87 protein-coding genes, 1 tRNA gene, 1 other RNA gene and 2 pseudogenes (2 of these 91 cut by a window edge) are annotated in these 115,343 nt (G+C 42.6%); 76 read left to right on the top strand and 15 right to left on the bottom strand.

Annotated elements, in window-relative coordinates; genetic code table 11:
- Positions 1 to 376: the 3' portion of a secretory pathway Sec39 family protein gene (locus PW252_RS07465; protein WP_248049027.1), read on the top strand. The gene continues 371 nt to the left of window position 1, outside the view; 376 of the gene's 747 nt are visible here — the last part of the coding sequence; the start codon falls outside the window, past its left edge; it ends in the stop codon at positions 374 to 376.
- Positions 377 to 414: 38 nt separating this feature from the next.
- Here the strand turns inward: PW252_RS07465 and PW252_RS07460 are convergent, their stop codons facing one another.
- Both PW252_RS07460 and PW252_RS07455 read right to left on the bottom strand, forming a co-directional pair.
- Complete coding sequence (locus tag PW252_RS07460; protein ID WP_172050779.1) at positions 415 to 1,008, bottom strand: DUF1361 domain-containing protein; 594 nt, start codon at positions 1,006 to 1,008, stop codon at positions 415 to 417.
- 149 nt (positions 1,009 to 1,157) lie between these two features.
- Complete coding sequence (locus PW252_RS07455; protein ID WP_248049025.1) at positions 1,158 to 1,751, bottom strand: DUF1361 domain-containing protein; 594 nt, start codon at positions 1,749 to 1,751, stop codon at positions 1,158 to 1,160.
- Positions 1,752 to 1,905: 154 nt separating this feature from the next.
- On the opposite strand from PW252_RS07455, the gene metG reads away from it, so the two are divergent.
- Entirely contained in the window at positions 1,906 to 3,909 is a 2,004-nt protein-coding gene (metG, locus tag PW252_RS07450) for a methionine--tRNA ligase (protein WP_248049023.1), read from the top strand.
- Between the two features lie 48 nt (positions 3,910 to 3,957).
- Here the strand turns inward: metG and hutI are convergent, their stop codons facing one another.
- Positions 3,958 to 5,208 carry an imidazolonepropionase gene (gene hutI / locus PW252_RS07445; RefSeq protein WP_248049022.1) on the bottom strand — a complete coding sequence of 417 codons (1,251 nt, stop codon included), beginning with the start codon at positions 5,206 to 5,208 and terminating at the stop codon, positions 3,958 to 3,960.
- Positions 5,209 to 5,441: 233 nt separating this feature from the next.
- Between hutI and PW252_RS07440 the strand changes: the two genes are divergently transcribed.
- The 8 genes from PW252_RS07440 to hutG all read left to right on the top strand — a co-directional run bounded on the left by PW252_RS07440 (position 5,442) and on the right by hutG (position 15,400).
- On the top strand, positions 5,442 to 7,475 hold the full coding sequence (locus PW252_RS07440) for a urocanate hydratase (RefSeq protein WP_172028578.1): 2,034 nt from the start codon (positions 5,442 to 5,444) through the stop codon (positions 7,473 to 7,475).
- 40 nt (positions 7,476 to 7,515) lie between these two features.
- A complete protein-coding gene (gene ftcD, locus PW252_RS07435) occupies positions 7,516 to 8,415 on the top strand; it encodes a glutamate formimidoyltransferase (protein WP_172081523.1) in 900 nt (299 codons plus the stop codon).
- Positions 8,416 to 8,427: 12 nt separating this feature from the next.
- Positions 8,428 to 9,054 carry a cyclodeaminase/cyclohydrolase family protein gene (locus PW252_RS07430; protein WP_248049020.1) on the top strand — a complete coding sequence of 209 codons (627 nt, stop codon included), beginning with the start codon at positions 8,428 to 8,430 and terminating at the stop codon, positions 9,052 to 9,054.
- A gap of 11 nt (positions 9,055 to 9,065) precedes the next feature.
- Positions 9,066 to 10,739: a formate--tetrahydrofolate ligase gene (locus PW252_RS07425; RefSeq protein ID WP_248049018.1), complete on the top strand. Its 1,674-nt coding sequence runs from the start codon at positions 9,066 to 9,068 to the stop codon at positions 10,737 to 10,739.
- Positions 10,740 to 10,752: 13 nt separating this feature from the next.
- Entirely contained in the window at positions 10,753 to 11,364 is a 612-nt protein-coding gene (locus PW252_RS07420; protein WP_248049016.1) for a HutD family protein, read from the top strand.
- A 23-nt stretch (positions 11,365 to 11,387) separates the two neighbouring features.
- Positions 11,388 to 12,701: an APC family permease gene (locus PW252_RS07415; RefSeq protein WP_248049014.1), complete on the top strand. Its 1,314-nt coding sequence runs from the start codon at positions 11,388 to 11,390 to the stop codon at positions 12,699 to 12,701.
- A gap of 34 nt (positions 12,702 to 12,735) precedes the next feature.
- Entirely contained in the window at positions 12,736 to 14,280 is a 1,545-nt protein-coding gene (gene hutH / locus PW252_RS07410) for a histidine ammonia-lyase (RefSeq protein ID WP_248049013.1), read from the top strand.
- A 124-nt stretch (positions 14,281 to 14,404) separates the two neighbouring features.
- The gene (gene hutG / locus PW252_RS07405) at positions 14,405 to 15,400 is read left to right on the top strand and encodes a formimidoylglutamase (protein WP_248049012.1); all 996 of its coding nucleotides are present in this window, start codon (positions 14,405 to 14,407) and stop codon (positions 15,398 to 15,400) included.
- 82 nt (positions 15,401 to 15,482) lie between these two features.
- Here the strand turns inward: hutG and PW252_RS07400 are convergent, their stop codons facing one another.
- Entirely contained in the window at positions 15,483 to 18,440 is a 2,958-nt protein-coding gene (locus tag PW252_RS07400) for an AAA family ATPase (protein ID WP_248049010.1), read from the bottom strand.
- 163 nt (positions 18,441 to 18,603) lie between these two features.
- On the opposite strand from PW252_RS07400, the gene PW252_RS07395 reads away from it, so the two are divergent.
- From PW252_RS07395 to PW252_RS07295, 21 genes are all read left to right on the top strand, one after another.
- On the top strand, positions 18,604 to 19,581 hold the full coding sequence (locus PW252_RS07395) for a competence protein CoiA (RefSeq protein ID WP_248049008.1): 978 nt from the start codon (positions 18,604 to 18,606) through the stop codon (positions 19,579 to 19,581).
- 64 nt (positions 19,582 to 19,645) lie between these two features.
- Positions 19,646 to 20,944, top strand: coding sequence for an AAA family ATPase (locus PW252_RS07390; protein WP_248049006.1), 1,299 nt, complete (start codon positions 19,646 to 19,648; stop codon positions 20,942 to 20,944).
- On the top strand, positions 20,941 to 21,570 hold the full coding sequence (locus tag PW252_RS07385; RefSeq protein WP_248049004.1) for a retron system putative HNH endonuclease: 630 nt from the start codon (positions 20,941 to 20,943) through the stop codon (positions 21,568 to 21,570). Before PW252_RS07390 ends, PW252_RS07385 begins: the two co-directional genes overlap by 4 nt.
- A gap of 122 nt (positions 21,571 to 21,692) precedes the next feature.
- Complete coding sequence (gene pepF / locus PW252_RS07380) at positions 21,693 to 23,495, top strand: oligoendopeptidase F (protein ID WP_248049002.1); 1,803 nt, start codon at positions 21,693 to 21,695, stop codon at positions 23,493 to 23,495.
- Positions 23,492 to 24,226 (top strand): hypothetical protein, encoded by a 735-nt coding sequence (locus PW252_RS07375; RefSeq protein WP_248049000.1) that lies wholly within the window; start codon positions 23,492 to 23,494, stop codon positions 24,224 to 24,226. Before pepF ends, PW252_RS07375 begins: the two co-directional genes overlap by 4 nt.
- Before the next feature lie 47 nt (positions 24,227 to 24,273).
- Complete coding sequence (locus tag PW252_RS07370) at positions 24,274 to 24,717, top strand: hypothetical protein (RefSeq protein ID WP_248048998.1); 444 nt, start codon at positions 24,274 to 24,276, stop codon at positions 24,715 to 24,717.
- A 25-nt stretch (positions 24,718 to 24,742) separates the two neighbouring features.
- Positions 24,743 to 25,291 (top strand): DUF6630 family protein, encoded by a 549-nt coding sequence (locus tag PW252_RS07365; protein ID WP_248048996.1) that lies wholly within the window; start codon positions 24,743 to 24,745, stop codon positions 25,289 to 25,291.
- 75 nt (positions 25,292 to 25,366) lie between these two features.
- Entirely contained in the window at positions 25,367 to 26,086 is a 720-nt protein-coding gene (locus PW252_RS07360; RefSeq protein WP_248048994.1) for an O-methyltransferase, read from the top strand.
- A 62-nt stretch (positions 26,087 to 26,148) separates the two neighbouring features.
- Positions 26,149 to 27,144: a peptidylprolyl isomerase PrsA gene (gene prsA, locus PW252_RS07355; RefSeq protein ID WP_248048992.1), complete on the top strand. Its 996-nt coding sequence runs from the start codon at positions 26,149 to 26,151 to the stop codon at positions 27,142 to 27,144.
- A 202-nt stretch (positions 27,145 to 27,346) separates the two neighbouring features.
- Complete coding sequence (locus tag PW252_RS07350) at positions 27,347 to 27,832, top strand: LURP-one-related/scramblase family protein (RefSeq protein WP_248032382.1); 486 nt, start codon at positions 27,347 to 27,349, stop codon at positions 27,830 to 27,832.
- 372 nt (positions 27,833 to 28,204) lie between these two features.
- The gene (alaS, locus tag PW252_RS07345) at positions 28,205 to 30,823 is read left to right on the top strand and encodes an alanine--tRNA ligase (protein ID WP_248048990.1); all 2,619 of its coding nucleotides are present in this window, start codon (positions 28,205 to 28,207) and stop codon (positions 30,821 to 30,823) included.
- 211 nt (positions 30,824 to 31,034) lie between these two features.
- Positions 31,035 to 31,238 (top strand): hypothetical protein, encoded by a 204-nt coding sequence (locus tag PW252_RS07340; protein WP_044677494.1) that lies wholly within the window; start codon positions 31,035 to 31,037, stop codon positions 31,236 to 31,238.
- A 29-nt stretch (positions 31,239 to 31,267) separates the two neighbouring features.
- Entirely contained in the window at positions 31,268 to 31,489 is a 222-nt protein-coding gene (locus tag PW252_RS07335; protein ID WP_105118024.1) for a hypothetical protein, read from the top strand.
- Between the two features lie 340 nt (positions 31,490 to 31,829).
- Positions 31,830 to 32,396, top strand: coding sequence for a DUF3267 domain-containing protein (locus PW252_RS07330; protein ID WP_248048988.1), 567 nt, complete (start codon positions 31,830 to 31,832; stop codon positions 32,394 to 32,396).
- A gap of 12 nt (positions 32,397 to 32,408) precedes the next feature.
- Entirely contained in the window at positions 32,409 to 32,624 is a 216-nt protein-coding gene (locus PW252_RS07325) for a helix-turn-helix transcriptional regulator (RefSeq protein WP_248048986.1), read from the top strand.
- Positions 32,621 to 33,379 (top strand): DUF3169 family protein, encoded by a 759-nt coding sequence (locus PW252_RS07320; RefSeq protein WP_248048984.1) that lies wholly within the window; start codon positions 32,621 to 32,623, stop codon positions 33,377 to 33,379. Before PW252_RS07325 ends, PW252_RS07320 begins: the two co-directional genes overlap by 4 nt.
- Before the next feature lie 30 nt (positions 33,380 to 33,409).
- Positions 33,410 to 33,919, top strand: a complete 510-nt coding sequence (locus tag PW252_RS07315) for a DUF3278 domain-containing protein (protein ID WP_248048982.1) — start codon at positions 33,410 to 33,412, stop codon at positions 33,917 to 33,919.
- Positions 33,920 to 33,939: 20 nt separating this feature from the next.
- Entirely contained in the window at positions 33,940 to 34,125 is a 186-nt protein-coding gene (locus tag PW252_RS07310; protein ID WP_248048980.1) for a hypothetical protein, read from the top strand.
- Between the two features lie 25 nt (positions 34,126 to 34,150).
- Entirely contained in the window at positions 34,151 to 34,840 is a 690-nt protein-coding gene (locus PW252_RS07305) for a CPBP family intramembrane glutamic endopeptidase (RefSeq protein WP_248048978.1), read from the top strand.
- A 9-nt stretch (positions 34,841 to 34,849) separates the two neighbouring features.
- Positions 34,850 to 35,170, top strand: a complete 321-nt coding sequence (locus tag PW252_RS07300) for a hypothetical protein (RefSeq protein WP_248048976.1) — start codon at positions 34,850 to 34,852, stop codon at positions 35,168 to 35,170.
- Between the two features lie 16 nt (positions 35,171 to 35,186).
- Positions 35,187 to 35,861, top strand: coding sequence for a CPBP family intramembrane glutamic endopeptidase (locus PW252_RS07295; protein ID WP_248048974.1), 675 nt, complete (start codon positions 35,187 to 35,189; stop codon positions 35,859 to 35,861).
- A 33-nt stretch (positions 35,862 to 35,894) separates the two neighbouring features.
- Here PW252_RS07295 and nrdF read toward each other — a convergent pair whose 3' ends face one another.
- The 3 genes from nrdF to nrdH form a co-directional block, all read right to left on the bottom strand.
- A complete protein-coding gene (nrdF, locus tag PW252_RS07290; protein ID WP_248048972.1) occupies positions 35,895 to 36,854 on the bottom strand; it encodes a class 1b ribonucleoside-diphosphate reductase subunit beta in 960 nt (319 codons plus the stop codon).
- 434 nt (positions 36,855 to 37,288) lie between these two features.
- A complete protein-coding gene (gene nrdE / locus PW252_RS07285; protein WP_248048970.1) occupies positions 37,289 to 39,448 on the bottom strand; it encodes a class 1b ribonucleoside-diphosphate reductase subunit alpha in 2,160 nt (719 codons plus the stop codon).
- 41 nt (positions 39,449 to 39,489) lie between these two features.
- Positions 39,490 to 39,708, bottom strand: a complete 219-nt coding sequence (gene nrdH / locus PW252_RS07280) for a glutaredoxin-like protein NrdH (protein WP_105118015.1) — start codon at positions 39,706 to 39,708, stop codon at positions 39,490 to 39,492.
- Between the two features lie 317 nt (positions 39,709 to 40,025).
- On the opposite strand from nrdH, the gene PW252_RS07275 reads away from it, so the two are divergent.
- From PW252_RS07275 to PW252_RS07265, 3 genes are all read left to right on the top strand, one after another.
- Positions 40,026 to 40,289 carry a phosphocarrier protein HPr gene (locus PW252_RS07275; RefSeq protein WP_002936050.1) on the top strand — a complete coding sequence of 88 codons (264 nt, stop codon included), beginning with the start codon at positions 40,026 to 40,028 and terminating at the stop codon, positions 40,287 to 40,289.
- A gap of 4 nt (positions 40,290 to 40,293) precedes the next feature.
- Positions 40,294 to 42,027, top strand: a complete 1,734-nt coding sequence (ptsP, locus tag PW252_RS07270) for a phosphoenolpyruvate--protein phosphotransferase (protein WP_105113317.1) — start codon at positions 40,294 to 40,296, stop codon at positions 42,025 to 42,027.
- A 677-nt stretch (positions 42,028 to 42,704) separates the two neighbouring features.
- Positions 42,705 to 54,812 (top strand): YSIRK-type signal peptide-containing protein, encoded by a 12,108-nt coding sequence (locus PW252_RS07265; protein ID WP_248048968.1) that lies wholly within the window; start codon positions 42,705 to 42,707, stop codon positions 54,810 to 54,812.
- A 183-nt stretch (positions 54,813 to 54,995) separates the two neighbouring features.
- Here the strand turns inward: PW252_RS07265 and PW252_RS07260 are convergent, their stop codons facing one another.
- Positions 54,996 to 56,483, bottom strand: a complete 1,488-nt coding sequence (locus tag PW252_RS07260) for a DUF1846 domain-containing protein (RefSeq protein ID WP_248048966.1) — start codon at positions 56,481 to 56,483, stop codon at positions 54,996 to 54,998.
- A gap of 271 nt (positions 56,484 to 56,754) precedes the next feature.
- Between PW252_RS07260 and PW252_RS07255 the strand changes: the two genes are divergently transcribed.
- Both PW252_RS07255 and PW252_RS07250 read left to right on the top strand, forming a co-directional pair.
- Complete coding sequence (locus PW252_RS07255; protein WP_248048965.1) at positions 56,755 to 58,023, top strand: MFS transporter; 1,269 nt, start codon at positions 56,755 to 56,757, stop codon at positions 58,021 to 58,023.
- 11 nt (positions 58,024 to 58,034) lie between these two features.
- Positions 58,035 to 59,075 (top strand): ArsR/SmtB family transcription factor, encoded by a 1,041-nt coding sequence (locus PW252_RS07250; protein WP_316716650.1) that lies wholly within the window; start codon positions 58,035 to 58,037, stop codon positions 59,073 to 59,075.
- Between the two features lie 22 nt (positions 59,076 to 59,097).
- Here PW252_RS07250 and PW252_RS07245 read toward each other — a convergent pair whose 3' ends face one another.
- Positions 59,098 to 60,096, bottom strand: coding sequence for an acyltransferase family protein (locus PW252_RS07245; protein WP_248048961.1), 999 nt, complete (start codon positions 60,094 to 60,096; stop codon positions 59,098 to 59,100).
- A 195-nt stretch (positions 60,097 to 60,291) separates the two neighbouring features.
- Between PW252_RS07245 and rnc the strand changes: the two genes are divergently transcribed.
- From rnc to PW252_RS07200, 9 genes are all read left to right on the top strand, one after another.
- Complete coding sequence (gene rnc, locus PW252_RS07240) at positions 60,292 to 60,978, top strand: ribonuclease III (RefSeq protein ID WP_105118009.1); 687 nt, start codon at positions 60,292 to 60,294, stop codon at positions 60,976 to 60,978.
- A 2-nt stretch (positions 60,979 to 60,980) separates the two neighbouring features.
- Positions 60,981 to 64,514 carry a chromosome segregation protein SMC gene (gene smc, locus PW252_RS07235; RefSeq protein ID WP_248048959.1) on the top strand — a complete coding sequence of 1,178 codons (3,534 nt, stop codon included), beginning with the start codon at positions 60,981 to 60,983 and terminating at the stop codon, positions 64,512 to 64,514.
- A 99-nt stretch (positions 64,515 to 64,613) separates the two neighbouring features.
- Positions 64,614 to 65,288 carry a ribose-5-phosphate isomerase RpiA gene (gene rpiA / locus PW252_RS07230; protein ID WP_105125331.1) on the top strand — a complete coding sequence of 225 codons (675 nt, stop codon included), beginning with the start codon at positions 64,614 to 64,616 and terminating at the stop codon, positions 65,286 to 65,288.
- 132 nt (positions 65,289 to 65,420) lie between these two features.
- Positions 65,421 to 66,632 (top strand): phosphopentomutase, encoded by a 1,212-nt coding sequence (locus PW252_RS07225; protein ID WP_248048957.1) that lies wholly within the window; start codon positions 65,421 to 65,423, stop codon positions 66,630 to 66,632.
- Positions 66,632 to 66,988, top strand: a complete 357-nt coding sequence (locus PW252_RS07220; protein WP_248048955.1) for an arsenate reductase family protein — start codon at positions 66,632 to 66,634, stop codon at positions 66,986 to 66,988. Before PW252_RS07225 ends, PW252_RS07220 begins: the two co-directional genes overlap by 1 nt.
- An 11-nt stretch (positions 66,989 to 66,999) precedes the next feature.
- Positions 67,000 to 67,809 (top strand): purine-nucleoside phosphorylase, encoded by an 810-nt coding sequence (locus PW252_RS07215; protein ID WP_172049669.1) that lies wholly within the window; start codon positions 67,000 to 67,002, stop codon positions 67,807 to 67,809.
- Positions 67,810 to 67,841: 32 nt separating this feature from the next.
- On the top strand, positions 67,842 to 68,555 hold the full coding sequence (deoD, locus tag PW252_RS07210) for a purine-nucleoside phosphorylase (protein ID WP_248048953.1): 714 nt from the start codon (positions 67,842 to 67,844) through the stop codon (positions 68,553 to 68,555).
- A gap of 189 nt (positions 68,556 to 68,744) precedes the next feature.
- A complete protein-coding gene (locus PW252_RS07205) occupies positions 68,745 to 68,972 on the top strand; it encodes an HIRAN domain-containing protein (RefSeq protein ID WP_161941378.1) in 228 nt (75 codons plus the stop codon).
- A 182-nt stretch (positions 68,973 to 69,154) separates the two neighbouring features.
- Positions 69,155 to 71,422: a glycogen/starch/alpha-glucan phosphorylase gene (locus tag PW252_RS07200; protein WP_248048950.1), complete on the top strand. Its 2,268-nt coding sequence runs from the start codon at positions 69,155 to 69,157 to the stop codon at positions 71,420 to 71,422.
- A 134-nt stretch (positions 71,423 to 71,556) separates the two neighbouring features.
- Here PW252_RS07200 and PW252_RS07195 read toward each other — a convergent pair whose 3' ends face one another.
- Positions 71,557 to 72,135 carry a VanZ family protein gene (locus PW252_RS07195; protein ID WP_248048948.1) on the bottom strand — a complete coding sequence of 193 codons (579 nt, stop codon included), beginning with the start codon at positions 72,133 to 72,135 and terminating at the stop codon, positions 71,557 to 71,559.
- Between the two features lie 93 nt (positions 72,136 to 72,228).
- On the opposite strand from PW252_RS07195, the gene hemW reads away from it, so the two are divergent.
- The 7 genes from hemW (at position 72,229) to galE (ending at position 77,483) form a co-directional block, all read left to right on the top strand.
- Positions 72,229 to 73,365: a radical SAM family heme chaperone HemW gene (gene hemW / locus PW252_RS07190; RefSeq protein WP_248048945.1), complete on the top strand. Its 1,137-nt coding sequence runs from the start codon at positions 72,229 to 72,231 to the stop codon at positions 73,363 to 73,365.
- A gap of 12 nt (positions 73,366 to 73,377) precedes the next feature.
- Positions 73,378 to 74,118 carry an acyl-ACP thioesterase domain-containing protein gene (locus PW252_RS07185; protein ID WP_248048942.1) on the top strand — a complete coding sequence of 247 codons (741 nt, stop codon included), beginning with the start codon at positions 73,378 to 73,380 and terminating at the stop codon, positions 74,116 to 74,118.
- A complete protein-coding gene (locus PW252_RS07180) occupies positions 74,105 to 74,722 on the top strand; it encodes an NUDIX hydrolase N-terminal domain-containing protein (protein ID WP_248048939.1) in 618 nt (205 codons plus the stop codon). The genes PW252_RS07185 and PW252_RS07180 overlap by 14 nt, the downstream gene beginning before the upstream one ends.
- 9 nt (positions 74,723 to 74,731) lie before the next feature.
- Positions 74,732 to 75,505 carry a TIGR01457 family HAD-type hydrolase gene (locus PW252_RS07175; protein WP_248048936.1) on the top strand — a complete coding sequence of 258 codons (774 nt, stop codon included), beginning with the start codon at positions 74,732 to 74,734 and terminating at the stop codon, positions 75,503 to 75,505.
- Positions 75,495 to 76,109 (top strand): TIGR01906 family membrane protein, encoded by a 615-nt coding sequence (locus tag PW252_RS07170; RefSeq protein WP_248048933.1) that lies wholly within the window; start codon positions 75,495 to 75,497, stop codon positions 76,107 to 76,109. Before PW252_RS07175 ends, PW252_RS07170 begins: the two co-directional genes overlap by 11 nt.
- Before the next feature lie 83 nt (positions 76,110 to 76,192).
- The gene (rpsU, locus tag PW252_RS07165) at positions 76,193 to 76,369 is read left to right on the top strand and encodes a 30S ribosomal protein S21 (protein ID WP_000048054.1); all 177 of its coding nucleotides are present in this window, start codon (positions 76,193 to 76,195) and stop codon (positions 76,367 to 76,369) included.
- A 100-nt stretch (positions 76,370 to 76,469) separates the two neighbouring features.
- A complete protein-coding gene (galE, locus tag PW252_RS07160; RefSeq protein WP_248048929.1) occupies positions 76,470 to 77,483 on the top strand; it encodes a UDP-glucose 4-epimerase GalE in 1,014 nt (337 codons plus the stop codon).
- Between the two features lie 87 nt (positions 77,484 to 77,570).
- Here galE and mscL read toward each other — a convergent pair whose 3' ends face one another.
- Entirely contained in the window at positions 77,571 to 77,930 is a 360-nt protein-coding gene (mscL, locus tag PW252_RS07155) for a large conductance mechanosensitive channel protein MscL (RefSeq protein ID WP_105108426.1), read from the bottom strand.
- A gap of 182 nt (positions 77,931 to 78,112) precedes the next feature.
- Between mscL and dnaG the strand changes: the two genes are divergently transcribed.
- From dnaG to aguB, 9 genes are all read left to right on the top strand, one after another.
- Positions 78,113 to 79,900: a DNA primase gene (dnaG, locus tag PW252_RS07150; protein ID WP_248048924.1), complete on the top strand. Its 1,788-nt coding sequence runs from the start codon at positions 78,113 to 78,115 to the stop codon at positions 79,898 to 79,900.
- Positions 79,901 to 79,902: 2 nt separating this feature from the next.
- Positions 79,903 to 81,021 (top strand): RNA polymerase sigma factor RpoD, encoded by a 1,119-nt coding sequence (rpoD, locus tag PW252_RS07145; protein WP_105124944.1) that lies wholly within the window; start codon positions 79,903 to 79,905, stop codon positions 81,019 to 81,021.
- A gap of 717 nt (positions 81,022 to 81,738) precedes the next feature.
- The gene (locus PW252_RS07140) at positions 81,739 to 82,062 is read left to right on the top strand and encodes a metal-sulfur cluster assembly factor (protein WP_105113909.1); all 324 of its coding nucleotides are present in this window, start codon (positions 81,739 to 81,741) and stop codon (positions 82,060 to 82,062) included.
- Positions 82,063 to 82,580: 518 nt separating this feature from the next.
- Positions 82,581 to 84,029 (top strand): aminotransferase class I/II-fold pyridoxal phosphate-dependent enzyme, encoded by a 1,449-nt coding sequence (locus PW252_RS07135; protein WP_248048921.1) that lies wholly within the window; start codon positions 82,581 to 82,583, stop codon positions 84,027 to 84,029.
- Positions 84,030 to 84,031: 2 nt separating this feature from the next.
- Positions 84,032 to 84,889: a polyamine aminopropyltransferase gene (gene speE, locus PW252_RS07130; RefSeq protein ID WP_248048919.1), complete on the top strand. Its 858-nt coding sequence runs from the start codon at positions 84,032 to 84,034 to the stop codon at positions 84,887 to 84,889.
- On the top strand, positions 84,889 to 86,148 hold the full coding sequence (locus tag PW252_RS07125) for a saccharopine dehydrogenase family protein (protein ID WP_248048918.1): 1,260 nt from the start codon (positions 84,889 to 84,891) through the stop codon (positions 86,146 to 86,148). The genes speE and PW252_RS07125 overlap by 1 nt, the downstream gene beginning before the upstream one ends.
- The gene (nspC, locus tag PW252_RS07120) at positions 86,149 to 87,276 is read left to right on the top strand and encodes a carboxynorspermidine decarboxylase (RefSeq protein WP_248048915.1); all 1,128 of its coding nucleotides are present in this window, start codon (positions 86,149 to 86,151) and stop codon (positions 87,274 to 87,276) included.
- Positions 87,273 to 88,370 (top strand): agmatine deiminase, encoded by a 1,098-nt coding sequence (aguA, locus tag PW252_RS07115; RefSeq protein ID WP_248048913.1) that lies wholly within the window; start codon positions 87,273 to 87,275, stop codon positions 88,368 to 88,370. The genes nspC and aguA overlap by 4 nt, the downstream gene beginning before the upstream one ends.
- A 112-nt stretch (positions 88,371 to 88,482) precedes the next feature.
- Positions 88,483 to 89,358, top strand: a complete 876-nt coding sequence (gene aguB, locus PW252_RS07110; protein WP_248048910.1) for an N-carbamoylputrescine amidase — start codon at positions 88,483 to 88,485, stop codon at positions 89,356 to 89,358.
- A 186-nt stretch (positions 89,359 to 89,544) separates the two neighbouring features.
- Here aguB and PW252_RS07105 read toward each other — a convergent pair whose 3' ends face one another.
- Positions 89,545 to 90,138 (bottom strand): TVP38/TMEM64 family protein, encoded by a 594-nt coding sequence (locus PW252_RS07105; protein ID WP_248048908.1) that lies wholly within the window; start codon positions 90,136 to 90,138, stop codon positions 89,545 to 89,547.
- A gap of 112 nt (positions 90,139 to 90,250) precedes the next feature.
- On the opposite strand from PW252_RS07105, the gene ssrA reads away from it, so the two are divergent.
- The 3 genes from ssrA to add all read left to right on the top strand — a co-directional run bounded on the left by ssrA (position 90,251) and on the right by add (position 91,845).
- Positions 90,251 to 90,598, top strand: a transfer-messenger RNA (tmRNA) gene (ssrA, locus tag PW252_RS07100).
- A gap of 2 nt (positions 90,599 to 90,600) precedes the next feature.
- Positions 90,601 to 90,688: transfer RNA gene (locus PW252_RS07095), tRNA-Ser, on the top strand.
- A 149-nt stretch (positions 90,689 to 90,837) separates the two neighbouring features.
- Entirely contained in the window at positions 90,838 to 91,845 is a 1,008-nt protein-coding gene (add, locus tag PW252_RS07090) for an adenosine deaminase (protein ID WP_398582943.1), read from the top strand.
- A gap of 47 nt (positions 91,846 to 91,892) precedes the next feature.
- On the opposite strand, the gene PW252_RS07085 is transcribed toward add, so the two are convergent.
- The 3 genes from PW252_RS07085 to PW252_RS07075 are packed head-to-tail and all read right to left on the bottom strand — an operon-like array spanning position 91,893 to position 93,766.
- The gene (locus PW252_RS07085) at positions 91,893 to 92,675 is read right to left on the bottom strand and encodes an ABC transporter permease (protein ID WP_248048903.1); all 783 of its coding nucleotides are present in this window, start codon (positions 92,673 to 92,675) and stop codon (positions 91,893 to 91,895) included.
- A gap of 16 nt (positions 92,676 to 92,691) precedes the next feature.
- On the bottom strand, positions 92,692 to 93,399 hold the full coding sequence (locus PW252_RS07080; protein WP_024379421.1) for an ABC transporter ATP-binding protein: 708 nt from the start codon (positions 93,397 to 93,399) through the stop codon (positions 92,692 to 92,694).
- The gene (locus PW252_RS07075) at positions 93,392 to 93,766 is read right to left on the bottom strand and encodes a GntR family transcriptional regulator (RefSeq protein ID WP_044689247.1); all 375 of its coding nucleotides are present in this window, start codon (positions 93,764 to 93,766) and stop codon (positions 93,392 to 93,394) included. Before PW252_RS07075 ends, PW252_RS07080 begins: the two co-directional genes overlap by 8 nt.
- Positions 93,767 to 93,918: 152 nt before the next feature.
- Between PW252_RS07075 and PW252_RS07070 the strand changes: the two genes are divergently transcribed.
- From PW252_RS07070 to PW252_RS07015, 12 genes and pseudogenes are all read left to right on the top strand, one after another.
- Entirely contained in the window at positions 93,919 to 97,029 is a 3,111-nt protein-coding gene (locus PW252_RS07070) for a DNA polymerase III subunit alpha (protein ID WP_248048900.1), read from the top strand.
- Positions 97,030 to 97,111: 82 nt separating this feature from the next.
- Positions 97,112 to 98,122 (top strand): 6-phosphofructokinase, encoded by a 1,011-nt coding sequence (pfkA, locus tag PW252_RS07065; protein ID WP_248043516.1) that lies wholly within the window; start codon positions 97,112 to 97,114, stop codon positions 98,120 to 98,122.
- A 63-nt stretch (positions 98,123 to 98,185) separates the two neighbouring features.
- On the top strand, positions 98,186 to 99,691 hold the full coding sequence (pyk, locus tag PW252_RS07060; RefSeq protein WP_248048896.1) for a pyruvate kinase: 1,506 nt from the start codon (positions 98,186 to 98,188) through the stop codon (positions 99,689 to 99,691).
- A gap of 227 nt (positions 99,692 to 99,918) precedes the next feature.
- The gene (locus tag PW252_RS07055) at positions 99,919 to 102,894 is read left to right on the top strand and encodes an IdeS/Mac family cysteine endopeptidase (protein ID WP_248048893.1); all 2,976 of its coding nucleotides are present in this window, start codon (positions 99,919 to 99,921) and stop codon (positions 102,892 to 102,894) included.
- A 249-nt stretch (positions 102,895 to 103,143) separates the two neighbouring features.
- Positions 103,144 to 109,749, top strand: coding sequence for a ZmpA/ZmpB/ZmpC family metallo-endopeptidase (locus PW252_RS07050; protein WP_248048890.1), 6,606 nt, complete (start codon positions 103,144 to 103,146; stop codon positions 109,747 to 109,749).
- Positions 109,750 to 109,995: 246 nt separating this feature from the next.
- A pseudogene (locus tag PW252_RS07045) lies at positions 109,996 to 111,556 on the top strand (IS1182 family transposase); the annotation flags it as partial.
- A 483-nt stretch (positions 111,557 to 112,039) separates the two neighbouring features.
- Positions 112,040 to 112,546, top strand: a complete 507-nt coding sequence (locus tag PW252_RS07040) for a GNAT family N-acetyltransferase (RefSeq protein ID WP_248050953.1) — start codon at positions 112,040 to 112,042, stop codon at positions 112,544 to 112,546.
- 64 nt (positions 112,547 to 112,610) lie between these two features.
- On the top strand, positions 112,611 to 113,516 hold the full coding sequence (locus tag PW252_RS07035) for a hypothetical protein (protein ID WP_248050951.1): 906 nt from the start codon (positions 112,611 to 112,613) through the stop codon (positions 113,514 to 113,516).
- Between the two features lie 118 nt (positions 113,517 to 113,634).
- Complete coding sequence (locus PW252_RS07030; RefSeq protein ID WP_248050958.1) at positions 113,635 to 113,793, top strand: NUDIX hydrolase; 159 nt, start codon at positions 113,635 to 113,637, stop codon at positions 113,791 to 113,793.
- A gap of 136 nt (positions 113,794 to 113,929) precedes the next feature.
- Complete coding sequence (locus PW252_RS07025; RefSeq protein ID WP_044474380.1) at positions 113,930 to 114,097, top strand: hypothetical protein; 168 nt, start codon at positions 113,930 to 113,932, stop codon at positions 114,095 to 114,097.
- A 2-nt stretch (positions 114,098 to 114,099) separates the two neighbouring features.
- Positions 114,100 to 114,918: a replication initiator protein A gene (locus tag PW252_RS07020; RefSeq protein ID WP_248050949.1), complete on the top strand. Its 819-nt coding sequence runs from the start codon at positions 114,100 to 114,102 to the stop codon at positions 114,916 to 114,918.
- A 148-nt stretch (positions 114,919 to 115,066) separates the two neighbouring features.
- Positions 115,067 to 115,343: pseudogene (locus PW252_RS07015) on the top strand (DNA cytosine methyltransferase) (its annotated part continues 743 nt past the right edge of the window); the annotation flags it as partial.

Below are 115,343 nucleotides of genomic sequence, written 5' to 3'. Positions count from 1 at the left end.
TTGGTTTTATCGGAATTACCTTCGTTCTAGTAAATCCGACCGAGTGCCTAAGGCTACTGCGAGCCAGTCTTTGACAGAAGAGGAAAGTTATGAAGAATGGCTGACAGAAAAGATTGTCACTCTCAACAAGGACAAGCGGGAGTGGACTGAGGCTATGCTGACAAAATATGACAGTTTAGATGACATTGCAGCAGGTATCGGTGAAATGGATGAGATAGATAAAGTGGCTGGTAAGAACCTTCTACGACGCTATCAGGCCATTTTAGCAGATATTGAAAAACTGCCAGATTCTGACCAGAAAACCTATTATAAGGATTTTCATCAAGAGATCATTGCCGACTTGGAAGATCTATTTGAACAACTCCATTTTGGATAAGAAAAACCGGTAACAGTACAAGGCTGTTGCCGGTTTTGTTATTCGTCAATGGAGAAGACCAGGACCATGATTTGAATAAAAGTAAAGCCCAGGATGAAGGGCAAGGCAGCCCAGGAAACGACTTCAATCATTTCACTGACAACCAGGCTTGGTCTGGTAAAGATGTCCCATGAATTGAGCCGTGCATAGCGTCCGATGTGAATGGCAAAGCTGGATAGAAGGGAAAGACCACCAATCAGAAACAGCCTGAACCAGTAGGACTTGATAGAGAAGGCAGAGAAAATCAGCCGCAGGCTTTCCACGCCAGTCATGACCCCATAGAAAATACTTGGGACATAGAGCATGAAAAGGATCATGCTTTCCCGTTGCCAGAGGACTGTGTTTGCAAAATGCATATGGACAATGTCCGTCACCATGTAAAAGGTGTTGGGGTAGAAAAAGAGCCAGAGGAGCCCAGCAATAATCTTAATGACCTTGGACTTACTGTGGTTGGTGAGGATAGCAAAATCAAGTGCTACTAAAGCCAAAAACATATTCCAAGTCAAGTCAGGTGCAGTGACACCGTAACGCTTTAGACCGGCAGCGATGATGAGGAAAAAAATATGGATAAAAACATTTTTCTTTGTAAACATGACAAACCTCTTTCTGTAGAATATAAATGCTAGTATATCACATTCAGGCAGAAAATGGGGACTTGTCATCAAATTGTTAGGACTTGTTTAAGCTTGGATTAAGTATTAGAAAACAAAAAGAAACAGCTGACCTGTTTCTTTCAACTTATTTATTCATCAACGGCAAAGACCAGGACCATGATTTGTATGAGGGTGAAGCCAAAGATAAAAGGGAAGGTTTCCCAGGACATTGCTGCGACCATATTATTAAGAACAGCAAGGGGGCGCGTGAAAATATCCCAAGAGCGAATATTGGCATAGCGACCGATATAAATAGCATAGCTAGCAAAGAGGGATAGACTACCAATAATCAGCAAACGCAAGCCATAGAATTTGACATTGTAGCTTTTGAAAATAGCTTCTAAACTTTCCACGCCAGCCATAATTCCAAAGAGAATAGCTGGGACATAGAGCATAAAGAGGAGCAAGCTGTTGCTTTCCCAGAGGGCTGTGCTGGTAAATTGGAGATTGACCAGTTCGGTCAAAATGTAGAAGGTATTAGGATAGAAGAAGAGCCAAAATGGTGTGATCAAGAGCTTGCTGGCAGTATGATTATTTTGGCGGACCAAAATAGCAAAGTCCAAGGCCAATAAGGCCCAGAGCATATTCCACATCAGGCCGGTATTTTGAACGTCATTTAAGAGCATTCCGACACAAATAATAACAAAAAATAGATGGATTAAGAGATTTTTAGGTGAAAACATAGACAACCCCATTCTTTTTCATAACTTCTTCTAGTATAACATATCTTAGAAGGATTGTGGATGGGAAGTCGCTTTGTTTTTGCACAAAAATATGATAAAATGGGGTGTTATCAAGAACAGGGTTTCATTTGCCCTGAGTTGAAAGGAAAAAAACATGACAAAAACACCGTTTTACATTACCACACCGATTTATTATCCGTCTGGAAAACTTCACATCGGTTCAGCCTACACGACCATTGCCTGCGATGTCTTGGCTCGCTACAAGCGTCTGATGGGCCACGAGGTCTTCTATCTGACAGGGCTTGATGAGCATGGTCAGAAGATTGAAGAGAAGGCAAAAGAAGCTGGTTTGACACCTCAAGCCTACGTTGATGGCATGGCGGTTGGCGTTAAAGAGCTCTGGAACTTGCTAGACATCTCTTACGACAAGTTCATCCGCACGACCGACGATTACCACGAGGAAGTGGTGGCGGCTGTTTTTGAAAAATTGCTGGCGCAGGACGACATTTACTTGGGAGAGTATTCTGGTTGGTACTCTGTTTCAGACGAAGAATTCTTCACTGAGAGCCAATTAGAAGAGGTCTTCCGAGATGAAAACGGCAAGGTAACAGGAGGTATCGCTCCGAGCGGTCACGAGGTTGCCTGGGTTTCAGAAGAATCCTACTTCCTTCGCCTCAGCAAGTATCAGGATAAATTGGTTGAGTTCTTCAATGCTCACCCAGACTTTATCCAGCCAGATGGTCGCCTCAATGAAATCATGAAAAACTTCATCGAGCCAGGCTTGGAAGATTTGGCAGTATCACGTACTTCATTTACATGGGGTGTACCTGTACCGTCAAATCCTAAACACGTTGTTTATGTTTGGATAGATGCGCTGCTCAACTACGCAACTGCCTTGGGTTATGGTCAGGAAGAAACAGCCAACTACGACACATTCTGGAATGGGACGGTTTACCACATGGTTGGCAAGGACATTCTTCGTTTCCACTCCATTTACTGGCCAATCATGCTCATGATGTTGGACATGAAGTTGCCAGACCGCTTGGTCGCTCATGGCTGGTTTGTCATGAAAGACGGCAAGATGTCTAAGTCTAAGGGCAATGTAGTCTACCCAGAAATGTTGGTCGAGCGATTCGGCTTGGATCCACTGCGTTACTACCTCATGCGTAGTCTGCCAGTTGGTTCTGATGGAACCTTCACGCCAGAAGACTATGTAGGTCGTATTAACTATGAACTAGCCAACGACCTTGGAAACTTGCTCAACCGTACGGTTGCTATGATTAACAAGTACTTTGGTGGTCAGGTGCCAACTTTTGTTGCCAACGTGACTGATTTTGATGCGGACTTGGCGGCAGTAGTGGCTGAAAACTTAGCAAGCTACCACAAGTATATGGAAGCTGTTGACTATCCACGCGCCTTGGAAGCGGTATGGAACATCATTTCCCGTACCAACAAGTACATCGATGAAACAGCTCCGTGGGTCTTGGCAAAAGAAGAAGCCGACCGTGATAAGTTGGCAGCGGTGATGGCCCACTTGACGGCAGGTCTTCGTGTGGTGGCTCACCTCATTCAGCCATTTATGATGGCCACTTCAAATGCTATTATGGAACAACTTGGTTTAGGAACAGCATTTGACCTTGAAAATCTTGACTTTGCAGGTCTTCCAGCAGGTTTGACAGTGGTCGCAAAAGGCACGCCTATCTTCCCACGTCTGGATATGGAAGAGGAAATTGCCTATATCCAAGCCCAAATGGGTGGTAGCTCTGCTATTTCCCAAGAGGAAGAAAAAGAGTGGAACCCAGCTGACGTGGAACTCAAAAACGAAAAAGCCGCGATCAAGTTCGAGGACTTTGACAAGGTGGAAATCCGCGTGGCCGAAGTCAAAGAAGTGGCCAAAGTAGAGGGTTCTGACAAGTTGCTCAAGTTCCGTTTGGACGCTGGTGATGGACAAGACCGCCAAATCTTGTCTGGTATCGCCAAGTACTATCCAAATGAGCAAGAGTTGGTCGGCAAGAAAGTCCAAATCGTTGCCAACCTCAAGCCACGTAAGATGATGGGCTTGCTCAGCCAGGGCATGATCCTATCAGCCGAACATGGTGACAATTTAACACTCTTAACAGTCGATCCATCTGTGCCAAACGGCAGTCAGATTGGGTAAGAAAATTTAAAAAGGAAGCTTCCAAATGAGGAGGCTTCCTTTATTGTCTTAACCTCTGACACAGAGGCCTTTTTTATAGACTTGGTCTGTTAAATTGGTTGCGAAGAAGTAGAAGAGGAAGTCGATATTGGGTGCATCAAAAATGCTAATGTCGGCATCTTTTCCAGGGTGGAAACTACCAATATGGGTCTGTCTGTCTACGGAATAGGCAGCGTTGATGGTCACAGCATTCAAGATTTCAACTGGTGTTAAACGCATCATGAAGCTACCTAGTTGCATGACAAATTGGAGGTTGGCAGTTGGGCAACTGCCTGGATTGCTATCGGTTGACAGGGTGATCGCCATCCCCTTATCCAGCATTTTCCGAGCGGGTGCATAGGTATCCTCCATCAGGCTAAAGGTGGTAGCTGGAAGGAGGTTGCCAATCACCTTAGCATGACTTAGTTTGTCAATGCCTTGGTCGGTAATGACCATCAGGTGCTCGGCACTGACTGTACCCAGTTCGGCAGCTAGGTCAACCCCACCAATGCTTTTAATTTCATCAGCATGGATACGGAGTTTAAAGCCCATGTCCTTGGCTTTTGTGAGCAGGCTACGGGCTTCTTCAGCGGTAAAAACTCCTTGCTCACAGAAGATATCACAGAATTCTGCCAAGTTTTCTTCTTTAACTCGTGGCAACATGCTTTCTATAATGAGGTCCAAGTAGGCTTGGTTATTTCCCTTATATTCTTCTGGAATGGCATGGGCTGCCATAAAGGTAGAAATCAAATCAATAGGGTGGTCCTCATGAAGTTTTTGCACCACTTCTAACTGCCTTTTTTCAGTTTCCCAGTCCAGTCCGTAGCCACTTTTAGCCTCTACGGTAGTCACTCCATGGTCCAGCATATAGTCCAGTAGTTTATAGGATTTCTGATAGAGGGTATCAAAATCAGCCTTTCTGGTCGCTCGAACTGTGGATAAAATACCTCCACCATTTGCTAGAATATCCAGATAAGAAACGCCAGCTAGTTTCTGAGCAAATTCATGTTCTCGGCTTCCTCCATAGACCAGATGGGTATGGCAATCGATTAGTCCAGGGGTAGCCACCTTTCCTTGACATGAAAGAAGAATCGTTTCAGGGCCAACTAAGTCTGCTTGAGGCTCTCCAGTCCCAGTTGCAAGAATTTTTCCATCCTTGATGGCTATGTAGCCATCCTCTAAGATAGTGGCTGCAGCCATTTCCTTACCAGCTAGAGGATGACCGGGGTCATTGGGGCAAAATACCTGATTGAAATGGGTCAATATTTTGTCTGCGAACATAGTGCGTCCTCCCTTGTATGATGTTCTTAGTTCTAGGATAATACAAAACCGTCAAATTTTTGTCAAAAATAAATCGTTTTTCTCAAAAAATAAAAAGTTGTTAAAATAACATATTAACAGACTTTATATAGACGGATAAAAGGTAAACTAGGAATGTATAAAAAGTTCTTGCTCGGAGATGGAACTATTTCTGGGGAAGGAAACAAGCACTAGATTCAAAAGGAGGATGACCTATGTCACATTTTGAAGAAAAAGATATTGCGGCAGCAATGACCATTAAGCTAGATGATGTCTTGCCTGAAAAGACAGTCTTTGAGGAAGGCATTAGACGAGCACCAGACCGGGGCTTTCGGTTAACACAGGCTCAGACGGAGATTGCCTTAAAAAATGCCCTGCGGTATATTCCAAAAAAATACCATGAGGAAGTCATACCAGAGTTCTTGGAAGAATTGAAAACTCGTGGGCGGATTTATGGCTATCGCTGGCGTCCAAAAGAAAGAATTTATGGCAAGCCGATTGATGACTACAAGGGAAATTGTACGGCTGCCAAGGCCATGCAGGTCATGATTGATAACAACCTCAGTTTTGAAATTGCCTTGTATCCTTACGAGTTAGTCACTTATGGGGAAACAGGTTCGGTCTGTGCCAACTGGATGCAGTATTGTTTGATCAAAAAATACCTGGAGGTCATGACAGAAGAACAGACCTTGGTAGTAGAATCAGGTCATCCATTAGGTCTATTTAAATCCAAACCAGAGGCACCGCGTGTCATTATTACCAATGGTTTGTTGGTTGGTGAATACGACAACATGAAGGACTGGGAAATCGCTGAGGAAATGGGAGTGACCAATTATGGTCAGATGACAGCTGGTGGCTGGATGTATATTGGACCACAGGGAATTGTTCACGGTACCTTCAATACACTTCTCAATGCTGGTCGCTTGAAATTGGGTGTAGCTGATGATGGGGATTTGACAGGTAAACTCTTTATTTCATCTGGTTTAGGTGGAATGAGTGGAGCTCAGGGCAAGGCTGCTGAAATTGCTAAGGCAGTTGCTATTGTAGCCGAGGTAGACCAGTCACGGATTGAAACCCGCCATTCACAAGGTTGGATTAGTCAGTTGGCAGAAAGTCCAGAAGAAGCTCTGACCTTGGCCTTGGCTGCGAAAGAGAAAGGCCAATCTACCTCAATCGCCTATCATGGAAATATTGTAGATTTGCTGGAATATGTGGTTGAAAAGAATATTCCAGTTGATCTTCTCTCTGACCAAACCTCATGTCACAATGTCTATGATGGAGGTTACTGTCCAGTCGGTATTAGCTTTGAGGAGCGTACTCGTTTACTCGCAGAGGATAAGGAAAGCTTTGTTGGTCTAGTGGATAAAACCCTGGAACGTCATTATCAAGCTATTAAGACCCTGACTGACCGAGGAACCTATTTCTTCGATTATGGTAATGCCTTTATGAAGTCAGTTTATGACTCAGGTATCAAAGAAATTTCTAAGAATGGTCTGGATGATAAAGATGGCTTTATCTGGCCTTCTTATGTAGAAGATATCATGGGACCTATGCTCTTTGACTATGGTTACGGTCCATTCCGTTGGGTTTGTTTGAGTGGCAAGCATGAGGACTTGATTACTACAGACAAGGCTGCTATGGATGTGATTGATCCAACTCGCCGTTACCAAGATCGTGATAATTACAACTGGATCCGCGACGCAGAGAAAAATCAGTTGGTCGTAGGAACTCAGGCACGGATTTTGTACCAAGATTGCATGGGTCGTGTCAATATTGCGCTGAAGTTCAATGAGCTCATTCGTCAAGGGAAAATTGGGCCTGTTATGCTAGGCCGCGACCATCACGATGTATCAGGTACTGATTCCCCATTCCGTGAAACATCCAATATCAAGGATGGTTCAAATGTGACTTGCGATATGGCTGTTCAGTGCTACGCTGGTAATGCGGCGCGTGGTATGAGTCTTGTGGCCCTCCATAATGGTGGCGGTACTGGTATTGGTAAGTCTATCAATGGTGGTTTTGGTCTGGTATTGGATGGAAGCGAGCGCGTGGATGAGATTATCAAATCAGCTATTGCTTGGGATACCATGGGTGGTGTAGCGCGTCGGAACTGGGCTCGTAATGACCATGCGATTGAAACGGCTATTGAGTACAACCAAATGCGTCAAGGTACAGACCATATCACCATTCCTTATTTGGCAGATGAGGACTTAATTCAGTCTTCTGTTGCTAAATTGTTTGAAAAATAAGTAATCGGCTAAACAATCATAATAAGAAAGAGGTTTTCAAATGGCAAAACTTGTAGAATGTATTCCAAATTTTTCAGAGGGACGTAACCAGGAAATCATCGATGGCTTGGTAGCAACTGCTAAGAGTGTCCCTGGTGTGACCCTGCTAGATTATTCTTCGGACCAAAGCCATAACCGCAGTGTGTTTACTTTGGTGGGGGATGAGGAAAGTATTCAGGAAGGAGCTTTTCAACTGGTCAAATATGCTAGTGAGAAAATTGATATGACCAAGCATACAGGTGAACATCCAAGGATGGGAGCGACGGATGTACTTCCATTTGTCCCTGTAAAAGATATCAGCATGGAGGAGTGCGTCCAACTAGCTAAAAAAGTGGCTGAGCGTATCAATAAAGAATTGGCTATCCCAGTCTTCCTCTATGAAGAAGCAGCAAGTAGACCAGAAAGACAAAATCTAGCTAAGGTCCGTAAGGGTCAGTTTGAAGGAATGCCTGAGAAATTATTGGAAGAAGACTGGGCGCCTGATTTCGGTGAAAGAAAAATTCATCCAACAGCAGGTGTTACGGCAGTAGGTGCTCGGATGCCTCTAGTTGCCTATAATGTCAATTTGGATACAGACAATCTAGAAATTGCCAATAAGATTGCCAAAATTATCCGTGGTTCTGGTGGTGGCTACAAGTATTGTAAAGCTATCGGTGTCATGTTGGAAGGAAGAAATATCGCCCAGGTTTCAATGAACATGGTGAACTTGGAAAAATGCTCACTTTATCGTACCTTTGAAACCATTCGTTTTGAGGCTAAGAGATATGGTGTGTCGATTATTGGTTCTGAAATTGTTGGATTGGCACCTGCAAAAGCCTTGGTTGATGTGGCAGAATACTACTTGCAATTGGAAGAGTTTGATTACAGCAAGCAGGTACTAGAAAATCATTTGTTGGGATAAGGAGTATGACCGATGGCATTAGTTGATTTAACCCTTACAGAATTTGCTCAATTACTGGGTTCAGATGCCCCAGCACCAGGTGGAGGCTCAGCAGCAGCTCTCTCGGCTGTCAATGGTATTTCATTGACAAAAATGGTGTGCGAGTTGACTCTTGGGAAGAAAAAGTATGCTGACTATCAGGCTGCTATTGAAGACATTCATAACGTAGCTGGTGACTTGCAAGAGCGTTTATTGCGGGCAATAGACGAAGACACAGAGGCATTTAATCAAGTTTCAGCTGTCTTTGATATGCCTAAGGAAACAGAGGAAGATAAAGAAGCGCGCAGGCGGGCTATGCAGGCAGCCTTGAAGGCAGCAACGCTCTCTCCGTTTGGCATGATGGAAACGATGTTGCAGGCACTTCAGGTAACAGCAGAGGCAGTCGGCAAGTCCAATACCAATGCAGCAAGTGATTTGGGGGTGGCAGCCCTCTCGCTCAAGGCAGGTTTGCAGGGGGCCTGGCTCAATGTTCTCATCAATCTATCTGGTATCAAGGATGAGGAATTTGTTGCAACCTATCGCCAACAAGGCCAGACTATTTTGGAAGCTGGTTCTAGCCTAGCAGACCAGGTATATGAAGACATTCTCCGCATAGTTTAAAGGAGGTAGCTATGGTTTTATCAGATATTGACATTGCGAATTCCGTCCAAATGGAACCCATTGGACAGGTAGCAGACCGTTTAGGTATTCCAGAAGAAAGTTTATCCTTATATGGTAGATACAAGGCCAAAATTGACAGTCGTCAGTTAGAAGCCTTGAAAGATCAACCAGATGGGAAATTGATTTTGGTAACAGCTATTTCCCCAACTCCAGCAGGGGAAGGAAAAACAACAACTTCCGTCGGTTTGGTCGATGCCTTGACTGCTATTGGTAAAAAGGCTATTATCGCCCTACGTGAACCTTCTCTGGGACCTGTCTTTGGGGTTAAAGGTGGTGCAGCAGGTGGTGGCTATGCCCAAGTTGTTCCAATGGAAGATATTAACTTGCATTTTACTGGAGATTTTCATGCCATCGGTGTAGCCAATAACCTACTCGCAGCCTTGATTGATAATCATATTCACCACGGGAATACCTTGGGAATTGATAGCCGTCGAATTACCTGGAAGCGAGTAGTTGATATGAATGACCGCCAGCTTCGCCATATTGTTGACGGTCTTCATGGAAAGGTAAATGGAGTACCTAGGGAAGATGGCTACGATATTACCGTTGCATCAGAGATTATGGCCATTTTATGCCTCTCTGAAAATATAGCTGATTTGAAGGCACGACTGGAAAAAATCATTATCGGATATAATTTCCAAGGGCAACCAGTTACAGCTGGGGACCTTAAGGCAGCTGGGGCAATGGCAGCACTCTTGAAAGATGCCATTCATCCGAACCTTGTTCAAACCCTTGAACACTCTCCAGCCCTTATTCACGGAGGTCCATTTGCCAATATTGCTCATGGCTGTAACAGTGTCCTAGCGACCAAACTTGCCTTGAAATATGCAGATTATGTGGTGACAGAAGCTGGTTTTGGGGCGGATTTAGGGGCTGAAAAATTCATTGACATCAAGTGTCGTCTAAGCGGTTTACGACCTTCTGCAGTCGTACTCGTAGCGACCATCCGAGCCCTTAAAATGCATGGTGGAGTTGCCAAGTCTGATCTGGCTCAAGAAAATGTAGAAGCAGTGCTTGCAGGTTTACCAAACCTTGAAAAACATCTGGAGAATATACAGGAAGTCTATGGTTTACCTGCGGTTGTTGCCATCAATAAATTCCCACTAGATACAGAGGCAGAATTAGAGGCAGTTTCGACTGCTTGTGCCAAACGTGGTGTTGATGTAGTACTGTCTGATGTTTGGGCGCATGGAGGTCAAGGAGGTCGTCAACTTGCAGAGAAAGTTGTCCAACTTGCTCAAGAAGAAAATCATTTCCAATTTGTCTATGATGTAGAAGACAGTATTGAAACCAAATTACATAAAATTGTGACAAAAGTTTATGGTGGTCAAGGGGTAAAACTTTCAGCAGTTGCTAAAAAAGAAATAGCGGAACTAGAAAGACTAGGTTTTGGTTCCTATCCAATCTGTATGGCCAAGACTCAGTATTCCTTCTCAGATAACCCTAATCTACTAGGAGCTCCGACAGACTTTACAGTGACTATTAGCAATGTCAAAGTTTCAGCAGGTGCTGGCTTTATCGTCGCCTTGACGGGCAATATTATGACCATGCCAGGTTTGCCAAAGGTCCCTGCTAGTGAAAAAATTGATATTGACAACCAGGGCAATATCACAGGTCTTTTCTAAGAGAGGTGGAAGGATGATTAGAGTTGAACAGTATAAAACAAGTGATTACCAAGAAACAACTTGGTCAGGTGGACGAACCACTCAACTCTATCTTTTTCCTACGCAGTCTTCCTATGATGAAAGAAATTTTCAATTTCGATTGTCCACAGCAAGTATGGACACGGAACAATCTACCTTTACCTCGCTAGCTTCTTATCACCGTATTCTATTAAGTTTAGACCAAACCATTGTCTTGCAGGATATGAATAGTGGTGAACAAGTAACTCTGGCTCCTTATCACATCCATCGGTTTGAGGGGGAACAATCCATCCAATGCGTAGGAAAAGCACAGGATTTTAATATTATATTTGACGATAGTATTCAAGCTGATTTACAGGTGATGGATGAGAACAAGTGGGGAGTAGAGTGTGGGGATGATTTTCAATTTATTTATGCCTTAGTCAATTTGGATTTCCATATAGAAGGGTGGGGAAGTGGTCATCTAGCAGCAAAGGAATTGCTGGTGGTTGAGACCAATGAGTTGCCTCCTCTGCACCTTCATCTAACTGCTTGTCAAGCTTGCCAAAAGCCTAAGGCGCTTATTGCTAGACTTAGGTCAACTGACCTAAGTAGAAACATGATCTAGAAGAAGATTTAGGAGATCATATCATGGAAAACAAACAGACACAGTTATCGACGCAGGAGAGTGCAAAATTCTCCCTGACAGGAGCGACCTTATACGGTATCAACGCTGTTATTGGGTCTGGTATCTTTCTCTTACCGCAAAATATTTATAGGGACCTTGGTCCAGCTTCCATCGCTGTTATGCTAGGAACAGCTATCCTGACTATCATGTTGGCGGTCTGTTTTGCTGAGGTGGCAGGTTACTTTGGAAAAAATGGCGGTGCCTTCCAATATTCTAAACGTGCTTTCGGTGATTTTATTGGTTTTAATGTCGGCATCTTAGGCTGGATGGTAACCATGTTCGCCTGGGCTGCGATGGCAGCAGGTTTTGCTAAGATGTTCATCATCACCTTCCCAGCCTTTGAGGGAATGAACATTCCACTTAGTATCGGCTTGGTCATTCTCTTGTCCTTGATGAACATTGCCGGTTTGAGAACCTCCAAAGTCTTTACCATTACGGCAACCATTGCCAAGTTAATTCCGATTATTCTCTTCTCCCTTTGTGCCATCATCTTTATTCCTAAAGGTCTATCAAACTTTAGTCCTTTTGTACAATTATCTGAAGGACAAACCTTGCTGGGAGCAATTTCTGGTACAGCCATCTATATTTTCTATGGCTTTATCGGTTTTGAAACCCTCTCTATCGTTGCTGGTGAGATGCGAAATCCAGAAAAAAATGTTCCTCGAGCTATATTAGGTTCTATTAGTATTGTTTCTATTTTGTATATGCTTATTATTGGGGGTACCATTGCCATGCTAGGTTCTGGTATAATGGATACAAAGGCTCCTGTACAAGATGCTCTTGTGAAGATGATTGGTCCTGCTGGCTACTGGTTGGTATCTATTGGGGCTCTCATTTCCATCACTGGTCTGAACATGGGTGAATCCATCATGGTGCCACGTTTTGGTGCTGCCATTGCAGAAGAAGGACTCTTACCAGCAGTCATTGCTCGTAAAAATAGTAAGGATGCGCCAGTTGTAGCCATTATTATTTCTTGTGTCATTGCTGTTATACTATTATTATCAGGTTCATTTGAAATTCTTGCTACCCTCAGTGTAGTCTTCCGTTTCTTCCAATACATCCCAACAGCACTGGCTGTCAATAAATTACGCAAAGATGAGCCGAATGCACAGGTAGTTTTCCGTCTGCCATTTGGACCAGTCATTCCAACTATTGCAGTAGTTATTAGTTTGATTATGATTTGGGGAGATAACCCAATGAACTTTGTATATGGAGCTATCGGTTTACTGATTTCTAGTGCGATATATTTCTTCATGCATGGACGAAAGAAAGTGTAATGGAACACTCCTGAAAAACGAAAGGATGAAAGTTATGACAAAACCACTTGTATTAGATGGAAAAAGTTTGACTTTAGAAGATGTTGTAGCTGTTGCTAGAGATGGTCAGCAGTGCTTGATTTCAGAAGAGGCTAAGGAAGATGTCTTGGCTTCGCGTAAAATTGTAGATGATATTGTCAGGGAAAAGCGGGTTGTCTATGGGGTGACCACTGGTTTTGGTTCCCTTTGTAATGTTAGTATCCCTACTGAAGATACTATTCAGTTGCAAGAAAATTTGATTCGCACCCATTCTAGCGGTTTTGGCAATCCCTTACCAGAGGATGTGGTTCGGGCTATTATGTTAATTCGGATCAATTCTCTGGTCAAAGGGTATTCAGGTATTCGCCTTGAAACCGTTGAAAAATTGCTGGAGATGTTGAATAAGGGGGTTCATCCATTTATTCCTGAAAAAGGCTCCTTGGGTGCATCAGGTGACCTTGCTCCGCTTTCTCATATGGTTTTACCTATGTTAGGTTTGGGGAAAGCCTATTACAAGGGGCAATTGCTTTCAGGTAAGGAAGCGATGGAGCAAGCAGGTATTGATATTATTCACCTAGCAGCAAAAGAGGGCTTGGCCCTAATTAACGGCACAACGGTCTTGACGGCTATCGGTGCTCTAGTGACCTACGATGCCATCCAGCTTTTGAAATTGTCAGATATTGCTGGAGCATTGTCACTGGAAGTTCATAATGGTATTACCAGTCCATTTGAAGAAGAATTGCATCTTATCCGTCCTCAAAGTGGCCAACTTGCAACGGCAAGAAATATTCGTCATCTCTTAGAAGACAGTGGCAATACAACAGTGGCTACTATCCAGCGCGTACAAGATCCATATACTTTACGTTGTATCCCGCAAATTCATGGAGCGAGCAAGGATTCGATAGCCTATGTCAAAGAAAAAGTAGAAATCGAAATCAACTCTGTTACGGACAATCCAATCATTTGTAAGAATGGCCACGTTATTTCAGGAGGGAATTTCCACGGAGAACCCATGGCTCAGCCATTTGATTTGTTGGGTATCGCGATTGCAGAAATCGGCAATGTGTCTGAACGCCGTGTTGAACGTCTGGTCAATAGTCAGCTCAGCAAATTGCCGTCCTTCTTGGTTAAACACCCTGGTTGCAATTCAGGCTTTATGATTACCCAATATGCCTGTGCAGCCCTAGTATCCGAGAACAAGGTCCTCTCTCATCCAGCTAGTGTGGATTCCATTCCATCTTGTGAAAACCAAGAAGACTTTGTCAGCATGGGAACAATTGCAGCTCGTAAGGCAGGAGAAATACTGAAAAATGCACGCCGTGTCCTTGCAACAGAAATCATGGCTGCTTGTCAAGCTCTGGATTTGAAAGAAAATAGTGCCAAACTTGGTAAGGGAACCAAACCAGCCTATACAGTCTTTAGACAGCAGGTTGATTTCATCGAAAATGACAAAGACATTGAAATCTACGACGAGCTCAATAAAGCCTCGCTTGTGATTGAAAGTCCAGAATTCTTGGCTGCCGTAGAAGAAGTGGTTTCGCTGACGATCCAGTATGAATAAGCCTGCCTGAACAGAATTTGACAGGAAGCAGTTAGATAGATATACTAAATAGGAGGTCTTATCAAGGAACAAGACCTCCTATTCTGTCAGAGTTTGATGATGAAGACGATAACTAGGAGAAAACATGCTAAGTAACTATTATCCAATGACCTATCCCTATTATCAAAGAGGGTTTGATGATGATCTCTATACTGCCAAATGGGGCATGGTGATGGAATTTATCGATCTTAATGACCAGACGCTGAAACGCTTTGATGGAAAGCATTTTGGGATTATTGGTTTTAAGAGCGACAAGGGTGTCTATATCAATCATGGACGTGTTGGAGCAGTAGAGGGGGCTAGCAGTATCCGAACCCAATTGGCTAAACTTCCCTGGCATCTGGGCAAAGAAGTCAAGATTTACGATGTAGGGGATATAGATGGTCCCAATTGTAGCTTGGCTCAATTGCAGGACAGTTTGGCTGCAGCGGTTCAGCGCATGCTGGAGTTAAATCTCTTTCCGATTGTCCTGGGTGGAGGCCACGAAACAGCCTATGGGCACTACAAGGGATTACAGGCTGGCTTGGAACAGGAAGAACCTGTCGCTGTTATCAACTTCGATGCACATTTTGATCTTCGCCCTTATGACCAGACTGGTCCAAATTCTGGTACTGGTTTTCGGCAGATTTACGATGACTGTAAGGCGAGGGGCTATGAATTTCCTTACTTAGCCTTAGGGATCCAAGAACATAATACCAATCTTTTTCTCTTTGACTTTGTTGCCAAATCAGAAGCTATTTCCTTTTTAACAGGACAAAATCTCTATGTAATGGGCTATGAAAAAATATGCGCTTACTTAGATGAATTTATCCAAGGTCAGCAGTCTATCCACCTGACCATTGATATGGATTGTTTTGCAGTTGGAGCTGCACCAGGTGTTAGTGCCATTCAATCTCTTGGGATCGATCCAAACCTAGCCGTCCTACTCTTACAATATCTGGCGGCTAGTGATAAAATTGTTGGTATTGATATTGTGGAAACCTCACCGCCCCACGATATAGACAACCATACGGCTAACTTAGCTGCAACGCTTATCTTCTATCTGACACGGATTTTGGTGCAAACACACGACAGAAAATAAAACTTTTCCTACGATAACTAGAAAAAGGAAGGACTATCAGTGAATAGGTCCTTCCTTTTTGGTTGTATGATTGTAGTTGAGCTTATTTAGTTGCTTTCATGAAATTCTCCAAATCTTCCAGAAGCAAACGGTCGCGATAAGGGTTCAGAAATTGTTTGGCGATGTGGTAGTAGTGGCTGAAGTCTTTATCTAATTTATGAGTAAATTCTTCCTTTAATGATGGGTTGTCATTCATTTCATTCTTTAATTTTGCCATCAGGTAATAAATCATGCCCTTATCTCTCGGGTTAGAATAGCGAGAAATCAAGGCTTCCTTCCTGTCGAGCAGGTCATGAACCCCTGTGTAGTCTTGTTGCTGGCAACCTAGCAGTGCCAAGTAAAGCTTGAGTTGCACTTCTTTCCAAGGATAAATCTGTTGATTGACTTCTGGCATAGCCGCCTGAAAGATGGAATGAGCCTGGTCAAAATCTTGCAGATGATAGTAGGAAGTACCCAAGCCGATATAAAAACCAAGAGTAGATGACTGAGGAGCCTGGTCTTGCACCAATTCGATAGCGTCTTTTTGCAGGTGGATGGCAGTCAGAAAATCTCTGCGAATCTGAGCCATCTCCGCCAAGTAATCGAGGGCAGCCGCAATCTGAATGGCGTATTTCTTCCGCATAGAAGCTGTCAGACTAAAGCAATCAATAGCTTCGTAGAGAAGACGACTAGCCTTCTCCTCATCCCCTAACATGAGATTAAAAAGTCCCTTAAAGCGTAGAAACATTCCGATGGCTTGGTGATCATTAGCCTCTATTGCAGTTTCCAGACCTAATTCAGCATAGTAGCCCAGGTCATTTATGTTTTCAATTTGTATGCAGTAATGGATAAACTGTCGATAGCCCTTTAATAGATAATCTTGATTGTGGAGCGCGTGGGCTCTGGCGATCACCTTACGAATACTGCTTACCCCCTTCTGATAGTTACCAATTCGAATATAGTAACGACCTTCATAAAATTCAAATCTGACCTGGAGAAGCTGGAACTGACGCTGGTCGCCATAAAGCTTTTCGAGATGGGCCATGGTTTCCCGCACCTCAGCCAACTGTTCCTGGATCCAGATCACATTCTCTTCTTCCTTGCCCCTGCTTAATTGGCCATTACTAGAGCTCAAAGGAAAAAGATCGTAGTGCGACTTGATTGCCAGATTTAAGTGATCTAAACGATATTCCAGAGCCATCAGGGGTTGCTTGGCAGCCGTAAAATGTCTTGAAATTTTGAGTAATAAGGAGCTATTGTTGGGTTGAAGTTGTAATTTTTGGATTAGATGAAAGGCAATTTGTTCATGCAAAATTCTTCTTTTTGATAGAGGTAGCTGATCGTAGAGAAATTCTCCTAAGACAGCTTGACGAAATTGCACTTCCAGTCGATCATCAACCTCTTTTTGCAGGATCAGGGATTTGTTGGTTAGCTGATCAACCAAGGTAGCCATTTCATGATGGCTTAGTCCCATTAAATCAGCCAATAGACTAACATCACTTCCAGCACTACAGGTTGAGAGGTAGTTGAGCAACTCTTCTTCTTTTGGCTCTAGGGCATGGACCTGCAAAGCCATTTTTGACCGAATAGCTGCCGTTAGAGGATGGAATTCACGTCCCTCCCTGATTTGCTGGGCATATTGGTCCAGGAGAAAGAGATTACCTTGACTGTAGTGGTAAATCTGATCAATATCAGAGATAGCAGCCTGCTGGCTAACTTCTTGCAAGAAATTCTGACTTTCGGAGAAGGATAAGTTTTTCAGCTCCAGTCTTTCTGCAAGTTGACGATTGGATAGGTAATGCTCTAGGTAATCCATCTCCTTATTTTGCCGCAAGTTTCTGGTCAATAGAAATGCTAGAGGAGCACGACTTAGAGCATGAATACAGTCCAGCACTACCTGTAAACTATCTTTATCCATCCAATGAGCATCCTCAATCAAAAACAGTATAGCTTGTTTCTGACAGGTCTTTTCCAAACCATCAATCAAGTCTTCACGGTTCCTTGTTTCTTCCAAAGACATTCTTGTATCCAATTTCTCTTGGAAAAGCCATTGGTAGCTACGACTTATCTTTTGCCAAATGGAGTGAGGCTTGTAGAGGTCCTCTGGTAAACAGTTGATTTGAAGGATAGAAAAACGTTGACCTTGGTTAGCCAAGACCTGACGGACCAGGCTTCGTTTTCCAGATCCGACATCTCCGTGGAGGAAAAAGGCACGACTACCAGTTTCTAAGACAGAGGCTAGGAAATGTTCGAGAGCATGGATTTCTTCAATTCTTCCATAAAAGTAGTCGGTTTTGGGAGCTAACTGAGTGTCTTTTTTCTCTGTATGATCCCGGATTACTTGATAATAGAGGTTTTTTATCGCTTCACCAGGTCCGATTCCTAGCTCCCTATCCAAAAGTTGCGCTAAGCGATGATAGGTTTCAATAATTTTTCGAGTCTGCCCTTCCTCTAAATAGAGTTTCATCAAGCTAAGATAGTGTTCCTCATTGAATTCATCCATGCTAATCATCCGAAGGATGAGGTTCTCAGCTCCCTCTAGGTCAGACAAGCGCTCTTGTTTTTCCAGCAACTGCTGACAGGCAGTCAGATAGGTCTTTTCCAGTTGGGACTTGATTTTTTCTATCCAAAAGTCAAACTCCTGGCAATTCTTGATATAAAAATTTTCCAGAAACTCTCCTTTGAAGAGATGGAGCTGGTGCACAGGGTCTGATAAAAATAATTGTACATCACAGGAGGTGTCTATATCAGGATTCATAGCTAGCATGGACCTGTTAGGGCTGATAATGGCCTCGATGCCTAATTCTCTATTGGTCTGATAGATGGTATTGCGTAGGTTTTTTCTAGCCTTTTCCGGATTTTTATTTCCCCACAATAGTGTGGCAACCTCTTCACGACTGGCCTCACCTTTGAGGATGAGATAGTAGAGCAGGGCACTGATTTTTGCGTAGGACGGTGTGACTTCCGTTTGATTGACTGAGATAGTCGGAGTTCCCAATAGGGAACAAGATAAACGCGCCATAAGTAAACACCTCCAAATATTCTTATATTTACTATAACAAAAAAATATAAGGAAGACAAATTATATATTATACGGTTTAGAGTGGTTTCTAGTGGAATAGAATAAGTAACCTCCTTGAAACATATTGGTAGCTTTTACGAATAAATAGGATGAGGAAAAAAATATGTTTATCGTAAAAAATAAAACCAATCACTTGTTTAATATTCTAGAACTTGCCAATTTTGGAGCTGATGACTTTTATTGTCCCCTATGTTCCAGTCCAGTCCGCTACCGTTCCGGCAAAATCATGCGACCGCACTTTGCCCATGTTAGTCGGAAAGAGTGTCCGTTTTTTACGGAGAATGAATCTACCCAGCATCTCTCCCTCAAATCTGAGCTCTATAGCTGGCTGGTAGGAGTGGAGCAGGTTGAGCTGGAAAAATACCTACCAGAGCTCAACCAACTAGCAGATTTATTGGTGAATAAGCGACTAGCCTTAGAAGTCCAATGCTCCAGTCTATCAATTTCTCGCTTGCAAGAACGAACGCGGGCCTATCATGAAGCTGGCTTTCAAGTTCTTTGGTTGCTAGGCAAGGACCTCTGGCTCAAGGAACGACTGACCAAATTGCATAAGCAGTTTCTCTCCTTTAGTATGAACACGGGCTTTCATCTCTGGGAGTTGGATGATGAAAGAAAGGAATTGCGACTTCGCTACCTCATTCATGAAGACTTGCGGGGCAAGGTGCATTGTCTGACCAAGGTTTTTCCTTTCGGTCAAGGAAACTTACTGGATATATTGCGATTGCCCTTTGCCAAACAAGCCTTATCTCGTATGAATTGTAGATTGGATAGAGATTTACCAGCATATATTGCTCGACAACTTTACTACAAAACCCCAAAATGGTTAGCTCTGCAGGCAGAAGCTTATGGTCGTGGAGAAAATTTACTGACCAAGACAGCACTAGACTGGTATCCCCACTATCGTCTGCCCCGCTCTGCCATTGGCTTTGCCCAAATCAAACAAGACCTGACACCAATTTATCTAGCTTTTGATAAGTTTTATGACAAAATGCAAGACAAGGAAAAACAAGTCCTGTATCCGCCGACTATTTACTTTAAAAATAGGTATACTCCTGATGGAGTTTACAATCTCCTAACATAAGAGCTTGCTTTTTATGTTATAATAAATAGAGAATATTCTAGATTAAAGATACCAGAGGATTGAGATGAAATTAACTAGTTTACACCTTAAAAATTTTAGATGTTTTGAATCGTTAGACCTTGCCCTAAATGAGAGATGTACTGTGATTGCTGGAGTTAATGGGTCAGGAAAGTCAACGATTTTAGATGCCATTGCCATTTCAGTTGGAACATATTTCGCTAAAATACCTATGTCTTATAGTCTGCCAATTAACAAAGATGATGCACTAAGAAGGACATTTGCTATTGGTAGTGTTGTAGATACACAGAGTCAATATCCTGTAGTTATTTCATCAAGGGGAATAATGGATGGGAAGGAATTGAATTGGGTAAGAGAACTCAGGGGTCAGAAGAATCGTACAACTGTTAAGGAAGCAGGTGAACTGATTGAGGTGGGTTATAGATATCAAAAGCAAATTCAAGAAGGCGATGTCAATCTAGTTCTTCCGATTATCGCATATTATGGTACAGGAAGACTTTACAAAAAAAAGACAAATAGAACGGGAAATCACAAGAAAAAAAGTACCCGTATGGATGGCTATTCAGATGCTCTTTCTTCGGGAACCAACGAAAAACAATTATTCCGTTGGTTTGAGGATATGACCTTAATTCAATTGCAGGAAGGTAAACTTATTCCTGAACTTGAGGCTGTTAAAAAAGCGATGAAACGTTGTTTTTTATCAGGACATCCTAATTTAGTTTCAGACGTTGCAATTGCTTATTCAGTAAAGTCAAAAGAGATTGAAATTACCTATTCGTATAGTGATGGAAGGATAGAAAAATTACCCCTACATATGTTTAGCGATGGTATTCGGATTACTATGACAATGGTTGCAGATATTGCCTCACGGATGGCTATGCTTAACCCTCAATTATTGGATTGTGTCTTAGAAACACCTGGTTTAGTATTGATTGATGAGATAGATATGCATCTTCATCCTTCTTGGCAAAGTAAGATTTTAAACACATTGCTAGATACATTTCCAAATGTACAATTTATTACGACAACCCATTCACCAATTGTTATCTCCAACTTAAAAACAGAATATTTAAGATTACTTAATAATGGTATCATTGAAACTGTTGAAAATAGTTACGGTAAAGATATTAGAGATATTTTGCAATTTATTATGGGAACAGAATATCGCCCTAGTGAAGTTAGGAGTCTTATTACAGAAATTCATGACAAACTAGACTCAAATGATTTAAGTCAAGCAGGTGAATTAATAGATCGATTAAAAGAATTATTGGGCGAAAATGACTCAGAAGTCATTGCGGCCCAAACATCCCTAGAATTAGAGAATTTTTTTGAGGAGCTGGAATGATTCTAATAAAAAAAGGTAGGCAACCGAATAGATTTCTTCAGTATAAACGACAACCGAACGCGAGCTACCAAGATCTGCCAAGTGATATTAAAGAAATACTGAAAAAAAGTTTATTAGATGAACAGAAGGAACTATGTGCCTACTGCATGCGGAAGATTACATCTAATGATATGAAAATTGAACATTATTATTCCCAATCTTCTGAACCTGATAAGCAATTGGAGTATTTGAATTTATTGGCAGTCTGTAAAGGATTTGAAGGTAAAAGTAATAAACAACAAACCTGTGATACCAAAAAAGGCAATAGAGAATTAACAATAAGTCCATTAAATCGCGGTCATATGTTAACAATATCTTATAAATCTTCTGATGGTACAATTCAATCAAAATTATACGCAAATGATCTTGATAAAATATTGAATTTGAACCAGGATGAATTAAAAAAGGGGAGGAAATCAGCACTGAATGCCTTTCAATACTTTATTTCTAAAAAACATAAAGAAAAGTCCATGAAGAAGGGGCAGGTAGAAAAGCTACTGGAAAAGTATCAAGCTAAAACAGGTTCATCCTATAAAGGAATTATTATTGCTTATCTTGAAAAGAAGCTGAAGGGAGCACCGAGTTAAAGTAGTTGCAATTTCAGATATTTCTTGTTTTAAATGCTATTCTGCAATAACCTGTAAGCATCCACTTTCCATTGGAAAGAGGGTCTTTTTTATGATAGAATATGAGCTACGGAGGATATATTATGTCTAAACAACGCTATGAAATCGAAGAAAAATACCAGTGGGATTTGACCACAATTTTCCCAACAGATGAGGCTTGGGAAGCTGAGTTGGAGGCTATCCAGGTAGAAACAGACAAGGCCAAGGTTTTTGCAGGTCACTTGCTGGATTCTGCTAAGAGTCTCTTGGAGATTAGCGAAACCCAGCTTGGACTTATGCGTCGACTTGAAAAGCTCTATGTCTATGCGTCCATGAAAAATGACCAAGACACTCGTGAAGGGAAGTACCAGGAATTTCAAGCTAAGGCTCTAAGCATTTACTCAGTTTTTTCTCAGACTTTTGCCTTCTATGAGCCAGAATTTATGGCCATTACCGAAGAGCAGTTGGAAGCCTTTAAAGCAGAAGAACCAGCCCTTGTTCAGTACAGCCACCAGTTTGAAAAACTCTTGTCAGCCAAGGACCACATCTTGTCACAAGAAGTGGAAGAAGTCCTTGCGGCGACCAGCGAGATTTTTGAAGCACCATCTGAAACCTTCTCTGTTTTGGATAATGCCAGCCTGCGTTTCCCAGAAATCGCTGATGAAGATGGTCACTTGGTACCACTTTCTCACGGCAACTACATCCACTTTATGGAATCACAGAACCGTGAAGTGCGTCAAGAAGCCTACGAGGCTCTGTACGAAACCTACGAGCAGTTCCAGCATACTTACGCCAAGACCCTTCAGTCTAACGTTAAGGTCAATAACCTGAAAGCTCGTTTGCGCAAGTACGACTCTGCCCGCCACGCAGCCCTTTCAGCCAACTTCATCCCAGAGTCCGTATACGATACATTAGTGTCAGCAGTCAACAAGCACCTCCCGCTCTTGCACCGCTACATCAATTTGCGTAAGAAACTCTTGGGAATCGATGATCTTAAGATGTACGATATGTACACACCGCTTTCTAGCACAGATACAAAAGTCACTTATGAAGAAGCCTTGGCTACCTGTGCGGACACCTTGAACATCTTTGGTGATGAGTACGCGGCCATTGTTAAAGAAGCCTTTGAAAACCGCTGGATTGATGTCCATGTCAACGAAGGCAAGCGTTCAGGAGCTTATTCAGGTGGTGCTTATGACACCAACGCCTTCATGCTCCTCAACTGGCAGGACAATTTGGACAATATGTACACCCTCATTCACGAAACAGGGCATTCGCTTCATTCTATGTTGACTCGTCAGAACCAGCCTTATGTCTATGGTCACTATTCTATCTTCTTGGCGGAGATTGCTTCGACTACCAACGAAAATCTCTTGACAGAGAAGCTCTTGGCAGAAGTAGAAGACGACAAGACCCGCTTTGCCATTCTCAACCACTACCTCGACGGCTTCCGTGGAACTGTCTTCCGTCAAACCCAGTTTGCAGAGTTTGAGCAGGCTATTTACAAAGCAGACCAAGAAGGTCAGGTCTTGACAGCAGACTTCCTCAACCAACTTTACGGGGAACTTAACGAGAAGTATTACGGCTTGTCTGCGGAAGAAAATCCACTGATTCAGTATGAGTGGGCTCGTATTCCACATTTCTATTACAATTTCTATGTTTACCAATATTCAACTGGCTTTGCGGCAGCCTCTGCTTTGGCAGACAAGATTGTCAATGGTAGCCCAGAGGACAAGGAAAACTACCTCAACTACCTCAAGGCTGGTAGCTCTGATTATCCACTCAATGTCATCGCAAAAGCTGGCGTGGATATGACCAAGGAAGACTATCTCAACGATGCCTTCAAGGTCTTTGAAGCCCGCCTGACAGAGTTGGAAGCTCTCGTTGAGAAAGGTGTTCATAAATGAACAATATCAAGAATAGGATTGAATATAGAAAGGGTCAAACATCCATTATCTGGATATTGATTTACGCTACTATTGTAACAATCTTCTTCTTGTTTTTGACACAACCGGACTTAAGCAGCAGTAGTACTTCTACTTCAACAGACCTATCGACTACCCGTGAGCAATACATACTCGATGCTGAACCAATGACGATTGACAGGGTAAGAATCATTTCTCCAAAAATGGAAAATGAAACGGATGCAGAGTATCAAGAGCGTTTACAAGAGATTGTCGATGCGGTCAATTTGAGAATGGAAGAGAGAAAATCCAGTATCAGACGACAAGCCGAGACGGTGCAGACTCAAAATAATGAGTTTATATCTCCCATTTTAATAGCTATTTGGGGAATTACCTCTGCTTTTGTTATAGCAGCCCTTATCAGTAACTATGTGAAATCTCGCCAACCTATTGCAGTAGTGATGACTGAGGAATATATTGAGTTAAAGGCTGGGATGTTTCGTGAAGAACATCGTCTCTACTGGAACGAAATTGCAGCTATAGAATACAGTATTAGGCATCAACGTCATTCGAATTCGGGGAGCTATACTACACGGAGATACTTATATTTTAAAGATTTTAATGATACGATTTTGGATAAAATCAATATAAATAGCTTGGAAATTTCTGATTTCAATAGTATCCATCGTGATATTAGCAGTTTGGTTCCAGATTTGAATTGGATTTATCCCTAATCTTTTGAAATTGGAAGCTCTTGTTGAGAAAGGAGTACATCTCTAATATGATTTCCTACAAACGCTCGATTGTAATACCTATGGTTATTAGCGCGGTATTTATCTTAATTGGTATGGGCTTAATTTTTAAGCCAGAACCTGCTATTCTATCAGGATTGTGCTACATGCTGCTAGCTCTTCCTTCTGCCTTCTATGCTTTTTTGTGGCGGAAACAAGGGCAAGTCTTTGTCCTCAATCAGCAGTGTTTAGAGTATAAAAACAAACTTTGGGGAGATAGAATAAGCATTCCAGTTGCAGAAATTGGGAAAATTCACTATGAGATTGTCTACATTTACCGGGATATTTACTCAAAACGGATGCGTATTGTAGGAAGAACAGGAACTTTTTTAGCTGAGGTGAAAATTGATAATCTTTCGGGAGCTGATTTCAATGACATTTATCAATACCTCAACCCGTTTGCACCCCATATCATGTGGGAATTTCCAAAATAAAAAATAAAGATGAATAGGAGGCAGTATGCTGACAGAAGAAAATTTACAGGATATTTTTGAGATTGCAGACCTACTATCAAATGGTGATAGGGAATTATTTATCCAATTAAAAGAATGTGTCTTTGCTAGCGATCCCAATCATATTTTAGATTTGCTTGAAGGTATTTTATCACCTGAAGCGTTCGATGCATTCTTAGATTGTGTGGGCGAGGTAGAAAAGGATAACCTATTGCTTATCCTGTCCGTCCTTCTAGTGCATAACCAGTACCTTTGTATTCGACCGCGCAAGGATTTATTAGCCGATTTTATAGCGGCTTTTGACCGCCTACAAGCAGTCCGTAATGCTGGGATCTTGTTAAAATTAGATGCGGCTGGCTTGGAGGAAACTGGCAATGTGCCAGACTGGGCTGCGGTAGTTGATGAAAAATATGCTAGTGAACAATTTTGTTTGGCTGCTGTCGAGATGAATGCAGACCAGTACCATCTGTTATTCGGTAAAGTAGCTACCATTAAACGTGTACAGCAACTCTTTGCTAATCTAGGCTATCGCCTGGACTATGCAAAAAATATGTAAGTAAAGGCAGGAGAAATCCTGTCTTTTAGTATATAAGAGAAGAAATTGTTGGTGACTTGTGTTATAATTGTCCCTATGGTTGAATCATATTCTAAAAACGCAAATCACAATATGCGCCGTCCTGTTGTCAAGGAAGAAATTGTGGACTTTATGCGAACACGTCAGGCGCAAACTACAGGTTTTTTAAAGGAATTAGAGGACTTTGCCCGTCAGGAAAATATTCCCGTCATCCCTCATGAAACAGTAGCTTATTTCCGTTTGCTCATGCAAACTCTACAGCCAGAGCGTATTTTGGAAATCGGGACTGCTATTGGATTTTCTGCTCTTTTGATGGCCGAGAATAGTCCGCATTCGCAGATTACTACCATCGACCGCAATGAAGAAATGATTGGTTTTGCCAAGGAAAATTTCGCCAAGTTCGATAGTCGCAAGCAAATTGAATTGTTAGAAGGTGAGGCGATGGATTTACTGCCGGATCTGCCTGATGATAGCTATGACTTTGTTTTTATGGACTCGGCCAAGTCCAAATATATCGTATTTTTACCAGAGGTCTTGAAAAAGGTCAAGGTCGGTGGCTTGGTTGTTTTGGATGATATTTTTCAAGGCGGTGATGTTGCTAAAGACATCATGGAAGTTCGCCGTGGTCAGCGAACGATTTACCGTGGTTTGCAACGCTTGTTTGATGCGACCCTAGATAATCCTGATTTAACAGCCAGTTTGATTTCTATAAGCGATGGCCTGCTCATGTTGCGAAAAAATGTGGCCAATGTTGACCTAAAGCTTGAAGAAAATTAAGCCCTTTTTAAGAATTTATGGTATAATGAAAGGGTTAATGAAGAAAAGGAGAGATTTTCTAAATGAAGAAAACAAAAAAAATTCTTGCAGGTGCAGTAACCCTCCTTGCAACTGTGACGCTTGCGGCGTGCTCAAGCTCAGCAGATAAAGACATTATTACAATGAAAGGCAATGCTATCTCTGTATCAGAGTTCTATGAGCAGGTTAAAACCAATGCCCAAGCTCAACAGGTTTTGCTTTCTATGGTTATCAGCCATGTCTTTGAAGAGCAGTATGGAGATAAGGTATCTGAAACTGAGGTCAACGAAGCCTATGAAAAAATGGCTGAGCAGTATGGAGATTCATTTGCAACTGCCCTTGCTTCAGCAGGTTTGACGACGGATACCTACAAGGAGCAAATCCGTACCAACAAATTGGTCGAGTATGCTGTGAAACAGGCTGCAGAAAAAGAATTGACCGATGAAAACTATAAAGCTGCTTATGAAGCTTACACTCCGGAAGTGACTGCCCGTATCATCAAACTAGATGATGAGGCTAAAGCTAAGGAAGTCCTAGCAGCTGCTCAAGCTGAAGGTGCTGACTTCGCTCAGTTGGCTAAGGATAATTCAACAGATACTGCAACCAAGGAAAACGGTGGAGAAGTCAAGTTTGATTCTACCTCTACAACGGTTCCGACTGAAGTTCAATCAGCGGTATTTGCTTTAAATGCTGGTCAAGTAGGTGCATCTGTAGTAACAGTTGTAGATATGACAACTTACACAACAAGCTATTATGTTGTTAAACTAGAAGCAAAATCTGAAAAATCAGCTAATTGGGAAGATTACAAGGACAAACTTAAGGAAATTATCGTTGCACAAAAACAAAACGATGCAAGCTTTGTAGCAACTGTCTTGAAAGAAGCTCTTTCAAAAGCTAATGTTAAGATTAAAGATGCTGCCTTCCAAAACCTTCTTTCACAATATGTAGCGACTGAGGAAAGCAGTTCTTCAACGGATGCTTCAACTTCTACGGCTGAAAGCTCATCATCAACTGAGTCTTCAAGTTCTTCAGGTCAATAAGAACCCACAATATTAAGAATAGATACTCGAACCCTTAGTTCAGAAAATTGGCGGTCGCTGCGAGCCATCTAAGCCGAGTATCTTGCTACTTAATAGAATAAAACAATTGAATATAAAATGAGAATGACAAGTCATTGAATGAAGGTGGTACCGCGGTTTTTCGCCCTTCGTTTGGTTTCTTGTCATTTTTTTGGAGGAAATCATGAAGCAATTTCAGGTCAAACAACGTTTTATTTTGGGCGGTGAAAAATTTGATATTCATGATAGTCATGGACAGCTTGCTTATCAGGTAGAGGGCACCTTCTTTGAAATTCCCAAGCGGTTTACGGTGACCAATGCCAGAGGTGGAGAAGTTTGTCGGATTACCAAGAAATTTTTGACCTTCCTACCCCAATTTACCATTGATATGGCGGATGGACATTCTTTCTACTTGCAAAAAGAATATACCTTTTTCAAGGACCGCTATAGCGTGGAAAATCTAGGCTTGATCCTAGAAGGCAATATCTGGGATTTAGATTTTCAACTGAAAAAACCTGATGGTCAGCTAGTAGCTGAAATCTCCAAAGAACTCTTTCATCTGACTTCTCGTTACTCGGTAACGGTTTTAGAGGATGACTATGCAGACTTGGTCATTTCTCTAGTGGTCGCAATCGACTACGTTGAAATGATGGAAGATGCATCGAGTTAACCCTAACATAAAATTTTTAAAATTGGTTTAGTTGGCTAGCTTGCTAAATTGAACCAGTCTAATAAAAACGAAAGGAAAGGGCATCGAGTTTAATCTGAATTGAACTCGGGCTAGGGACTTTCCCCTAAATTATCAAATATGAAAGGAAATGTTTAATTTAACTGTTTCGTTAAATTGAACCCGCCCGGAAGGCTTCTTTCTAACAATAACTTCTCAAAATATCTAAAAGAAAGGCAAGGGTATCGAGTTTATTCTGAACTGAACTCGGGCTACGGACTTTGTCAAAAAGAGAAACGCTTCCTAGACGCAAGCGTCTTTGTCAGGTTTCCTATTTTGACGGTGTCCGTTTAACGCCCTTAGTATCTTAAATTTATGAAACAATTATCATCTGCTCAAATTCGTCAAATGTGGTTGGATTTCTGGAAATCAAAGGGTCACTCTGTTGAGCCTTCTGCAAACCTTGTACCTGTCAACGATCCGACACTTCTTTGGATCAACTCTGGTGTGGCAACACTTAAAAAATATTTTGATGGATCTGTTATTCCTGAAAACCCACGGATTACAAACGCTCAAAAATCGATTCGTACCAACGATATTGAAAACGTTGGTAAGACAGCCCGCCACCACACCATGTTTGAAATGCTTGGTAACTTCTCTATCGGAGATTACTTCCGTGATGAAGCAATCGAGTGGGGCTTTGAGCTCTTGACCAGCCCAGAATGGTTTGCCTTTCCAAAAGACAAGCTTTACATGACCTATTATCCAGACGATGTGGATTCTTACAACCGCTGGATTGCTCTTGGGGTTGAGCCAAGCCATCTCATTCCGCTTGAAGATAACTTCTGGGAAATTGGTGCAGGTCCTTCTGGTCCAGATACGGAAATTTTCTTTGACCGTGGCACAGATTTTGACCCTGAAAACATCGGTATTCGTTTGCTAGAAGAAGACATTGAAAACGACCGTTATATCGAGATTTGGAACATCGTATTGTCACAATTCAACGCTGATCCTGCTGTTCCGCGTTCAGAGTACAAGGAATTGCCAAACAAAAACATCGATACGGGTGCAGGCTTGGAGCGTTTGGCAGCCATTTTCCAAGGGGCTAAGACAAACTTTGAAACAGACCTCTTCTTGCCAATCATTCGTGAAGTTGAGAAGATTTCTGGTAAGACCTATGACCAAGACGGCGATAACATGAGCTTCAAGGTCATCGCAGACCATATCCGTGCTTTGTCATTTGCCATCGGTGATGGTGCCCTTCCAGGAAATGAAGGACGTGGCTATGTTCTTCGTCGCTTGCTCCGTCGTGCTGTCATGCACGGTCGCCGTTTGGGTATCACCGAGCCATTCTTGTACAAGTTGGTGGAAACGGTCGGCGCTATCATGGAAAGCTACTACCCAGAAGTGCTTGAAAAACGTGACTTTATCGAGAAAATCGTTAAACGTGAGGAAGAAACCTTTGCTCGCACCATTGACGCTGGTAGCGGTCACTTGGATCAATTGTTGGCTGAATTGAAAGCGGCTGGTAAGGATACTCTTGAAGGTAAGGATATCTTCAAACTCTACGATACCTATGGTTTCCCTGTGGAATTGACCGAGGAATTGGCTGAAGATGCGGGTTATAAGATTGACCATGAAGGCTTCAAGGCTGCCATGAAAGAACAGCAGGACCGTGCGCGTGCTGCCGTTGTTAAAGGTGGCTCAATGGGTATGCAAAATGAAACTCTGGCAGGTATTACCGAAAGCTCAACTTTTGTCTATGGTCAAACTAGCCTAGATGCTAAATTGGAAGTGATTATCGCGGACAATGAGCGGACAGAAGCGGTGTCAGAAGGTCAAGCCCTTCTTGTCTTTGACCAAACACCATTCTACGCTGAAATGGGTGGACAGGTTGCCGATCGTGGTGTCATTAAAAATGCTTCAGGTGATGTCGTTGCGACAGTTGTGGATGTGCAGAAAGCACCGAATGGTCAGCCATTGCACACTGTAGAACTCTCTGCCAGCATTTCGCTTGGTCAAACTTACACACTTGAAATCGACACAAATCGTCGTCGTGGTGTTGAGAAGAACCACACAGCAACTCACTTGCTCCATGCTGCCCTTCACAATGTCATCGGTGAGCATGCAACTCAGGCTGGTTCCTTGAACGAGGAAGGATTCCTCCGCTTTGACTTCACACACTTTGAAGCGGTGACAGCTGATGAACTTCGTCGTATTGAAAATGAAGTCAATGAAAAAATCTGGGAAGCCTTGGATATTGTCACAGTTGAAACGGATGTGGATACGGCTAAAGAAATGGGTGCCATGGCTCTCTTTGGTGAGAAGTATGGCAAAGTGGTCCGTGTGGTTACAATCGGTGACTATTCTATCGAGCTTTGTGGTGGTACCCACGTTGGCAATACAGCTGAAATCGGTCTATTCAAGATTGTCAAAGAAGAGGGAATCGGTTCAGGTACCCGCCGTATTTTAGCGGTGACAGGCAAGGAAGCTTTCCTAGCTCTTCGTGACCGCGAGGATGCTCTCAAAGCTGTTGCGCAGACCCTTAAAGTGCCACAAATCGACCAAGTGCCGACAAAAGTGGAGGCACTGGCTGCGGAGCTCCGCGATTTGCAAAAAGAAAACGCTAGTCTGAAAGAAAAGGCAGCGGCAGCAGCTGCTGGAGATGTCTTCAAAGATGTTAAAGAGGCAAATGGTGTCCGCTACATTGCTAGCCAGGTCCAAGTTTCAGATGCAGGTGCTCTCCGTACCTTCGCTGATAACTGGAAGCAGAAAGACTACTCTGATGTCTTGGTGTTGGTTGCGGCCATCGGCGACAAGGTCAATGTCCTTGTGGCAAGCAAGTCAGGCGATGTCCATGCAGGAAACCTCATCAAAGTCCTTGCGCCAATCGTAGCAGGTCGTGGTGGTGGTAAGCCGGATATGGCCATGGCAGGTGGTAGCGATGCGTCTGCTATCCAAAAGCTCTTGAACAGCGTTGCTGAAAATTTGTAATTTAACAAATGAACTCTTTTATCCTCTGGATGAAGGAGTTTTTTTGTATGTTATTCTAGTCATTTTGACAACATTCATAAACTTTTTGACAAAAATTATTATTTTTTTGACAAAGATACTTGTCAAAAAGAAAAAGAAGTGTTACAATGATATCAAGATAAAAGATGAAAGCGAATTCATCAGGTAAATAAACAGAAAGCAGGAAGCAAATATGAAAAAGATAAACAATAGTGACATTACACGTTTTGTACAACTTATGGCGATCATCTATCTAGTTTTTGTCCTGCTGGCTGACATCATGAAGTGGCAGCAGTTGGATAATACCCATGTCGTTCTTGCCATTTGCACTATCGCAGTGACAGATGAGCGCTTGTGGAAACTAGCTGGCAGAAAAGAGCAGAAGGAAGAAGATTAAAATTAGTCGAGAGTAAGTGGTGGAAAGTTATGAAAAACAATAACAATAAAAAAGGAATTTTGATTACAGGAACAAGCGTTGTGCGAGGAGTGCAGGTTCTAGTTGCACTATATTTGATTTATAGTTTAGTTAAAAACATCGTATTTGGTCGGGAGATAGATACCATGATACTCTTGATGATGATGAATTCTCTCCTTCTTTTAGAAGTCACTCTCAGCGAGGAAAAGAAGAAAAATGAGCAAGACAATTAAAAATGGAATGAAAGTAGTCCTATTGTTTTTCGCGCTCTTCTTGATAAATATTTTGGTGTTTAAAGTTCTAGCATTGCTGGGATTTGACCTTAGTTTGAACGAAGAGAGTTATTTAATTCCACCATTGATGGCGACACTTTTGCTCTATTTAAAACATGTTAATCCCAAGAAATAGTGACAAAAGCTAGGAAAAGATAGGAGAAACTTTATGAAACGATACATTTCAGCAGATATGGCAGCGATTATGATTACAGGAGCCTGTATTGTCGGCTTACTGATTGGAGTTGCTCTAGGACTATATAGTTCAGTATAGCTTGTAGGAAAATGAAGGAGTAGAAAAATGGAAGCGAAAAAGAAATTATATGAAGTCAATATCATGGAAAATAAGAAGTTTGTGTGGGGATTGAATATTCTTTCGACTGTTCTAATTTTCCCATTTGCTCATCTATTCGGTAAGTTAGCCTTTTCCTTGTTGGCTAATGTAGAACAAAATTTGCCACTTACCTTACCAGAGTTATGGATAGGAATGGTTCTATTTCCTCTTTTGATAGTTGTGCATGAAGCGATTCACGGTATCTTCTTCAAGGTTTTTTGTCCTGAAAATCCTGTCAAATACGGGATAAAATGGAAGTCCGGTATGGCCTATGCTACCAGTCCAGGTTCCCTCTACAATCGGATGCAAATGCTGGTGATTTCCCTGGCTCCCTTTGTCGTGATTAGTCTAGGCTTGACAATACTAGCGAGCTTAGGGGGAATGGACGTATCTCTTTATCTGATGGTAGCTACCATGCATGCGGCTGCTTGTGCTGGTGATTTCTACTATACCTATCTCTTATTGGTCAAGTTTGCTAAGGGGAATATAGCAGTTGAAGATACAGAAACAGGCTTGATTATCTACCAAGCCTAGAAAGGAAATATCATGGAATATGTCTTAAAAAATCGGCTCAAGGAGTTGCGGGCACGGGATAGCCTCAACCAGACTGAGTTGGCAAAATTAGCAGAAGTATCACGGCAGACCATTAGCTTGATTGAGCGGGGCGAATATACGCCCTCGGTGGTCATTGCCATGCGAATTGCTCAAATTTTTAACGAAAATGTAGAGAATGTCTTTCAATTAGTGGAGGTAGGAGATTGAAACAGGGGAAACAATTAACGACAAAACAAAGATGGGTGAGGAATCTTATCTATTTACTTTCAGGAGCTATCTTTGGCGCATTTTGTGGCTTTTTTGGAGTATTGATTTCTAAGTTTGGATTACCGTCTTTTGTTACCCTAGATAACTTCTTGTTTTGTTTGCGTATCATTACTTTTGTAATTTTCGCTGGAACCGTATATTTTGGTCTTAAGGCTAATCAAACTCATAAACTTTACCATTCTATTTCAGATGAGGATGAGGAACGGGCAGATGAACTAAATATGAAAATGTATCGTAACCTAGAATATGCGATTATAATGTTTAATGTTGCTGCGTCATTGACACTTTTAAATTTAGGATTAGGTTTTGGTGTTGCCTTCTTAGAAGAAAGTGCAATTATGTACGGGTCAATATTTGATCTAGTTTTCTATGTTGTTCTTCTCGTTGCACAGATTTTTATCATGAAATTAACTCAGAAAATTCGTGACTATCAGTTGTCTGCTTTTGCTACTGTAAAAGAAATGAAGGATTTTATGGAGGCAATGGACGAAGGTGAGAAACAAGCAAACTACGAAATGAGTTTCCAAATCGTCTTCACTTTAAATCAAATCGTGTTACCAGGTTTGTATCTATTCCTATTTGTACTTAGCATGCTATTGCAGGAGCGACAAATAATGGCCTTTCTAGTAGTGGCATTTTTACATATTTACATCAATGTCATGCAGGTTCGCATGGTCCGTCGTTATTTTAAATAAGAATTTTTGAAAGATTTTGAGGTGATAGCTATGAAAAAGGAAAATCTACACATTCGAGCAATTCGTTATTTCTATGATATCGTTGGTGAGTTAGACGAGATGTCTTATGCGACCTTGACCAATTTCGGCAACAATATGTATATGCTCTTTATGACAGTGACACTGCTGAGCTTCCTAGTTAGCTTTGCGCTGGGAGAAGATGTCATGGGAATCAGCCTCTTCTTGACATTGGTATATTCTCAGGTCAAGCAAGAGGCCACTATTAAACGGCTGGGCTTGGATAAATTGTTTGTTGCCAAGGCTGATGTAAAAATGGCTCGGAAGAAAATGATGAAACGAACTCTGTTTCAAACTCTACAGATTGCTGTCTACAGTCTGCTAGTTAGTATTGGCCTCTGGCAGTTACAAATTCCACAGGAAAGTGGAACATCTGCAGCAGAGTATTTCCAGTTTGTCACTCCCATGACAGTTGTTCTTCTGACCTTAGTAGGATTTGTTAGTTTCTACTTTGCCAATCGTAAGAAAATCACATTCATTTAATGTAAATGGAGGTATCAACAATGAAAGTCTTTAAGAAAATTTATCTTGCTTCATTTATCGGTCTTGGCTTGTACGCAGTTGGCTATGTTTTCGGTGAATGGCTGGCTACTGGGCAGATTGATTTGTCAAATCTGAATATCCTTCTGCCGATGGTTTTGGGCTTGCCTGCTCTGCTATTGATCGAAAAAGAAAGTAAAAAAAACTGACTTAGTGTATGTAAAGGAGATTTCTATGAATAGACTTGGAAATGTCAAAGATTGGAATGTGGTAAAAAACTGGAAATTTCTCTTAGTGGGATTGATTGTCGTTGCACTGAATGTATTGACCCAGATGGCCATGTTTGCCCTACCAAATTTTGACGGGGCTAACCTACTGATTGCTGCAACTCTCTTATTGTTTGCCGTGGTAGTCGGTCTTGTTTTGACAAGTAAAATTGGTCTATGGAAGAGCGAGCAGAAGTGGGGAATGTTAAAGAATATTGGTTTTGTTGTCCTTGCTTTTATCGTCATGTTTGGTCTGAAAATAATCGGTGGACAATTGATTATGCTGGAAGAGGGATATGGTCAAACGACTGCTAATCAGGAAGTCATCAATAACTCTGGTCTGCCAGCCTTGCTCTTGTTTCTCTTTGCTGTACTTTTTGCTCCAGTTCTTGAAGAATTGATTTTCCGTGGCATTCTCATGGGGAAAGTCTTTGGTAAGGATTCGAATGTTGGATTGTTGCTATCAAGTTTTCTATTTGGACTCATTCACAATCCGACCAATATCGGATCTTGGGTTGTCTATGGAGGCATGGGTCTGGTTTTAGGTCTAGTCTATCGTATTTCAGGTAACTATTCCAATGCACTCATCTTACACAGTCTCAATAATCTTCTCGGATTTTTGCTCATGCTAGTCATGAAAAGCCTGGGTTTGATTTAGGAGGTGAAAATGGAACTATTTTTATGGATAGCCTTTGCTTATTTATTGTTCACTTACCTGTCAGATAGGAAAAAGGTGAAGCAGTTGCAAAGTAAGGTAAATAAACTACAAAAAGGTCTAAAAGGAGAAAATCAGATGTCTGTTTTATTAAAAGAATTGGTCGGAAGTAAAGCCAAAATCCGTTTCGATGAGGAATTTATGACTATTTACGAATACAGCATTTTAGCTGTGGATGAAGATTGGGTCAAAATTTCCCGTGAATTAGCGACAGGAGAGATGGAAACCAAGTTGGTTCGGGTCGATAACATTGTTGACGTGACTGTTTTATAATAAGGAGGAATACATCATGAAGAATTTTTTTAAACATACTGGTTTATTATTAGCCTATTACATTGCCTATCAATTCGGATCCCAGTTCCTCCAGTTACCATGGGCTACTGAGCAGGTAGAGGGTATTCCAGCTAGTGCTGCAGAAGGTTTATATTGGTTTGGACTGATTGTGGGTCTGCCCTTGTTACTTGGTTTTTCCTACCTGCTTTGGAAAGTCTTGTACCCAAGAAAAACAATGAACCTGACGCTAGATAAGCCTTGGCTGAAACGGATTGCCTATCCGCTGTTAGCCTATCTTGCATTCTTCATTCTCCAATTTCTCCTACCAGTTCCTGAATCAGATAATCAGAAAAATGCAGTTGCCTTTATCCAGTCTGCACCTATTCACTCCTTTTTCCTGGTGGTCATTTTTGCAGGTATCTTTGAAGAATTGATTTTCCGTGGTTTCTTGGCAACCTATTTCTTCCCTAAATTATCCGATGTAAAATCTGTCTTGCTCTACGGCCTAGTTTCAGGAACCTTGTTTAGTTTTGTGCATGGTCCAGCAACCCTTCCACAATTTTTGATTTATTTCACAATGGGAGTAATCTTTGCATGGATCTATTTGGTGAAACAAGATATCCGTTATCCAATGGCCCTACACATGCTCAACAATGGCATTTCCTATTTTATGATTGTGTTTTTAGTATAAAAAGAAAGCAGCTCAAGGAACTGCTTTTTTTGATTATAATCCGTACAAGTAATCATCGTCCTGCATGGCTTCAACTTCACCGAGTAGATATCCGTTACCAACTTGTGAGAAGAAGTCGTGGTTAGATGTACCAGTTGAAATACCGTTCATGATGATTGGGTTGACATCATCCGCTGAGTCAGGGAAGAGCGGGTCTTGTCCCAAGTTCATGAGAGCCTTGTTGGCATTGTAACGAAGGAAAGTTAAGACTTCCTCGGTCCAGCCGACTGCGTCATAAAGGGAGCGTGTGTAACCTTCTTCATTTTCGTAAAGTTGGTAGAGAAGGTCATACATCCAGTCACGAAGTTTGTCCTGTTCTTCCTCGGACAATTCATTGAAACCAAGCTGGAACTTGTAGCCAATGTAGGTACCGTGAACAGATTCGTCACGGATGATCAGCTTGATGATTTCTGCAACGTTGGCCAGTTTGTTGTTACCAAGGTAGTAGAGTGGCGTGAAGAAACCAGAGTAGAAGAGGAAGGTTTCTAGGAATACGCTGGCTACCTTCTTCTCAAGTGGGGTACCAGTTTCGTAGATTTCGTTGATAATCTTTGCCTTGCGTTGCAAGTATTCGTTGCTGTTGGTCCATTCAAAGATGTCTTCAATCTCAGACTTGGTGTTCAAGGTTGAGAAGATAGAAGAGTAGGATTTGGCGTGAACAGACTCCATGAATTGGATGTTGTTGTAAACAGCTTCTTCATGAGGTGTACGAATGTCATTGCGGAGGGCTTGGACCCCTGTTTCAGACTGAAGCGTATCCAAGAGGGTCAATCCACCGAAGACCTTACCAACCAAGTCTTTTTCTTCAGCAGTCAGTTTGCGCCAGTCATCCAAGTCGTTTGATAGGGGGATACGCGTATCGAGCCAGAATTGCTCAGTCAACTTTTCCCAAGTTGACTTGTCAATCACATCCTCAATTGCGTTCCAGTTTATGGCTTTGTAGTAGGTTGTCATAGTTTTCTCTTTCTTTTCTAGAAATATCTATACTATTGTAACATATTTTCTGCTAAAAAACGCCCCAAGGACGTTCATTAGATTGCATTGTTTGTAGTAGGTGGCACAATTTATCACAAGGTAGCTAGCTAATACGCCGATAGCGGTTAGCGTAGCTTGGCTAGTTGGCTTGTCAACAGCTAAACTTGTGAAAGTTACGACCTGAGAAAAGTCGTTCGATAATAACGACTTTTCGAGGTAGTAAGCCACTTAGGTACTGACCAGATAGTCAGTACCGTTCATTCATTAGATGCTTTAGCATTCGTGTCTTGCGACACGTAGAAACTGAAGACGCTATTTCTTCAGTTTCGAAGTTAGTAAGGTAGCTAGCCAATCCGCATATAGCGGTTGGCGTAGATTAGCTAGTTGGCTTGCCAACAGCTAATCTTGCTACGTTAAATCACACAACTTTCACATTGGTTTGCGCCGACTTCTTCGCCGTCGTCTGTGAAGGTGCGGACGTAGTAGATAGACTTGACACCCTTATTGAAGGCGTAGTTACGGAGGATAGAGAGGTCACGTGTAGTTTGTTTGTTCTCTTTTTTCCATTCATAGAGTTCTTTTGGGAGCTCGCTGCGAAGGAAAAGAGTGAGTGACAAACCTTGGTCGACGTGTTCTGTCGCAGCGGCGTAGACATCAATGACCTTCCGCATATCCATATCGTAGGCAGACTTGTAGAATGGAATGGTTTCTGTTGCCAAGCCAGCTGCTGGATAGTAGATTTTACCGATTTTCTTCTCTTGGCGTTCTTCAATCCGTTGTGTGATTGGGTGAATAGAAGCAGAGACGTCATTGATATAGGAAATAGATCCGTTTGGTGCAACAGCTAGGCGGTTTTGGTGGTAAAGACCATCTGCCATGACTTTCTCACGGAGTTCAGCCCAATCTTGTCCACTTGGAATGAAAATGCCTTCAAAGAGTTCTTTGACACGGTCAGATTGAGGTTGGTAGTCTCCAGTCACATACTTGTCAAAATAGCTACCGTCTGCGTATTTTGATTTGTCAAAATTATGGAAGGTTGCCTTGCGTTCGCGGGCAATGTTATTTGATTCTACCAAGGTCCAGTAGTTGAGGAGCATGAAGTAGATGTTGGTAAATTCTACGGCTGTTTTTGAACCGTAGTCGATCAGGTTCTGGGCCAAGTATGAATGAAGTCCCATGGCACCAAGTCCGATAGAATGAGCACGTTCATTTCCTGCTTCGATAGACGGTACTGCAGAAATGTGCGAATGGTCCGTCACGTAGGTCAAAGCACGGGTCATAGTACGGACAGAACGTCCAAAATCAGGGGATTTCATCAAGTTGACAATATTAGTTGAGCCAAGGTTACATGATACATCTGTCCCCATGGTCAAGTATTCCTGAGAATCATTGATGACACTTGGCGTTTGAACTTGAAGAATTTCTGAACAGAGGTTGGACATGATAATCTTACCGTCAACAGGATTGCTACGGTTGGCAGTGTCGATGTTGATAACATAAGGGTAGCCAGATTCCTGTTGAAGTTTAGAAATCTCAGTTTCTAGGTCGCGAGCCTTGATTTTTGTCTTACGGATACGTGGGTTTGCTACCAACTCATCGTACTTTTCAGTGATATCGAGATAGCTGTAAGGTACCCCATATTCCAACTCAACTGAGTATGGGCTGAAGAGGTACATATCTTCATTTTTGCGTGCCAATTCGTAGAATTTATCAGGAACAGTGATACCGAGTGATAAGGTCTTCACGCGAACTTTCTCATCGGCATTTTCTTTCTTAGTTGAAAGGAAGGAAATAATATCTGGGTGGAAAACATCAAGATAAACGACACCAGCCCCTTGGCGTTGCCCAAGCTGGTTAGAATAGGAGAAGCTGTCTTCGAAGAGTTTCATAACAGGAACAACACCAGATGCCGCCCCCTCATAGCCCTTGATTGGAGCACCTGCCTCACGCAAGTTGCTGAGGGAGATACCGACACCACCACCGATACGGGACAATTGCAGAGCAGAGTTGATAGATCGTCCAATTGAGTTCATGTCGTCTGTGACCTGGATGAGGAAACAAGACACCAATTCACCACGACGGGCACGACCTGCGTTGAGGAAGGAAGGAGTAGCAGGCTGGTAACGCAAATGGATCATTTCGTTGGCCAAATTCAAGGCCAATTCTTCATTGCCCTCTGCAAAATACAAGGCGTTGAAGAGAACGCGGTCTTCCATGCTCTCCAAGTAGTAGGCACCGTCGTTGGTTTTAAGGGCATACTGATTGTAGAACTTGTAGGCAGCCATGAAGGACTTGAAGCGGAAGTTTTGGTCCTGTAAAAATTGATGGATTTTAATGATAAATTCTGAGCTATACTGGTCCAAAAATTCTTTTTCAAGATAATTTTCTTCTACTAAATAAGCAATCTTGTCTAAAATGCTATCAAAGTGCTTTGTATTTGGAAGGACATTTTCATTAAAGAAAGCTTTAACTGCTTCTAGATCCTTGTGGAGAGGAATTTGTCCATTGACTGGACGGTTGATTTCGTTATTTAAACGGAAGTAGGACACATCGCCTAATTCTTTCAAACTCATAATCGCGATCTCTTTCTATACTAGGGGTAACTTGGTATAGTTTATACCAAGGCTTTCAATTTTGTTGGTTGGAAACCAGAGAAAACTTCATTTTCAGTTTCAATAACTGGCGCCGCTGAGAAACCAAGGTTTTTAACATGTTCGATAAATTCAGGTTGCTCGTCTAGATTGATCTCTTTGTAGGCTACATTGTGCTCGTCAAGAAATTTTTTACTCATTTTACATTGAACACAATTATTTTTTGAATAGATGGTAACCATTCTTTTCTCCTTTATTGATTAAATTCACCAATCTAGAATACAAGATTTTGTGGTCAAAGTCAAGAAGTAAGTTCACCTCTATCACAAAATATAGTGTTTTTTAAATGAATAAACACCATATCTTGTATAAACGGCGCAAATCCTTTGAAACCAAGCTTTCAAGATGTTTTCAGAACTTTTATAATCTCATAAAAAATAGTTTTACTGAAAGAAACGCAAAAAATTCTTGAAAATGATTTCAAAAAGTGATATAATGCTTTTTGTAAGGGTTATCAAAAATAACTCAAAATTTTGTAAAAATAAAGGAGAATCCAACTATGGCTTCAAAAGACTTCCACATCGTGGCAGAAACAGGTATCCACGCACGTCCAGCAACTTTGCTTGTTCAAACTGCTAGCAAATTCGCTTCAGACATCACGTTGAACTACAAAGAAAAATCAGTTAACCTTAAATCTATCATGGGTGTTATGAGTCTTGGTGTTGGTCAAGGCGCTGATGTAACAATCTCTGCTGAAGGTGCTGATGCTGACGATGCAATCGCAGCTATCACTGAAACAATGGAAAAAGAAGGATTGGCATAAGAAGATGACAGAAATGCTTAAAGGAATTGCAGCATCTGATGGTGTTGCCGTTGCTAAGGCATATCTACTCGTTCAGCCAGATTTGTCCTTCGAAACTGTTGCAGTTGAAGATACAAATGCAGAAGAAGCTCGTTTGGATGCAGCTCTTGAAGCATCACAGAACGAGCTTTCTGTTATTCGTGAGAACGCAGTAGCTAGCCTTGGTGAAGAAGCCGCAGCCGTATTTGATGCACACTTGATGGTTCTTGCTGACCCAGAAATGATTGGTCAGATTAAGGAAACTATCCGTGCTAAGAAAACAAATGCTGAAACAGGTTTGAAAGAAGTAACGGATATGTTCATTGCTATCTTTGAAGGTATGGAAGATAACCCATACATGCAAGAGCGTGCAGCAGACATCCGCGACGTTGCTAAACGTGTCCTAGCTCACTTGCTTGGTGTTCGTTTGCCAAACCCAGCGACAATTGATGAAGAGTCTATCGTTATTGCACACGACTTGACACCATCTGATACAGCGCAATTGAACAAACAGTTTGTAAAAGCCTTTGTAACCAACATTGGTGGTCGTACAAGCCACTCAGCTATCATGGCTCGTACACTTGAAATCGCTGCTGTTTTGGGTACAAATAACATTACTGAAATCGTGAAAGATGGTGATGTCCTCGCTGTTAACGGTATCACAGGTGAAGTTGTTATCAACCCATCTGAAGAAGTGATTGCAGAATTTAAGGCAGCTGGCGAAGCCTATGCTAAACAAAAAGCTGAGTGGGCACTCTTGAAAGATGCTCAAACAGTGACAGCTGACGGCAAACACTTCGAATTGGCAGCTAACATCGGTACACCAAAAGACGTTGAAGGTGTAAACGATAATGGTGCTGAAGCAGTTGGTCTTTACCGTACAGAGTTCTTGTACATGGACTCACAAGACTTCCCAACAGAAGATGAGCAATACGAAGCTTATAAGGCTGTTCTTGAAGGTATGAACGGTAAGCCGGTTGTGGTTCGTACTATGGATATCGGTGGTGATAAGGAACTTCCTTACTTCGACCTTCCACACGAAATGAACCCATTCCTTGGTTTCCGTGCTCTTCGTATCTCTATCTCTGAGACTGGTAACCAAATGTTCCGTACGCAGTTGCGTGCCCTTCTTCGTTCATCAGTACATGGTAAACTTCGTATCATGTTCCCGATGGTTGCCTTGTTGACAGAATTCCGTGCAGCAAAAGCAATCCTTGAAGAAGAAAAAGCGAACTTGTTGGCTGAAGGTGTAGCAGTTGCAGATGATATCCAAGTGGGTATCATGATCGAAATCCCTGCAGCAGCAATGATTGCTGACCAATTTGCTAAAGAAGTTGACTTCTTCTCAATTGGTACAAACGACCTTATCCAGTACACAATGGCAGCAGACCGTATGAACGAACAAGTTTCATACCTCTACCAACCTTACAACCCATCTATCCTTCGCTTGATTAACAACGTTATCAAGGCTGCACACGCAGAAGGCAAATGGGCTGGTATGTGTGGAGAGATGGCTGGTGACCAACAAGCTGTTCCACTTCTTGTCGGAATGGGCTTGGATGAGTTCTCTATGAGCGCAACTTCTGTACTTCGTACACGTAGCCTCATGAAGACACTTGACACAGCTAAGATGGAAGAATATGCTCAGCGTGCCTTGACAGAATGTGCAACGGCAGAAGAAGTTCTTGAACTTCAAAAAGAGTATGTTGATTTCAACTAATAGATAAAATGAAAAAACAAGGGTAGAAATATCCTTGTTTTTGTTTACATTATTTTTGAAAGTATAAGTAGGATAGACTTGGTTTGTTGTCTTTTATCTGAGTAGGAAGTGTTTAATGGAAGATGAAAATGGCTCTGTTGTATGAAGGTTGATTATTGCGGAAGAATTTTTAGATTTGACTGGTTTGTATAGACATATAAAGCCAGTGATAAAAGGTAAAGAGTTCCGATAGGGAACTTGTTGGTAATTGGTCTTCTGCTAGACTATGCATATTAGGTATTTTTTATGGTAAATACAAGTTATTTGATGTTTTTTATGGCTAACCCTGATTTTTCTGTGTAAAAAAAGTCAAGACAAATAAATGTTAATATGCAAAAAAATAGGCCCAAAGTAGAATACAAGTATTATTATAAAAATGTCGCAAGCCAGCGTATAAATGCTTGAAAAAAAGGGGGGGGGTATGTTATTCTAGCAGTGATAGTCTCACTATCAATTACCAGAGATAACTAATTTGCTGAATACTGCCTGTGTATAAGAAAAAAATTTATCCTCCCCCCAATAGATGAATTTACTATGTTCTTTACTCTGTAATGTGTTCAGTGAGGAGGACATCACGCTAGTAATAACCTCTTACTAGCGTATATCTTCTGGTAAAAATTTATAAAAGGAGGGACGATATGAATCGTTCAAAAAAGAAGGGATTTGATTGGTATGGAATGCGTCAGCATTTCTCTATCCGTAAGTATCACTTCGGTGCTGCAAGTGTCTTACTAGGTATGTCGCTGGCTTTAGGGGCTGGGACACAAGTTGCTCAAGCACAAGAAACCGCTCTTGCCACAGAACCATCTTCTACAAGCTTGGCAGAGGTAGTTGAAACGATTACGTCTTCAACACAAGTAGAAGTGGTTGAATCAAGCACTTCGTCAACACGGACTGAAGTGACTGAAACTACGGTAGCTTCTTCAGAAACAGCTACTGAGTCATCTTCTTCAGAAACAGCTACTGAAACTGCGACAGCTACTGCTACTGAAGAGACTCAAGAGCGTACTGCATCAATTAGCTATATTGTTGCTTATGTAACAGAAGATGGCGTTGCCGTTAAAGCTGATGTTAAAACTGTTTTGGTTCCAACAAAGGATGCGGTAGCTAAGTCTACTACATTTGTTACTGCAGAAATTCCAGAAGGTTACGAATTGGTTGCTGGTCAGGAAGCAACTGTGAATATTGAAGTAACAGAAGACGGAGCAAACACAGTAACGTTCAAGCTAGTTAAGAAAGTTGAAGCGAAGAATGAGAAAGCATCAACTGAAGCAACTTCTTCAACAGAAAGCAAGGCAACTGAAACAGCAACAAGCCCAGTTGCTTCAACAGTTCCTACTACAGTAGCGGAAGCGAAATCTGTCCTAGAACAAACTGTGTCTGAAGCTGCTGTCTTGGCAGATGAAGCGGAGCGCCAAACCCTTGTTGCTCAAGAAAGCAGTGAGGCAGTAAAACTTGCGACAATTTCAACCAAAGAAGCAGTAAAAGAAGCAGCGGTAACCTTCAATAACGCTCTTGCATCACTTGAGGAAGTTAACGCTCAAATCACAGCTGTTCGCACAAATGTCGAAGCACTTGCTTTGGAATTGCGCAAATTCTTGGGTACAGATTTACTTACAGTTGCTTTGGCAAACTATACTCCGACTTCAGTAGCGAATGCTAGCGGTACCAACACCTATCTTGAAGGAAAATTTGCTTCTGGTTCAGGTTCTTTTAAGGGTATTTATTATAAGGCAGCTACTTTTAATCCTGCTGACTTCGCAAATATGAACAATAATACTGCGTTTGTGAATGCTGGCTACACTGCCCATGATTCGTACACAACAGCACCAACAAGTTTAGCAAAAATCCAGTTGGTTCTCTCAGGTAACCAACGTACTGGTAGCGGTGAAAATGAGCAGACCACCGGTGTAAGTATGAACTACTTCGGTCGTGAGGATGTTCCATTGACCAGAGAGCAGTTTGAACAGTTATATGCAGAAACGCTAGTTGTGGATGCTGCTTCTGTCACTGCGGCAGGTGCGAAATTAAAAACGGGGAACTCTGGTTTCCAATCAGGCGGTTGGTACGAGTATTTGGCTACCGTTTATGGCTACCTCTATGAGCAAGGGAAAGACTTTGTCTACATTCCTAACTTTAGTTCACGTTTTGGCTTGACTCAGACTTCTATCAATGCTGGTTGGGAGCTTGCTGCGACCTATCCACTCAACCTTCCACCAGGTCTGCAGTATGACACAGCAACAGATACTGTATCTGGTTACATAACATCTACATTGGAAAATGGTGTTTATGATAACCGTATCATGTTTATGGTAACCAATAAGACCACTAACGAAACTTATGGTCTATACTATAACAACATGAAACCAGGTTGGGTTGGTTGGCAAGATAGCTTGGCACCAACGATTCAACAACGTGACGCAGTTTATACTCATGCATCTACTGTAAATGAAAGCATCCTCTATGATGACGTTTCAGGTACAGATACCAAAGCAAACGCAAGCAAAGGTGCAAACTTTGATCCAAACGGCGTCATCAAAGCAACTGACCAAACTACAGTTAAGGCGAATTCTACAATCATTGGTATCACAGATGTAGGCGGACTGAAGTATAGTGATACAACTGGTAACTATACTGGTACAGCTACTACTGCTGGTATCACTGTTGTATCGACTCAGGTGCAAGACTATACTCAAGGTAACACAGAGTGGACATCATCTCCACAAATAGCACAGGATAATCTGACAATCACGATTCGTCCTACAGTAGCAGTTGGTAACGTTGTGAACGGTGCAACAACAGTTCCAGTAACAGTATCAGATGGTTCAACTCAGTTAACAGTGACAATGCCTGATGGTACTACAGTTGAGTTGGCAGTTGCAACTGGTACAACGAATTGGGTTATCACAGGTGGTACAAATACTGCTGCTGTGAAAGGTACAGCCGTAACTGCTACAGACAACGGAAATTACACTGAGTTGACAATCCCAGTATCATCAGACAGTACAAAAACTGGTGCTGATAATATCACTGCGGTTGCAGCTGCGGAAAACGTAACGGCTTACCTCAATAAGTCAAGTGTTACATTGACTGCAAAAGATTCAACAACTCACACAGCAACTTACGACAAAGCATCAGGTACATGGAAATTAGAAGATGCTTATGCAGACCAAAAGGTTACTAATGCTGACGGAAGCTATGTTCACACCCTTCGCTATGTTTATGTACAATATTCAAGTGCTGGAACACCAAGTTTCTACATTTATGAAATCATTCGTACCTATGACGCAAGTGGCACTATCACGAATTTATTGGCACAGCGTTCAGATGCGCAATCAATCCAAATTAGCCATAAAGTTACTTACAATGCAGCTACAGACACTTGGACAGCTGAAGATGGTTCGGTTGTAACAGCTCAACCAACTACAACGCATACCTCAACATCAAGTGCTACTGAGAAGTGGGGTGTAGTCAATGGTGCTGAAGTAACAGCATTGCAGTCTGCAAGTGAAATCGTAAACGTTGATTTGGATCGTGCTTATCGCAAGGCTTATAATGCAGCTTATGCAGAGAAGTACAATGAAGTATACCAAGCGAATTTTGCTACTAGCAAAAACGATGCTACAGCACGTAGTGCGGCTGAAGCAGCAGCAACTCCGTATGCTCAAACAGCTGGAGAAGCTGCACGTGAGAGATCAGCAGTATATCGTGATTCTGAAAAATGGGTGATTTCAACTAGCTCAGGTATCACTGGTACAATCAACCGCGTTAACAACAAGGCGCGCGACTATGCTTCAGTCTTGAATGAGATTCCAACAGCAAGTTCAACTAGCTACGTTTCAACTAAAGGTACAAGCGTTGATTTGCTTTACTCACCACAGGCAGCTGTAACCATCTCAGATACAGAAGATGGCAAACTGCTCACCAGCGGTACTGTAACGGATACAGATAGCAAGACAACGTTTGTGTCTTCTGTAACTGTCGCAGATCCAAGTGGTCAAACAAAGACATTCTCAGCAGAAGCAGAATTGGCTGCCTATCAGACAGCTGCAGATAAGGTCGTAAGCTCTCAAGCAGCATACGATGCCCAGAAGACAGCTGAAGCAACTGCGGCGACAGCTTATCAGACAGCTCTCAGTGCATATCAAACTGCTCTTAGCACAAATACTAATGTAGATGCTGCACAAAATACATTGGAAGATGCATATCTCACAATGATTTCAGCTGTTGACGCACTTAAAACATTAAACACAAACCTTCAGACTGCTCAGGTGGAACTTCGTGAAGCCCTTAAAGCATTGAAGACGGCATCAGCGACAGCTATTGCATCAGCTTCTGCCTATACCTTGAACAACACAGGTGTCTATACTGTAACAGTTAATGCTATTGATAGTGAAGCAAATCAAACACTTGCTAACGCGACGGCTACTGGTACAACTAAGAATACCGATGCTGCAGAGGGTAAGATTTCATTCCCGGTTGTTTCGACAACATACACTATTACAGTGCATGAAATGACAGCGACACCAGAAGTATCAGCAGCTGCTCAAGGTGTTACTCAGAATGAAGATATGTCTGACAACTTCAAGGCCACTGATTCAACAGCAACTATCTCAGGTTACGCATTGGTTGATCCAGCTACTGGCGCGTCTGCAACTTCAGTTACTGTTGCAGGTGAGGGAACATACACTATCAATGCAACTGATGGTTCTATCACATTTACACCAGAAGCAGACTTTGTTGGAACAGCAAAAGGTGTTACTGTAACTGCAACAGCAACTTCTACAGCAAAAGCAGCAGATGGTTCAAATATCACTTACACAGCATCTACAACTTATACACCAACAGTATATGGTGTCAAAGGTACAGATGATACTTCAACAGGCCTTCAAGGAGCGAAACAAGTTTCTGAATCAGGTCTTGATAAATTTGATTCATTAAACAGTGATTCTAATACAACACTTGGTGATAAGGAAGTTGATCTATCAACAGCAGCATATACTTTGGTTGATGAAAAAGGTCAAACTGTAACAAGCATCACCGTAAATGGCGAAGGAACATACACTATCGATGAGAAAACAGGTGTAGTAACCTTTGCTCCAGTCGCAAGCTTCACTGGTACAGGTACAGGTGTGACAATCAAGGTTACAGCAACTGCGACAGATTCTGAAGGAACTGATATTACTGTAACTGCAACACGTAAGTACACACCAGATGTAACACCAACCAATATCACAGCTGATGACCAAGTATCAGCAGGTGCACAAGGTGAAAAACAATCAGAGGTCATCACATCTAAATTGTCTGCAACCAATCCAAACGCTTCTGCAATTACTTACGCCTTTGAAGATGGTCAGACAACTAAGACTGTTGCAGGTGAGGGAACTTATAAAATCAACCCAACAACTGGTTTGGTAGAATTTACACCTGAAGCAGACTTTGTTGGAACAGCAACTCCTGTAACAGTAGTGGCTAAAGCAACAATTACTGCAGCAGATGGTACAACTACAGAGATTTCAGATCCAGCAACCTACACACCAACTGTTTACGGCATCAAGGGGACAGATGCTACATCAGTAGATGTTCAAGGTGCAACCCAAACAGGTACGCCAACCTTTGCTTCATTGAACACTGGTACAAACACAACTCTTGGTGACACAAGTGTAACGATCCCAACTACAGGTGCATACACTCTTGCAGACGGTTCCTTGAGTAAAACAATTGCAGGTGAGGGTACATACACTGTCAACCCTGATACTGGACAAGTAACCTTTGTTCCAGAAGCAAGCTTCACAGGAACAGGTACAGGTGTTGATGTGAAAGTCACTGGTACTGCCATTGATTCAGAAGGTAACCCAGTAACTGTTACTGAAACAGCTAAGTACACACCAGAAGTAACACCAACAACCATCACTGCAGATGATAAGACGTCTACAGGTATTCAAGGTGAAAGCCAAACGGAAACAATCACTTCTACAGTAAGTAACAATCCAAATGCTTCAGCTCCAACTTATGCATTGAAAGGTGCCGATGCGACAGGTAAAGTAGTTGTTGGTGGTCAAGGTACGTATACAATTGATGCTACTACAGGTGCGGTAACATTCACACCAGTGGCAAGCTTCACAGGTACAGCTACCCCTGTAACAGTCGTTGCATCAGCTACGATTACATCAGCAGATGGTACAACAGCGACTATCACTGATGAAGCAACCTACACACCAACTGTAGAACCAACTAAGATTGTTGCAGATGATCAAGTGTCAGCTGGTGCAAAAGGTGAAACCCAATCGGATACGATTAAAGTAACTGTTAGCACAAATCCAAATGCTTCAGCCCCAACATTTGCCTTTGAAGATGGTACATTGACCAAGACCGTTGCGGGTGAAGGTTCTTATACAATTGATGCTAATACTGGTGCAGTAACCTTTACACCAGAAGCAGAATTTATCGGTACAGCAACTCCTGTAACAGTAGTCGCTAAATCGACAATCACTGCAGAAGATGGTTCAACTGTTGAGCTTTCAGATACAGCAACCTACACACCAACTGTTTACGGTATCACTTCAAACCCATCAACTTCTGTTGATATCCAAGGTAAAGCACAAAACTCACCAGCTGGTTCAGAAGTGTTCAAGTCACTCAATGACCCAACAAACACAACGAACGGCTACCATTCAGTTGTTATCCCAGCAACAGGTGCTTACACTCTCGAAGATGGTACATTGACGAAGACCGTTGATGGTGAAGGTACATACACAATTGATCCTGATACTGGTGTTGTGACCTTCCAACCACTTGTAACATTTACAGGTAAGGCTACGGGCGTAACAATCAAAGTAACTGCTCAGGCTGTTGATTCAGAAGGTAACACAATTACTGTTACAGATACGGATACCTATACACCAGAGGTAACTCCTGTTACAACATCATCTAAAGATGCGGTATCGGAAAATGTACAAGGTGTAACACAAACAGGAACACCAACCTACCAAATCTCACCAGAAGCAAACATTACTGCTAAGACTTATGCTCTTGAAGATGGTAGTCTTGAAAAAGTCGTACCAAATGAAGGAACATACACAGTAAATCCAACGACGGGTGAAGTGACCTTCAAACCAGTTGCAAGCTTTACAGGTGAGGGGACAGGGGTAACGGTTGTTCAAACAGCTACATTAACAGCTGATGATGGTTCAACTACTGAAATTAAGACATCTGCAACTTACACACCAACCGTAACATCAACAACTCTTGAAGCTGTAAATGCAGTTTCAGCAGCAGTACAAGGTGCAACTCAATCAGATACAATCACTTCTAAGTTGACTGAAAATCCAAATGCTTCAGCGGTAACGTACGCCTTTGAAGATGGTCAGACAACTAAGACAGTTGCAGGTGAAGGTTCTTATACTCTTGATCCAACTACTGGTGCAGTGACCTTCACTCCAGAAGCAGACTTTGTCGGTACAGCAACTCCTGTAACTGTTGTTGCCTCAGCTACTATCACAGCAGAAGATGGCACAACACAAGCGATTACAGATACAGCAACTTACACACCAACTGTTTATGGTTTGACATCTGTACCAAGCACTACTGAGGACATCCAAGGTAAGACACAAACATCACCAGCCGGTTCAGAAGTGTTCAAGTCGTTGAACAATCCGACTAACACAAGCTTGGGTTACCAATCAGTTGTGATCCCTTCAACAGGTGCTTATACTCTTGAAGATGGTACGTTGACTAAGACAGTTGAAAACGAAGGTACATACACAATCAATCCTGACACAGGTGTTGTAACATTCGTGCCAGTTGCAAGCTTCACTGGTCAAGGTACAGGTGTAACGATTAAGGTCACTGCTCAGGCTGTTGATTCAGAAGGAAACACAGTTACTGTTACAGATACTGACACTTACACACCAACAGTGCTTCCAGTAGAAACGACCTCTAAAGATGCAACTTCAGAAGATATCCAAGGTAAGACTCAAACAGGTACACCAACCTATGAGATTACACCAGGTGCAAACATTACTGCTAAGACTTATGCTCTTGAAGATGGAAGTCTTGAAAAAGTCGTACCAAATGAAGGAACATACACTGTAGATCCAAAAACTGGTGAAGTAACCTTCGTACCAGAAAAAGACTTCACAGGTACAGGTACAGGCGTAACAGTTGTGCAAACAGCTACCTTGACTTCTGATGATGGTTCTACAACAACTATTAAAACCGATGCTAAGTACACACCAACAGTAACCCCAGTTGCTCCAGAAGCAGTACCGGCTGAAACAACTGGTAAACAAGGTCAAACTCAAACAACCGATGCGAAGATCCTCTTCACGCCAGGTCATGAAGAAGTTCCAGTTGACAATTCAACCATTACCTTGTTGAATGATAAAGGTGAGGCAGTAACTACTGTTCCTGCAACTAAGGATGGTAAGGTTGTTGGTACTTACACAATCGATGGCGAAGGTGTTATTACATTCACTCCAAATCCAGACTTCGTAGGTACAGCAGATCCAGTTAAGGTTCAAGCTAAGGATGCTAACGGAACAAGTGTAGAAACCACCTACACCCCAACAGTAACCCCAGTTACTCCAACAGCTACTCCAGCTGAAACAGAAGACATCCAAGGTAAAGCACAAACAACTGATGCGACTGTCTTGTTCACAGAAGGTGACGAAGTTGCACCAATCGATAAGTCAACCATTACCTTGTTGGATGCGAAAGGTCAACCGGCTAAATCTGTTCCTGCAACCAAGGATGGTAAGGTTGTTGGTACTTACACAATCGATGGCGAAGGTGTGATTACCTTTACACCAAACCCAGACTTCGTAGGTACAGCAGATCCAGTTAAGGTTCAAGCTAAGGATGCTAACGGAACAAGTGTAGAAACAACTTACACCCCAACCGTAACGCCAGTAACCCCAACAGCAACTCCAGCTGAAACAACAGACATTCAAGGTAAGACACAGTCAGGTACCCCAGTCTTTACTCCGGGTCATGATGAAGTTCCAATTGATGAGACAGTTCCAGCAACATTTGAAGATGGTACAACCAAAAAAGTTGTTCCAGGTGAAGGTACATACACAGTTGCTCCAGACGGTACAGTAACCTTCGTACCAGAGAAAGATTTCACAGGTACAGGTACAGGTGTCACTGTTAAACGTGTAGATAAGAACGGTACTCCAGCGACAGCAACTTACACCCCAACAGTAACCCCAGTTACCCCAACAGCAACTCCAGCTGAAACAACAGACATTCAAGGTAAGCCACAGTCAGGTACTCCAGTCTTCACACCAGGTCATGAAGAAGTACCAATGGATGACACAGTTCCAGCTACCTTTGAAGATGGTACAACCAAAAAAGTTGTTCCAGGTGAAGGTACATACACAGTTGCTCCAGACGGCACAGTAACCTTCGTACCAGAGAAAGACTTCACAGGTACAGGTACAGGTGTCACTGTTAAACGTGTAGATAAGAACGGTACTCCAGCGACAGCAACTTACACGCCAAACGTAACCCCAGTAATCCCAGAGGGTACTCCTGTAAATACAGTAGGTCTTCAAGGTAAGACTCAAGAAGGAACCCCAGTCTTTACCCCAGGTCATGACGAAGTTCCGATCGATGAGACAGTACCAGCAACCTTTGAAGATGGTACAACAGAAAAAGTAGTTCCAGGTGAAGGTACATATACTGTAACTCCTGAAGGTAAAGTAACCTTTGTACCAGAGAAAGACTTTGTCGGAACAGGTACAGGTGTCACTGTTAAACGTGTTGATAAGAATGGTACTGAGGTAACAGCTAAGTACACACCAACAGTAGTAGAAGCTACACCAGAATCTGAAGGTGTAACATCAATCAATGTTCAAGGTGCTACTCAAACAGGTACTCCAACATTCACAGGTGGTTCTGTAGATATTAACGGTGATGGTCAGCTTACGGAAGACGAAACGGTTCCGGTAACTATCTCTGCTACAAATCCAGCTAAGTTGGTTGTAGACGGTAAACCAGTTGATGAAACAACAATTGATGCTAAGGACAAAGATGGCAATGTTATCGGTACTTACACAATTGATCCAGCAACAGGTCTTGTAACCTTCACACCAAACAAAGACTTTGTCGGAACTGCCGCACCAGCGACTGTTCAAGCAACAGATGAAAACGGTAAGACAGTAACTGCTACTTACACACCAACTGTTGTTCCAGTAACCCCAACAGGTACCCCAGCTGTATCTACTGATATCCAAGGTAAGACACAGACTGGTACACCAACCTTCACAGGCGGCACAACTGTTGTTAACAATGAAACTGTAACAGTTCCAATTGATGAAACAGTACCAGCAACCTTTGAAGATGGCACAACTGAAAAAGTTGTTCCAGGCGAAGGTACATACACAGTTGCTCCAAACGGTACAGTAACCTTTGTACCAGAGAAAGACTTCACAGGTACTGCTAAGGGCGTAACGGTTAAACGTGTTGATAAGAACGGTACACCAGCAACAGCTACTTACACACCAACTGTAACTCCAGTAACCCCAACAGGTACTCCAGTAGAATCTAAGGACTATCGTGGTAAGACACAAACTGGTACTCCAGTCTTCACGCCAGGTCACGAAGAAGTTCCAATGGATGACACAGTTCCAGCTACCTTTGAAGATGGTACAACCGAAAAAGTAGTTCCAGGTGAAGGTACATACACAGTTGCTCCAGACGGCACAGTAACCTTTGTACCAGAGAAAGACTTTGTAGGTGTAGCTAAGGGTGTAACAGTTAAACGTGTAGATAAGAACGGTACAGAAGCGACGGCTACTTATACACCTACTGTTATCGATAATACAACATCTTATGTAGACGAAAATGGCACACCATTGAAACCTACAGAAGACGGTATTAAAGACCCATCTCAAATTCCTGGTTATGTTTACGAAAAATCTACAACGGATGGCGACGGCAATGTGACCCACGTTTACAAACAAGTAGTTACTAAGTATGTAGACAAGGATGGCAAAGAAATCTCACCAGAAGACAAGGGTACAAAACCAAACAAAGATATTGATGGTTATGTATTTACTGGTAAGACAACTATCGACGAAAATGGAAACACTATCCATGTTTACAACAAGCCAACGACAACATTCGTAGATGAGAACGGTGACCCAATTGCTCCACCAGCAGACGGTAACCAGCCAAATAAAGAAATTCCTGGATATGTTTACGAGAAGTCAACAACTGATGGCGATGGTAACACCACTCACGTTTATAAGAAAGTTAAGACAAACTTCGTTGATGATAAAGGCAACGTTATCTCACCACAAGAAGATGGCACAACGCCTAACAAGTCAATCGATGGTTACGTATTTGTCAAGACAACAACAGACGGTGATGGTAACACCACTCACGTTTATAAGAAAGTTACAACAAACTTCGTAGACGAAAATGGTGACCCAATTGAGCCAACCGAAGATGGCACAACACCGAACAAGGATATCCCTGGTTATGTCTTTGTCAAGACAACAACAGACGAAAATGGTAACACCACTCACGTTTATAAGAAAGTTAAGACAAACTTCGTAGACGAAGCAGGCAATGTTATCTCACCACAAGAAGATGGCACAACGCCTAACAAGTCAATCGACGGTTATGTATTTGTTAAGACAACAACAGACGGTGATGGTAACACCACTCACGTTTATAAGAAAGTTAAGACAAACTTCGTAGACGAAGCAGGCAATGTTATCTCACCACAAGAAGATGGCACAACGCCTAACAAGTCAATCGACGGTTATGTATTTGTTAAGACAACAACAGACGGTGATGGTAATACCACTCACGTTTATAAGAGAGTTAAGACAAACTTCGTAGACGAAGCAGGCAATGTTATCTCACCACAAGAAGATGGCACAACGCCTAACAAGTCAATCGACGGTTACGTATTTGTCAAGACAACAACAGACGAAAATGGTAATACCACTCACGTTTATAAGAAAGTTAAGACAAACTTCGTAGACGAAGCAGGCAATGTTATCTCACCACAAGAAGATGGCACAACACCGAACAAGTCAATCGACGGTTACGTATTTGTTAAGACTACGACAGACGAAAATGGTAACACCACTCACGTTTATAAGAGAGTTAAGACAAACTTCGTAGACGAAGCAGGCAATGTTATCTCTCCACAAGAAGATGGCACAACGCCTAACAAGTCAATCGATGGTTACGTATTTGTCAAGACTACGACAGACGAAAATGGTAATACCACTCACGTTTATAAGAAAGTTAAGACAAACTTCGTAGACGAAAATGGTACACCAATTTCCCCAAGTGAAGATGGTACAACGCCTAACAAGTCAATCGATGGTTATGTCTTTGTTAAGACTACGACAGATGGCGATGGTAACACCACTCACGTTTATAAGAAAGTTAAGACAAACTTCGTAGACGAAGCAGGCAATGTTATCTCACCACAAGAAGATGGCACAACGCCTAACAAGTCAATCCCAGGCTATGAGATTGTAACAACAACGACAGACGGTGATGGTAATGTTTACCATATCTATCGCAAGGTAGAAAAACCAACAACACCTCCTACGCCTGAGGTTCCAACTAAGCCATCTGCTCCAGCAACACCTACTAAGACTGGTAAGGCTCAATTGCCAAATACTGGTGAAGAATCATCATCAGCTGCAGTTCTTGGTGCAGGAATGCTTGTTGCAGCCCTTGCTCTTGTTGGCAAACGTCGTCGTAAAGAAGGCTAATCAAGATTCTATTTCTGTTAGATGAATGGACTTGAATATGAAGAAAAGGAAAGGTTCGCCTTTCCTTTTTTTTTGCTCTGTAAGATTGCAAGTAGCCGCAAAGTATATTGAAAAAAGGATCCAAAGTCATTTAGGCTTTGGATCCTTTTTAGTAGACTTGCCGGGGCAAGTCTATTTTTGTCTTTAGTTCTTCTGATAAAACTTATTGTGCTGATAGATAGGATCAAAGGTTAAATTGATGCCTAATTTACGAAGGACGCTCTTGTCTTCGTCAGATAGGATAACGGTCGAGTGGGCTTCGCTACCGTTTAATTGTCCCAATTCCTTCATAGCTTGCGCAGCGATAGGGCTATCTTGTGCAGTGATGGCAAGGGCGTTTAGGATTTCGCTTGCATCCAAACGAGTATTGTTTTTATCCAGATAATCTGCCTTCAATTCTTGAATTGGACGGATGTAGTTTGGTTCGATGAGAAGGGTTTCGTCATCGATTTTAGCGATTTGCTTGATGGCATTGAGAAGGACAGTTGCAGTTGGCTTGAGGAGGTCAGAGGTCTTACCTGTGACAATCTCACCATTTGGCAACTGAATAGCAAGGGCAGGGCTTGAAGTTAGCTCTGCTTTTTCGCGCGCAGCGATAACAACCTTACGGTCAGCAGGTGTCACGCCTACCTCGTTCATGAGGAGCTCAATCTTTTTAACTGCTTGCTCGCCCACCCGCTCCGCTTTGAAATCAACGAGTGTCTGATAGTAGCGGCGGATAATTTCTTGCTTAGATGCTTCGATCGCAGCTTCTTCATCTACGATAGAATAGCCCACCATGTTGACCCCCATGTCCGTTGGTGAAGCATAAGGTGATTTGTTCAAAATGCGTTCAAATGTTCTGTTAAGGACAGGGAAGACCTCGATGTCACGGTTGTAGTTGACCGCAGTTTTGCCGTAAGTTTGAAGATGGAAGGGGTCAATCATGTTGAGGTCGTCCAGGTCGGCAGTTGCTGCTTCATAGGCCAAGTTGACTGGGTGGTGGAGTGGTAAGTTCCACACTGGGAAGGTTTCAAACTTGGCATAGCCTGATGTTATGCCATTTAACTGGTCATGGTAGAGCTGGGAGATACAGGTCGCCAATTTACCTGAACCAGGTCCAGGTGCGGTGACAACGACGAGGTTGCGACTGGTTTCAATGTAGTCGTTTTTGCCCATGCCTTCTGGTGAAATGATGTGGTCGATATCAGAAGGATAGCCCTTGATTGGGTAGTGGAGATAGGATTTGATGCCATGTTTTTCCAACTGTTTGCGGAAGGCATCTGCGGCTGGTTGGTTGCGGTATTGGGTAATGACGACAGAACCAACATAAATATCAATATCATTGAAGGTGTCAATCAAACGGAAGACTTCTTGGTCATAAGAAATACCCAAGTCACCACGTGCCTTAGAATGTTCAATGTTGCTCGCATTGATGGCGATGACGATTTCTACTTGGTCTTTTAACTCTTGGAGGAGTTTGATTTTATTATCTGGTTCATAGCCTGGCAAAACACGGGCCGCGTGGAAATCTTCCAACATTTTTCCGCCAAATTCCATATAGAGCTTGCCTTCAAACTGGGCAATACGCTCTAAAATGTGATCACGTTGCAAATTCAAATATTTAGTTGAATCAAATGCGATTTTTTTCATCCAATAAGTCCTCCGATGATGTATTAAATTTCGGGAAAAACAAAAATAGCTCCCTAAAACTAGGGAGCCTTTTCTCCGACCTCTCAAAAGAGGTGCCCGAACAATACTATAACAAACCGTGCTAATCTTGTCAAGAAAAAGTCAGATAGAAGAAAAATTAAACAAGTGTTTAAAAAATATTTAATTTTTATAAAATTAAATATTGACTTTATTAAAATAAAGTGTAAAATAATATTAAACAAATATTTAATCGATGTTTAAGGAGATGTTTATGAAAAAGTTGATTCACAATAAATTATTTCTATCTAGCTTTGTAGCGGATTTGATTTCCAATTTTGGTGACACACTTTACTATCTAGCCTTGATGAACTATGTCTTGCTACTTCCAGATACCAAGTTTGCCTTGGCTATGATTACCGCATCTGAAACCTTGCCGATTTTGGCTGGCCTCTTTATCGGGATTTGGGCAGACAAGACCAAAAATAAATTGGATACCATTCTTGCAACCCTGCTGGTTCGTGTCGTTCTCTATGCCTTTGTTGGCTTCTTGATGGGATTTGCACCAGCCCTCTGGGTTGTAGCGGTGGTCTGCGTCATCAACTTCCTGTCTGACCTGGCTGGTCAATACGAAAATGGCCTTTATATGCCAGTCAGCTTGCGGGTTGTAGCAGCGGAAGACCGCGAAAGCGCAATGGCCTTCAAGATGACAGTGAGATCACTTTTGCAAATCGCCTTCCAAGCTAGCGGTGCCATTCTCATCGGCTTTATGTCTTACCAGAATCTCGCCTTCTTCAATGCAGGAACCTTCTTGGTCAGTCTTGCCATCATGGCAACCCTCCGTCCAGCTCTTGCCAAACTACTGAAGGAAAATCCTATCCAGCAAGCTGAGCAAGTGGAAACTGAAGCTGGTATTGTCAAAGGAATTGGACAGAGTATCAAAGATTCCTACCAAGCCGTGCAGAATATTCCTGTTCTCAAAGCGTCAATTATTACTATTGCCAGCCTGAATGCCATTTTTACCGCACTTTCACCATTAGTTATTCTAAATATGAAGGAGTTCTCAGACTTTGTGATTGTCAATGCAGGAACAACCGTTGCTTTGGTTTCTATTCTCTTCTCAGTTGGTAGTATCTTGGGGTCAAGCATCGGTATGGCTTTGTTCAAAAATGTCAGCTTAATCAATCTCCTCAAATTCTCTACATTGATGCCAATCTTGATTTTCTCAGGTTTCTTTCTTCACAACATCTATGTGGTACTTGCAGTGATCTTTGTAACGGCAGTTACTTTGGGTATTTTCAATCCCAAAATGAATGCCTTGGTTGTCAATGAATTGCCAGAAGATAAATTGGCGACTGTCGGTGGTGGGATTGACAGTTTCTGTCAGATTGGTATGGTAGGTGGTCAAGCCTTGGTTGCCCTTATGGTGACGGTGCTTTCTGCGACAAATATTTCCCTCATCTTCCTCTTGCTTTCTGTGGGACTAGTAAGCTATACTATTCTTACAGGTCGTAAATCAAATAACGAAGTAGTTCAAGCTTAGAAAGTATGCGTATGAAATTAGATTACCGAGATTATAGAAGCGAAATTGTTGAAAAATTCTTTATTCCTTTAATTGTTAGAGAACGTGAGGAACCGATTGAGGCGGATTTTTCACAGAAAGAAAAAGACATTCTCAAAGATGCCTTGGACATTCGTGATGAGATTGAAGAAAAGTTGGCAGATTTTCGTCAGGAAGTCAATCAAGTCTTTGTCTGGGGACATATTTTTAACATTTTGCATAGTCTTTATTTCTATATCTTGAATGATGGGCAGGATCCAAAGACAGTCGAGGAGGCTTGTCAGCTGATCTTGGCCTTATCGCAAGAAGAGGTAGAAGATGCCATGCGAACCATGCTAGCGTCTGAAAATGACGGACATCGTGAGAAGACCCTCAGCCTCATGGAACTTTTGGAAAAAACGGATAAAAAGCCGGCAGATAAGTGGTACTGGTCACTGGCTATTCGCAATCCTTTAGAAACAGTTCAGCGGTCTGTCCATCTCCTGAACAAGCTACTCCCAATCTATCAGCCATATTTTGAACAGGCAAGGACCGAGAGGGACGCCTTTGCCAGAGATTTTGACATTGAAAAACTCTACAGAGAATCCAAGCAGTTAGCCATGACCAGCTTAGATACTCTGGGTGTTGAAAATGCTCAATTCTTCGTTCTCAGTCCCTGGAATTATTGGTTTGCTTATTATGGCAATGAACAATTTGACTATATGAAAGTCGCTCTTTTAGCTTCCTGTCGAATTGATCAGATGATGCTGTCAAATGACGAGCTGGATCTGGATGATTTGACAAGGGCTCTTAAAGTCATCAGCGATAGTACGCGTTATCAGGTCTTGGTGGAGCTGACCAAGCCCCATGCCAAGAGCAAGGACATAGCAGAGCGACTGAATATCACAGGGGCAGCCGTATCCTTCCACACCCAAAAGCTGATTAACGGTGACTTACTTCTCTTCAATACAAAAAATAGCGATGTCAAATACAGTGTCAATCGCGACCTGCTCCAACAGGTGATTGATAAGTTGAAAGAGGATTTTGATTTGTAAAAAAAGCCTTGTAAGTGAGATCTTACAAGGTTCTTTTGTGCTTAATGATTAACCAGCTGAGCAGTTGGCAAGTGATGATGGTGATAAAGAAGACTAGCCAACCTTGTTGTATTATAGTCAGGGAATGATTTTCTAGGAAGAAAAAGCTGACTTCGACTGGGATAACATGGATAAAATAATAGTAACTGGCATATTCCTTTAGAAATTGGAATTTTTTCTGGCGGAAGAGGTCGGTGGTTAGGGTCCAAGCGACTAGATAGGCTGTGAATGGAATTAGGCTAAATAGAAAGTTCTTGTCGTAGCCCTGATTGAGATAGATGATTGTAGCCTCAAAAGTTAAAAGAGCTATGCAGACAAGTAGTTTGGTTTTTTGTCGGTGTTGGAAAATAGGTTGATTGAGTTTGTCGGCTAGATAAAAGCCTGTCAGGACAAAAATAGGTGCGTAGAAGAGGCCGTTGCGGCTGGTGAAAAAGAAGGTTTTGTAGCTGTCAAATGCGGTTAGTAAAGCCGATTCTGCCAGGTAGGAGGAGTAGGTTTCAACTGAGCCTAGGAGATAGAGAAGACAGGCTAGACAAGCTGTGATGCGCCAGCCCCATTTCTCCAAGGAAAGATGGACGAGGACAAGACCTAGCAGGAAAGCGGGCATGTACCAGAGTTGGTAGCTGGTGCCGGTGTAGGTCAGGCCGACTAGGAGGGCGAGGGGGTAGTAGAGTAGGGGGATTTCTTGGAGGTTTAGGTAGAAGAGGTAGAAGGGTAGGTAGAGGACGGACCAGGTCAGGTACTGCTTGCTGTAGCGGATCAGGTATTGTTTGGAGAGGCTAGGGTAGTTGCGTCGGAGGAAGAAGCTGGCGGTGACCATGAAGTAGGGAACGACCATGCGGCTAAAGATTGATTTTTGGATGAAGTGGAGCTGGTCTGCTTCAAATAGTCTGCGACAATGGAGGGCAATGACTAAAACAGCTCCCATGAATTGAAGGAGGGAGAGGAGAGAGGTGTTGAGTGGTTTTGGTTTGTTTGGCATGTTAACTCCCTTCTTTTTCTTCCATTTTATCGAAAAAGGATGGATATGTAAATGTTTGCAAAAAGATGAAGAGGGCTATTTGTTGAATGTTCAGTTCCAGAGGGAAGTCCTGTGGGAAATGTGGTATAATATTAGGATGAAGTGAATTGGAAACTTCTATTTTGTAAGGATTACTCTTTAGAAAGGAGTTAGATGATGAAAGATTTACATAAAAAACTTTTGGCGGATTTTGGGATTGATTTTTCGGATTTGAATTTGTTGGAAACAGCTTTTACCCATACTTCTTATGCCAATGAGCATCGCCTTCTAAAAATTTCACATAATGAACGCTTGGAATTTTTAGGAGACGCTGTTCTCCAGTTGATGATTTCCAAGTACCTCTATAAAAAATATCCGGATAGACCGGAAGGGGAGATGTCCAAGTTGCGTTCGACCTTTGTTCGTGAGGAGTCCTTGGCTGGTTTTTCGCGTGCCTGTGGTTTTGATAGCTTCCTTCGTCTTGGTAGAGGAGAAGAGAAGTCTGGGGGGCGCAATCGTGATACCATTTTGGGAGATGCTTTCGAGGCTTTCTTAGGAGCTCTGCTATTGGACAAGGGAGAAAAGACCGTGGAGGACTTTATCCATAAGGTCATGATTCCTCGTCTGGAAGAGGGGAATTTTGAGCGAGTAACTGACTACAAGACTGCCTTACAGGAAATCCTGCAGGTAAATGGTGAGATTGCAATTTCTTATCAGGTGGTGGCTGAATCAGGTCCTGCCCACGATAAGACCTTTGAAGTTGAGGTATCTGCCGACCAGCGTGTGATTGGTCGTGGTCGTGGTCGTTCAAAAAAGTTAGCTGAACAAGCCGCCGCAAAAAATGCTGTGGAGGCTAGAGGATAGGTATGTATCTTAAATCGATTGAAATGCAGGGCTTCAAGTCCTTCGCAGATAAGACTAAGGTAGTCTTTGACCGTGGAGTGACAGCCGTTGTAGGACCGAATGGTTCGGGCAAGTCCAATATTACAGAAAGTCTGCGTTGGGCCTTGGGGGAATCTTCTGCCAAGAGCCTGCGTGGAGGTAAGATGCCGGATGTTATCTTTGCGGGGACTGAAAGCCGTAAGCCTCTTAATTATGCTTCTGTTGTCGTAACCTTGGATAATAGCACAGGTTTTATTGCTAATAAGAATAAAGAAATCAAGGTAGAACGCCATATTTATCGGTCTGGCGATAGCGAATACTTGATAGATGGTCAGAAGGTTCGTCTGCGGGATATTCATGATCTTTTCATGGATACTGGTTTGGGGCGTGATTCCTTTTCTATCATCTCGCAAGGACGGGTTGAGGCTATTTTTAATTCCAAGCCAGAAGAACGTAGAGCCATATTCGAAGAGGCAGCAGGGGTCTTAAAATACAAGACCCGTAAGAAAGAAACGGAGAGCAAGCTAGCACAGGCTCAAGGAAATTTGGACCGTTTAGAAGATATTATCTATGAATTGGACAATCAGGTTAAACCCTTGGAGAAACAGGCGCTAACGGCTAAACAATTCTTGGAACTAGATGGACAGCGTAAGGAGCTGTATCTGGACGTTTTGGTTGCTCAGTTGACAAAGGGTAAAGAGGCTTTGACTGCCAAGGAAAGCGAACTTGAAGCAGTTAAGTCAGAATTAGCAAACTACTACCAACAACGTTCTGAGCTTGAGCAAGAAAACCAGTCCTTAAAAGAAAAACGCCATCGCTTATCCGAGCAAATGGAGCGTGAACAAGCTGTTTTGTTGGATTTGACCAAGTTGATCAGTGACCTGGAACGAAAAATTGACCTTCATAAGTTAGAAAGCAGTCAGAATGAATCCAGTCGACAAGAAGCTCAGTCGCGTTTAGAAACCCTGGTTGCGAAGCGAGGACAACTGGAAGAGGAAATTGTTCTCAAGCTGGAAAGTCAGGAAAGGTTGGGAGCTTCCTTGTCCAAATTGAAAAAGGAAATTGCTTCGGTTGACAAGGAGATCTCCTACTTCTCTGAAGATCCGGATCAGGTATTGGATCACCTGCGTGAGCAGTATGTCGCCCTCATGCAGGAAGAGGCTGAAGCATCAAACCGCTTGACCAAGATTCAGCAGGATATTGCCAATCAAATCAGCTTATCAGAAAGTAAATCTGCTGACCTAGCACGTTTACAGACAGAAAAACAGGCAGCTCAAGAAGAATTGGCTAAGAGCCAGCTAGCCTCAGAAGAGGCTGACCAAGTCTTGCGGGGGTTGCTCACATCCTATCAGACCAAGAAAGAAGAGCTTGAACAGGCTCAGGCTGCCTATCAAGCTGAACAAAATCGCTTGTTTGATCTAATTGATCAATTGAAGGGCAAGCAGGCTCGCCAGTCAAGTTTGGAAGCTATCTTAAAAAATCACTCCAATTTCTACGCAGGGGTTAAGGCTGTTTTGCAGGCTTCGTCTAGTCTGGGTGGCATCATCGGGGCAGTCAGTGAGCAATTGACTTTCGATACTCGTTACCAGACGGCTCTGGAAATTGCTCTTGGAGGAGCTAGCCAAAACGTTATCGTCGAAGACGAGGCGACAGCCAAGCGAGCGATTGCTTTCTTGAAGGAAAAACGTCAAGGACGGGCTACCTTCTTACCTTTGACCACTATCAAGCCTCGGCAATTGTCCAGTCAGCAACTTGCCCTACTTCAAACCTCAGATGGTTTCTTGGGGCTGGCCAGTGACCTCGTGACCTATCAACCAAATCTAGATGCTATTTTCCAAAATTTGCTGGGAACTATTGCGATTTTTGATAGCATTGACCATGCCAATCAGGCGGCGCGTGCGACCAAGTTTCAAGTCCGTATGGTGACCATGGACGGTGCAGAAATCCGTCCTGGCGGCGCCTTTGCTGGTGGTAGCAATCGAAATAACAGCACCACCTTCATTAAGCCTGAACTCGATGCTCTTTTAGGAGAAATAGCAGAGCTGTCTAGCCAGTTGAAAGAGCAAGAAAACTTGGTGGCGACTAAGAAGACAAGTCTAGACCAGGTCAGAGAAAGTCTGGAAACCATCAAGACTGAGGGGGAAGAGGCTAGACTGAGCCAGCAGAGCGCAAGGATTCATCAAGAACAGGCAGAAAATCGTCTAGCTCAGGTGACCGCGCAGTATGACTTACAAATGAGTCAGGTCAGCCCAAGCATTTTAGCGGAGCTAGAAGAAGAAGCAAGCAAGGAAGAAATCAGTCTTCAAACCTTGACAGAGAAAAAACAAGCCTTAGACAATCAAATCAATCAGGTAAGGAATAATCGCGATAGCATCCAAGAAAGTTTGCAAAACTTGCAGGCTCAGAAAGGTCAATTGACCTTGGAGCAGGCAGAAGTTTCTAGTCAGCTGCGCTTTGAACAGACAGACCTTGGTCGTTTACAGGAAGAAAAAGGGACTACTGAAAAGGAAATCTCTATCCTGGAAGACCTGATTAACCAGAAGGTTGAGGCTTTAGAAGATACCAGTATTGAGGTTTTGGAGGAGCAATTACAGGCAGCGACTGATAAACAAAGCCAAACCAATCAGATTCAAATTCGCTTGAAATTTGAGTTGGAAGACATTGACGGTCAGTTTGAAGACTTGGAAGGTCGTTTGGACCAGGCGCGTTTGAAAAATGATGACCTTATTCGCAAACAGGCCAAGTTAGAAGCTGATTGTGAGCAGGCTGGAGATCGGCTACGGACCTTACTTGGTCATTTGACAGAGCATTTCAAATTGAGCTTTGAAGCGGCTCAGGACCAGGCAAACGAAGTAGAGAATTTGCCTCTGGCTGAACAAAGTCTGAAAGACTTGGAGCGTTCTATTCGTGCCTTGGGACCAGTCAACCTGGACGCCATTGAGCAGTATGATGAGGTCAATAACCGTCTGACCTTCCTCAATGAACAACGAACGGATATATTGTCGGCGCGTGATTTGCTCTTGAATACCATTCATGAAATGGATGATGAAGTCAAGGAACGCTTTAAGGTCACTTTTGAAGCCATTCGCGAAAGCTTTAAGCAGACTTTCAGACAGATGTTTGGCGGTGGTTCTGCGGACTTGATATTGACCGAGCAGGATATTTTGACTGCGGGCGTGGAGATTTCAGTTCAGCCTCCGGGTAAGAAAATCCAATCGCTCAACCTGATGTCAGGTGGCGAAAAAGCTCTCTCGGCCCTCGCTCTGCTATTTTCCATTATCCGCGTCAAGACTATTCCTTTTGTCATCTTGGACGAGGTGGAGGCAGCCTTGGATGAGGCTAATGTCAAGCGGTTTGGGGATTATCTTAACCGCTTTGATAAGGACAGCCAGTTTATCGTCGTGACTCACCGAAAAGGGACCATGGCGGCGGCGGATGCTATGTATGGGGTGACCATGCAGGAATCTGGTGTGTCCAAGATTGTTTCTGTCAAGCTGAAAGATGTGGAAAAATTATAGATGGGGTAGGTTTTATTAGCCTTCTTGTAGAAATCAGTAGGCAGAATTTTCTATCCATGCTATAATGAATGTAAACGGTTTAGCTGAAAGGAGCAATTCATGACAAATTTAAAGGAACAAGTTGGGATTAAGGCGGCGGAGTTTGTAAGAGATGGCATGATCGTCGGCTTGGGGACAGGTTCGACAGCCTACTATTTTGTACAAGAAATCGGACGTCGGGTGCAGGAAGAAGGTTTGCAGATTACAGGTGTGACGACCTCTCATGCCACTGCAGACCACGCAGCCTCTTTAGGAATTCCTTTAAAGAATATAGATGAAGTTGACTATGTAGACTTGACAGTTGACGGAGCTGATGAAGTTGACGGAGCCTTCAATGGTATCAAGGGTGGAGGTGCCGCCCTGCTCATGGAGAAGGTGGTTGCGGTCAACAGTAAGGATAGCATCTGGATTGTGGATGAATCTAAGGTGGTCGATACCCTTGGCGCCTTCAAGTTACCAGTGGAAGTGGTGCAATATGGTTCTGAAAATCTTTTCCGCCTCTTCGAGAAAAAGGGTTATCGTCCAAGTTTTCGGATGAAGGATGGTCAGAAACATGTGACCGATATGAAAAATTTCATCATTGACCTTGATTTGCAACGGATTGAAGACAGCTACGCCTTGGCTGATGAATTGGATAGAACAGTTGGTGTCGTAGAGCATGGGCTCTTTATAGGATTGATTTCTAAGGTCATTGTCGGCACACCGCAGGGACCAAAAATTCTTGAAAAGAAATAAAGTGAAAACGCTTCTCATTAAAGTAACTATGAGAGGCGTTTTTGTGGTATAATGAAAAGACGAACAATGGAACCTGTATTCACTATTCAGCACCTCGCTTATCAATACAAGTTCTTAGAAAAAGGAGTTCTTATGTCTAAATTTAAACGTATTCATCTGGTGGTTATGGATTCTGTTGGAATCGGTGCGGCACCAGATGCAGACAAGTTTTTCAATGCTGGTGTCAACGACACGGAGTCTGATACACTAGGTCATATCTCTGAGAAGGCAGGGTTAGCAGTGCCTAATATGGCTAAAATCGGTCTTGGAAATATCCCTCGTGACACAGCCCTTGCCACGGTTCCTGCTGAGGAAAGTCCCACTGGCTATGTGACTAAGTTAGAAGAAGTATCGCTTGGAAAAGATACTATGACTGGACACTGGGAAATCATGGGCCTTAACATTACTGAGCCATTCGATACTTTCTGGGACGGTTTCCCTGAGGAAATTTTGACAAAAATCGAAGAATTCTCAGGCCGTAAAATCATCCGCGAGGCGAACAAGCCCTATTCAGGTACAGCTGTCATTGATGACTTTGGTCCTCGCCAAATGGAAACTGGGGAGTTAATCGTCTATACTTCCGCAGACCCTGTCCTTCAGATTGCAGCCCATGAAGATATTATTCCGCTTGATGAATTGTACCGTATCTGCGAGTACGCTCGTTCCATCACCCTTGAACGCCCAGCTCTTCTCGGTCGTATCATCGCCCGTCCATACGTCGGTGAGCCAGGCAATTTCTCTCGGACTGCCAACCGTCATGACTATGCCGTGTCACCATTTGAAGCAACTGTTCTCAACAAGCTAGCAGATGCAGGCGTGCCAACTTATTCTGTCGGCAAAATCAGCGACATTTTCAACGCATCAGGTATCACAAATGACATGGGCCACACCAAGTCAAATATGCACGGTGTCGATGTCTTGATTGAAACCTTGCAGTTGGCTGACTTTGAGAAAGGTTTCTCCTTCACCAACTTGGTGGACTTTGATGCCGTTTATGGTCACCGCCGTGATATAGAAGGCTACCGTGATTGCTTGCAGGAATTCGATGCCCGTATCCCAGAAATTATCGAAAATATGCGTGAGGATGATTTGCTCTTGATTACAGCAGACCATGGAAATGACCCAGCCTATGCAGGTACGGACCATACCCGTGAGTATGTGCCACTCTTGGCTTACAGTAAGTCATTCAAGGGAAGTGGAGTTTTGCCAGTTGGACATTTTGCGGATATTTCAGCTACTATCGCAGAAAACTTCGGTGTCGAAAAAGCCATGATTGGTGATAGTTTCTTGGACGGATTGGTTTAATGGAACAACTGACGGTCTATTACAATCCCAACTGCAGCAAGTGCAAGAAATTACAAATCTTACTGCCAAGTCAGGGCTTTGATGTTAAGTGGATTAATTATTTAGAAAATCCCTTGACAGCGGAGGAATTGACAGTTCTTTTGGAAAAAATGGGAAGTCAACCTTCAGCAGTCATTCGGTTGACGGAGGAGGAACGAGCAGGTTTGTCTGAAACAGACATTTTCCAACGTCTAGTTGCAGAACCTGCCTTGCTCAACCGTCCTATTATCGAGCGAGAACAGACAGCCTTTCTCTGCCGTCCCCTTGACATTATCAAAGAAAACATGCCAGAATATGACTGGTCAACTTATTTATAAAAGGAGAAAAAATGAGTTTACTTGCAAAAATTTATGAAACAAAAAATTTCTTAGAAGAAAAAGGAATGATTAAACCTGAATTCGGTTTGATTTTGGGTTCTGGCTTGGGTGAATTGGCCCAAGAAGTTGAAAATGCTATTGTTATCGACTATGCGGATATTCCAAACTGGGGCAAGTCAACAGTTGTTGGACACGCTGGTAAGTTGGTTTACGGTGATTTGGCTGGTCGCAAGGTTTTGGCTTTGCAAGGTCGTTTCCACTTTTACGAAGGAAATCCGATGGAAGTTGTGACTTTCCCAGTTCGTGTCATGAAAGCTCTTGGTTGTGAAGGCGTGATTGTCACCAATGCCGCAGGTGGTATCGGTTACGGTCCAGGTACCCTCATGGCCATTACAGACCACATCAACATGACAGGTCAAAACCCATTGATTGGGGAAAACTTGGAAGAGTTCGGACCACGTTTCCCAGATATGTCAAATGCCTACACCAAAGAATACCGTGAAAAAGCCCATGCGGTTGCGGAAAAATTGGGCATCAAGTTGGACAATGGTGTCTACCTCGGTGTGACAGGTCCTACCTATGAAACTCCTGCTGAAATCTTGGCCTTCAAGACCATGGGTGCCCACGCAGTTGGTATGTCAACAGTGCCAGAAGTTATCGTGGCGGCCCACTCAGGTATGAAAGTCTTGGGAATTTCTGCCATTACCAACTTTGCGGCTGGTTTCCAATCAGAACTCAACCACGAGGAAGTCGTAGAAGTAACCGAGCAAATCAAGGGCAACTTCAAAGGCTTGGTGAAAGCTATCTTGGCTGAGTTATAAGCATTTGAAAATAGAACAAAGAGGTACAATATATGTCTATTCATATTTCTGCTAAACCAGGTGAAATTGCCGATAAGATTTTGCTTCCTGGTGATCCACTTCGTGCTAAATTTATCGCGGAAAACTTTCTTGAAGATGCAGTTTGCTTCAATGAAGTCCGCAATATGTTTGGCTATACTGGTACTTACAAAGGCCATCGCGTATCTGTCATGGGAACGGGTATGGGAATGCCTTCCATTTCTATCTACGCCCATGAGCTTATCAACGACTACGGCGTTAAGAAGCTTATCCGTGTGGGAACAGCAGGTTCGCTTAACAAGGATGTCCATGTTCGGGAATTGGTCTTGGCTCAGGCAGCAGCAACCAACTCTAAAATGATGAACATTGATTGGCCAGAATATGACCTGCCACAGATTGCTAGCTTCAATCTCTTGGACAAGGCTTATCATATTGCTAAGGAACTCGATATTACTACTCATGTAGGCAATGTTCTATCTTCAGATAGTTTCTACTCACCAAAACTCTTCAGTCGTAACTTGGAACTTGGGCAAATTGGTGTCAAAGCGGTTGAAATGGAAGCGGCAGCTCTTTACTATCTGGGTGCTAAATTCGGTGTCGAAACACTTGCTATTATGACCATTTCGGATAGCTTGGTCAACCCAGACGAAGATACGACAGCAGAAGAGCGTCAAAACACCTTCACAGACATGATGAAGGTCGGCTTGGAAACTCTGATTGCAGAATAAGCTGAGTGGTTTTACTAGGGAGGCTACTTATGACTTTTGCAAATTTTGAACCGACACGTCACGTTGAAGATTTTCATTTGGCAGGATTTGCTTACTAGTCAGACAGTCCAGTGGACTGTCTGAGCTCGCTCCTTGAAAACGAGAAGGGAGCGATGGTTAAAAGAGTTGAAGCTGGGAACTTCCTTAGAAATGCTTGCAGAACCGACCAATCCCTATGATTCAGAGGCTGTTGTCATTCTGTATCAAGGGAAAAAGCTAGGCTACATTCCCAAGCATAAGAATAGCTTGATTAGTCGTATGTTATTCTATGGACATGGTGACATTCTTGAAGCCCGCGTTCAAATGATTGATTTGACTGAACACCCTGAGCGTCAACTTCGTGTGGTTGTAAAATTTAAAGATAATCGCAAAAAATAAGGGACAGGGCTAATCAGTCCATTCTGAATGCTATAAAATAAAAAGGCGAACTATATACAGGATGGTATAATAGCTTGCCTTTTTTCGTTAAATAAGGTATAATTATCGTATAGAAAACGTTTACAAAAAAATAAGAAACGTTTCTGAATGATTACATTAACATATACAAAAGGAGATAAACAGTGATTAACTTACAAAATTTTGTCCAATCCATGTATGCCAAGCGTATCGAGGACTGTTCCGACCATGAACTTTATTATGCTTTGCTCGCATTTACAAAGCAACAGAGTGAAGCAAAATACACCAATGAGCAGAAGAAAAAGGTCTACTACATTTCTGCGGAATTCTTGATTGGTAAACTCTTGTCTAACAACTTGATTAACTTAGGTGTTTACGATGAGGTGAAAAGCCAGTTAGCAGCTGCAGGTAAGGACTTGATTGCCATTGAAGATATCGAAATGGAGCCATCTCTTGGTAACGGTGGTTTGGGTCGCTTGGCTGCTTGTTTCCTGGATTCCATTGCTAGTCTTGGACTAAATGGTGATGGTGTTGGTCTGAACTATCACTTTGGTCTTTTCCGCCAGTTGTTTGAATACCACCAACAATCGGCAGTGCCAAATGAGTGGATTACGCCACGTTCTTGGTTGACTGAGTCACCAATTTCTTATCAAGTACCTTTTGCAAACTTTACTTTGACTTCTAAGTTGTACGATATCGATGTACCTGGCTATAAGACAGAACGAAAGAATCGTCTACGCTTGTTTGACTTAGGCTCTGTGGATGACAATATCATCTATGATGGGATCGAGTTTGATAAGGAAGATATTTTCCGCAACTTGACCCTCTTCCTCTACCCAGATGATTCAACAGATGATGGTAAAGTTCTGCGAATCTTCCAACAATATTTCATGGTATCCAATGCAGCCCAACTCTTGATTGACGAAGCTGTTGCCAAAGGGTCAAACCTCCATGACCTACCTGATTATGCAGTGGTTCAAATCAACGATACCCACCCATCACTTGTCATTCCAGAATTAATTCGTCTTTTGGAACTTCGTGGCATTTCCTTCGATGAGGCAATCGAAATTGTTAAGAAAATGACTGCCTATACCAACCATACAATCTTGTCTGAAGCCCTTGAAAAATGGCCACTTGACTTCTTGAACCATGTGGTGCCTCACTTAGTACCATTTATCGAGGAGTTGGACCGCCGTGCCAAAGAAGTGAAAAATGATCCAGCGGTTAATATCATCGATGAGCATGGCCGTGTCCACATGGCCCACATGGATATTCACTACGGCTACTCTATCAACGGTGTAGCAGCCCTTCATACTGAGATTTTGAAGACATCTGAGTTGAGAGCCTTCTACGAGCTTTACCCAGAGAAGTTTAACAACAAGACAAATGGTATTACCTTCCGTCGTTGGCTCATGCATGCTAACCCAAGCTTGGCTAACTATCTTGATGGCCTACTTGGACATGGCTACCACCATGATGCCAGCGAGTTGGAAAAACTCATGGACCACAAAGACAGCAAAGAGTTGAAGAAATGGTTGGAAGAAACCAAGCAGCACAACAAGCGTAAACTACAACGTCATATTGCCAAAACTCAAGGTGTACATGTCAATCCAGAGTCCATCTTTGATGTACAAATCAAGCGCATGCACGAATACAAACGCCAACAGATGAATGTCCTCTATGTGATCCATAAGTATCTGGATATCAAGGCTGGCAATATTCCAACTCGTCCACTGACTGTCTTCTTCGGTGGAAAGGCAGCTCCAGCTTACACAACTGCCCAAGACATCATTCACTTGATTTTGGTCTTGTCACAGGTTATTAAAAATGATCCAGAAGTGGCACCACACTTGCAGCTGGTTATGATTGAAAACTACAATGTAACCGAAGCAAGCTTCATCATCCCAGCGGCAGATATTTCAGAACAGATTTCTCTTGCGTCTAAAGAAGCATCAGGTACTGGTAATATGAAATTCATGCTCAACGGTGCCTTAACTATTGGTACAGACGACGGTGCAAACGTGGAAATTCATGAGTTGGTCGGTGATGAAAATATCTATATTTTCGGTCAAGATAGCCAAACTGTTATTGACCACTATGCAAATGGAACTTACCATCCATATGCATTCTACGAACGAGATGCTATCCGTCCATTGATCGACTTCATCACATCTGATACCATTCGTCATGCTGGTGGTATTGATGAACGCCTCTGGCGCTTGCAGGACAACCTCAAGCATAATGACCACTTCATGACCTTGCTGGACTTGGAAGACTACATTGCGACCAAGGAAAGAATGTTAGCAGACTATGAAGACCGCGACAGCTGGTTGGATAAGGTTATCGTCAACATTGCTAAAGCAGGATTCTTCTCATCAGACCGTACTATTCAACAGTACAACGAAGATATTTGGCATTTGGAAGCTAAGTAAGCTAATACTCTTCGAAAATCAAAATTATCCGTTGTCAAGAGCCTAGATGAACTTGAGTTCTATCGTCGGCTTCGTTTCCTAGGCTACTTTTGATTTTCATTGAGTATAAATAAACTAAAAATGACCTTTCGGGGTCATTTTTTCTGTATTCTATTTTTAAAATATTGAGCCATTGCGGATTGTCCCAAGAGGTTTCCGAGGGCAAAGCCAGAGGTGTTAAGCAAGATATCGCTAAGGTCAAAGAAGCCCAATGAAAAGAAGAATTGACAGGCTTCAACTAGCAATATGGCCTCTACAAAGAGAGAAAGTTTTTTCCAAGAAAATGAAAAAAGTAACCCAAGTGGTAAAAAGAGTAAGAGGTTAAAGACCAATATAGCAGGATTGAGAAATAGGTCTTGAGAGAAGGTACTAAGGAGATCCCAGTTGACACCTCTGACACCCATGCTTTTGAAAAAGAGGAGGTAAAGCAGCAGAAAACCATAGCATCCATAGAAAAAACAAAGTGTCAGTCGCGAAATGCCCGGCTGATAGACCAGTCGAAATAGGGTAAAGCAAACCCCAGTCATTAACAGGATTGCTGCAAGCGCCGGCCAAAAATCAACCGTCATAAAAATGGTCGAGAACTGGTAAAAAAGAAAGGTCATAAAGAGCCAGCGGCAAAGTAGAAATGACAGGATCAGGTTAATACAGTCATAGATAACTTCTTTTTTCATAGAGGACCTCCTTTTTTCATTATATCATTATTTGAGGGGGGAGGCAAAGGCTCAGGAAAATATTTTTAGTGACAGTGTGCTATAATAGTTGGTATGAAAAAACGACCGACATCAGCCTATATCCACATTCCATTTTGTACCCAGATTTGTTACTATTGTGACTTTTCCAAGGTCTTTATTAAGAACCAGCCTGTTGATGAGTATTTGACTGCCCTTATGGAAGAGGTCAAATTTTACGACCTGCCAGCCCTCAAGACCCTCTACATCGGAGGCGGAACACCATCGGCTCTCTCGGCAGACCAGCTGGACTACCTTTTGGTCAATCTGGAGGACCAGTTGGACTTGTCACAGCTGGAAGAATTCACTATCGAGGCCAATCCAGGTGACTTGACGGCGGATAAGATTGCGGTTCTGAAAAAATCCAGGTGCAATCGAGTGTCGCTTGGTGTTCAGACATTTGACGACCGTATGCTGAAAAAAATCGGTCGCAGCCATAACCAGACCCAGATTTATGAAACCATTGCAGCCCTCAAGGAAGCGGGTTTCCACAATATTTCCATTGATCTGATTTATGCCCTGCCTGGTCAGACCATGGAGCAGGTGGTGGACAATGTCGCCAAGGCCTTAGAGCTAGACATTCCCCACATGAGCCTCTATAGCTTGATTTTGGAGAACCACACGGTCTTCATGAACCGCCAACGCCGCGGCAATCTCCATCTGCCCAACGAAGATGTGGAGTCCGATATGTTCGACTACATCCTTCAAGAGTTGGAGAAAAATGGTTTCGAGCACTACGAAATCTCCAATTTCACCAAGCCAGGATTTGAAAGTCGCCACAACCTCATGTACTGGGACAACTCGGAGTACTATGGTCTAGGAGCTGGAGCATCTGGCTACATCGACGGCATGCGCTACCGCAACCGCGGCCCCATTCAGCACTACCTCAAGTCCATCCGCGAGAAAGGCCATTCTCGCCTGCACGAAGAATTCCTCAGCCAGACCGAGCAGATGGAAGAAGAGATGTTTTTGGGCCTACGGAAAAAAACTGGCGTGTCCATTGAGCGATTCGAAGAGAAGTTTGGTATCTCTTTTGAAGACCGCTACGGTCAGGTGGTCAGGGACTTGAAAAATGAAGGCCTCTTGCAAGAAGAAGACCGTTGGCTTCGGATGACCAAAAAGGGCTTGTTTCTTGGCGATACAGTTGCCGAGCGTTTCATTATAGAAGATTAGAAAGAGGACACAATGGGACTAAGCTACCAAGAAGACTTCACCATTCCCTTTGATATGGTGGATGTTAAACAAGAAATCAAACTGCCTGACTTGATTTCCTATTGTCTGGGGCTTTCTGGCCGACAGTCAGAGGAACTAGGGCGCAGTGACCTCTATGTTTTTCAGGAATTTGGCTTGATTTGGGTGGTGACAGACTATGAACTGACTATTCAAGCCCTACCCAAGTACAATGAAACCATCACGATTAAAACAGAAGCGGTTGCCTACAACAAGTTTTTCTGTCATCGGATGTTTTATATCTATGATGAAGCTGGTAATCTCTTGCTAGATATTCTCTGTTATTTTGTCTTGATTGATTTTGAGAGTCGCAAGGTTGCTCCTGTTCCAGAAGTCTTGATTGCTCCTTATCAGTCTGAGCAGGTTAAGAAATTGCCTCGGGCACCTAAGTATCAGCTCTTGGAAAATCCATCTGTTCAAGAATTTCCTGTTCGCTATTTTGATTTGGATATGAATGGTCATGTCAATAATAGCAAGTATCTGGAATGGATGTATGAAGCACTGGGCTATGATTTTCTGCTCTGCCATGTCCCTAAAAAAATCCAACTCAAGTATCTCAAAGAAGTAGAGGCAACTAGCTTGGTAAGTTCACGCATGGTGGCAGTAGATGGCATCAGCCAGCATGAGATTGTGGTAGATGGGCATATCCATGCGCAAGCTGTCATCGAATGGAGGGAAAGTCATGTCGCAGGATAAGTGGTTGGAATGGGCCGTACGTTTACAAGCCTTGGCTCAGACAGGCTTGGCCTATGGAAAAGATGTTTATGACATGGAGCGTTTCGAAGAAATCAGACAGATTGCGGCAGAGATGTTAGTAGAACCGTCTGGGCAGCCCTTGGAAGTGGTGAAAGACTTGTTTTGCAATGAAACAGGCTATCAGACACCCAAGCTGGATACCCGCGCAGCCATTTTCCAAGAGGATAAAATCCTACTGGTCCAGGAAAACGATGGGTTCTGGTCCTTACCAGGTGGTTGGTGCGATGTGGACCAGTCTGTCAAGGACAATGTAGTCAAGGAAGTAAAGGAAGAAGCGGGGCTGGATGTGGAGGCTCAACGTGTGGTGGCGATTTTGGACAAGCACAAGAACAATCCTGCCAAGTCTGCCCACCGTGTGATCAAGGTCTTCATTCTATGTCGTCTCCTTGGCGGGAAGTTTCAGCCCAATTCGGAAACAGTCGCCAGTGGCTTTTTCAGCTTAGACGATTTACCGCCGCTCTCGCTTGGGAAAAATACAGCTGAGCAGTTAGCACTTTGCTTGGAAGCCAGTCGGTCTGAGCACTGGGAAACACGATTTGATTAAGGAGAAAGTATGACCTATCAAGGCTATTTGATTGATTTAGATGGTACCATTTATGAAGGGAAGAAACGAATTCCAGCTGGTGAACGGTTTATTCATGGCTTGCAGGAGCGCAACATTCCCTATCTCTTTGTGACCAACAATACCACCCGTCGTCCTGAGATGGTGCAGACTATGTTGGCGGAGAATTTTAATATCGAAACACCGCTTGAAACCATCTATACAGCTAGTCTGGCTACTGTGGACTACATGAATGACTTGGGCAAGGAAAAGACAGTCTATGTCATTGGAGAAGACGGGCTCAAGTCTGCCATTTTTGAGGCTGGTTATGTGGAAGATACGGAAAATCCAGCCTATGTTGTTGTCGGTTTGGATACTCAGTTGACCTATGAAAAACTGACTATTGCCACCTTGGCTATTCAAAAGGGGGCGACTTTTATTGGTACTAATCCTGACCTCAACATTCCGACGGAGCGTGGTCACTTGCCGGGTGCTGGTTCATTGATTGCACTCTTGAAAGCTGCTACCCGTGTTGAGCCGATCTTTATTGGCAAGCCTGAAGCCATTATCATGGACAAGGCTCTGGAGATTTTAGGAACAGAACGCAGTCAAACAGTTATGGTGGGGGATAACTACCTGACGGATATTCGTGCAGGGATTGACAATGGTTTCCCAACCTTATTGGTCTTGACTGGCTTCACTAAACCAGAAGAAGTAGCAGACTTACCCCTTGCTCCGACCCATGTCCTCAACAGCCTAGATGAATGGAGTTTTGATGAGAACTAAGTTACAGATTATCGGAACGATTTTATTTGTCTTGTCGGCAGCAGTTCTAGGAACCATCTATCTAGCTTGGCTAGTTTATCCGCTTGAGATTTCTTTTTTGGGGTTGGAAAAAGTTGTTTACATGAAGTCATCAGATATTTCCTATAATTTTAATATCTTGATGAACTATCTGATCAATCCATTTGCAAGTGTTTTAGACATGCCCAATTTTTCCTCTTCAGCTGATGGTCTGAAACATTTTGCGGATGTGAAAGGTCTCTTTCATCTGGCACAGGTTATTTTCCTGATTAGTTTGCCTGCGGTATTCTATTTTTGGAAAGAAGTGGTGCGAAAAGGATATGGAAAACTCTATCGAACTGTTTTTATGTGGATGGCTCTTGCTCCAGTGATGATTGCAGTGATGGGCATGCTGATTGGTTTTGATAGCTTTTTTGTCCTCTTCCATCATCTGCTCTTTCCTGGTGATTCGACCTGGCTCTTTGACCCGCTGAAAGATCCGGTTATTTATATACTTCCACAGGAATTTTTCCTTCATTGCTTTATTCTCTTTTTCATCCTATATGAAGTGCTCTCTTTGCTGTGGCTTAGGATGGTTAAAAAATAACATTAGCCAAGAAAAACCTCTTGACAATGTGGTGAATTTACAGTAAAATAAGTAAGACTTTGAAATTGAGGGGAGTGAAAATAATGTCAAAAACAGTAGTACGCAAGAACGAATCACTTGATGATGCTCTTCGTCGTTTCAAACGTGCGGTTACTAAAGCTGGTACTCTTCAAGAAACACGCAAACGCGAATTCTACGAGAAACCATCTGTAAAACGTAAACGTAAATCAGAAGCAGCTCGCAAGCGTAAAAAATTCTAATTGAATTTGAACAGCCTGAGGGCTGTTTTTTTGTTTACTTTTCAGCCTGTCTAACTTATAATAAGTATATAAAATATTGTCCAAGTGAAAAGGAGTATATATGAGTATCTTGGTTACAGGTGGAGCTGGCTATATTGGTAGTCACACCGTTGTGGAGTTGTTGAAGTTGGGAAAAGACGTTGTCATCGTAGATAATCTCTCCAACTCAAGTATTTTGGTTTTGGATCGCATCGAAACCATCACTGGCAAACGTCCAACTTTCTATGAATTGGATGTAGCAGATAAGGCTGCTCTTCGTGAGGTTTTTGAAAAAGAAAATATTGAATCAGCTATTCACTTTGCTGGCTACAAGGCGGTTGGTGAATCTGTTGAAAAACCAGTCATGTATTATGAAAATAATATCATGTCCACTTTGGCTTTGGTGGAAGTTATGGCAGAGTTTGGTGTCAAGAAGATTGTCTTCTCATCCAGCGCAACGGTTTATGGCCTTAACAACCCATCGCCTTTAGTTGAAACCATGCCAACCAGCGCAACTAACCCTTATGGTTATACAAAAGTCATGTTGGAACAAATCCTGCGTGATGTAGAAGTGGCAGACAAGGAATGGAGCATTGCTCTTCTCCGTTATTTCAACCCAATCGGTGCCCATGAATCAGGTCTAATCGGTGAAGATCCAGCTGGTATTCCAAACAACCTTATGCCGTTTGTGGCTCAAGTTGCTGTTGGCAAACGTCCAGAACTCAGCGTCTTTGGTAATGACTATGATACAGTGGATGGAACAGGTGTTCGTGACTATATCCACGTCATTGACTTGGCTCTTGGTCACATCAAGGCGCTGGAAAAAATCTCAACGACAGCAGGTGTCCATACCTATAACCTTGGTTCCGGTCAAGGAACCAGTGTTTTAGAACTGGTTCAGGCTTTTGAAAAAGTGAATGGTGTACCGGTACCTTATAAAATCGTTGACCGTCGTCCGGGTGATGTAGCGACCTGCTATGCTAACGCCGATAAAGCTTTGGCAGAACTCAACTGGAAAACAGAAAAAACAATTGAAGACATGTGTCGTGATACGTGGAACTGGCAGTCTAAAAATCCAAATGGATATGAAGGATAAGAAAAGATGTGAGTAGTGGCTCACATCTTCTTTTTGTCATAGTGCAAAAGAAAAACAGGCACAGGGCCTGTTTCACTATCTTATTGATTATTTTTTCAACAAGTCGCGGATTTCTGCAAGCAATTCTTCTTGAGTTGGACCAGCAGGAGCTGCTTCTTTCTTAGGCATTGCTTTTTCAGCAGCCTTAACGATGAAGAACAAAACAGTACCGATGATCAAGAAGTTGATAACAGCGCTCAGGAAGTTACCATAAGTAACACCATTCCAGCTCAAGTCAGCAATTTTATCTGCGCCAGCAGCTTTCAAAGCTGGTGTAAGCAACAATGGTGTAATCAAGTCAGCAACGAATGAATCGATGATGGCTTTGAAGGCAGCACCAAAAATTACTGCAACTGCAAGGTCAATAACATTACCTTGGAACAAAAACGCTTTTAAATCTTTCAACATATCCTAAATATGTCCTTTCATAAAAAATTTTACTCTATCTATTATAACCATAAAAAAATATTTTACAAGCAATTTGTTTCAGAAATTTTACATTTTTCAAGTTTTGGTATAAAATAGAATATGTTAAACTAAGGGAAGAGTGTCCACTTTTCAATTAGCAAATAGGATGTTGAGGAGGATATATGCTGTCAAAAGATAAAATAACAGAAATCAAACAAGCCCTCAATATCGTGGATGTGATTGGTGAAACAGTTGCTTTGACCAAGGCTGGACGCAATTTTCTTGGTCTTTGTCCCTTTCATGGAGAAAAAACTCCTTCCTTTAATGTCATTGAGGATAAACAGTTCTATCATTGTTTTGGTTGTGGTAAGTCTGGAGATGTTTTTAAATTTATAGAGGAAACCCGTGGTGTTTCTTTCACTGACGCGGTAGCCATTTTGGCAGAAAAAGCTGGGTTTCAGGTAGAAGTATCCACCAATCATTTTCAGCCTAAGAAGGAAAATCCACATCAAGCTCTTTATGATATCCATCAAGATGCGACAAAGTTTTACCATGCCTTGTTGATGACGACAAAGATGGGCGAGGAAGCTAGAAAATATCTCCATCAGCGTGGTTTAACGGATGAAGTTATTAAGAATTTTCAACTAGGTTTAGCACCTGATGGGCAAAATATTCTTTATCAGAAACTTTCCCAGAACTACGATGAAGAAAGCCTGCTTCATTCGGGTCTTTTCAATCCCAGTGAGCAGAATATGATTTTCGATGCTTTTCAAGGGCGGATCATGTTTCCGCTAACCGATGAATATGGTCGAGTGATTGCCTTTTCAGGTCGGATTTGGACAGAAAAAGACCTGCAGAACAAGCAATTAGCCAAGTATAAGAATTCTCGTAGCACAGCTATTTTCAATAAAAGTTACGAACTATATCATTTGGATAAGGCCAAGGCGGTCATCAAGAAACAGCGGGAAGTCTATCTGATGGAGGGGTTTCTGGATGTTATTGCGGCCCACCGTGCTGGTATTGAAAATGCGGTTGCTTCTATGGGAACTGCTCTGACTAGAGAGCACGTTGGTCATCTGGCCAAGTTTTGCAAGAAGATCGTTCTGACCTACGATGGTGACAGGGCCGGACAGGCAGCTACCATGAAGGCTTTGGACGAATTAGGAGATTTTCAGGTGGATATTGTCAGTCTGCCTGACAATATGGACCCTGATGAATTTTTACAAAGAAATTCTGAAGAAGCCTTGCGAGAGGTTTTGACAAAATCCCGCATTAGTGATGTGGAATTTTTAATCCACTATCTGAAGCCAGAAAACCCAGATAATCTACAAATGCAGATAGAATTTGTGGATAGGATTGCTCCGATTATCGCAAGGGTTTCGTCGATTACAGCGCAAAATTCTTATATTTACAAGGTTGCGGAAGTCCTATCCGATTTTGACTATGGTCAGGTGGAGCAGGCTGTGAATGCTGTTCGCTTACATCAGCGACAGGAACGAAGTCAGCAAGCCTATCATCAACAGAAGGAGCAGGTCTATGCACCGCCTGTTCAGGCTATTTCCCGGCTGACAGGTCTTATCCGAACTGAAAATCACCTGCTTTACCGTATGGTCGAGTACCCTTATATTTTAAATGAATTTCGTTTGCGAGAAGATTTTTATTTTGCGACACCGGAATTGCAGGTATTGTATGAATTACTGAAAAATCAAGGTGAGATTAGTAGTTTCGGCTTATCCCAGTTAGATGATACCGTCCAACAAGCCTGGTATCGGATTTTGGAAGAGCGTCTGCCAAAGGAAGTGGCGCAAAATGAAATTGAAGAATTAGAATTTCGCCGTGACAAGGAATTGTTACGAAAGGAAAATCAACACCTAACACGGAAAATCCGTGAACATTCCCATGTAGGAAATGCGGATATTGCCCTCGATGAGTTACAAAAATTGCTCGAGAAAAGAAAACAAATGGAGTAAATATGACAAACAAAAAAGATAAAAAGACAGAAGTAACGACCTTTGATGTGCAAGTTGCTGAATTTATTCGTAATCACAAGAAACAAGGTTCGGCAACCGATGATGAAATCAATGACCAGCTGGTTATTCCGTTTACACTTGATGCTGATGGGATTGATGACTTGCTTCAACGAATTCAGGATGCAGGAATTTCGATTGTGGATAAGGAAGGTAACCCATCTGCGCGTGCGTTGCAAGTTGAAGAAGAACCGGAATTATCTGATGAAGAATTGCTAGGTAGCACGTCCGCAAAGGTTAATGACCCTGTCCGCATGTACTTGAAAGAAATCGGAGTTGTTCCGCTTTTGACCAATGAAGAAGAGCAAGAATTAGCCTTGGCAGTTGAAGCTGGCGATCCTGAAGCCAAACAACGTTTGGCTGAAGCTAACTTGCGTTTGGTTGTTTCTATTGCTAAACGCTATGTGGGACGTGGTATGCAGTTCCTTGATCTTATCCAAGAAGGAAACATGGGCTTGATGAAGGCTGTTGACAAGTTTGACTACTCAAAAGGTTTCAAATTTTCAACTTATGCGACTTGGTGGATTCGTCAGGCCATTACCCGTGCTATTGCAGATCAGGCTCGTACTATCCGTATCCCAGTTCATATGGTAGAAACCATCAATAAATTGGTTCGTGAACAACGCAATCTCTTGCAAGAGTTAGGACAGGATCCAACGCCAGAACAAATCGCTGAGCGTATGGATATGACACCTGAAAAAGTCCGTGAAATCCTTAAGATTGCCCAAGAGCCCGTGTCTTTGGAAACCCCAATCGGTGAAGAAGATGATAGCCATTTGGGAGATTTCATTGAAGATGAAGTAATTGAGAACCCAGTTGACTATACCACTCGTGTTGTCCTTCGTGAGCAATTGGATGAAGTTTTGGATACATTGACTGATCGTGAAGAGAATGTTCTCCGCCTCCGTTTTGGCTTGGACGACGGAAAAATGCGAACTCTTGAAGATGTAGGTAAAGTCTTCAACGTAACTCGTGAACGTATCCGCCAGATCGAAGCCAAAGCCCTTCGCAAACTTCGCCACCCATCCCGCAGCAAACCACTCAGAGATTTTATAGAGGATTAAAAACCTCCGGGGGAGGTTTTTAACCGCTCCCCTTGAAATTAGAAAGGGAGCGTAACGCCCAGTGGGCTATTTTAACCGCTCGCTGAAAATAAGAAACGAGCGTACTCAATACCTGCTAAGAATTGAGAACGCAGGCTAACCCCGTGGTGTTTTAACCCGAGCCTAGAAATAGGAAAGCGAGGCATAAGCCTACGGATAGGCTTTCTCAACGTCCGCCTAGAAATCCGAAAGCGGACAACGTCTAGTGGACTAAAAGGTTACTGACTTCCGTCAGTCCTATTTCCCACCTTCAACAGTCTCCCAGACTGTTGAAGCTCGCTGAAAATAGGAAACGAGCGAAGGTATGGGGAGGTTTTGACACAAACTTCGTTTGTTTTATTTCCCACCTTCAACAGTCCCCCGAACTGTTGAAGCCTGCTTGAAAATAAGAGAGCAGGCTAACCCCGTGGTGTTTTAACCCGAGCCTAGAAATAGGAAAGCGAGGCATAAGCCTACGGATAGGCTTTCTCAATGTCCGCCTAGAAATCCGAAAGCGGACAAAGTCCGGTGGCACTTATCAGGTCGCTTGCTAAAAATTTGAAACAAGCGAGAGTTCGGGGGAGGTTTTGACACAAACTTGGTTTGTTTCATTTCCAACCTTCAATAGTTCATGGCTTATTTGGATGAAATTTTTGTTCCTTTAGATGACAATGCAATAGTGAAAAGAAAGAGAGAAAAATGACGTATACAGAAGAACAGGTAAAAGAAATTCAAGAGCGTATTTTTCATGCTCTTGAGGATGTGATTGACCCTGAGCTAGGGATTGATATTATCAATTTGGGGCTCATTTATGAAATTCGTTTTATCGAAGGTAAGGCAGAGATTGATATGACTCTGACAACCATGGGCTGTCCCTTGGCTGACTTGATTACCGATCAAATTCATGATGTCTTAAAAGATGTTCCAGAGGTAACGGAAGTAGATGTTCGCTTGGTTTGGTCACCGGCCTGGACAGTTCAAAAAATGAGCCGTTACGCTCGAATTGCTTTAGGAATTAAATAGTTTCAAAAAAGATGATTTCGAATATTCGAAGTCATTTTTTTAGAATTGTTCATGATTTTGTTGAAAAAATATCAATTTTCCACTTGTCAAACAGGAATATTCGTGTTAGAATAAACGTGCCTAGGAAAAGTTATTATACCTATTCTAGCAAATATCAGACCTATATGGGATGGGTAGCTCTGCTATTTATCATAACCAAAGCCTACGGACAGGCGGGTCGAATGCCGAAGCGTGGCGTAAGCCACATTATTGATAGGGTTAAAAGCCTACATTTTATAAGTTGATGTTGGGAAGTTTTTCCTAATTTCTAATTTTGTCAGTGTGGTGAAAGCACACGTCATCTTGTGAAACGGTCAATAAAGTACGTATATATTTGCACTGGAGAGTAGGAAACGGTAGGCACATAAACTCAAGAGAAGAATAAAAAACGTCAATTTGGATTGTAGAGCAGGATGAACCCTGCTCTTTTTGCTTTGTTAAAAAGGGTAGGAGTCCATCAAGCAAAGGAGTTTTTCGATATGAAAAATCAACACCAAGCCCCTATTTATCAGGGATTGGTACAGTTACGCCGAAAACGGATTGTTCCCTTTGATGTGCCTGGACACAAACGGGGTCGGGGAAATCCTGAATTAGTAGAACTACTTGGCGAAAAATGCGTGGGGATTGATGTCAATTCCATGAAACCCTTGGATAACTTAGGGCATCCTGTGTCCATTATCCGAGAAGCCGAGGAATTGGCGGCAGAAGCCTTTGGTGCCAGCCATGCCTTTCTCATGGTTGGAGGGACAACCTCTTCTGTCCAGACCATGATTTTGGCGACCTGTAAGGCGGGTGATAAAATCATTTTACCTCGCAATGTCCACAAGTCTGCCCTCAATGCTTTGGTCCTATGCGGAGCCATCCCTGTCTATGTGGATATGAGCGTGGAGCCACGGATTGGTATTGCTCTTGCATTGGAAAATGAAGCTTTTGAACGGGCGATTTCTGAGCATCCTGATGCGGTTGCTGTCTTGATCAACAATCCGACCTACTATGGTATCTGCTCAGACCTGCGTACCTTGACTGAGAAAGCTCATGCAGCGGGCATGAAAGTTTTGGTAGATGAGGCCCACGGTGCTCATTTGCATTTTTCGGACCAATTGCCAGAGGCAGCTATGGATGTGGGAGCTGATATGGCAGCTGTTTCCATGCACAAATCAGGCGGCAGCCTGACCCAGAGCTCGCTCCTCTTGGTCGGTCCAGATATGAATGTGGAGTATGTCCGCCAGATTATCAATCTGACCCAGTCGACATCCGCTTCCTATCTCTTGCTGGCTAGTCTGGATATTTCACGGAGAAATCTGGCCCTTCGTGGCAAAGAATCTTTTGAAAAAGTCATTGAAATGTCTGAATATGCTCGCCGTGAAATCAATGCCATCGGTGGCTACTATGCCTATTCAAAAGAATTGATCGATGGCAAAACGGTGCATGATTTTGATGTGACCAAGCTCTCCATCTATACGCAGGGCATTGGTCTGACAGGGATTGAAGTCTATGATTTGTTGCGGGATGAGTATGACATCCAGATTGAATTTGGCGACATTGGCAATATCTTGGCCTATATTTCCATCGGTGACCGCCTGCAGGACATCGAGCGGCTGGTGGGGGCACTGGCTGACATCAAGCGTCTTTACTCACGAGATGGTTCGGATTTGATTTCGGGAGAATACATCCAGCCGCAGCTGGTATTGTCACCGCAGCAGGCTTTTTATGCAGAGCGGGAAAGCCGTTCCCTGCAAGAAGCAGTTGGTCAGGTCTGTGGGGAATTTGTCATGTGCTACCCGCCTGGTATTCCGCTTTTAGCTCCAGGTGAACGAGTGACCCAAGAAATTGTTGACTACATCATCTTTGCCAAGGAGCGTGGTTGTTCTGTTCAAGGGACAGAAGATCCAGATGTCAACTTCATCAATGTCATTAAGGAGGGCTAGTCATGGAAATGTGGTTTTCAGAAGTCCAAACACCAGATGTCAAGTTATCCATTCGGACCAGCCAGCAGCTCTACGCTGGCAAGAGTGAATTTCAGGACATTGCTGTACTGGATTCACCAGCCTTTGGAAAGATTTTGACCCTTAATGGTCGGGTTCTCTTTTCAGACGCAGATGATTTTGTTTACAACGAAATGGCCGTCCATGTGCCCATGGCCGTCCATCCCAATCCCAAGAAAATCTTGATTCTGGGTGGGGGAGATGGTGGTGTTGCCCAAGTTCTCAGTATGTATCCTGAAATCGAACGTATTGACGTTGTAGAGCCAGATGAACTCTTGGTTGAGGTCTGTCGGGAATATTTCCCAGACTATGCAACTGGCTTAGAAGATGAGCGGGTCGAGGTCTATTTACAGGATGGTCTGCGTTTCTTGCGCAACTGTGAAAACGAATATGACATCATCATCAATGATGCGACTGATCCATTTGGGCATACGGAAGGGCTCTTTACCAAGGAATTTTACGGCAATGCCTACCGGGCTTTGAAGGAAAATGGCATCATGGTTTACCAACATGGTTCGCCATTCTATGACGAAGATGAGTCCGCCTTTCGTTCCATGCATCGCAAGGCGACCCAATCCTTCCCTATTAGTCGTGTCTATCAGGCCCATATTCCGACATCTGCGGCGGGTTATTGGTTATTTGGCTTTGCCTCTAAAAAATACCATCCTATAGAAGATTTTGACAAGGAAAAATGGAAAGCGCGCCAGCTTTTTACAGAATACTATACCGCTAACCTCCACATCGGAGCATTTCTCTTGCCTCGATACGTGGAAGACATTTTAGAAGAAGAGGAGAAAAAATAATGAGTCGTTTGTTAGTGATTGGTTGTGGCGGAGTTGCCCAAGTTGCCATCAGCAAGGTTTGTCAGGCAGAAGATACCTTCAAGGAAGTCATGATTGCCAGCCGTACCAAGTCCAAGTGTGATGATTTGAAGGCTGTTTTGGAAGAAAAAACGTCCGTAAAAATTGAAACTGCCCAAGTGGATGCAGACAAGGTGGAAGAAGTGATTGCCTTGATTGAAAGCTACCAGCCAAAAGCTGTCTTGAACGTGGCCCTACCTTACCAAGACTTGACCATCATGGATGCCTGCTTGGCGACAGGTGTGGACTACATCGACACCGCCAACTACGAGTGTGAGGACACCGAAGACCCAGAATGGCGGGCTATCTACGAAAAACGCTGTGCAGAAGAAGGCTTCACAGCCTACTTTGACTACTCATGGCAGTGGGCTTATAAGGAGCGTTTTGAAAAAGCAGGGCTGACAGCACTATTGGGATCCGGTTTTGATCCAGGGGTGACCAGCGTATTCTCAGCCTACGCATTGAAACATTATTTCGATGAAATCCACTATATCGACATCCTAGATTGTAACGGTGGAGACCACGGCTATCCATTTGCGACCAACTTCAACCCAGAAATCAACCTGCGTGAGGTTTCTGCCCCAGGTTCCTACTGGGAAAATGGCAAATGGGTGGAAGTGGAAGCCATGTCTATCAAGCGAGAATATGACTTCCCAGAAGTGGGGCAGAAGGATATGTACCTCCTCCACCACGAAGAAATCGAATCGCTAGCTAAGAATATTCCAGGTGTCAAACGCATTCGTTTCTTTATGACTTTCGGTCAAAACTACTTGACTCACATGAAATGCTTGGAAAATGTTGGTCTCTTGCGTACGGATCCAATCAACTTTAATGGACAAGAAGTAGTGCCTATCCAATTCCTCAAAGCATTATTACCAGACCCAGCTAGCCTAGGTCCTCGTACTGTTGGGAAAACCAACATCGGCTGTATTTTCACAGGCATCAAGGATGGTGTAGAGAAGACTATTTACATCTACAATGTTTGTGACCACCAGGAATGTTACAAGGAAGTTGGTTCACAGGCTATTTCCTACACAACTGGCGTGCCAGCTATGATTGGAACCAAGCTTGTCATGGACGGGACTTGGAAGAAACCAGGGGTTTACAATTTGGAAGAACTAGATCCAGATCCATTTATGGAATTGCTCAACCAATATGGTCTGCCTTGGCAGGTAGTAGAAAATCCTGTTTTGGTGGACTAGATGAGAATTGATCAAGTCCCAACGCCAGCCTATGTCATTGACGAAGCCAAGCTGGTCAACAATTTAGAAATTCTCAAGTCTGTTCAAGATCGAACTGGCTGTAAGGTACTTTTGGCTCAAAAAGCCTTCTCCATGTACGCCACCTATCCGCTAGTCAGTCAGTACTTAGCTGGAACCACTGCATCTGGACTTTTTGAAGCTAGGCTCGGTCGTGAGGAATTTGGTGGTGAAGTCCATGTCTTTGCCCCCGCCTTTAAGGATGCGGATTTGGAGGAGATTTTAGAGATTGCAGACCACGTCGTCTTTAATTCGGAACGCCAACTCCGCAAGCATGCGGACAAATGCAGAGCAGCAGGAGTCAGTGTCGGCCTGCGGATCAATCCAGAATGTTCCACTCAAGACGAACATGCCCTTTACGACCCTTGTGCAACAGGCTCTCGTTTTGGTGTTCGCATTGACCAGTTTTCAGAAGACCTGCTGGACTTGGTGGATGGCCTGCATTTCCACACTCTCTGCGAGCAAAATTCAGATGATTTGAAAACGACCTTAGATGCTGTTGAGGCTAAATTTGGCCCTTATCTCCACCGTGTCAAATGGCTCAATATGGGGGGAGGCCACCACGTGACCCGTGAGGGCTACAAACTGGATGTCCTGATAGATTGTATTCGACGAATGCAAACGACCTATGAGCTAGAAGTCTATATCGAGCCTGGTGAAGCCATTGCTCTCAATGCAGGCTATTTGGTGACAGAAGTGTTAGACATTGTCGAAAATGGTATTGAAACGCTAGTGTTAGACGCTTCGGCTACCTGCCATATGCCGGATGTCTTGGAAATGCCCTATCGCCCACCGCTTCGCCATGGCTTTGAGGCAGGTGAAAAAGTCTATACATACAGACTGTCTTCCAATACCTGTCTGACGGGGGACATCATCGGCGATTATTCCTTTGAAAAACCTGTGGAGATTGGTGACAAGCTCTATTTTGAAGACATGGCAATCTATTCTTTTGTTAAAAACAATACCTTTAACGGCATTGGGTTACCTAGCCTAGCCATCATGGACAAGGCTGGCGACTGCCGTATTATCAAAGAATTTGGCTATGAAGATTTCAAGGGGAGGTTATCATGATAGAAAGTCCGAAAGCAGCGGGTTACCGCATGCCAGCTGAGTATGAGCCCCATCATGGCACCCTCATGGTTTGGCCGACCCGTCCGGGCTCCTGGCCCTTTGATGGTCAGGGGGCAAAAAAAGCCTTCAGCCAGGTCATTAAAACCATTGCTGAAAGCGAGCAGGTCTATCTCTTGGTCGATGAGGCACATCGTGAGGAGGCCCAATCCATGCTGGGGGCTGGCATTGCCTACCTGGACATCCCCACAAACGACGCTTGGGCGCGTGATACAGGTCCGACGGTCTTGGTTCATGAAAATGGCAGAGCTTTGTCTGTCGATTGGGCCTTTAACGCTTGGGGCGGAAGCTATGATGGTCTTTATCAGGATTATGAGGCAGATGATCAGGTGGCTAGTCGATTTAGTCAGACCATCGGTCTGCCAGTCCATGATGTCCATCCCTTTGTCCTAGAAGGCGGAGCTATTCATAGCGATGGTGAGGGAACCATCATGGTGACCGAATCCTGTTTACTCAGCCCAGGCCGCAATCCCCATTTGACCAAGGACCAGATTGAGCAAGTGCTTCTAGATACTCTCGGAGCTGAAAAGGTTCTCTGGCTGCCTCATGGTATCTACAATGATGAAACCAATGAGCATGTGGACAATGTTGCGGCCTTTGTTGGTCCAGCTGAAATCGTTTTAGCCTGGACGGATGATGAGGCAGATCCCCAATATGCCATGTCCAAGGCTGATTTGGACTACTTGGAAAGGCAAGTGGATGCCAAGGGCAGAAAGTTGACCGTCCATAAACTGCCTATTCCAAAACATCCTATTCTAGTAACAGAAGAGGATTTGCCAGGCTATGTCTATGAAGAAGGGGAAGAAGAACGAACTGCAGGCGAACGCTTGGCGGCTTCCTATGTAAATTACTACGTCAGCAACGGTGCGGTTCTGGTACCTCAGTTTGCTGATGAGAATGATGCGCAGGCACTGCATCTCCTAGCACAGCTTTTTCCTACCAGAAAAGTCGTCGGCATACCAGCCCGTGATATCTTGCTTGGGGGTGGGAATATCCATTGCATCACCCAGCAGATTCCCCTTTATGGGGCTAAATGACTCTGATACAGCGTCAAGCCGGATTGGCATACTCCAGTATAGCCGGCTCCGGCCTTCCTTGTCTCAGAGCCATTGTATCGCCCATAAAGAATTTATGAAAAGGAATGAAATTATGAGAAATGTTACTGTAGCAGCTGTCCAGATGCAGTGTAGCCAGAATCTTAGCGAAAATCTGGCGACTGCAGAGCGTTTGGTCAGACAGGCTGCTGGTCAGGGAGCGCAGATTATTCTCCTGCCTGAACTCTTTGAGCGTCCTTATTTTTGTCAAGAACGCCAGTATGATTATTATAACTATGCCAAGTCTGTAGAAGAAAATGATGCTGTTCAGCACTTTATTCCAATTGCTAAGGAATTGCAGGTGGTTTTGCCCATTTCTTTTTATGAAAAGGATGGCAATAGTTTGTATAACTCGATAGCGGTCATTGATGCGGATGGGACAGTTTTGGGAGTTTACCGCAAGACCCATATTCCTGACGACCATTATTATCAGGAGAAGTTTTACTTTACACCTGGCAATACTGGATTCAAGGTCTGGGAAACTCGTTATGCCAAGATTGGTATCGGAATATGCTGGGATCAATGGTTTCCAGAAACAGCTCGCTGTCTAGCTTTGAATGGGGCGGAATTACTCTTTTACCCAACAGCTATTGGTTCGGAGCCGATTTTGGATACGGATAGTCAGTGCCACTGGCAACGAACTATGCAGGGCCATGCTGCAGCCAATATCACACCAGTCATTGCAGCCAATCGGATTGGCTTGGAAGAAGTACAGCCTTCTGCAGAAAATGGCGGCCAATCTTCTAGCTTGCGTTTCTATGGTTCCTCCTTTATGACGGATGAAACAGGTGAAGTGATTGAAAAAGCGGGACGCGAGGAAGAAGCAGTCTTGCTAGTTACTTATGACTTGGATAAGGGTGCGCGTGAGCGCTTGGATTGGGGACTCTTTAGAGACCGCAGACCACATATGTATCAGAAAATTTCGGAATAAATAAAACGGGAGTGGGAAAGAACTCAACCATTCATAGAAGAGTTCGTCTTCCCACCCCCGCACAGTTGATTAGGTCAGATTTGGAGTGTAAAACACGAACAAATCTGCCAATCAACCACTGCGCTGAGATGTTGACACTAACTTTGAGAAGCGGTGCTGGGCTTGAGCCCAGCACCGTTTCGTCTATTATTTGAGGATTTGTTGCAAAAATTGGCTTCCATAAATCCAAAAGAAACTATAGGCAACGATGGAAAATGGACGACAGAGAAGTGTAATAGTGATAAATTTTCGATAGCTCATACTGGTTAAACCTGAAATCATGACAACAATATCAGCAGGTGAAATGGGTGAGAGCATACATAATATGAAGAAAATTTCATAACCACGTTTGTTATCAATTTTGCTTTCGTATTTGTAAAAGGTTTCTTCACTCATAAACAGTAAGCAGAACTTTTTTCCATAACGACGAGCCAGCCAGAAGAGAATGATACTTCCGATGGAGATGCCGACATAGTTTAGGAAAAAGCCCCACCAAAAATTAAATACTAGAAATCCGACAACAGTAGTAACACCGCCTGGAATAATTGGAAAGACAACCTGGACAATCTGAATAGCCAAGAATGAAAGACTGCCAAATGCACCTAGAGCTTTGATGAACTCAGAAAGTGCATTTTGATCGTTTAAAATACCAATTTTATATAACCAAAAAAGAAACACAAATGTTCCAATAAGTGTAATAACACTCAATACTTGGATCGTTTTTTGCCAGAATTTATACATAATTATATTGTACCATATTTCAAAAAAATTTTAAAATTGTAAGGAAATTGTAAAAAAATAGCTTTGCTTTTTGCGAAAAAATCTGCTATAATAATTTTCGTATCAAACCTAAGGGGTTGTTACGGATTCGACAGGCATTATGAGGCTTGTTCTGCAACCCATCGGCAGATGTAAAAATGCCAGTTAAATATAACTGCAAAAAATACAAACACTTACGCATTAGCAGCTTAATAACCTGCCTGCGTGACCAGTCGCGAATTGCTTGTGTTTGCTGATTGGTCTTAAAATAACAAGCTACGTTGGGATTGAGTTAGGCTGTCCCAAAAGAGATGTACTAACTCGCTTGGTCTGGATTTGAGTTATGTATCGAGCCCAAGTTAAAGCAAGACATAACCTATGGTTGTAGACGAATAAGTTAGCAGGTGTTTGGACGTGGGTTCGACTCCCACCAGCTCCATATATGGAAGATTACTCAAGAGGCTCAAGAGGCCGTGTTGGAAACGCGGTAGGCGTGTAACAGCGTGCGTGGGTTCGAATCCCATGTCTTCCGTATGGCAAGAACGATGGAAATCGTTCTTTTTTTCTTGCACTTGAAATTATCTAATAAGTATAATGTTCATTTTTTGTGAAAATTGTCTTGTAATTTGTCAAAAATGTGATATGATAGTTAACAATATACTTACGAAAGAGGAATTGTTGATGTTGAATGTACAAGAATTAGCCAAGACAGAATTGCATTGCCATTTGGATGGTTCCCTATCATTAGCAGCGATCCGACAACTTGCCCAAATGGCAGAAATTTCCATTCCAGACAAGGATGAGGAACTCAGAAAATTGGTCAGTATAGAGGGAAAGGTTGATAGCTTGATGACCTATTTGCAAACCTTTGACTTTATCCGTCCACTTTTACAAACCGTAGAAGCATTGGAATTAGCTACCTACGATGTGTTACGTCAAGCAGCAGAGGATGGGGTTATTTATATTGAGCTACGATTTGCACCTGAATTATCGACTGATAAGGATTTAAGTGTTCTAGATGCCGTGAAAGCCGTCTTGCGTGGGATGGAAAAGGCCCAGAAGGAATTTGGTATAGTTGCCAAGCTCTTGGTATGTGGCTTGAAACAAACTGAACCAAGTCAGACCAGAGAAATCTTTTCTGCTATTGCTGATTTGGCACCGAAAGGATTGGTTGGCTTTGATTTTGCTGGAAACGAGGTAGACTACCCAACTCATGAGCTGGCTGAGTTGATTGACTACACTCGATCTCTAGGTTACCCCATGACCTTCCATGCTGGTGAGTGTGGTTGCGTGACCAATGTAGCCCAAGCTCTGGCCTTGGGTATCAAGCGGATTGGACACGGAACGGCTCTTAGCGGTCACACTGAGGCTATTCAGGCTTTTGTCAATAGCGGAGCAACGCTTGAGATGTGCCTGACTTCAAATCTCCAGACCGGAGCTGCTCAAACTCTAGCAGATTTCCCCTATGAACAGCTGGTTCAAGCGGGAGCAAAGATTACCATCAATACTGATAATCGAACGGTTTCCAATACAAACCTAAATAAAGAATATCAGCTATTTGTAGAGTATTTTGGAACGACCAAGGAAGAATTTTATCAATTCAACAGAAATGCTATTCAAGCAAGCTTTGCCAGTGAAGAAGAAAAGGCAAACTTACTTGATGTCCTAGCTCAAAAGTATAATTTGTAAAAAGAAAGCTCTAGGCCATGTCAGAACGACAGGCAAAGAGCTTTTTCTTATTGCAAATTCAATTTCTTGGTCATGATAAAGTGTGTACCAAAATAGTAGGCAAAGGCCAGAATGATATTGATCAAGGCCAAGATAGGACTTGGGTATAATGGTAGTGCTGCATTATAAATGTTCTCTAGATAATTGGTAAAAATGAGAGCTCCAAACACACCGAGAACAATTGAAATTCCGAAATAGGTTAAAATGGCAAACAGTAGACGGTGGTCTTTAAACAGTTGACCAACAGAGATGGAGAAGTAGATCAGCAAGATTCCCGTTGTTGACTCGATAAGTGAATAAAATAAATGAGCAAAAATCACAGACCAGTCTAATGCTTGTACAACAGTATGCAATTCAGGAATCATGATTTCCTCAGTTCCGAGCATGAGAACAGCCAAAATGATTCCGATTGAAAGAACAATGGTAACTCCTGCTAAAAAGTACCAAACCAAAGATGCCAAGAGTTTACTTAAAATAATATGGTGGCTTGAAACTGGCAAGGTCATGGTCAAATAGCCCTGACGACCATAGACATTTTTTCTAAATCGGTTAATAACCATGAAAAAGGTAGATAGCCCAAGTGCTGCAATTAAGATACCGAAGGTCATGAAGGATGTACCGAAAAGGACCATTTCAGCACCGCCAGGTTCTGTGGCTCCAGCTTGTGCCCGTAAGGTCAAAGCTTGTAACCAGAATCCAAGTATTGCAGACAGGACCAATGCCCCGGCATAAATTCCTAAATACCATTTCCCAACGGATTGAAATTCATATTTGACTAATTTCTTAAACATAGCAATCTCCTTCTAACTAAGCCTTAAAGTCTTGGCGGAAGAGTTCGTCAATGGACTCGCCACTTTCAATACGAAGGTCATCCACGTTTTCATGGCGAATAACACTACCATATTGAAGGAAAATTACTTCGTCCAAAATTTGTTCAACATCTGAAATCAAATGCGTGGAGATGATAACAGAGGCAGTAGGCGAATAGTTGTTGACGATGGTTTTTAAAATATAATCACGAGCAGCAGGGTCAACACCACCAATTGGCTCATCTAAGACATAGAGTTGTGCCTGACGGCTCATTACCAAGATAAGTTGAACCTTTTCCTTGTTCCCTTTTGACAAGTGTTTCATGCGGCTGTTCAAATCAATTCCTAAGTCTTGCAAGAGATGAAGGGCGCGTTCCTTGTCAAAGTCTGCATAGAAATCTGTAAAGAAGGTGATAGCATCAGAAACCTTCATGCTTTCATCAAGATAGGTCGTATCTGGCAAATAGGATACGATTGCCTTGGTTTCAGGTGAAGGAGTGCGACCGTTGATAAGGACTTGACCATACTCAGGTTGCAATAGTCCATTGATGAGTTTGATTAACGTCGTCTTACCAGAACCATTTGGTCCCAAGAGTCCAATAATCTTACCAGCAGTTAATTTCAAGTTAACATTGTTGAGAGCCACAGCTCCGCCATAGGATTTTGAAACCTGTTGTAATTCGACCAGGGTATATGCGTTATTCATAAGACACTCCTTTCAAATAATCATCTAACTGGTGGGTTAATTCATCTTGGTTGAAACCTAGATCTAACATGTTTGTCACAAAGTTTTCAAGTTCTTTCTGTGCCAAATGAAGACGGGTCTGTGAAATCAATTCTTGATTGTCTGTGACGAAACGTCCGGTTGTGCGGACTGAGTAAACAAATCCTTCTGTTTCCAAATCAGACAGGGCCCGTTGCACCGTGTTTGGATTGACACCAGCTGTTTCAGCCAAGTCACGCACGGTTGGCAACTTATCTCCCGATTTCAATTGATTGGTTACAATCTGTAATTTTATAGTATTACTGATTTGAATATATATGGGCATATTGTTGTCAAATTTCCAAGCCATTATTCTTTCCTTTCTAGGCATTTTCGCCAACACCTATGTTCTAACTAAATAATACAATAAAACATGATAAATTGCAAGTCTTTTGATTGAATTTCTTAAAAATATTTTCCTAGATTATTTGGTATAATAGAAGAAATAAAAAGGAGAAGACCATGCTGGCACAACTAGATACAAAAACCGTCTATACCTTTATGGATAGCATGGTGACGATTGAAGAATATGTAAAGAGAGCTAAGTCGCTGAGCTACCAAGCCTTGGGGTTGATGGATAAGAATAGTCTATATGCGGCTTACAGTTTTATGGAAACTTGTCAGAAGGCAGGAATACAGCCAATCATCGGCTGTGAATTGGACTGGCAGTTGGAGGGGCGAGAGCGAGAATTGACAACTCAGTTGATTGCCTTGACCACCAAGGGCTATCGAAATCTCTTGAAAATATCGACTGCAAAAATGACTGGACAGGATAACTTTGAAGCTATTCGCCAGTATTTAGTGGATATCGCTATCATCATTCCCTACTTTTCAGGGATTGAAGAGCTGGATATTGGACTAGATTATTATGTCGGAGTGACAAGGGATACACCTGTTCAAGATTTTCATGGCCCTATTCTTCCCATCCATACGGTTCGTTTTTTCGAGGAGAACCAGTTGGAGAGCTTGCAGGTTCTTCATGCTATTCGGGATAATGTACCACTCAATCAAGTGGCGGATTTGGATAAGCGACAAATTCTTTTATCTGCGGATAGTTTAACCAGTCTATTTTCCAGTCGCTTTCCTCAGGCGGTAGACAATCTGCGTGACTTGGTAGCAGGTATTTCTTATCAATTAGATACAGACTTGAAGTTACCTCGTTTCAACCGTGAGCGACCTGCGGTGGAAGAATTGCAGGAGAAAGCCTATCAGGGCTTGGAAGAAAAAGGATTGACGGGGGCTGTCTATCAGGAACGCCTGGAAAGAGAGTTGTCCATTATTCATGAGATGGGCTTTGATGATTATTTTTTGATTGTCTGGGACCTGCTCCGATTTGGACGTAGTCAAGGCTACTATATGGGTATGGGACGTGGTTCTGCGGTGGGGAGCTTGGTTGCCTACGCCTTGAATATTACGGGCATTGACCCCGTTAAACACCAGCTACTCTTTGAACGTTTTTTAAATAATGAACGCTATAGCATGCCGGATATTGATATTGATATTCCAGATATTCATCGCCCTGACTTTATTCGTTATGTGCGGGACCGCTATGGTTCGACCCACGCTGCCCAGATCGTGACCTATTCAACCTTTGGTGCCAAGCAGGCCATCCGCGATGTGTTCAAACGATTCGGGACACCTGAGTATGAGTTGACCAATATTACAAAGAAAATCTCATTTAAGGATAATCTTTCTTCAGCATATCAACGTAACGCAGCCTTCCGACAGATTATCAATAGTAAAATCGAGTACCAAAAAGCCTTTGCCATTGCCCAGCAAATAGAGGGCCAACCTCGCCAGACCTCCATTCATGCAGCCGGTGTGGTCATGAGTGACGAGGAATTGACAAATACCATTCCCTTGAAAATAGGGGATGATATGCTGGTGACCCAGTATGACGCCCATGCAGTAGAGGCCAATGGCTTGCTCAAGATGGATTTTCTTGGTTTGCGAAATCTGACCTTTGTACAAAAAATGGCAGAAGGGGTTCGAGAGCGTTACCAGAAGGAAATTGACATTGCCCAGATTGATTTAGAAGATAGAAAAACCTTGGAACTCTTTGCAGCGGGCAAGACCAAGGGGATTTTCCAGTTTGAACAACCGGGTGCCATTAGCCTGTTACAACGGGTTCGCCCGGAGCGTTTTGAGGATGTGGTAGCAACAACCAGTTTGAACCGACCAGGGGCCAGTGATTATTCGGATAATTTTGTCAAACGCAAACATGGGCAGGAAAGAATTGACCTGCTGGATCCCTCCATTGCACCGATTTTGGAAGGGACCTACGGCATCATGCTCTATCAGGAGCAGGTTATGCAGATAGCTCAGGTCTATGCAGGTTTTACATTGGGGAAAGCCGACTTGCTTCGTAGGGCCATGTCCAAGAAAAATGTCCAAGAAATGCAGGCTATGGAAAACGAGTTTCTGGCAGGTGCGCGTGAGCGGGGGCATGAAGAAGGAAAAGCCAGAGAAATTTTTACCATGATGGCCAAGTTTGCAGGTTACGGTTTCAACCGCAGTCATGCCTATGCCTATTCGGCCCTAGCCTTTCAGATGGCCTACTTTAAGAGCCATTATCCAGATGTCTTCTTTGACGTCATGCTCAATCATTCAAGCAGTGCATATATTGAAGATGCCTTGCAATTTGACTTTAAAGTTGCCAAGTTATCTATCAATACCGTACCCTACTATGATAAGTTTGACAAGGACCAGATTTTTCTGGGCTTGAAAACCTTGAAGGGCCTACCCAAGGATTTTGCCCTCTGGATACTGGACCAACGACCATACAAGTCTGTGGAAGATTTTGTCTTGAAGCTTCCTGACAATTATAAGAAGAAAGAACTGTTGGTCCCTCTTATTCAAATCGGTTTGTTTGATGAGTTTGAAAGCAATAGAAAGAAAATTTTAGAAAACCTAGACAATCTCTTTGTTTTTGCTGAGGCATTTGGGACCTTTTTTGCGGAGGAAAATTATAGCTGGACAGAGGCAGAGGATTTTAGTGAGGCTGAAAAATTCGAATTGGAACAGGGCTTGTTGGGAGTTGGCATTAGTCCACATCCCCTGGTCAACATCTGCCGTGAGTCCAAGCGAGCTCTTACAGACCTAACTGATTTGGTGGCTACTAGTCGGGTGACCATCCTAGTACAAATTCAATCCATCCGCTTGATTCGGACTAAGAAAACAGGTGAACAGATGGCCTTTCTCCAGGTAACCGATACCAAGAGAAAGCTAGATGTGACACTCTTTCCAGAAAGCTATCGTCAATTTTCTCAAGACCTGAGAGAAGGAACAATTGCCTACATGACAGGAAGGGTACAGGAGCGAGATGGACAAATGCAACTGGTTTTAGAACAATTGGAGCCAGTCAGTCTGGAAAAATTTTGGATTTTGTTGGAGAACAAGGAGCATGACCATGCAGTTGCTCGGATTTTGGAAAAATATAAGGGAAGTACTCCGGTTATTCTCCACTATCAAGATTCCAATCAGACTATTCAAGCGGAGCATTATAAGGTTATGAAAACGCCTCAATTAGAGGAAGAGTTGAGAGAATTCGTCATGAAAACGGTTTTTCGTTAAAAAATGGCAAAAAGTCAAGCAAGTTCTGCCTAAGTGTGTTATAATAAGGCAGTTAAATTGAAAAGTAAAAGGAGCAAATGAAATGAAGCGTATTGGTGTTTTGACCAGTGGTGGCGATGCCCCTGGTATGAATGCTGCTATCCGTGCAGTTGTTCGCCAAGCAATTTCAGAAGGAATGGAAGTTTATGGTATCAACGAAGGCTACGCTGGTATGGTAGCTGGTGATATTCACCCATTGACAATCCGTTCGGTTGGTGACATCATTTCTCGTGGTGGTACTTTCCTTGGTTCTGCTCGTTACCCAGAATTTGCCAAATTAGAAGGCCAACTTAAAGGTATTGAGCAGTTGAAAAAACACGGTATTGAAGGTGTTGTTGTTATCGGTGGTGATGGTTCTTACCACGGTGCTATGCGTTTGACAGAGCATGGTTTCCCTGCAATCGGTGTACCTGGTACAATTGACAACGATATCGTTGGTACAGATTTCACAATCGGTTTTGATACTGCCGTTACAACTGCTATGGATGCCATTGATAAGATCCGTGATACATCATCTAGTCACCGTCGTACTTTTGTTATCGAAGTAATGGGTCGCCATGCAGGTGATATCGCTCTTTGGTCAGGTATTGCTGCTGGAGCAGACGTTATCGTTGTTCCAGAGGAAGACTTTGATATCAAAGATGTAGTTGCTAAAATTAAGCAAGGCTATGAAACTGGTAAGAAACACAGTATTGTTGTTTTGGCTGAGGGTGTTATGCCTGTAGCAAAATTCGCTGAAGAATTGAAGGCTGCTGGAGATGTGAGCGATCTTCGAGTAACGGAACTAGGGCACATCCAACGTGGAGGATCACCAACTGCGCGTGACCGTGTCCTTGCTTCACGCATGGGTGCTCACGCTGTTAAATTGCTTAAAGAAGGTCGCGGTGGTCTTGCCGTTGGTATCCGAAATGAGCAAATGGTTGAAAACCCAATCCTTGGTACAGCTGAGGAAGGAGCTTTGTTCAGCTTGACAGAAGATGGTAAGATCATTGTCAACAACCCACACAAGGCTGACTTGGGTCTTGCTACCTTGAACAGAGAAATCTCGTTCTAATTTCTGAATACATTTGTTAACTAGGGTCATAAGACCAGTATATTTAAAAGGAGTTTTTGTTAGATGAATAAACGTGTAAAAATCGTTGCAACCCTTGGTCCTGCGGTAGAAATCCGTGGCGGTAAAAAATTCGGTGAAGATGGTTACTGGGGTGAAAAACTAGATGTAGAAGCTTCAGCAAAAAATATTGCCCAATTGATTACTGAAGGTGCTAACGTATTCCGTTTCAACTTCTCACATGGTGACCACCAAGAGCAAGGTGATCGTATGGCGACTGTACGTCGTGCAGAAGAAATCGCTGGTAAAAAAGTTGGTTTCTTGTTGGATACAAAAGGTCCAGAAATCCGTACAGAATTGTTTGAAGGTGATGCCAAAGAGTTTGCTTACACAACTGGTGAGAAAATCCGTGTTGCAACTAAGCAAGGTATCAAGTCAACTCGCGAAGTAATCGCTTTGAACGTTGCTGGTGGCTTGGATGTCTTTGATGATGTTGAAGTTGGTAAACAAGTTCTTGTTGATGATGGTAAGCTTGGCTTGACTGTTGTTGAAAAAGATGCTGAAAAACGTGAATTTGTAGTAGTTGTTGAAAACGACGGCGTTATTGCTAAACAAAAAGGTGTAAACATCCCTTACACTAAAATTCCTTTCCCAGCGCTTGCAGATCGTGATAACGCAGACATCCGCTTCGGTTTGGAGCAAGGTTTGAACTTTATCGCTATTTCATTCGTTCGTTCTGCAAAAGACGTTGAAGAAGTTCGTAACATTCTTAAAGAGACTGGTAACGAGCACGTTCAACTCTTCTCAAAAATTGAAAACCAACAAGGTATCGACAACATTGATGAAATCATTGAAGCTTCAGATGGTATCATGATTGCTCGTGGTGACATGGGTATCGAAGTACCATTTGAAATGGTTCCAGTTTACCAAAAAATGATCATCAAGAAAGTAAACGCAGCTGGTAAAGCAGTGATTACAGCAACAAACATGTTGGAAACAATGACTGAAAAACCACGTGCAACTCGTTCAGAAGTTTCAGACGTATTTAACGCTGTTATCGACGGTACTGATGCTACAATGCTTTCTGGTGAGTCTGCAAACGGTAAATACCCAGTTGAGTCTGTACGCACAATGGCAACTATCGCTAAGAATGCACAAACTCTTTTGAGCGAGTATGGTCGTTTGAACTCTGATAACTTCAACCGTGCTTCTAAGACAGAAGTAGTTGCATCAGCAGTTAAAGATGCTTGTCACTCAATGAACATCAAGTTGGTTGTTACAGTTACTGAAACTGGTTACTCAGCACGTGCTATTTCTAAATATCGTCCAGATTCTGACATCTTGGCAATCACCTTCACAGAGAAGGTTCAAAAATCAATGATGTTGAACTGGGGTGTTATTCCAGTTGTGACTGAAAAGCCTGCATCTACAGATGATATGTTTGAATTGGCTGAGAAAGTTGCTAAAGAGCAAGGTCTTGTTCAATCAGGTGATGACATTGTTATTGTAGCTGGTGTTCCAGTAGGTGTTGCTGGTTCAACAAACACTATGCGTGTCCGCACTGTAAAATAATGTATAAAGAAAAAGCCTATTGTATCAACGTTTCTGCGTTGTGCAATAGGTTTTATTTTCGTTTTGGGGCATTTTTGGGGCAAATTATAAAGGTAATTCATCAATAACTTCAATTCTATCAAGTCCTTAGCTTGAATGATAGGCTTTTTTGAATATGTGGTATGATTTTGCAAAATTCAAATTGTATTGATATAATATGAGGTGAATAAGTTGAAAGAGATGGACATATGGGCATTCACATTCGTTTTTCGTTGAGAAAACTAGCAGTTGGTTTAGTTCCAGTAGCTTTTCTTTTTCTTACCCATCAATTTACTCTATCTGCCAAGGCAGAAATGCTTTCTGCTTTGGAAGGAGAAGCTGTCCAGGTGGAGAACGGCTTGGTTCCACATACGATTGAAATCATAGAGGAGGCAGAAGAAGAGCAAGAGAATGATGGCGCGCTTACAGGTCTGAATGTTTTAGTGGGAAGTGACAACCTAGCTCAAGCTAGTGAGAATGAAGTAGCCCCTTCTGAGCAGGAAAATGAGTTGCTTGAACCGAATGTTGATCAGCTTTTAGATCCTACAAGTATCGAAATCCATGCAGACTTGGAAACGATGGTCATCCCTGAGCACGAAGATAGTAGCCACCCTTCTAATCTACCAGTAGCAGTCCAGAAAGATGTGGTTGAACAGCCTATCAGTCTTTATACTAGCGAAGATGGTCAGTACAGAGAAATTATTTGGGCACAAGGTATAACGCCTCCTAGCATGGGGCAAGGTGGTGATTTTAAAAAAGAAGTAACGGGAGAATTCATTGAGTATACCATGCCTTATGAAGCCGGAAAGGGTTATTATGATGCTAATAAGAGCTTGGATGCTTCCTTAGAAGATTTGAACTTGTGTTTTGCTGCCGTTTCTTCTAATATGTTGCATTGGTGGTTGGAACAGAATGGTCCTTATGTTCAGCGTTTCATTGAGGAAAAATATAGTTCAGCAGAAAATCAGCAAGATTATCCTTTGACGGATGTACGACGCTATCCAAATTCTTTTGAAGACCAACAAAATAGCCGTATTTTTAATCTTTTCAAGACCTACTATGGGCACCGCTTGAATGGTTTTGTGTCTGATGCTTTGGTGGACTTATTTATCAATGGCTACTCCCCTAAAAATCATGGAGGGGTCAATTTAGAAAATCCAGATTTAGTGCCAGATAAACGGGGTGGTTTTTTCCATGAGGTCTTTCACGAGAAAAAGCTGACTGACCGAATGTTTAGTGGAGATTACCGCTATTTTGGGAATTTGGTTCGAACCAACTTAGAAAATCAAAGCTTGCTTGGCCTGTCCTATAGAACCTTTGGGACGACTACTCATATTGTAACGGTATGGGGAGCAGAGTATGATGATAAGGGGCAAATTCGTGCGGTCTACATTACGGATTCTGATGATCAGCATGGTCCCATTGGCTTGAAACGAATGGGTATTACCCAGGATACTTCTGGAAATCCTCGTCTGAATAATAATGTTGTCAGAAATTCTTTTGGTTCAAACTTGGACTACGTTCATACCATCAATCTTGGTAGGAAGCACTGGGAAACTTATTTCAATGGATTGGAAGATGAAAAACAGACTGCCAGACAGAAGCTTTCTGAAGCTAAATTAGTCTTACACCAAGCTATTCGTGATCAAGAGGGTTTTTCGGAGAAGGAAGAAAGGTCTTATATTGCCCTAATCGAAGAAACATATCTTGAGGGTCTGGAGCAAATCAATCAAGTTAGGGAAAAGCAGGTTTTGACTGAAGTCCTGCAGTCCGCTCTGCAAAGTTTACAAGAACTAGCTCAGGAGCAATTAGTTGCCAAAAGTACCTCGGTCTTTAGGTTGCTTCCAGTAGGAGAACTTACAGCCAAAGGTCCTTCCCTTCGTTACAATCTCCCTGTAGGCCAATTATCTGTTAAAGGTTCCTCGGTTTCACACAGCCTTCCAGTAGGAGAAATATTTGCAAAGGGCTCTTCAGTTTCTCATAGCCTTCCAGTTGGGGAACTATTTGTTAAGGGCTCTTCAGTTTCACACAGCCTCCCAGTAGGAGAAATATCTGTTAAGGGCTCTTCAGTTTCACACAGCCTTCCAGTAGGTGAGATATCTGTTAAAGGTTCTTCAGTTTCACATAGCCTTCCAGTAGGAGAGATATTTGCAAAGGGTTCATCAGTTTCACATAGCCTTCCAGTTGGGGAATTATTTGTAAAGGGTTCATCAGTTTCACATAGCCTTCCAGTTGGGGAACTATTTGTAAAAGGTCCTTCAGTTTCACATAGCCTTCCAGTAGGAGAGATATCTGTTAAAGGTTCATCAGTTTCACATAGCCTCCCAGTAGGGGAACTATCTGTTAAAGGTCCTTCGATTTCACACAGCCTCCCAGTAGGAGAAATATTTTCAAAGGGTTCTTCAGTTTCACATAGCCTCCCAGTAGGAGAATTATTTGTTAAAGGTCCTTCAGTTTCACACAGCCTCCCAGTAGGAGAATTATTTGTTAAGGGCTCTTCAGTTTCACATAGCCTCCCAGTAGGTGAGATATCTGTTAAAGGTTCATCAGTTTCACATAGCCTCCCAGTAGGAGAAATATTTTCAAAGGGTTCTTCAGTTTCACATAGCCTCCCAGTAGGAGAATTATTTGTTAAAGGTCCTTCTGTTTCACACTCCCTTCCAGTTGGGGAACTATTTGTTAAGGGTTCTTCAGTTTCACATAGCCTTCCAGTCGGCGAGTTATCCATTAAAGGCCCTTCGGTTTCTTTACTTCCTGAGAAGGTGTTAGTGGTAGATTTAGTAGGTTTGAAAGAGTGGTCAGTAGAAAGTGAAGAAAGTTGGCTAGGCACTCAACAGGTCGAAACTATTCACTCAGATAGGAATATTCTCACCAGCCTTATCGATGAGCCGGTAGGTAATCAAATGAAGGCCGAGGGAGAGCCCCATGCTTTAGACTATTCATCAGAAGTGATGCTTGAGGAGGGAATAGCTGAAACAAAAAAAGTAGATACTTCAGAAAATGACTTATCGAGTAAACAGAAAGAAGAGCATTTTGGTTTGGCAACTGCTAAAGAACTCCTAAGAACGGTGATGGCTGGTGAAAATGAATTGGTTTCCCTTCCAAATTTAGTGGTAATAGTTCTTCTAGTAACGACTATTATTAGTTACTGGCTACTGGCTTCCTCTATTTTAAAGAGAGATTGATGTTATTGGTGCTTAATGGACATCAGTTCACAACTAAAATAATGAGATTGAAAAACGAATGGTGATGATGAGTAAGATATGTTATTCAGTATTGCTCATTCGTTTTTTAGTTGCACGTCAGATTAAGTATGTGTCTACTGTAATGCTTCAAATAGAAGCTTTTCGGTAGCCAGTAAGCCGTAATACTTGTTTCCTTATCCTTGAGAGAGTATAATGGAAGGGTATATTTTTAAGGGGATTTGAGAGATAATGAAGAAACATTTCAATGAGAAAGAAGAGCGTTTTTCACTGCGTAAATTATCAGTAGGTCTTGTTTCAGCAACGGTAGCAAGCCTATTTTTTGCTGCTTCCGTGGCGGCTGCACCTGCTGTTAGTGCTCAGTCAATCAACTATACTTATGTAACCGAGCAAGAATTAACAGAGGCTGAAAAAGAGCTCATTATTCGGGATTTGCCAGGTTTAGCACAGGCGACGGATGCTAATTATTATTTAGTCTATCGTCCGGTCGGAGCAAGCAAGTCATCCACTGTTGTAAGTACAAACAGTCGTTCGGAAATTTTACCGAAAACAGGTGTTATGGAAACAGGCGCAATGGCCCTTGCTGGAATTTCTCTTCTTGTTCTTGCCATAAAAATTGGCAAAAAAGGGAAGAAGGAGCTTGCAGGTGTTATTCTATTAGCGGCTACTGGTGCAAGCTTCTTGGCACCAACCAGCTCGGCCTTGACCAGTCATATTTTGGCTCAGTTCAACCATGCGGTAGAAAGATCAGCAGGCCAGGCCTTGCCAGAGCCTGCTGAAATTGAAGGCTATGTCTATGTGGGCTATTTTAAAGATAGCAGAGCAGAAGAGAAATTGTCTACTGAAGCCCAAAAAACGCCTGAAAAAGAAACTGTAAAGGATACTACGGAAGAAACAGTTACGGAAGTTCCGAATACAGCACCAAGTCATCAACTGCCAACTATTGAGATTTCTGAAAAGATCATTACCAAGTCAGAAGTGATTGCTTTTGATACTCAGACGGTTGAAAATCCTGCCTTAGCAGAAGGAACTGAAAAGGTAATCCAAGAGGGTCAAAATGGTGAGCGTACTATCACAATTAAGCAGACATTTGCAGATGGTCAGCTTTTGAAGGAAGAGGAAGTTTCGTCAGAAATTTCTAAGACAGTCACACCAAAAATCATTGAGATTGGAACCAAGAAAGCTGAGGCAACCATAGTTACCGAAGTTCCTCAAACTGCTCCAACTCATGAGCTTCCAGCTGTAGCTATTACTGAAGAAGTGTCATCACATACAGAAACTATTTCTTTTGAAACAGAGGAAGTCTATGATGATACCTTACCAGAGGGAACTAGGCAGACAGTTCAAGCTGGACAGGCAGGGCAAAAGACCTTTGAGGTTAAGAAAACATTCGCGGATGGCCTTCTCATCAAAGCAGAAGTCCTTTCTGAAACAGTCAGCCAAGCTCCTGTTAATCAGGTCGTGAAAATTGGTACCAAACCCATTACTACTCTACCAGATACGGCTCCGACGCATGAAGTACCAGCAGTAGTCCTGACGGAAGATATGATTACAAATACGGAGGCTATTCCCTTTGAAACTCAAGTTATCTACGATGATAGCTTGCCTGAAGGCACACGAAATGTGGAACAAGTTGGTAAAGCCGGAGTTCAAACGACTGTTATCAAGAATTTCTACGCTGATGGTGTTTTGCTTAAATCTGAGCAAGTTTCAAGCTCCGTAACAAGCTTGCCAGTGACGGAAATTGTTCGTCTTGGTACAAAGAAAGCTGATGTGGTTACCACGGAAACAGAGCAAGATACCAAAGTCCTTCCGTTCGAGATTAGTTATCAAGACGATGCGACCTTGCCAGTTGGAGAAGAAAAAATCGTTACTGCTGGTCAAAACGGTCTTGCCACTATTACAACAACCTATACGGTCATTAACGGTGTTCGTCAAGCAAATCCTACGGTTACTGAATTGGTAACTACTCAGCCAGTGGCTCAAGTTGTTGCTCGTGGCACGAAACCCGCTAGCCCAACTCCAGTTGAGGGGACAGAGGCTGTAAAAGAAACAGTTGAAATCCCATTTGAAACCAAGGTAAGCGAAAGTGCTGACCTCTATGTTGGCGAAGAAAAGGTTGTTACGGAAGGCAAAAATGGCAGTAAAAACATCACCACAACCTATGTGACGATTGACGGTGTTCGCCAGCCAAATCCAACTGTGACAGAAAAAGTAACAGAAGAGCCAACGGCCAAGGAAGTTCTCAAAGGTACCAAACCAATCGAAGGAACAGAAACAGATAAGGAAACTGTAGCCATTGCCTTTAAAACCAAGGTAAGTGAAAGTGCTGACCTCTACACGGATGAAGAAAAAGTAGTGGTTGAAGGTAAGGACGGTAGCAAGGAAATAACTACTACATACCAAACTATCAAAGGTGTTCGCCAGCCAAATCCAACTGTGACTGAAAAGGTTCTAGTTGAGCCAACAACCAAAGAAGTTCTCAAAGGAACCAAGCCAATTGAAGGTACGGAAGAAGACAAAGAAACGGTCGATATTCCATTTGAAACAGAATACATTGATGCCCCAACACTTCTAGTAGGTAAGACTAAGGTTGTGACCAAGGGAGTAAATGGTTCTAAGACAGTAACGACAACTTACCAGACAATCAAGGGCGTTCGTCAGGAAAATCCTACTGTAACAGAAGAAATTACCAAAGAACCAGTTAAGCAAGTCATTGCGCGTGGTACAAAAGTTGAGAAAGTACCACAAGTGATTATCACAGATCTGGTAGAAAATGATGATGCAAAATCAGCGACCGTTAGCTACAAGTTGACAGATGAAACAGCCAACTTCCTCCGTGCTGTTGCCCTCCTCTATGACAATACAGGTGCCTTGGTTCAAGAACAGGCCATTACAGATCCAAATGGCCAGTTGACACTTGAAAATCTTGATTTCTATACAGACTATACAGTCAAAACTAAGATTTTCTATACAATGGCAGAGCAGGAACAAAGCTCTGAACAAGAAACCATTCTTGACAGTATGCGTCAGTTTGACCTGGTCTATAAAAAGATTGAAATCAAAGACATTGACGCAGTGACGGTTTACCGTCGTAAAAATGGTAGCTATATCGGTCAAGAATTCTTAGAAGACCTTCCAACTTCAACGGATGAATTGTTTATTAAAGTTACATCTGATCGCTTCAAAGAAGTTTACCTTCCAGTTTCTAGCGTTGAAGAAACGAGCTTAGATGGCAAGACCGTCTTTAAGTTGGTTTCGTCCTTTGATGAATTGGTTCAAGATAAGAATGCACAATACCTTCCAAACCGCGAATTTTACATTCCGAAGATGGTAACGGATACAAATACCTATACTTCCTTCAAAGCCTTGATTGACGCCATGAAAGCAAATTCTAAAGGCACCTTTAAACTGGGGGCGCATTTAGATGCCAATGAAGTTCCTGTTGGAGATGTAGCTTCTTATGTTCAGAATTTTAGCGGTAGTTTGGACGGAGTAAATGATGGCTATGCTTTCTCAATCAACAATTTGAAAGCCCCATTGTTCTTCAACTTGAGTGGTACTGTGCAAAATCTAGATATCAAGAATGCAAACTTGAGCACAAGCACTACCAATCCACTTGCGACCTTATCGGTGAACGCTAATGGCGCCAAAGTGACAAATGTAGCAGTAGAAGCCAATCTTAAAGGTCCGCATAATGTTTCAGGTTTGATCCAGTCGGCGACCAATACAACCATCAAAGACGTTTCCTTCAAAGGAAGCATTGAAACGACTGGTACAGGCGCTAGCTTGACTGGAGGTATTCTCGGAAACGGGGTGTTGTCAAGCGTTGGTAATGCTAAAGTAGATGCTACTATCACAATTCCAGGGAATAATAGCCAGTTTGCAGGTGGTATTGTTGGACGCACCATGTTGGCTTATGATGTTCCTGGAAGTGTTTATAATTCTTATGCTACAGGTTCGATTGTGACAACTGGCTCGGAAGCAACAATCGGTGGTATAGCCGGTTCTAACCAAGTTGCAGGCCCCCTTGCTGCACATGTGGGTAGCTTAACAAATGTTGTTAATTCTATGACGGGTCCTAGCAGTCTTGTAGGTTTGGTTGTCAATGCAACTGGAAAAATTAAGGACGCTGCTAGCACCGTTGGTGATACTCTAGCAAATGTAGCAACTATCAGTCAGGGAGATGCAACTGCAAAAGTTCAAGCAATGGGCATCCAAGCGACTTTGGAAGATTCAAAACCTCTCAATCTTAACCCTTATTCTGTTAATTATCTAACTCTAGATAAAGCTCAGGCTGACCACGAAACGGCCTACTACAACATGGAGAAAATCCTTCCATTCTACAACAAGGAACTCCTTGTTTACTATGGAAATAAGATTGCGACAGATGACAAACTCAACAGAGTTCGTTTGCTTGATGTTGTTCCAATGAAGGATACTGCCTTTATAGCAGATGTGCATACTGAAAAAGCTAATATCAACAAAATCATGCTCCATTATGCGGATGGTACCGTTGACTACAAGTCCGTTTCATATAAAGAAGATTTCAAGAATAACCATGTGGTAGAATACACGATTGCTGGTACGGACTTGATTTACACGCCGGAGTCCTTCTTGAATGATAGAAGTTCTCTTGTAAATGATTTGGTAAGCAGCTTGTCTACAGTGGTTCTGGATTCAGAGGCTATGAAAGCCGTTGTCAATTATCCAACTAAATTGGATGCCAACCGACAAACAGGGACAGCAAAAGATTTCTACTTTGGCGAAAGTTTTGACCAAGTTAAGGCTAACCTAGAGAGTAATGTACGGAAGATTTTGGTTGCTAGCTTAAATGGTCAAGGTCAGGCTTCCGAAGCCTACATAAAAGAGAAGATTACTGACAATAAGGAAGCCTTTCTTCTCGGTTTGACCTACTTGAACCGTTGGTATGATATCAATTACGGGGATGTGAATACCAAAGAATTGACCATTTTTGAGCCTGATTTCTTCGGAAATGATGCTGCCTCTGCCTTGGATATGATTTTGGCAATTGGTAATGGTGGCTATGAGGTTCTTCGTGCCCATAACAACGTAAGTACCTACTCATCCATTATCGGTAAGCAAAATAATAAGGCTAGTCTATTCGACATGGTGGAAGCCTACCGTAAACTCTTCTTGCCAAATCTATCAGACAATGACTGGTTCAAACAAACAACCAAGGCCTATATTGTTGAGAGTAAATCGCAGGTTGCAGAAGCGGCAGCCAAGCAAGAAAGTGCTGAGAAACATAGCAAGTACGCACTTGCTGTTTACGATAAGATTACCAATCCAGCTTGGGAATACCGTCAGATGCTCTTACCTCTATTGACCCTGCCGCAAGAGGACATCTTCATCATCAGCAACATGAACACCTTAGCAGTAGGTTCCTACGAACATTATGTAGATGATTACAAAGACCCTGCTAAACGAGATAGTGTTCGTCAGTTGGTCGATAAGGCGGCTGAAATGCAGCGGGACAATGCTGACTTCTGGTATAAGATCCTTGATGAAGAAAATCGTGACAAGCTCTTCCGCACGGTGCTAAATAATGAAGGCTTCCTAATGAATGGCCCAGATGGTCAGAAAGTTTATCGTAATTTACTCGCCGATGTGGATGCTATTCAAGATTACTATGGCCCGATTAACAAGTGGTACGCAGAGGGTGGAACCAAAACTGCCTATGCAAACGGAAAAGAAACCTTCTATGTCCTCTATAATATGCTAGACAATTATGGTACAACTCTCTATACCCATGAAATGGTGCATAACCAGGATGGAAGTACCTATCTTAAAGGATATGGTCGCCGGATGGGACAAGGAATGGAAGTATATGCTGATGGATTGCTCCAAAACGTATCTTCTGTCGATCGAACAATCCTTGGTTTCAATGCTGTCTTCAATAGTGACGCTGCTAATCGTGTGCACGTCGGAGATCCGACTGCTCGTTTCAACAGCGAAGCGGACTTTAACCAGTATTTCCACAATCAATTTGATGTTCTCTATCTACTAGACTACATCGAAGGAATGACTGTCCTTGAAAAGCCAAATACCGTTAAGAAGGACTGGTTCCTCAAACTGGAAAATTACTACATTCAAGAAAATGGCAAAGATACCCATGCTGGAAACCGAATGACGCCTTTGACAGAGGAAGATGCTACTAAACTGACTACGTTTGATGACCTAATCAATGGAAGTATCATTGATCGCTATGGCTATCAAAGTGCTAAATATGATCAAAACTTACAACGTAATGGCTACTACAGCGTTCCGATGTTTGCAGGTAACTATTCAGCCTTGTCTAATCCAAATGGCTCACCAGGTGACTTTATGTTCCGTCGCATGGCCTTTGAGCTAATTGCTGCCAAAGGTTACACAGATGGTTTCATACCATATGCATCTAATCAGTTGTCTGATTATGCTATGAGCCAAAATTCTATTACTTATGATACTTGGAACAAGAAAAATACAGGCTTGATTACAGATAAACACGTCTTTGACCAAGTCTTTAATGGCCAGTATGCAAGTTGGGAAGAATTCAAGAAAGCTATGTTTATGGAGCGTGTGGATAAGGCCCAAGCAGGTAAATTGAAACCATTCACGATTCAGTATGAATTAGGTGTTGCAAACTCAACGAAAGAAGTAAGTATTGCGAGCTATGATGACCTTCAAAGATTGATTAGAGAAGCGATTGATGCGGATATTCAAAATAAATCCTATGGTAGCGATAAGAGCCGACTATCAACTTTGAAAATCAAGATTTATCAAGCCTTGATGAACTCTACAAATGATTTCAGAACTTCTATTTTCAACCCATAATCTATTGAAAGAAGTCAACCCAGGTTGGCTTCTTTTGCTATGAGCGTCCATGGAGTCTGTAGCTTGTTAGAGGTCATAGGATTGAAAATAGTCGAATGAAGAGCTTTCAGATAAGCAGGTAGCTGAGGCTGGGCAAAAACTAGCTTCTCACAGTAAAAAAACGAGCAATTCCAATTAGGAGTTGCTCGTTTTCCATTTCATGCTTTATAATTATAATAACCACAAAACAACTAGAAAGGCATGAAAATGTATAAACAGTATAACACAAATCAGTTAAGTTTGGAATTAAATATTGCTTGGGATTTACCTGCAACGCATGAGGCTCGTCTGATTAGTCAGTTTGTGGATACCATTCCTCAATCCGTTCTATTAGGAGAAACTTCCCACACAGGTCGTCCAGCCTTTCATCCAGCCATGTTGCTCAAAATGACCCTGTTCGCCTATGCTCGTCAGGTATTCTCTGGTCGGAAAATCGTTCAAATGAATGAAGAAGTCATTCCTATGAAATGGCTGAGTCAGGATACCTATGTCTGTTATCGGACCATCAATAGTTTTCGGGCTAGCACACACGCCAATCAGCTCATCAAAACTGCCTTCATCTACTTCACCCTCCTTCTCAGAGAGAATGGCTTGATTGAAGATGAGGCTCTCTTCATTGATGGGACTAAGGTAGAAGCTGATGCCAACAAGTATTCTTTCACATGGAGAAAGGCCGTTGAACGCTATGAAGATGCCTTGAATGGAAACATTTCAGCCCTCTATGACAAACTAGTCCAAGAAGGGGTAAATACCGCCTTGTCCAAGGAAGAATGCCTCACTAGCGAGGGACTAAACCAACTCCTACAAGAAACAGAACAAGTATTGGACGAGGTGGAAGAAGCTATCTCACAAGAGCCTAAAGTCAGTAAAGGTGGCTCAGCCAACAGACAGAAACGAAGAAGAATTAAGAAACTAAAGAGAAAGTTGAAAGAGGATTTTCTTGTTCGGAAACAGAAGTACGAACGAGATAAACAGATTTTACAAGAACGAAACTCCTACTCTAAAACGGATCATGATGCAACATTTATGCGGATGAAAGAAGATCCTATGAAGAATGGTCAGCTCAAACCGGGCTACAACCTTCAACTTGGTACAAACAACCAGTTTGCCTTAGCTTACGGACTGTTTCCGAATCCAACTGACACTCGTACACTCAAGCCCTTTCTTCAATCCATCCAAACCTTAGAACTCTTTCAACACATTGTCGCAGATGCAGGTTATGGTAGTGAAGAAAATTATAGCTTTATCCTTGATGACCTGGAGAAAACACCTCTGATTCCCTACGGAACATATCAGAAAGAGCAGAAGAAAAGCTATAAGAAGAGTGATGCCAATCCTGAAAACTGGACTTACTTGGAAGATTCTGACCAATGGATAAAGCCAGATGGGGTTGTCTACTCGTTTAAGAATTATTCACGAAGAATGGACAAGTATGGATTTGAGAAAGATATTAAGATTTACGAAGCTGATCCTGTACAAGCTAGTAAAGAGTTAGACCAGTTAGCACGGACGGAAAAAGGAAACCTCAAACAAATTCAGTATAATCCTACGTGGAACTATTTCAAGAACTTAGTCAAAGAGGAATTGACAAGTAAAGAGGGAGCCCGCATTTATGCCAAACGCAAGGTGGATGTCGAACCTGTATTTGGTAGGATGAAGGGTGTTTTTGGCGTGCGCAGAGTCCATGTCAGAGGTCAAAAGGTGGTTGAAACAGAGATAGGATTCCTCCTAATGAGCATGAATCTAACGAAATTGGCTAAGAAATTAGTCCAAGAGAGTAGAAACAGAAAGAAAAACACAGACAGTTCGGCTGGATTTCATCTGAAGCAGCTCAATCTGTCTGTGTATTTTTTTAGTTATTGGCTAGTTTTTGCCCAGCCTCAGGTTGGAAATATGACTTGCGAGCAAGTCACTTTCGTAGAGTACGGCAAGCCGAAAGTGACCATATACCAAAGCTATTCAAAAGACTACAGGGTGCTATTCTTGGTGTAGTGATAGCATAGGCTCACTCTGTTTTCAACATTCAAAGGTTCTGCCAGCCTTGAAAACAAGGGCAGATTGAGTTTCATTGACTAGAGCCAGAGATAGGCTAAAATGATAATTTTTTGAAAATTTTATGATGAGTCTACTAATGGCTGTCTGTTTTTCAGGAACCATCTTTTATATTGCTAGTTCAGTTTGTAGATTGATGATTGCTAATTCATGTTTGTTGGGTATAATAGAAATAGAATATACTAGTGGAGGATCGGATATGTTCATCAAACCAATGGAAACCGAGAAGGAAATTCAAGGCAAGGCTTATGTTCATTGGAAGGCTTGGCAGGAGGCCTATGCTGATTTGTTACCGCAGGATTTTCTCCAAAAGACCTACACCTTGGAACGGTGTCAAGACTGGGCTGTTCGTTATCCTCAAAATATCCTGGTGGCTCTGGTGGATGAGCAGGTGGTTGGCTTTGTCTGTTACGATGCCAGCAGTCAGGAAGATTTACAGGGTGCTGGCGAGCTTTATGCCCTTTATGTTCTGGCGGATTATTACGATCAAGGAATTGGCTACCAGCTTATGCAGTCGGCCTTGGAAAAATTGCAGAGCTACCATCGGGTTTCTCTCTGGGTATTGGAGGGGAATGCGCGTGCGATTGCCTTTTATGAAAAGGTTGGCTTCCGTTTTGATGGCCTAAAGAAAATTGTCAATCTAGGAGCAGAGCTAATAGAATACCGAATGGTCTTGGAATTACCAGACAAAAATTCAAAAGAATAATATAATAAATATCGAATGACCCGCTTTGATCTGCTATAATAAGGCTGAATCAAGGAGGGTTTTTATGATTTTACTGACCAATAATCGTTTACGTGTTGAAATTTCTGAACCAGGCGAACGGCCAAATGATACTTTTCGTTTTGATCGAGCAGGCTTTATTTCAGATGTTACACTGGATGGCGATACACACTTTGGTGCTAATGAGCCTATGAACCTACGGCATTTATCGTCTGGTGGTAGAGGGCTGTGTTGCGAATTTTCAGGAGATTTTTCTGCTGGGGCTCAAGTTGGTGACTATTTCCCTAAATTAGGTGTGGGCTTGATTAAGCAGGATAGTGAACTAGGTTACCAATTTGCACATAAATACGATGAGGTCATTCCCTATCCTGTCACCTACAGCCATACGGAAACTTCTGCTACATTTTTTACAGAAGCGGTAGCTTGTTTGGGAATTGCTGCTGAGATTGAAAAGACTATTCGGATCGAGGAGAATACTCTTATTTTAGAAGCCACAATCACCAATGTTGGCGACAAGGCATTTGAAACAGAAGAATATTGCCATAATTTCTTGAGTATCGACGGTATGGCTATTTCACCGGATTACCATCTGGACTTGCCAGATATGAATGATCTGGGTCATGATCGCTTAGAAGGTTTTGGTGGCTATGACCATAACAACTTTATTGCGGATGGTAAGGCCATCACCTTCGAAAAATGTGAAACGGATGTTTCCCTCAGTGTTCTTAGCACCGATAAGGCAAACCTCGGTGATACATTTACCTGGAAACTCAGTCATAAGGGAGCCCAGGCTAGCGTAACTGGGATTGATAATGTCAAGCCGACCAGCTTACTCCTATGGGCGACAGACCACATTGTCAGTCCAGAAATTATTCAGACCATTAGGCTTTCGCCGGGGCAAAGTCACAGCTGGACTCGTCGCTGGGTATTTGAAGCCAACCCTCGCTGGTAGTGTTCAGTCAAGGCTAGTCGGCCTTGGCTTTTTTTGATAGAATAGATGTACTTGGTTCTATTGTTGATTGTGACAGAGAAAAATTGATTGGCTGATTTATATTGAAATGTAAGGAGTTATGATGGCTAGAAAAGAAATGGTCACACTGACCAATATGTGTTTGATTGAGGATAAAGATGGGAATGTAGTAGTGCAAATTCGGGATCCTGAACGCTATCGCTGGTCAGGAGTTGCTTTTCCTGGCGGGGATTGTGTCATAATAATGACAGGTGCTTAAAACGCCGATAAATCAAGGATTTGAGCGTTCTACAATCTGTCGTTAAGGAGGAAAAATTTATTTTATTATTTATAATATCGCATAAGCGAGAACATTTTAATAAGTGTTCTCGTTTTTTTATTTTCAGGAGGAATTCATGAAAAAGAAGGAACAATCATCACGCCAAATCGTGATGTGCCATCTCGTGGCTATTTTAGGCGTTGATATTGAGAAAGCAACTCATCTGGTTGATGAATTGGAACAAGTAGGTTTAATCCGATTTGATGAATTCGGAAATGTTGGACTTTTAGTCTTGGAGGGATAATCATGAAACGTATTACCGCTAATCAGTATCAGACATCAGAGCGATATTATAAACTCCCTAAAGTTTTGTTTGAGAGTGAACGGTATAGGGATATGAAACTGGAGGTTAAGGTAGCCTACGCGGTTTTAAAAGATCGGTTGGAGTTGTCTTTGAGTAAAGGCTGGATTGATGAGGATGGGGCAATTTATTTGATTTATTCCAATTCAAATCTGATGGCACTTTTAGGCTGTTCAAAGTCAAAATTACTCTCTATCAAGAAAACCTTACGTGAATATGGCTTAATTGATGAAGTCCAACAGTCTTCTAGTGAAAAAGGTCGTATGGCAAATAAAATTTACTTGGGGGAATTAGAACATGAACCTACCCCAGTCTCCGATTCAAACGGGGTTAGTGTTAAAAAAACACCAGGGGGGTCTCAAAGAAAGACGGGGCCGGTCTTAAATTCAGCCCCTAGTGAGACTGAAGGAAGTGAGACTAAATATAGTGAAACTAAAGGGAGTGATTTCCTTATTGAGGACGAGGAGGAGAGGCAGCTGGTAGATGAGAAACAAGAAGAAAACTTTACTTCAAAAGTCGATGGCGTTACCAAGTACGATCGAGATTATATTTGGGGTTTGGTTCATGACCAGTTAAGACAGACGGGTCTATCTCAGTCAGCTAGTGACTATGCCATGATTTATTTTAGTGACCGTTATCAGTATGCATTGGAACATATGCGATTTGCTCGGTCAGCGGAAGTAATAGCTGAGTATGTATTTAATGGTGTGCTGTCAGAGTGGACCAAGCAACTGAGACGACAAGAAGTAAAGGGAGGTGATTAAGTTGATTTGGTGGATACTAGGTGGAATCTATCTGATTTCTATCGTCATTTTGATTGTTGAAATCATCCGTGCACCAGAAATGGATGATCATATATAGGCAAGAGTTTTACAAGTGTAAGGCTTTTTTTTAGTTGGAAAGAGAGGAAAAATGAAATTTTTAGATTTATTTGCTGGGATAGGCGGTTTTAGGCTAGGAATGGAATCACAGGGTCATAAATGCCTGGGCTTTTGTGAAATTGATAAATTTGCCAGAACATCTTATAAAGCCATGTTTAACACAGAAGGGGAAATAGAATACCATGACATTAAAGAAGTCACAGACCAGGACTTTAGACAATTTAGAGGGCAAGTGGACATCATCTGCGGGGGATTTCCTTGCCAAGCATTTTCACTCGCAGGAAGACGACTGGGATTTGAAGATACTC

It is taken from the genome of Streptococcus sp. 29887 (genome assembly GCF_032595075.1).
Classification (GTDB): Bacteria; Bacillota; Bacilli; order Lactobacillales; family Streptococcaceae; genus Streptococcus; species Streptococcus iners.
The sequence above is the reverse complement of the archived record's forward strand: the minus strand, read 5'-3'. Positions and strand labels throughout refer to the sequence as shown.

Excerpts from the sequence above, each read along its gene's own strand:
- PW252_RS07365 (WP_248048996.1), top strand. The coding sequence starts at position 24,743 with ATGCTGACAGAAGAAAATTTACAGGATATTTTTGAGATTGCAGACCTA.
- PW252_RS07080 (WP_024379421.1), bottom strand. The coding sequence starts at position 93,399 with ATGAATAACGCATATACCCTGGTCGAATTACAACAGGTTTCAAAATCC.
- rpoD (WP_105124944.1), top strand. The coding sequence starts at position 79,903 with ATGACAAACAAAAAAGATAAAAAGACAGAAGTAACGACCTTTGATGTG.
- PW252_RS07420 (WP_248049016.1), top strand. The coding sequence starts at position 10,753 with ATGATTAGAGTTGAACAGTATAAAACAAGTGATTACCAAGAAACAACT.
- nrdE (WP_248048970.1), bottom strand. The coding sequence starts at position 39,448 with ATGAGTTTGAAAGAATTAGGCGATGTGTCCTACTTCCGTTTAAATAAC.
- PW252_RS07140 (WP_105113909.1), top strand. The coding sequence starts at position 81,739 with ATGACGTATACAGAAGAACAGGTAAAAGAAATTCAAGAGCGTATTTTT.
- dnaG (WP_248048924.1), top strand. The coding sequence starts at position 78,113 with ATGCTGTCAAAAGATAAAATAACAGAAATCAAACAAGCCCTCAATATC.
- rpiA (WP_105125331.1), top strand. The coding sequence starts at position 64,614 with ATGACAAATTTAAAGGAACAAGTTGGGATTAAGGCGGCGGAGTTTGTA.
- deoD (WP_248048953.1), top strand. The coding sequence starts at position 67,842 with ATGTCTATTCATATTTCTGCTAAACCAGGTGAAATTGCCGATAAGATT.
- PW252_RS07415 (WP_248049014.1), top strand. The coding sequence starts at position 11,388 with ATGGAAAACAAACAGACACAGTTATCGACGCAGGAGAGTGCAAAATTC.
- PW252_RS07025 (WP_044474380.1), top strand. The coding sequence starts at position 113,930 with ATGAAAAAGAAGGAACAATCATCACGCCAAATCGTGATGTGCCATCTC.
- PW252_RS07070 (WP_248048900.1), top strand. The coding sequence starts at position 93,919 with ATGCTGGCACAACTAGATACAAAAACCGTCTATACCTTTATGGATAGC.
- PW252_RS07075 (WP_044689247.1), bottom strand. The coding sequence starts at position 93,766 with ATGGCTTGGAAATTTGACAACAATATGCCCATATATATTCAAATCAGT.
- PW252_RS07185 (WP_248048942.1), top strand. The coding sequence starts at position 73,378 with ATGGGACTAAGCTACCAAGAAGACTTCACCATTCCCTTTGATATGGTG.
- PW252_RS07135 (WP_248048921.1), top strand. The coding sequence starts at position 82,581 with ATGAAAAATCAACACCAAGCCCCTATTTATCAGGGATTGGTACAGTTA.
- PW252_RS07315 (WP_248048982.1), top strand. The coding sequence starts at position 33,410 with ATGAAAAAGGAAAATCTACACATTCGAGCAATTCGTTATTTCTATGAT.
- PW252_RS07430 (WP_248049020.1), top strand. The coding sequence starts at position 8,428 with ATGGCATTAGTTGATTTAACCCTTACAGAATTTGCTCAATTACTGGGT.
- PW252_RS07300 (WP_248048976.1), top strand. The coding sequence starts at position 34,850 with ATGGAACTATTTTTATGGATAGCCTTTGCTTATTTATTGTTCACTTAC.
- PW252_RS07245 (WP_248048961.1), bottom strand. The coding sequence starts at position 60,096 with ATGCCAAACAAACCAAAACCACTCAACACCTCTCTCCTCTCCCTCCTT.
- PW252_RS07030 (WP_248050958.1), top strand. The coding sequence starts at position 113,635 with ATGATGGCTAGAAAAGAAATGGTCACACTGACCAATATGTGTTTGATT.
- PW252_RS07335 (WP_105118024.1), top strand. The coding sequence starts at position 31,268 with ATGAAAAACAATAACAATAAAAAAGGAATTTTGATTACAGGAACAAGC.
- aguA (WP_248048913.1), top strand. The coding sequence starts at position 87,273 with ATGATAGAAAGTCCGAAAGCAGCGGGTTACCGCATGCCAGCTGAGTAT.
- PW252_RS07390 (WP_248049006.1), top strand. The coding sequence starts at position 19,646 with ATGAAATTAACTAGTTTACACCTTAAAAATTTTAGATGTTTTGAATCG.
- PW252_RS07385 (WP_248049004.1), top strand. The coding sequence starts at position 20,941 with ATGATTCTAATAAAAAAAGGTAGGCAACCGAATAGATTTCTTCAGTAT.
- alaS (WP_248048990.1), top strand. The coding sequence starts at position 28,205 with ATGAAACAATTATCATCTGCTCAAATTCGTCAAATGTGGTTGGATTTC.
- PW252_RS07170 (WP_248048933.1), top strand. The coding sequence starts at position 75,495 with ATGAGAACTAAGTTACAGATTATCGGAACGATTTTATTTGTCTTGTCG.
- add (WP_398582943.1), top strand. The coding sequence starts at position 90,838 with ATGTTGAATGTACAAGAATTAGCCAAGACAGAATTGCATTGCCATTTG.
- PW252_RS07295 (WP_248048974.1), top strand. The coding sequence starts at position 35,187 with ATGAAGAATTTTTTTAAACATACTGGTTTATTATTAGCCTATTACATT.
- PW252_RS07040 (WP_248050953.1), top strand. The coding sequence starts at position 112,040 with ATGTTCATCAAACCAATGGAAACCGAGAAGGAAATTCAAGGCAAGGCT.
- PW252_RS07400 (WP_248049010.1), bottom strand. The coding sequence starts at position 18,440 with ATGGCGCGTTTATCTTGTTCCCTATTGGGAACTCCGACTATCTCAGTC.
- PW252_RS07360 (WP_248048994.1), top strand. The coding sequence starts at position 25,367 with ATGGTTGAATCATATTCTAAAAACGCAAATCACAATATGCGCCGTCCT.
- metG (WP_248049023.1), top strand. The coding sequence starts at position 1,906 with ATGACAAAAACACCGTTTTACATTACCACACCGATTTATTATCCGTCT.
- PW252_RS07305 (WP_248048978.1), top strand. The coding sequence starts at position 34,151 with ATGAATAGACTTGGAAATGTCAAAGATTGGAATGTGGTAAAAAACTGG.
- PW252_RS07180 (WP_248048939.1), top strand. The coding sequence starts at position 74,105 with ATGTCGCAGGATAAGTGGTTGGAATGGGCCGTACGTTTACAAGCCTTG.
- speE (WP_248048919.1), top strand. The coding sequence starts at position 84,032 with ATGGAAATGTGGTTTTCAGAAGTCCAAACACCAGATGTCAAGTTATCC.
- rpsU (WP_000048054.1), top strand. The coding sequence starts at position 76,193 with ATGTCAAAAACAGTAGTACGCAAGAACGAATCACTTGATGATGCTCTT.
- PW252_RS07460 (WP_172050779.1), bottom strand. The coding sequence starts at position 1,008 with ATGTTTACAAAGAAAAATGTTTTTATCCATATTTTTTTCCTCATCATC.
- PW252_RS07330 (WP_248048988.1), top strand. The coding sequence starts at position 31,830 with ATGGAAGCGAAAAAGAAATTATATGAAGTCAATATCATGGAAAATAAG.
- pepF (WP_248049002.1), top strand. The coding sequence starts at position 21,693 with ATGTCTAAACAACGCTATGAAATCGAAGAAAAATACCAGTGGGATTTG.
- prsA (WP_248048992.1), top strand. The coding sequence starts at position 26,149 with ATGAAGAAAACAAAAAAAATTCTTGCAGGTGCAGTAACCCTCCTTGCA.
- PW252_RS07395 (WP_248049008.1), top strand. The coding sequence starts at position 18,604 with ATGTTTATCGTAAAAAATAAAACCAATCACTTGTTTAATATTCTAGAA.
- PW252_RS07455 (WP_248049025.1), bottom strand. The coding sequence starts at position 1,751 with ATGTTTTCACCTAAAAATCTCTTAATCCATCTATTTTTTGTTATTATT.
- PW252_RS07225 (WP_248048957.1), top strand. The coding sequence starts at position 65,421 with ATGTCTAAATTTAAACGTATTCATCTGGTGGTTATGGATTCTGTTGGA.
- PW252_RS07375 (WP_248049000.1), top strand. The coding sequence starts at position 23,492 with ATGAACAATATCAAGAATAGGATTGAATATAGAAAGGGTCAAACATCC.
- aguB (WP_248048910.1), top strand. The coding sequence starts at position 88,483 with ATGAGAAATGTTACTGTAGCAGCTGTCCAGATGCAGTGTAGCCAGAAT.
- pyk (WP_248048896.1), top strand. The coding sequence starts at position 98,186 with ATGAATAAACGTGTAAAAATCGTTGCAACCCTTGGTCCTGCGGTAGAA.
- PW252_RS07265 (WP_248048968.1), top strand. The coding sequence starts at position 42,705 with ATGAATCGTTCAAAAAAGAAGGGATTTGATTGGTATGGAATGCGTCAG.
- rnc (WP_105118009.1), top strand. The coding sequence starts at position 60,292 with ATGAAAGATTTACATAAAAAACTTTTGGCGGATTTTGGGATTGATTTT.
- PW252_RS07035 (WP_248050951.1), top strand. The coding sequence starts at position 112,611 with ATGATTTTACTGACCAATAATCGTTTACGTGTTGAAATTTCTGAACCA.
- PW252_RS07085 (WP_248048903.1), bottom strand. The coding sequence starts at position 92,675 with ATGTTTAAGAAATTAGTCAAATATGAATTTCAATCCGTTGGGAAATGG.
- nrdH (WP_105118015.1), bottom strand. The coding sequence starts at position 39,708 with ATGGTTACCATCTATTCAAAAAATAATTGTGTTCAATGTAAAATGAGT.
- PW252_RS07050 (WP_248048890.1), top strand. The coding sequence starts at position 103,144 with ATGAAGAAACATTTCAATGAGAAAGAAGAGCGTTTTTCACTGCGTAAA.
- PW252_RS07195 (WP_248048948.1), bottom strand. The coding sequence starts at position 72,135 with ATGAAAAAAGAAGTTATCTATGACTGTATTAACCTGATCCTGTCATTT.
- PW252_RS07020 (WP_248050949.1), top strand. The coding sequence starts at position 114,100 with ATGAAACGTATTACCGCTAATCAGTATCAGACATCAGAGCGATATTAT.
- PW252_RS07215 (WP_172049669.1), top strand. The coding sequence starts at position 67,000 with ATGAGTTTACTTGCAAAAATTTATGAAACAAAAAATTTCTTAGAAGAA.
- hutH (WP_248049013.1), top strand. The coding sequence starts at position 12,736 with ATGACAAAACCACTTGTATTAGATGGAAAAAGTTTGACTTTAGAAGAT.
- PW252_RS07105 (WP_248048908.1), bottom strand. The coding sequence starts at position 90,138 with ATGTATAAATTCTGGCAAAAAACGATCCAAGTATTGAGTGTTATTACA.
- PW252_RS07260 (WP_248048966.1), bottom strand. The coding sequence starts at position 56,483 with ATGAAAAAAATCGCATTTGATTCAACTAAATATTTGAATTTGCAACGT.
- hemW (WP_248048945.1), top strand. The coding sequence starts at position 72,229 with ATGAAAAAACGACCGACATCAGCCTATATCCACATTCCATTTTGTACC.
- PW252_RS07425 (WP_248049018.1), top strand. The coding sequence starts at position 9,066 with ATGGTTTTATCAGATATTGACATTGCGAATTCCGTCCAAATGGAACCC.
- PW252_RS07310 (WP_248048980.1), top strand. The coding sequence starts at position 33,940 with ATGAAAGTCTTTAAGAAAATTTATCTTGCTTCATTTATCGGTCTTGGC.
- ptsP (WP_105113317.1), top strand. The coding sequence starts at position 40,294 with ATGACAGAAATGCTTAAAGGAATTGCAGCATCTGATGGTGTTGCCGTT.
- smc (WP_248048959.1), top strand. The coding sequence starts at position 60,981 with ATGTATCTTAAATCGATTGAAATGCAGGGCTTCAAGTCCTTCGCAGAT.
- PW252_RS07440 (WP_172028578.1), top strand. The coding sequence starts at position 5,442 with ATGTCACATTTTGAAGAAAAAGATATTGCGGCAGCAATGACCATTAAG.
- PW252_RS07350 (WP_248032382.1), top strand. The coding sequence starts at position 27,347 with ATGAAGCAATTTCAGGTCAAACAACGTTTTATTTTGGGCGGTGAAAAA.
- PW252_RS07205 (WP_161941378.1), top strand. The coding sequence starts at position 68,745 with ATGCTTGCAGAACCGACCAATCCCTATGATTCAGAGGCTGTTGTCATT.
- PW252_RS07175 (WP_248048936.1), top strand. The coding sequence starts at position 74,732 with ATGACCTATCAAGGCTATTTGATTGATTTAGATGGTACCATTTATGAA.
- PW252_RS07255 (WP_248048965.1), top strand. The coding sequence starts at position 56,755 with ATGAAAAAGTTGATTCACAATAAATTATTTCTATCTAGCTTTGTAGCG.
- galE (WP_248048929.1), top strand. The coding sequence starts at position 76,470 with ATGAGTATCTTGGTTACAGGTGGAGCTGGCTATATTGGTAGTCACACC.
- PW252_RS07275 (WP_002936050.1), top strand. The coding sequence starts at position 40,026 with ATGGCTTCAAAAGACTTCCACATCGTGGCAGAAACAGGTATCCACGCA.
- PW252_RS07370 (WP_248048998.1), top strand. The coding sequence starts at position 24,274 with ATGATTTCCTACAAACGCTCGATTGTAATACCTATGGTTATTAGCGCG.
- nspC (WP_248048915.1), top strand. The coding sequence starts at position 86,149 with ATGAGAATTGATCAAGTCCCAACGCCAGCCTATGTCATTGACGAAGCC.
- pfkA (WP_248043516.1), top strand. The coding sequence starts at position 97,112 with ATGAAGCGTATTGGTGTTTTGACCAGTGGTGGCGATGCCCCTGGTATG.
- PW252_RS07325 (WP_248048986.1), top strand. The coding sequence starts at position 32,409 with ATGGAATATGTCTTAAAAAATCGGCTCAAGGAGTTGCGGGCACGGGAT.
- PW252_RS07250 (WP_316716650.1), top strand. The coding sequence starts at position 58,035 with ATGAAATTAGATTACCGAGATTATAGAAGCGAAATTGTTGAAAAATTC.
- PW252_RS07125 (WP_248048918.1), top strand. The coding sequence starts at position 84,889 with ATGAGTCGTTTGTTAGTGATTGGTTGTGGCGGAGTTGCCCAAGTTGCC.
- PW252_RS07055 (WP_248048893.1), top strand. The coding sequence starts at position 99,919 with ATGGGCATTCACATTCGTTTTTCGTTGAGAAAACTAGCAGTTGGTTTA.
- hutG (WP_248049012.1), top strand. The coding sequence starts at position 14,405 with ATGCTAAGTAACTATTATCCAATGACCTATCCCTATTATCAAAGAGGG.
- nrdF (WP_248048972.1), bottom strand. The coding sequence starts at position 36,854 with ATGACAACCTACTACAAAGCCATAAACTGGAACGCAATTGAGGATGTG.
- PW252_RS07340 (WP_044677494.1), top strand. The coding sequence starts at position 31,035 with ATGAAAAAGATAAACAATAGTGACATTACACGTTTTGTACAACTTATG.
- ftcD (WP_172081523.1), top strand. The coding sequence starts at position 7,516 with ATGGCAAAACTTGTAGAATGTATTCCAAATTTTTCAGAGGGACGTAAC.
- PW252_RS07220 (WP_248048955.1), top strand. The coding sequence starts at position 66,632 with ATGGAACAACTGACGGTCTATTACAATCCCAACTGCAGCAAGTGCAAG.
- mscL (WP_105108426.1), bottom strand. The coding sequence starts at position 77,930 with ATGTTGAAAGATTTAAAAGCGTTTTTGTTCCAAGGTAATGTTATTGAC.
- hutI (WP_248049022.1), bottom strand. The coding sequence starts at position 5,208 with ATGTTCGCAGACAAAATATTGACCCATTTCAATCAGGTATTTTGCCCC.